The sequence below is a fragment of the Streptomyces sp. NPDC002911 genome, from assembly GCF_053591835.1.
In genome coordinates, this window is the sequence record NZ_JBSFUO010000005.1 from 114,787 (window position 1) to 228,171 (window position 113,385).

The window sequence follows — 113,385 nt, forward strand, 5'->3', positions numbered from 1 at the left end:
GCGGAGACGGCCGCGGTGCCGAAGAGCAGTCCTCTGCGGCTGGTTTCTGGCATGGCTGTCAAACCCTTCATCCGGTCTCGTGCCTACGGAACTACGGGGGGCTGATAGGTGACGCGTGGAGGTCAGGTCTCGCCGTTGCGAAGCGTGCGGCGCTGGACCAGGACGGCGGCGACGATGATGGCGCCCTTGGCGATCTGCTGGACATCGCTCTGGAGGTTGTTCAGCGCGAAGATGTTGGTGATCGTGGTGAAGACCAGGACCCCGAGCACGGAGCCGACGATGGTGCCCCGGCCGCCGCTCAGGAGGGTGCCCCCGATGATCGCGGCGGCGATGGCGTCGAGCTCGTACAGATTGCCGTTGGTGTTCTGTCCGGAGCCGGACAGGATGATCAGCATGAAGGCGGCGATGCCGCAGCACAGGCCGGAGAGCAGGTAGAGGTAGAGCCGCTGGCGGCGTACGTCGATGCCGGCGAGCCTGGCCGCTTCCGCGTTGCCGCCGATGGCGACCGTACGGCGTCCGAACGTCGTCCGGTTGAGGATCAGCCAGCCGACGACCGTCACCGCGGCGAAGACCAGGACCAGGGGCGGGATGCCCAGCACGTAGGCGTCGGGCAGGCCCAGGTCGAGGACGGACTGGACGGTGACGATCTGCGTCTTGCCGTCGGTGATCTGCAGCGCGAGCCCGCGGGCCGAGGCGAGCATGGCGAGCGTCGCGATGAAGGGGACCATCCGCCCGTAGGCGATGAGTACCCCGTTGACGAGCCCGGCGCCGAGCCCGACGATCACGGCGGTGAAGAGGATGCCCGCGAAGCCGAAGTCCTGGGTGGCGAGCGTCGTCGCCCAGACGGAGGCGAGGGCCACCATCGCGCCGACCGACAGGTCGATCCCGCCGCCGATGATGACCAGGGTCATACCGACGGTGACGACCCCGATGACGGACGACTGCGTCAGGATCAGCTGGAGGTTCCCGGTGTCCAGGAACGCGTCGGGTTCGGTGAGGCCGCCGACTGCTATCAGGACGGCGAGTACACCGAGCAGCGACAGGTTACGGACATCCAGGCGCAGGCCGAGTGCGCGCAGGCCGCCGGGGGGCGAGGGCGGCGCGGCAGGGGGGCCGGTCACGGTCCCCTTCTCCGTCCCGTGGTGCTGCGCCGACGGCGCGGGCTGTGTCATGACGTCGGACTCCCTTCCATGACGAGGTCGAGGACACGGTGCTCGTCGAGCTCCCTGGCATCGGCCGTGTGCACGACACGGCCTTCCCGGAGCACCAGCACCCGATCGGCGAGGCCCAGCACTTCGGGCACTTCGCTGGAGACGAGCAGAACGGCGAGGCCTTCGTCGGCCAGCCGGCGGATCACGGCGTAGAGCTCGGCGCGGGCGCCGACGTCGACGCCGCGTGTCGGTTCGTCGAGCAGCAGGACCCGGCAGCCACGCAGCAGCCAGCGGGCCAGGACCGCCTTCTGCTGGTTACCGCCGGAGAGGGTGCGGACGGCGGCGTCCGGGTTGTCGGGCCGCAGGGACAGTTCGCGGGTCGCGGTCCTGGCGGCCTCGCGCTCGGCGCCCCGGTCGAGCCAGCCGGCGCGGGCGAAGCGCGACAGGGAGGAGACCGAGACGTTCCGGGTGACGGATTCCGACAACAGCAGGGCCTGCGCCTTGCGTTCCTCGGGGGCCAGGCCGATTCCGGCGGCCACGGCGGCCCGGACGCTGCCGGCGCGCAGCGGTGTGCCGTCGACGAGGACGCGGCCGGCGGTCGGTTTGCGGGCGCCGTAGACGGTCTCCAGGATCTCGGAGCGTCCGGAGCCGACGAGTCCGGCCAGGCCGACGATCTCGCCGGGCCTCAGCTCCAGGTCGACGGGCTCGAACTCGCCCTTGCGGCACAGCCCTTCGATCTTCAGCACCGGATCGGCGATGGGCCGGGCGCCGGGGCCGGGCCGCTCGGGGAAGACGTGTTCGACGTTGCGGCCGGTCATCATGGCAACGATGTCGCGCGTGGGGGTGGACTTGGCGGGGAGCCCGACGGCGACGGCCCTGCCGTCCTTGAGCACGGTCACCCGGTCACCGATGCGGCGGATCTCCTCCAGCCGGTGCGAGATGTAGACGACGGCCACCCCGTCGGCGGTGAGCCCGTCGACGATGCGGAAGAGGTTGTCGACCTCGTCGGGGTCCAGCGCCGCCGACGGCTCGTCCATCACGATGAGCCGTACGTCGTGGGAGAGTGCCCGCGCCATGGAGACGATCTGCTGGTGGGCGGCGGAGAGGTCGCCGACCCTGCGGGCCGGGTCGATCTCCGGATGTCCGAGGCGCTTCAGGAGCGCGGCGGCCTCGGTACGGGCCTCACGGGTCCGGACGACGAATCCGGCGCTGGTCGGTTCGTGTCCGAGGAAGACGTTTTCCGCGACCGACAGGCCTTCCACCAGGTCGAGTTCCTGGTAGATGGTGGCGACGCCCAGGCGCATCGCGGTGATCGGCGAGGAGAGCTGGACGGGTTCGCCACGCCAGGTGATGGCGCCGCCGTCGGGCTGGTGGGCCCCGGCCAGCACCTTGATGAGGGTGGACTTGCCGGCGCCGTTCTGGCCGAGGAGGCAGTGGACTTCGCCGGCCAGCACCTCCAGGTCCACGCCGTCGAGGGCGCGCACACCGGGGAACGATTTGGTGATGCCGGACATCGTGAGCAGGGGTGGTTCTGGTGCCATGACGAATCCCCTCGGCGGGTGGGTCCCCCCTGCTCGAAGCCGAGAGCTCGGGGAAGGCCGGTGAGCGGGCAGGGCGCAGTGCCGGCGGTGCCGTACTGCTGACGGAACTGCTGGGTGCTACTGCTGTGTTCGTGCGGTGCGGTCCTGGGTGCTCGTGCTGTGCGGTCCTGCGGGCGGAGCTGGGAACAGCTGCTTACGGAGGTGACTGCGGTACGCGTGCCGAACGGCGCGCCGTGCCTGACATCAGGCCGGCGAGAACAGGTGGTCGCTGATGAGCCTGGCCCCGCCGGTCACTCCGGCGACAGGCCCCAGCTCACCGAGGACGATGGGGAGGTTGCCCGTGGCCAGCGGCAGGGACTGCCGGTAGACCTGAGTGCGGATACTGGCCAGCAGATTGTGGCCGAGCCCGGTCACTCCGCCGCCGATCACGACGAGGCCCGGGTTGAAGAAGCTGACGAGTCCGGCGATGACCTGGCCGACCCGGTTACCGCCCTCGCGGATCAGGTCCAGCGCCGTGGGATCTCCGGCCGCCGCGGCGGCGGCCACATCGACGGCCGTGAGCTTCCCGGCCTTGTCCAGCCGGGCCGCCAGCTCCGCCGACCGGCCGCCACGGGCCGCGTCCTCGGCGTCGCGGGCGAGTGCCGCGCCGCTGAAGTGCGCCTCCAGGCAGCCCCGGTTGCCGCAGGCGCAGGCGCGCCCGTCCGGTTCCACCTGGATATGGCCGATGTCTCCGGCACTGCCCGTCGTACCGCGGTAGACGTCGCCGCCCACCACGATGCCGCAGCCGATACCCGTACCGATCTTGACGCAGAGGAAGTCGCCCACGGAACGGGCTACGCCCGCGTGCTGCTCCCCCAGCGCCATCAGGTTCACATCGTTGTCGACCATGACGGGGCAGCCGAGTTCCTGACTGAGTGCCTCCCGGACGGGGAAGCCGTCCCAGCCGGGCATGATCGGCGGTGCGACCGGGACACCCTCGGGAAAGCGGACCGGTCCCGGTACGCCGATCCCGGCGCCGTCGAACCCTTCGGCGAGCCCGGAGGCCCTGAGCTTGGCCGCCATGGCCAGCACTTGTTCGAAGATGGCGACGGGCCCTTCCCGTACGTCCATCGGATGGTTGAGATGTCCGAGAACCTCCAACTCGGCGTTGGTGACGGCCACATCGACGGAGGTGGCGCCGATGTCGACACCGAGGAAGCGCAGTCCGGGAGCGAGCCGGATGTTGTGGGAGCGTCGGCCGCCGCGGGAGGCGGCGAGTCCGTCGGCCACGACGAGCCCGGTCTCCAGAAGCCGGTCCACCTCGACAGCGAGCTTGGAGCGTGAGAGGTCGACCTGATCGCCCAGCTGTGCGCGGGAGTTGGGCCCTCCGTCGCGCAACAGCCGGAGCAGTCGCGCCTGGTGCGTGTTCGCGGGTCGTGCCGTCATGCGCCTCACGCGTCCCTCCCCGCCACATCGGCCAGTCCGTCGGGCTTTCGAGGGGAACGTAGCAGCGGTTTACCGGAGTGGGAAGAAGTTGCGCAGGAATCCGCTCCAACTTTTCCCACACTCAGGACAAAGGTGCGCCTCGCGGACGGCCTGGAGCCGCCGGCCGTACGCGGCCGCGAAAAAGCCGGGGCGCACCGGCCCCGGCCTTCGGTCTGGCGATGATCAGCCCTGATCGCGCTGGTGATACGTCTGACGGGTGTGCTCGGTGTGCGCCCGCATGATCTCGGTCGCCCGCTGCTCGTCCCTCGAGGCGACCGCCGCGATCAGCTCCCGGTGCTCGATCCAGGACTGGGTGCCGCGCTGGCGGGCCACCGGCGTGTAGTACCAGCGGACCCGGCGGTCCACCTGGGCGGCGAGCTCGGACAGGACGATGTTTCCGGCCAACTCCATGACCTTGGCGTGGAACGCGGCGTTCGTCGCGACGGCGAGGTCCACGTCGTCGGCGGCGACGGCCCGCTCCCCCTGGGAGCACAGCTCCTCCAGAGCCTCGATGCCCGGCCGCCCGGAGTTGGCGGCGGCCAGCCGGGCGGCCTCGGCCTCCAGCAGGGTGCGGACCGAGAGCAGCTGGTCCGCCTCCTCCTCGGTGGGCTCATGGACGAACGCCCCCTGCGCGGGGCGCAGATCGACCCAGCCCTCGGTGTTCAGCCGCTGGAGCGCCTCACGCACCGGCTGCCGCGACACCCCCAGATGCCCCGCCAGTTCACTTTCGACCAGATGCTGGCCGGGACTGAGGGCGCGCGTGGTGATCAGCTCGAGGAGCGTCTCGTAGACGCGCTCGCGCAACGGCCCCGGCCTCTCCAGCTTCGGCACCGTTCCTTGCGGCAGTCCTGCGGACAACATCGCGGTCCCCCTCCGGGCGCCGGGCAATTGCTTATCGTCTACAGTCTACTGAGCACAATGCCATGGCGGGGGCATCAGGGGCAGCGGATCACCTGACCCGCGTACGAAAGATTCCCGCCGAAGCCGAAGAGCAGGGCCGGCGCGCCGCTCTCGACCTCACCCCGCTCCACCAGTTTGGACAGGGCCATCGGGATCGACGCGGCCGAGGTGTTTCCGGAATTCACCACATCCCGGGCGATGACCGCGTTGACCGCGCCGATCTTCCGCGCGACGGGTTCGATGATCCGCAGGTTGGCCTGGTGGAGCACCACCGCGGCGAGGTCCTCGGGTGTGACGCCGGCCCGTTCGCAGACCTTGCGGGCGATCGGCGGCAACTGCGTGGTGGCCCAGCGGTAGACGGACTGCCCCTCCTGCGCGAACCGCGGGGGCGTGCCCTCGATCCGCACGGCATTGCCCATCTCCGGCACCGAGCCCCACAGGACGGGTCCGATCCCGGGCCTGCCACCCGCGTCCGGGTCGGCGACGACGACGGCTGCCCCCGCCCCGTCACCCATCAGGACGCAGGTGGAGCGGTCCGTCCAGTCGACGATGTCGCCCATCTTGTCGGCGCCGATCACGAGGGTCCGGGTGGCGGCTCCGGCCTGGATGGCGTGGTCGGCGGTGGCCAGCGCGTGAGTGAATCCGGAGCAGACCACGTTGATGTCCATGACGGCCGGCGAGCCCATGCCCAGGCGGGCGGCGACCCGGGCGGACATGCTCGGCGAGCGGTCGATGGCCGTGGAGGTGGCGACGAGGACCATGTCGATGTCCCCCGGCTGCAGCCCGGCCGAGGCGAGCGCCTTGGCCGCGGCGTGCGCGGCCAGTTCGTCCACGGATTCGTCGGGGCCGCCCACGTGCCGGGTCTTGATGCCGACCCGACTGGTGATCCACTCGTCGCTGGTGTCGACCATGGCCGCCAGATCATCGTTGGTGAGGACCTTGGCAGGCTGATAGTGGCCGAGCGCCACGACACGTGAGCCGGTCATGTGGGGGTTCCCCTCGCTACGTTTGGCAGGAACTATCCAGTCTTGGTTGCTACCGATCGGTACAAGGGCACGTAACCCCACAGGAATACGGGCCCGAGCTTGGAGCGTCTCGAACAGCTTCCCGGGAACTCTCGCGGACACCTGGCGGCCACGCCGGGATCGCGGACGGACAAGGCACTCACTGTCACGAGTATTGACCCCTTCCAAAAGAATACTGTAGACAATATTCTGTCGACTTGACACCCTCGCTCGGTCCTCTCACCGAACGGAGAGCCCCGTGAAAGTCGCAGTTGTCGGCGCCGGAGCCATCGGCGCCTATGTCGGGGCCGCGCTCCACCGCGCAGGCGCCGAGGTCCATCTCATCGCCCGGGGTCCGCATCTGGCGGCCATGCGCCGCGACGGCGTCCGCGTGCTCAGCCCGCGCGGTGACTTCACCGCTCGGCCCGCCGCCACCGACGATCCGTCGGAGGTCGGGCCCGTCGACTTCGTGTTCCTCGGCCTCAAGGCCAACTCCTACGCCCTGTCGGGACCGCTGGTCCATCCACTGATGCACGAGGACACCGCGGTGATAGCCGCCCAGAACGGCATCCCCTGGTGGTACTTCCACGGCCTGGCCGGCCCGTACACCGGCCGCCGGCTCGACAGCGTCGACCCGGCGGGCTCGGTGACCGCCGCCTTGCCGCCCGAGCGTGCCATCGGCTGCGTGGTCTACGCCGCCACCGAGATCGAGGCGCCGGGCGTCGTACGCCATCTCGAAGGCACCCGGTTCTCCATCGGCGAGCCGGACCGGTCGGTGTCCCGACGCTGCCTTGACTTCAGCGCGGCCATGGTCGCGGGCGGACTCAAGTGCCCCGTGGAGTCCGATCTGCGCAACGACATCTGGATCAAACTGCTCGGCAACATCTCCTTCAACCCGATCAGCGCGCTGGCCCGCGCCACCATGGGCCAGATCTGCCGCCATCCGGACACCCGCGCGCTCGTGGAGTCGATGATGCGGGAGACCCTCGCAGTGGCGGCAGCGGTCGGCTGCCGCCCCGAGATCTCCGTGGAGCAACGCATCGCGGGCGCGGAGCGCGTCGGCGATCACAAGACATCCACTCTCCAGGACCTGGAGAAGGGCAAACCCCTCGAACTCGACGTGCTGCTCGCGGCCGTCATCGAGCTGGCCGAGCTGGCCGGAACGCCCGTACCGACGCTGCGTGCCGTGCACGCGCTCGCCGATCTCCTCGCCACCACGTCCTCGGCACCGGCAGGGAGCGCACGATGAACACCGAACGCAACAGCGGCAGGAACCGCAGGGGCCGGCAGCCGAAGACGTACGAACGCCTCACCCACCCCCTCGTCCGCGGGAACGACGGCGTGCTGCGCCGGGCGAGCTGGGACGAGGCACTGACGCGGGCCGCTGCCGGATTCCGGCGGACCCGCGAGGCGTACGGCACCGATGCCTTCGCGATGCTGTCCTGCGCCCGGGCCACCAACGAGATGAACTACGTGGCCCAGAAGTTCACCCGCGTCGTGATGGGCACCAACAACGTCGACTCCTGCAACCGCACCTGCCACGCACCGAGCGTCGCGGGACTCTCGGCCGCCTTCGGCTCGGGCGGCGGCACCTCCTCCTACGAGGAGGTGGAGCACACCGACCTGATCGTGATGTGGGGCTCCAACGCCCGTTTCGCGCACCCGATCTTCTTCCAGCACGTGCTGAAGGGCATCCACAACGGGGCTCGGATGCACGCCGTCGACCCGCGCCGCACCTCGACCGCCGAATGGGCGGAGAGCTGGCTCGGCCTCGATGTCGGCACCGACATCCCGCTCGCCCACGCCATCGGCCGCGAGATCATCCACGCGGGACTCGTCAACCGGGCCTTCGTCGACCGCGCGACCAGCGGGTACGAGGAGTACGCGGCGCTCGTCGAACCCTGGACCCTGACCGCCGCGGAGAAGGTGACCGGCGTCCCGGCCGAAGCCATCCGGGACCTCGCCCACGCCTACGCCACGGCTGAACGCGCCCAGCTCTGCTGGACCCTGGGCATCACCGAACACCACAACGGCACCGACAACGTCCGCGCGCTGATCAACCTCTCCCTGCTCACCGGCCACGTCGGCCGGTACGGCTCCGGGGTCCAGCCCCTGCGCGGGCAGAACAACGTGCAGGGCGGCGGCGACATGGGCGCCATCCCCAACAAGCTGCCCGGCTTCCAGGACATCCTCGACCCGCCCGTCCGGCAGAAGTTCGAGCGGTCCTGGGACACTGTCATCCAGCCGCACTACGGCAAGACCCTGACCGAGATGTTCGAGGCCATGGAGACCGGCGAACTGCGCGCGGTGTACTGCATCGGGGAGAACCCCGCGCAGTCGGAGGCGGACAGCGACCAGGCCGTGCGCCGGCTGGAGGCCCTGGACCATCTGGTGGTGCAGGACATCTTCCTGACGAAGACCGCCCAGCTGGCCGACGTCGTCCTGCCCGCCACCGCATCCTGGGCGGAGACCGACGGCACGACGACCAGCAGCGAGCGGCGCGTCCAACGCGTCCGGGCAGCGCTCGTGCCGCCGGGCGAGGCCCGCGAGGACATCGACATCATCTGCGCCATGGCCGGACATCTGGGCCACGACTGGAAGTTCGAGGACGCCGAGGCCGTCTGGAACGAGCTGCGGTCCCTGTCGCCCGACCACTTCGGGATGACGTACGAACGGCTCGCGGAGCACCAGGGGCTGCAGTGGCCCTGCCCCGACACGGAGAAGCTGCCGGCCGGCTTCCTGCACGCCAGGCTCTGGGAGACCGATCCCGGGCGGCGCGGCCCGGCGGCCCCCTTCGGCCTGGTGCAGCACGACCCGCCCGTCGACCTCACCGACGAGTCGTACCCGCTGAGGCTCACGACAGGGCGGCGCCTCGACTCGTACAACACCGGCGTCCAGAGCAGCGGTTACGCGTCGCCGCTGCGCCGGGGCGAGTACATCGAGCTCTGCCCGGAGGACGCGGAGTCCTACGGCGTCGCTGTGGGCGAGGAGGTGCGGGTCGCGTCCCGGCGGGGCAGCGTCACCGCGCCCGTCTGGATCGACCCCGGGCTGCGGCCGGGTCTGGCCTTCATGACGATGCACTTCCCGGACGAGGTCGACACCAACCAGCTGACCATCGAGGCGAACTGCCCGATCGCCGGCACCGCCGAATTCAAGGCCTCCGCCGTACGGATAGAGAAGCTGGTGCCCGCATGGACCTGAGGTACACCGACGCCGTCCCCTCCGACGCCGAACGGGAAGCGGTGGACACCCTGCTGGGGCCGCCGCCGTCCGGCTGGGAGGGGGCCGCCGAGCGCTCGGACGAGGACCTGCGCTGGGCGAGGGGCGGTGCCGCGGCGGCCAAGGACCGCCGCGACCAGCTGCTGCCCGCGCTGCACACGGTGAACGACCGGGTGGGCTGGATCAGCGAGGGCGCGCTGGACTACATCTGCCGGCGGCTGACGGTGCCCCCCGCCGAGGCCTACGGCGTCGCGACCTTCTACGCCATGTTCTCGGTGCGGCCCCGCCCGGCGAAGGTGCTGCACGTCTGTACGGACCTGGCCTGTGCGGCCCGAGGCTCGGCGGCCGTGTGCGCGGACCTCACCGAGCGCCTGGGCGCGCCGGGTACCCCGGCAGAGGGCGCGGTCTGGCAGGAGAGCCCCTGCCTGGGCCTGTGCGAACGGGCCCCGGCCGCGCTCCTGCTCCAGGCGGGGGCCGATCCAGCCCCTCCGACTCCCCCAGCCGATCCAGCCCCTCCGGCCCCTCCGGCCCTTTCAGCTTCTCCGGTCCCTCCAGCCCCTCCGGCGTTTGAGGAGCGGGGGTCCGGGGGCGGAGCCCCCGGAAACGGGAAGAGGCGGGCGGGGGAAGAGCCCGTCGCAGGCGCCACCCGCTGCACCGCCGCGCTCGCCCCCGCCACCGCCACGGCACTGGTCAGCGCGGTCCGCGCACCCCTGGAAGCCCCGGAGGAGCCCCCGGCCGCCGCGGCCGTCCCCCAGGCCGGCGACCCCGCCCTCGTGCTCCTGAAGCGGATCGGCACCGTGGATCCCGCCTCGCTCGACGACTACCGCTCCACCGGCGGCTACACCGCACTGCGCCGCGCCTTCACGCTCGGCCCGGCCGGGGTGATCCGCGAGGTGCTGGACGCCGGGCTGGTCGGCCGGGGCGGCGCCGCCTTCCCCACCGGACGCAAGTGGCAGGCCACCGCCCAGCAAGCCGACGGTCCGCACTACCTGGTGTGCAACGCCGACGAGAGCGAGCCCGGCACCTTCAAGGACCGGGTGCTGATGGAGGGTGATCCGTACGCCCTGGTCGAGGCGATGACGATCGTCGGCTACGCGACCGGCGCCCACCAGGGCTACATCTACCTGCGCGGCGAGTACCCCCGGGCGTACGAACGGCTCGCCCACGCGCTGGCGAGCGCCCGCACGCGGGGGCTGCTCGGCCCCGACGTCCTGGGCCAGGGGTACGCCTTCGACGTCGAGATCCGGCGCGGCGCGGGTGCCTACATCTGCGGCGAGGAGACCGCCATCTTCAACTCGATCGAGGGGCAGCGCGGCGAGCCGCGCTCCAAACCGCCCTTCCCGGTGGAGAAGGGCCTCTTCGGCAAGCCCACCGCCGTCAACAACGTCGAGACGCTGGTGAACGTGCTGCCGATCCTGGAGCACGGCGCCGCCGCCTACGCCGCGACCGGCACGGAGACCTCCACCGGCACCAAACTGTTCTGCGTCTCCGGCCAGGTGGCCCGCCCCGGCATCTACGAGCTCCCCTTCGGCGCGAACCTCCGGGAGCTGCTCGACCTCTCGGGCCCGCCCGACCGGCTGCGGGCCGTGCTCCTCGGCGGGGCCGCAGGCGGCTTCGTACGCCCCGACGAGCTGGACATCCCTCTCACCTTCGAGGGCACCCGGGCCGCCGGCGCGACGCTTGGTTCGGGAGTGGTCCTGGTCCTCGACGACTCGGTGGAACTCCCCCGCGTACTGCTGCGCATCGCGGAGTTCTTCCGCGACGAGTCCTGCGGCCAGTGCGTGCCCTGCCGGGTGGGCACCGTCCGCCAGGAGGAGGCCCTGCACCGGATCGCGGACCGTACGGGCGCGGCGGCCGCCGAGGACATCGCGTTGATGAGAGAGGTGGGGCAGACCATGCGGGACGCCTCGATCTGCGGTCTGGGACAGACCGCGTGGAATGCCGTCGAGTCCGCCATCGACCGTCTGGGGGTCTACAAGTGACCGCTGTGCCGCTTCAGCCGCCGCGCCGACTCGTCACGTTCACGCTGGACGGTGAGGAGACCCGGGTCCCGGAGGGCTCGACGATCCTGGACGCCTGCCGGACGGCGGGCAAGGACATCCCGACCCTGTGCCAGGGAGACACGCTCACCCCGAAGAACGCCTGCCGGGTGTGCGTGGTCGAGGTGGAGGGCGCCCGCACACTGGCCCCGGCCTGCTCGCGCCGCGCGGAGCCGGGCATGACGGTCCGCACGGACACCGAGCGGGCCCGGCACAGCCGGAAGGTGGTCCTGGAGCTGCTGGCCTCGTCGACGGACCTGTCGACGACCCCACGGGCCGAGGAGTGGATCAAGGAGTACGAGGCGAAGCCGGACCGCTTCGGTGCGGACGCCGCCCGGATGAACGAACAGCCGAAGATCGACAACGATCTGTACGTCCGCGACTACGACAAATGCATCCTCTGCTACAAGTGCGTGGACGCCTGTGGCGAACAGTGGCAGAACACGTTCGCCATCGCCGTCTCGGGGCGCGGTTTCGACGCCCGTATCTCCACCGAGCACGACGCCGCGCTTCCCGACTCGGCCTGTGTCTTCTGCGGGAACTGCATCGAGGTGTGCCCCACGGGCGCGCTCTCGTTCAGCACGGAATTCGAGATGCGGGCCGCGGGGACGTGGGACGAGCTCGCGCAGACGCAGACCACGACCATCTGTGCCTACTGCGGTGTGGGGTGCAACGTGACCCTCCACGTGCAGGACAACGAGATCGTCAAGGTCACCTCGCCGCACGACAACCCGGTGACCCATGGCAACCTCTGTATCAAGGGCCGTTTCGGCTACCAACACGTACAGAATCGGGATTGACGGCTATGGGACGGGTCACCGAGCGTCGTCGCACACTCCGCATCCGGGACGGGGCGGTCACGACCCGCCCCGACACCCTCGTCGCCGAGGAGCCCCTGGAAATCCGGCTGAACGGCAAGCCGCTGGCCATCACGATGCGGACCCCGGGCGACGACTTCGCGCTCGCGGCGGGCTTCCTGGTGAGCGAGGGCGTGATCGGTGAGGGTTCCGAGGTGCAGTCGATCGTGTACTGCGCAGGGGCGACGGCCGACGGGGTGAACACGTACAACGTGGTGGACGTGAAGCTCGCCCCAGGCGTCGTGGTCCCCGACATCACGCTGGAACGCAACGTCTACACCACGTCGTCCTGCGGCCTGTGCGGCAAGGCGAGCCTCGACGCCGTCCGCACGACGACCCGCCATCCCGTCGCCGACACTCCCCCGGTCCGGGTGACGCCCGCACTGCTCTCCGCCCTCCCCGACCGGCTGCGCGAGGCACAGCGGGTGTTCGACCGGACCGGGGGCCTGCACGCCGCCGCGCTGTTCTCGCCGGAGGGCGAGCTGCTCGACATACGGGAGGACGTCGGCCGCCACAACGCGGTCGACAAGCTGGTGGGTCGCGCCCTGACGGACGACCGGCTGCCGCTCTCGCAGTCGATCCTGCTGGTGTCGGGGCGCGCCTCCTTCGAACTGGCGCAGAAGGCGGTGATGGCCGGGATCCCGATGCTCGCGGCGGTCTCGGCGCCGTCGTCGCTGGCCGTGGACCTCGCGGCCGAGAGCGGACTGACCCTCGTCGGTTTCCTGCGGGGGCAATCCATGAACGTGTACGCGGGTGACCACCGCATCGCCCTCGGGGCGACGGTGGGCCGGGGCTGATCCGGCCCCGCCCGCTGCACGGGGCAGGGGGTCCGGCCGACGGGGAGCGCCCCCTGCGCCGGCCGGGCCCTCTCCTGGGCGACTCAGACGCCCACGACAACAGCTGCGAAGTCATCAGCGATCTCGATGCACGCGCCACCATCCTGGTTGCTGTAGCTGCTCTTGCGCCAGGTTGCGGCGCTCAGGTCAATGGATGCACGACGATTCCTCCCACATGTGCAGGACGAATTTTTGCGACTCGGCTGGGGAAAACGCCAGGTCACGCGTCGCATCGTACGCACGTTGCATGCGCTCCACCGCAACGCTTTCCTCGTGGAGTTCCCCTCCGTACCCGTGTTCCGTATACGCCACAGTACGACTGTCCGGTAGTCGAAGAAACCAGACGTCAGCACTCGACAACCCGTGTAACCCGGCGCTTTGCGGTAGCACTTGAAGGGTCAGGTTCGGCCGTTCCGACATCTCGGACAGATACTCCAGCTGCTCCCGCCACTCCTCCGCACTCCGCAATGCCGTCCGAAGAGCGGCCTCCGACAGGATCGTCCGGAACGGCGGCGCGTCTTCTCCCTCCAGCAGGCTCCGCCGCCCCGTCCGCGCCTCTACCTGCTGCGTCAGCCGTACCCCGCTGAGCCCGCCGGACGCCAGCAATTCCCGCGCATACCCCGGTGTCTGCAACAGCCCCGGCAGCACGCTCACCGCGAAGTGCCACAGGCTCGTCGCCTCCGCCTCCAGCGCCATGTACCGCTGGTACCGCTCCTTGAACTGCGACTGGTCGCTGATCGCCAGCTCCCACATGGCCAGCAGCAGACCCGGCGTCCCGTAGTACTGGTCCAGCGCCTCCACGACCTCCGGTCCGCCGAGCGTCTCGCCCCCTCCATCTTCCCGAACAGCGACCAGTCCCAGCCCAGCCGTTCGCCGAGCTGCCGCAGACTGTCGCCGTGCTCGGTGCGCAGTCGCCGTAGCTCCTCCGCGAACCGTGCGCGTGGTTCCCTGCTGCGGCCAGTGACCGCCCGCCTCGTCGGCGTCGAGCCCTCCGTGGAACGTGTGGAACGTGACGCACCGGCCGGGGAAACTCACCCCGTCCTCGGTGTGTCACAGACCTGAGCGGGTCATTCTCGTATCGATCCCCTCACGCACCGTGGTCCGGGGCGTGCGGCCAGGCGGAGGATTCCGCGAAAGTACGACCGAAGGAAGACACCCATGACGCAGCCGTTGCAGAAGCCGCCTCACCCCCGCCGGACGGCCAAGATCCAGGAGGCCGTCGACGCTCGCGACGCCCTCGCCACCGCGTCGAGCGGGGCCGGCATTCAGCTGCCCGCGATGGACGTGCGCACCCCATGGCCGAACACGGACAGCGGCGACGGCGCACAGCCGGCCAGATACGCCCTCGTCCACCTCGGTGTCTGCTTCGCCCCCGTCGCGCAGGCCCTCGCCACGGTGATCAGAAACGGGGCAACGAGGTGAGAGACGACGACGCACCTCCCCTCGGGACAGCCGTACACGACGGCGACAGCGACAGGGTGGGCCTGGTGATGGGTCACGAGGGTCCCTACCTCCAGCTCCGCCCGCTCGGCGGTGGCCGCGAGTGGGACGCGGAACCGGCCCGCCTACGGCCGCTCGACCCCGCGGAGCTGCTGAGCGCCCGCGTAGCCGAGGCCAACGCCCGTAGCCGCACCGGCCTCGGGCTCGGCGACATACGGGGCTCCCCACACCCCGGCCCGGCAAAGGACGGCGCACGGTGACGACGACGCGCGAGCCGGCCTGCTCGCCGTCTTCAGTCGGCTGGATTTCCATCGACGGCTGCGTTCAGCGCCCCGTCGACTCCGCGAACTGACGCGGAACAGCACCCGGAGATTTGCCGCGTCGTCGGGTTCGGTCTCGTGATCGGTGCCCCTCGGACGCGCCACGTCCAGCGCACGGCGGAGCCGTTGCCACACGGTGAACGCCTCCCTCACAATTACTGCCGCTGAAGAAGTAGTGCCCTCACTGACCGGAGGAAACGTGAGAACGCGATCCGCCAGGGGTCGACCACCTCAGTCGGCACAGAGCGTGGCCCGAGGACGCACTTTGACAGGTCTGGGCTGGACAGCTGGCGCTCTCGGCCTGGTCATGATGTTCAGTGGCGCCGCTCTGTTCAGGGTGCTGGTGCAGGAACCGGCTGGAGATGTGGCACGACTCCCCATGTGGTCACGCCTGTTGATCTTGCTACCGGTCCTAGCGGTCGGAGGTGCGCTCTTCGCGAGCAGCTATCCCCTCATCGTCAGAGGCAGGCGCCACCGATCCGGGACCATCGCATCCTTCGGGGTCTTCCCTGAAGAGCGATACGTCCTTTACTTGCGGCCGTTCGGCCTCGACCCGGAGATGGCCTTACCCATGCCCGACGCCCCAGGTGGCCTCATGCGCTCCCCCTTCGAGATTCCCGGGTTGACGCAAGAGGACTTCCTTGTCAGGCAGTTCAAGGCTCTCGGGCGGGTTGTCGCGGTCGGCCGACCGGGCGAGCGGCTTCCCCTGCTCGGAGCGGAACGCGGCTATCTCCCTGTAGACAACTGGCAGGACACCGTGAGCGAAATGATCCAGGGCGCCCACGTAGTGATGATGACCGCGGCTCCGGGACCCGGAACGGTCTGGGAGTTCACTGAAGCCCTGCGCACGCTCCCTCCCATCAGGCTGGTCCTGCTGGTCTACGGCGAGTCGGCCGATTACGCCGCCTTCTGCGATGCCGTCGCGCAGGGCTACGCCGTACGGTCGAGGGAGGAAGAAGCAGGCGTGTGGCCGCGACTGCCTGCGCTTCCGCCATTTCCGCCTCCACTCCCGCGAGCCAAGGGCCAGCGCTGGGACCTGAGATTGAAGGGCATCATCTCTTTCGATGAGGAGTGGAATGCGACCTTCAACCGGATCGATCCGATAGTGCCGAGGATGCGACTGGTCTGGACCTTGCGTCGACTGGTGAGGCGTGAGTTGGAACCGGTACTGGGCCCGCTGGCTCAACTCCCCGTGGCCACAGCAGCACACCTTCCGAGGCAGGACGGCACCTGAAGCAGGCCGCGCAGTCCCTCACACGTGCGGTGGGCGTAGCCACACGGGTGAGCAGCGGAGCCGTTCAGGGTGCTCCTGTCCCGCCCGGGCAGCGCAGGGGCGGGGTTCTCCATTTCGAGGACCGCCGCCGGAGTCGGCCCTTACGATGCGCGCAGGTACGCACACCTGGAGTAAGGAACGCCTATGCGGAAGCGCGTGTTCGTGAGTTTCGACTACGACAAGACCCTCAAGGACTTCCTGTCCGGACAGGCCAGGAACCCTGACTCACCCTTCGAGGTGCATGACGGGCCGATCAAGGAAGCACCGAACGGGCACAAGGCGCAGACCGGCAAGAAGCAGGCCACTGCAAAGGCCGACGGCACGGCCTACAGGTGGACGCGGCCCCAACTCAAGACCCTCGCCGGAGGAGGCCGGTGACAACACCGTCCGAGCCGGTCCAGCGTGCGGAGGTCCTCGAGCTTTACAAGCTCGCCGTGGAGATGGCCGACCGTGTCTCCGCGCGCCGCGGGACCGCGAACGCCTTCTTCCTGTCCGTCCAGACCGCGCTCATCAGCCTCGTCGGTCTCGGATTCAAAGAGCTTGCCAGGTCTCCCTGGTGGGCGGCGCTCGCCATGGCTCTGGCCGGCGTCACCCTCTCGGCCACCTGGTGGCTCCAGCTTCGCAGCTACCGGGACCTCAACGCGGCTAAGTTCAAGGGCATCAACAAGATCGAGGAACTTCTACCGGTCAAGATCTTCGCGGATGAGTGGGAGGCCCTGCGCCGCGATCCGATCGTCGGCTGGCGCAAGCGCTACGCCGAGCTGGGCACGTCCGAACGAGTCGTACCCCTGGTGTTCGTCGCGGTGCATCTGCTTCTGCTTGTGGGCACACTGACCGTGTGACCTACCTTGACCCCCTTGCCGCCCTGATCCGGACCTGCCTCCCCCGGAGGCCGAGCCCCCGGAAGGCTCGGCCGCGCTGTTCCGCATGTACGCCGTGCTGCTGAAAGCCAAGGGGGAGCAAGTCACCGACGAGGACGTCCATGATGCCTGGTCCGCGTGGATGCAGACGGTGAACAGCGCTCACGAAGCACTGGTCCCCTTCGGTGATCTCGCTCCGGAGACCCGCGCCTTCGATGCCCCGCATGCAGAGGCCATTCGCGCTGCAGCTCGACAAGCCGGCCGCTGAGACCAGTGGCGCCGTCGGCCGGAGCACACACCTCGGGGCGTGCCGCCGGCATAACGTCCACGACGCGTGGTCCGCTCGGATGCGGCCGATCGACAACTGCCCTGTCCCCTTCGAGGACCTCCCCCGGAGACATGTGCTGCGGATGCGCCGCACGCCGAGGCCATGCGCGCGGCGACTCGCCGGGTGGAGCGCGCACGGGACTGACGTCCGTGGGTGCCTTTGCCCTGAACAACAGCCCACGGCAGCCACGTTGAGCGAGCATCCTCTCACTCTATGTACGAAGACGGGGAAACGGCTCACCCCGATTTTCGGTGGCCGGACTACCCGCCTCAAAAAAAGCGAACACCCGTACCGGCGTGGTCGGAACCCAGGTCACCTTCGGTCCGGGCTGGGAACCGGAGTTCGTTCGGCTTGACCCCACTGCGGTGTGGGCTCCGAGCGACCTCGGACGCCTCCGCAAGATCATGCGACACCAAGTGAACCCGACCCTGCGCCGCGTCAAGCTCAGGCTCTCCCAGGCATCAGATGTTCCGGGCGAGGTGATCGGCCCACGTGATCCGACGCACAGCGAGTCACGCGGCACGGACGCCACGACCGGAGGGGCGGAGTAACCCTTCCGGTCACCCTCGCTCAGTACGACACAGCGCGAGGGCGGTGCCTCACGGGGTCCTCCGTACGGCCACGTACTCCTGCTCCAGAGGAGGCCGGCCTCCTGCGTCGGCCGGGCCCTCTTCCGCCCGCGTCAGCTCACCGGCACAGGCTGCTGCGGCACCGTTCCGCTCTCCGGCATCGGGTCCCGCGAGCGGCGCTTGGCGATCACCGCACAGACCATCAGCTGCATCTGGTGGAAGAGCATCAGGGGCAGCACCGCGAGACTGGCGTGCGCGCCGAAGAGGACGCTCGCCATCGGCAGGCCGGCCGCCAGGCTCTTCTTCGACCCGGCGAACTGGATGGCGATCCGGTCCTCCCGTGCGAAGCCCAGCCGTTTCGCCCCGTACCAGCTCACGGTGAGCATGACGGCCAGCAGTACCGCCTCGGCGCCGAGCAGCGCGCCGAGCCGGAGCGGGGTGACCTGGTTCCAGATCCCGGCCACCATGCCCTCGCTGAAGGCCGTGTACACGACGAGCAGGATCGAGCCCCGGTCGACATAGCCCAGCACCTTGCGGTGGCGGCCGGTGAAGCCTCCGACCCAGCGGCGCAGCAGCTGCCCTGCGAGGAAGGGCACCAGCAGCTGCAGGATGATCTTCATGAGGGAGCCCGCGGAGAACCCTCCCCCGCTGCCGCCCAGCAGCACGGCGGCCAGCAGCGGCGTCAGCAGGATCCCGGCGATGCTGGAGAAGGAGCCGGCGCAGATGGCGGCCGGCACGTTGCCCCGGGCCATCGAGGTGAAGGCGATCGACGACTGGATGGTCGAGGGCACCAGGCACAGGAACAAAAAGCCGTCCTGGAGCTGCGGGGTCAGCACATAGGGCACCAGCCCGTGACTGGCGAGCCCGAGCAGTGGGAACAGCATGAAGGTGCAGGCCAGGACCGTGAGGTGGAGCCGCCAGTGCTTCAGGCCGTCGAGCGCCTCGGCGGTCGAGAGCCGTGCTCCGTAGAGGAAGAAGAGCAGAGCCACCGCTCCGGTCGAGGCGCCGCCCGCCACGTCCGCACCGGCCCCGGACACGGGCAGCAGTGCCGCGAGTGCCACCGTGCCGATCAGCGCCAGGATGTAGGGATCGACCGGCAGCCATGACGGCAGTGCGGGGATACGGCGGCTGGTGCGGCGGTTCATGTGCTCCGTGCTTTCTCGGTGGAATCGTGCCCTCCCCATCGTGCTCCCGAACACCGCGATCGGGAATCCCGTACACCGCACTGACTGTCATCACGATTCGCGATAGCCTCCTACCGTGTACGACCCCGTCCAGCTCCGCACCTTCCTGGCCGTCGCGCAGACCCTGAGCTTCACCCAGGCGGCGCGCCGGCTCGGCGTCCGGCAGTCCACCGTCAGCCAGCATGTCCGCCGGCTGGAGTCCGAGGCGGGCCGGCAGCTGTTCAGCCGGGACACGCACCGGGTCGATCTCACCGAGGACGGCGAGGCCATGCTGGGCTTCGCCCGGACGATCCTCCAGGCCAACGAGCGGGCGGCGGCGTTCTTCACGGGCACCCGGCTGCGCGGACGGCTGCGCTTCGGGGCGTCGGAGGACTTCGTGCTGACCCGGCTGCCGGAGATCCTTGAGTCCTTCCGGCGCGAGCACCCGGAGATCGAGCTGGAGCTGACGGTGGAGCTGTCCGGCGCGTTGCACCGGCAGCTCGCGGCGGGCCGGCTCGATCTGGTGCTGGCCAAGCGCCGCACCGGCGACATCCACGGCCAGCTGGTCTGGCAGGACACCCTGGCCTGGATCGGCGCCCCGCAGCTGCGGATCGATCCCGAGCGCCCGCTGCCGCTGATCGCCTTCCCGCCTCCGGGCATCACCCGTGCGCGCGCCCTGGAGGTACTGGAGGAGCACGGCAGGTCCTGGCGCTTCGCGTGCACGAGTGCGAGCCTGAGCGCACTCGTCGCGGCGGCCCGTGCGGGCCTGGGGGTGATGGCGCACACCCGTGGGCTCATCCCGCCGGGGCTCGTGCCGGTGCCGTCCCGGGCGGGCCTGCCGGAGCTCGGGGATGTGGATTTCGTCCTGCTGCACGGGCGCCGCAGGGCCACCGCTCAGAAGGCGGCGGACGCCCTCGCGGCTGCGATCCTGGCGGGCGGCGACCGGCTCCACCGCGGCCCCCTCGTGCCGCCGCACCCGGAGCCGGCGTAACGGGCTGTAAGCGCTGCGTACAGATTCGGTGTAGATTCCCGCTCGAGCTACTTACTCGTAGGTCAGAAGCGTGCCCGAGCCTTGCCCATCTGGCCCGATTTACCCGGTTGGCCATGCCCGGTTGCCACGATTCCCTGACCGTTCGGAGCCCCCCGTGGGCTCGCGCGGTGAGGTAGCGTCGCGGCCCGTGCGGAGCGCCACAAGGAGCAGTCATTGCGCGAGTTCACTGTCCCAGCCATGGCCGCTGCCCCTCAAGTCGGCGGTCTCGCCGATACCGTCTTCGACTTCGCTGAGGAAGATCCCCACCGGATCACCCTCAGCCGCAAGGACGCGGAAGGGCGATGGCACGACGTGTCCGCCGCCGCGTTCCGCGACGAGGTGCTCGCTCTCGCCAAGGGACTGATCGCGCAGGGCGTACGTTTCGGCGACCGGGTGGCCCTGATGTCCCGTACGCGCTACGAGTGGACCCTCTTCGACTACGCCCTCTGGTCCGTCGGCGCCCAGTCCGTGCCGATCTATCCGACGTCGTCGGCCGAGCAGGTCCTGTGGATGCTGCACGACGCCGAGGTCGCGGCCGTCATGGTCGAGCACGAGGACCACGCGATGACGATCGGCTCGGTGATCGACAGGCTGCCGAATCTGCACCGGCTCTGGCAGCTGGACGCCGACGCGGTGACCGAGCTCGTCGACGCCGGGGTACTGATCGACGACGAGGTCGTCCACCGGCACCGCCGCGCGGTGACTCCGGAGTCGATAGCGACCCTGATCTACACCTCGGGCACGACGGGGCGCCCCAAAGGCTGTGTGATCACCCATGCCGCCTTCATGTTCGAGGCCGACACGATGGTCGGCCGCTGGCACCCGGTGTTCCTCTCCAAGCCCGGCGAGGTGACGGCGACGCTGCTCTTCCTGCCGCTCGCCCACGTCTTCGGCCGCATGGTGGAGATCGCGGCGCTCCGCGGCCGGGTGAAGCTGGGGCACCAGCCGGAGCTGTCCGCGAAGGCGCTGATGCCGGACCTGGTGTCCTTCCGGCCCACCTTCATCCTGGCGGTGCCGTACATCTTCGAGAAGGTCTTCAACGGTGCGCGGCGCAAGGCGGAGTCGGAAGGCCGCGTCGGGGCGTTCGACAAGGCCGTCGGGATAGCGGTGAAGTACGCGGAGGCGATGGAGGAGCGGGCCTTCGGGACCGGCCCCGGGCCGTCCGCCGGGCTGCGGATGCAGCACCAGTTCTTCGACAAGGTCGTCTACCGCAAGCTCCGGGAGGCGATGGGCGGCCGGGTGCGGCACGCCATGACGGGCGGTTCCGGCATGAATCGGCAGCTCGGGCTGTTCTTCGCGGGTGCGGGCGTCACGGTCTACGAGGGCTACGGGCTCACCGAGACGACCGCCGCCGCCACGGCCAATCCGCCCGAGCGCACCCGCTACGGCACCGTAGGCCAGCCGATCCCCGGAACCTCGGTGCACATCGCCCGGGACGGCGAGATCTGGGTGCACGGCGCCCACTTGTTCTCCGGATATCTGGGCGACCCCAAGGCCACGGACGCCGTGCTGCACGACGGATGGCTGGCCACCGGCGACCTGGGTGCGCTCGACGAGGACGGTTATCTGACCATCACCGGGCGCAAGAAAGAGATCCTGGTGACCTCCGGGGGCAAGAGCGTCGCCCCGACCGGCCTGGAGGAACGGGTACGCGCGCACCCGCTGGTCGCGCAGTGCATCGCCGTGGGGAACGACCGGCCCTATATCGCGGCGCTGGTCACGGTGGACCACGAGGCGGTGGAGCACTGGCTCGCCATACAGGGACGTACACCGATGCGTGCTGCGGACCTCGTGCGTGACCCCGATCTGGAGATGGAGGTGCGCCGGGCGGTGGTGGCCGCGAACACGGCGGTCTCCCAGGCGGAGTCCATCCGGACCTTCCGCATCCTGGCACATCAGTTCACCGAGGAGCAGGGCCTGCTGACCCCGTCGCTCAAGCTGAAGCGGAAGGCGATCGAGACGGCTTACGCGGCCGAGGTCGACGCCCTCTACCGGTGAGTCCCCCGGATGCTCCTGACGGTCACGCCATGGGAACGTTCTTCCGATTCGCCGGATCCCAGCAGGTGGGAATGGTTAGGCGCCCCTGTTCGTTCTTCCTCGGAGTACCAGACCGACAACGTAAGGATCGACTGCTCGTGAGCCAGGTCCCCACCATCACCCTCAACAACGGCCTCGAGATGCCGCAGCTCGGCTTCGGCGTCTGGCAGGTGCCGGACGACGAGGCCACGACGGCCGTCGCCACGGCCCTGGAGGCCGGGTACCGGAGCATCGACACAGCCGCGATCTACGGGAACGAGGCGGGCACCGGCAAGGCCCTCGCCGCCTCCGGAGTGGCCCGTGAGGAGCTGTTCGTCACCACCAAGCTGTGGAACGCCGAACAGGGATACGACTCGACGCTGCGCGCGTTCGACGCGTCGCTGGACAAACTGGGTCTGGACCACGTCGACCTGTACCTGATCCACTGGCCGGTGCCGGCCAAGGACGCCTACGTCGACACGTACAAGGCCTTCGAGCGGATCCTCGCCGACGGCCGCGCGAAGGCCATCGGTGTGTCCAACTTCCACCCGGAGCACCTGGAGCGCCTGCTGGGTGAGACCTCGGTCGTCCCCGCGGTCAACCAGATCGAGCTGCACCCGCAGCTCCAGCAGGCCCGGTCCCGCGCCTTCCACGCCGAGCACGGCATCGTGACCGAGGCCTGGTCACCGCTGGGCTCGGGCAAGGGCCTCCTGGAGGTCCCGACCGTGGTCGCCGTGGCGCACAAGCACGGCCGGACCCCGGCCCAGGCGGTGCTCCGCTGGCACCTGCAGACGGGCCACGTGGTGATCCCCAAGTCCGTGACGCCGTCACGGATCGCGGAGAACATCGACGTCTTCGACTTCGAACTGGACGCCGACGACCTGGCCGCCTTCGCCGCACTCGACGAGGGCAAGCGCCTCGGCTCCGACCCAGCCGAATTCAACGTCGGCGCCTGAGCCACACCCGCATCCGGCGGCGCCCCCCTCGCAATCGCGCGGTGGGGGTGCCGCCGCCTGTCGCGCCCCGGCCGGTCCGTACAGGTCCTGTAGGTGGTGAACCCGCAGCAGAACGCCGGGACGACAGCGGAAGCCGACCTGGCGTACTTCGGTGACCACCACCCGGTCAGCACAGTCCTCGGCGTCACCGAGCCGGCCTTCCCCGGCCAGCTCATCGCGGTGACCTCCGCCGCGGGTGGTGTCGTACGAGCGGCTTACGCGTCGTCATCCGGCGCGACGCCACTCCGGAGCGCGTTCCACGCATCGACGGTGGGTACCGGCCGCCCGCGCCCGGCGCCCTGCCGGCCGTACTCCGTGGGACCCGCCTACGTCGCCCCGTGCCCGGCGGCAACGGCCTCGACGCGCGCGGCGAGACCGAGGTCCTTCCGCGTGACGGCGCCCCCCGCGTCGTGCGTGTGCACTGCGAGCACCACGGTGTTGTATCCCAGCGTCAGGTCCGAGTGGTGGTTGAGCTCCTCCTGGATCTGGGCGACGTGGACGGTCAGCCCGGTCGCGGCGAAGTGGGAGGGCAGCCGGTAGGTGCGGGTGATCCGGTCCCCCTCGAGCTGCCAGCCGGGCAGCTCGCGCAGACCGGCCTCGATGTCGTGAGCGGACAGCGGTTCAGCGGGCATGGAGCGGCTCCTGATGCATGTCGGTACGGTCCACGGTGCCCGTCACGTTACGTCCGGGTACGTCAGCTGTCGTGCCTGACACAGGGCAGCACGGTCAGGACGAGCACCATCGGCGGCAGCGGGCCGTGCGGACGGTCCATGTCGGGTACGAGCGTGTCCCGGGCCGCACGCAGCACGAAGGGCATGTGCACGGCACACTCCGATCACCTGACGTGCTCAGGATCGTGCCGCGGCCCGGCGGTCGAGCCGGGCGAACGCCCCGGACAGGGCAGGGCCGCATCCGCCCTGCCCGGCGCGTCGTGTGTCCGTGTTACACGCGTGCCCCGGTGTCGGCGGGATCCCGGCGTGTCCGCCCGGCCGGCTTCCCACGCTTCGGTGCCCGCTTCCTGGCCGGCGGCGGGGCCTTTCTGCTCCTCTCCAGAAGGAGCGCCCCCGGTACCGCGGTCATCACGGAGGAGTAGGTCCCGACACAGATGCCGATGAGGAGGGCGAGAGCGAAGTCCGCGAGCGAGTCGCCGCCCAGCACCGCGAGTGCGACCAGGATGAACAGGGCTCCCATCCCCGTGTTGACGGTGCGCGGCACGGTCTGCAGCACCGCACGGTTGGCCACGTCGGCGACCGCTGTACGTCGGCTCCTGGCCCACAGCTCCCGTACCCGGTCGAAGACCACGACGGAGTCGTTGACGGAGTAGCCGATCACGGTGAGCAGGGCGGCCAGGAAGATTCCGTCGACGGGGCGTCCGAGCCAGGCGAAGACGCCGACCAGAATGATGACGTCGTGCACCAGCGCCCCGACCGCGGCGACGGCGAAAGTCCACCGGAACCGGGCCGCGAGGTAGGCGAGTTGCACGAACACGGCGACGCCCAGGGCGATGAGCGCGTTGCGCCGCAGTTCGTCACCGAGGCTGGGCCCGATCAGCTCGTCACGCACCTTGGTGGTCTCGCCGCCCGCCTCGGCCAGGGCGGCACGCAGGGCGTGTTCGCCGTCGTTGTCGAGCTTCCCGGTGCGTACGGAGAGGTCCTGCCCGCCCGCGGTGGTGATCTCGGCGTCGTCGAAGCCCGCGGCGGCGATCGTGTCGCGGGCGGTCTCGACGTCGACGGGGCGGCTGGTGGAGTATTCCACCAGCCGCCCGCCGGTGAACTCGACGCCCAGGTCGATGCCTCGCACGAGGACGCCGCTCACGGCGACGAGGACGAGCGCGGCGGACATCATCAGCCAGCGGTGTGGCGACCGGAAAAGCTGGACGTCGCGCGTGTTCAGCCAGGTGCGGACACGGCCGGGCCGCGCGATGCCGTTGACGCCCCGGTAGTCGTTGACGAATCGGGAGCCGGCCGCGATCTCGGTGAACGCGCGGGCGATGACGAGCGCCGAGAACATCGAGGCCAGGACACCGATGCCGAGCGTGACCCCGAACCCCTTGACCGGCCCGGAGCCGAGGAAGAAGAGAAGGGCGGCCGCGATGAGGGTGGTGACGTTGGAGTCGGCGACCGCGCTCCACGCGTTACGGAATCCGGCCGTCAGCGCGGAGCGCAGCGAGCGGCTCGTCCTGCCCGTGTACTCCTCGCGGGCCCGTTCGAAGACAAGAATGTTGGCATCGACCGCCATGCCGATGGCGAGGACGAATCCGGCGAGTCCCGGCAAGGTCAGGGTGACGCCGAGGACGACGAGGGTCGCGTAGGAGATCACGCCGTACGCGCCAAGAGCCAGCGCGGCGAGAGCGCCGAAGAGCCGGTACGCGAAGGTGATGAACAGCGCGGTGGCGGCGGCTCCGATGAGTGCGGCCCGGGCGCTCGCGTCGATGGCGGCGGCTCCGAGCGTCGGACCGACGGTCCGCTGTTCGACGATCTCGACGGGTACGGGGAGTGCGCCGCCCTTGATGAGCAGAGCGAGGTCGCGGGCCTCGTCGGCGCTGAAGGACCCGGTGATCTGGGTGGAACCCGAAGGCAGCCCTGCCTCGCAGCCGATCGACGGATCCACCTGGGGTGAGGAGATGACCTTCTCGTCGAGGACGATCGCGACGCGGCGCCGTTCGTCCCCGGCCGGGTTGCATGCGGCGTCCCCGGTGAGCCGCGTCCATTCCTTGCCCGCGCCCTTGTGGAAGTCGAGCGAGACGGTCCAGCCCGCGCCCTGCTGGGCGTCGAACTGTGCGGCGGCGTCCTTGACCCCGGCACCGGAGAGCCGCTCCGGGCCGAGTGCGAGCGGAGTGCCCTGTTCGTCCGGAAGCGTCTTCCCCCCGTCCTTCTGCCCGGCTTCGGGACCCTGGACCGCGTGGAAGCCGAGCTGCGCGGTCCTGCCGATGACGTCGGCGGCCTGGCGCGGGTCCTGTACATCGGGCAGTTCGACGATGATCCGGTCCTCGCCCGATCGCGTCAGGGTCGGTTCGGAGACACCGAGTGAGTCGATGCGCTGCCGCAGTACCTCCAGGGTGCGATCGGTGCTCTCCCGGTCCGCCTTCGCGGTACCGGAGTCCTGGGCCTGCAGCACCATCCGGGTACCGCCCCGGAGGTCCAGTCCGAGTCTGGGTGACATGGTCAACGTGATGAACACGGAGACGAGCAGAACGGCGACAGCCAGAACCGCTCGCACCGTGGTGGCGCGAGTCATGGGAATCCCCTTGAGTGGGCGTCGTCCGCCCGGGACTCAGAGAGGAGGGCGGAGCGACAGCTCTGTGGAACAGGGCCGGTGAAAGGCCGGCTGACCGGCCGTCCGCTCGGGAGGGCCCCGCACACCGGGCAGTGCCGCCTGGGCCCTTATGGCTACGAACGCAGTGCCCGCTGCCACGGGCGCGACTCCCTGGGGCAGGGGAAGGCACTGCGTGCGCGGTGGCAGGGTGCCGTAGCCGGGCGGGGGGACGTGGGGCGGGGCGTGCGGACGGTCGGCGCCCGCACGCGGCCCCGGCGCGGGGACGTCCTCCGTCCACCAGACATACGCGGCGCGCCCGGCAGCATGGCCGGCGGATTCGGCGGCGGAATCGGCGGTGTGCGCGGTGACGGTGCCCCGCACGGGAAGCGCTGCTCCGGCTGCCGCCGCGGGTGCGCCGCCGACAAGAGCCAGGACAGTGAGGAGCAGCGCGGCAAGGATGTTCCGCGCCTGGTGCGATGGTGTGCCGTGCGGGCCCCGCGGGGGCGCGTTCCCCCCGGGCGCCCCCGGGAGGGGGCTCACCTCAGCCGGACCGGGCGGACGGACAGCGCGCCTGCACCGGCGGAACCCAGGACGGAACCCGGGATCAGCGCGACGCCCCGTCCGACGGCGGTCGAGGGATCGGGACCGACGCGCACCGGCACACCCTGGCAGCCTGCGATCCGGGCGGGCAGTCCGGCACCGGACTCGGGGTCGACGATGCGTCCCCGCCGGACCGGCCGGCCGACGCCGTCCTCCCGGCCGGACGGTCCGCCGGCGACGAGTCCCTGCTCCGGGGCCCAGGCGCGGGCCCCGGAGCTGCCCAGGTCGATAGCCGGCCTCCTGAGGGGGCCGGGCCGGTGCGCCGCGACGGCAGGTGCCTCCCGCCGCCGGAGGACCGGTCGGCCGCGCCGCCGCCCGTCACGCGAAGAACGCATCGGCCCTCACCCTCAGGTCTTGCCGCTACAGCCGTCGGCTCGCACCGAGCCGCCGATAAGGAGGCGTGATCGATCTTTCACTATGCAAGACGAGGCACGGAAACACCACTCCCCTGGTGATCTCGAGCGCCGCTACCGCTCACACCCCCAAGGCCAGATAGGGCTCGACCAACTCCGCGAACTCCTCGGGCGTGGCAATGTCGATCTCCAGCTCCTCCGCCTTGGTGCGCTTGGATCCGGCCTTCTCCCCCGCGACGAGGAGACTCGTGCGCTTGGAGACGCTGGAGGAGGACTTGCCGCCGGCCCGCTCGATCAGCTCGTTCATCTGATTGCGCGAGAGCTTCTCCAGAGCGCCGGTCATGGCACCGGTGACCACGACGGTCATTCCGCCGAGCGGCAGGCCGTCCGCGTCCTGCCCATCGGCGCCGTCCTCCGCCTCGCTGCCGGGCTCCGGCGGCGGGGTCGCGTTGGGCTCCGTCATGGTGACTCCGGCGGCCACCAGCTTGCCGATCAGCGGCGCCAGCTCCACCAGCTCCGTGACGACGGCCGCGGCCTTTTCCGTACCTATGCCGTCGACCCGTTGCAGGACCTCCGCGTCGGCGGCGACGATCCGGTCCATCGAGGCGAAGTAGCGGGCGATCCGGCGGGACATGGAACGGCCCGTGCCGCGTACTCCGAGTGCGCAGAAGACGCGGGACAGCGGGCGGGTCCTGGCCGTCTCGATCGCCGCGAGCAGATTGTCGGTGGAGGTCTCTCCCATTCGCTCCAGGGAGAGCAGCTGGTCCCGCTCCAGCGTGAAGAGGTCGGCGAAGTCCTGGACGAGGCCCGCGTCCACGAGCTGGACGACCCGGGTGGCGCCGAGGCCTTCGATGTCGAGCTGGTCACGCCCGGCGGCGTACGAGATGGAGGCGACCACGCGGCAGTTACGACCCCGGGTACAGCGCCAGCGCTGCTCGCTCATGTCGATCTCCGAGCCGCACTGGGGACAGACCTCGGGGAACGCGACCGGCTGCTCCTCGCCCGTCCGCAGATGTGCGACGGGCGCCTCGATGCGGGGAATGATGTCGCCCGCCTTGTAGACCATCACATGGTCGCCCAGACGCAGATCCCGGCGGGTGATGTCGGCCGGGTTGTGCAGCGTGGCGAAGCTGACGGTGGATCCGTCGATCTCGACGGGCTCCAGCACGGCCCGCGGTGCGATGATGCCCGTCCTGCCGACATTCCATTCGACGTCCAGCAGCCGCGTGACCTTCTCCACGGCGGGGAGCTTGTAGGCGACGGCCCAGCGCGGCGCCCGTGTCCCGGAGCCCGCGTCGCGCTGGTCGGCCGCCAGATCCGCCTTGATCACGATGCCGTCGATCCCGAACGGCAACGAGGCGCGCAGGGCGGCGATGTCCTCCACCCCTGCCTGCACCTCCTCGGCCGTGGTGACGGTGCGCGGGGCGACCGCGGTGTCCGCGGCTGTGTGCACGCCGAGGCCGGCGGCATACTCCAGGACCTCGCTGTGCGGGAGGTCGGCCAGCGTGGCCGTCAGCTCACCGGAATCGGGCAGCGCGAGCGCGCCGTACGCGAAGAACGTCAACTCCACGCGGTAAGGACGGTCCTTGGCGCGAAGGGTGCCCGCCGCCCCGTTCCGAGGATTGGCGAAGGGGGCGGCGCCGTGCTCCGTGCGCACCGTGTTGGCCTGTTCGAACTGCTCGTTGGTCATGAGGATCTCGCCGCGCACCTCAAGGGTTTCCGGGGCGGCGAGCCGCTCGGGCAGGCCGAGCACCGTCCCTATGGCGTGCGAGACGTCCTCCCCCGCCGTCCCGTCGCCACGGGTGATCAGCTTGTCGAGCCGGCCCTGCCGATAGCGCGCGGCGACGGCGAGCCCGTCGAGCTTGGGCTCCACGCTCCAGGCGGCGACGGGTCGGCCGATCCGCCGCTCCACGGAAGCGGTCCAGGTGACGAACTGCTCAGCGGAGAAGACATTGTCCAGCGAGAGCATCGGGACGGTGTGCGGCACGTCCCCCGACGCCGCCCCTCCCGCCACCTTTCCGGTCGGCGAGGCGTCCAGCACCTCCTGCGGGTGCTCCTCCTCGTAGGCCGCGATCCCGCGCACGAGCCGGTCGTACGCGTCGTCATCGAGCGTGCTCTCACCTGCGGTGTAATACGCGGCGGCGGCACGCTTCGCCTCTGCCACGGCGGCCGCGTAGGCGGCGGTATCGGCGAGCACACCAACTGAGTTCGTCGTCATGACCACCATCCTGCCGTCCGCCACTGACAACGCCCCCTGACCGCCGTTCGGGCCCCGGCCTGCTCGTGACCGCGCTCGGGAACCGGCTCGCCGACCTGACCGAACTGTGCGGGCAGGGCCGCTGACGTCGTGATCGACCCAGCCCACCTGGAAGACGACTCGGCCGTCAGGCCCCGCTTACGGGCCGCCCATGACTCGGTGGAGTGCTCCATGCCATCAGCGCAACGCGCTCTGAGGTCCCTCGAGGCGAGCGAGCCCAGGTGCGCACTCACCAGGCGCAGTACCTTCTCGTCCTCGGGCGTGAGGTCCTTGAGCGGGACAGGTCCGGCTGGCCGGCTTCCTGGACGCCCTGGAGCAGCACGGCATCGGGGACGTGGTGGCCGCAGAGGGGGCTTCACCCACACCGGCGGGCTTCGGCGATGCGGCAGCTGCTGCACGAACGGCCGGACCTGGACGCGGTGTTCATCGCCTGGGACCTGATGGTGCTGGGTGCGCTGCCCGTGCTGCTGCGGGCAGGCAGGGACGTGCCCGGGGACGTGGCGTTGGTGGGCTTCGACGAAGCAACGCGGCGGTGGCGTGCGACCCGCCGTTGACGACCGTGCGTCAGCCGGTGGAGGAGATGGCGGCCGAGATGGCCCGGCTTCTCATGGAGCAGATCAACAGACCGGGCGGCGGCCCCGCACCCTCCGTGGTCTTTCATCCGACGCTGGTGCGGCGCGAGTCCGCCTGACGCCCAGGCTCTTCAGCCGCGTGGGCCCGGGACCGCGTCGTCAGGGTCGGGCGCATCCGCACCGGCCCGTGCGTCCGGGAACGGTTCGTCCGCCCGCACCACCCCGGAGAAGCCCTCCTGCCGCAGGGGCACCTGGGGCCCGGAGAGTTCCCTCAGCCAGCGTGCCAGCACCCGGTGCACCGCCTCAGCGCCGACCGGGCCGACCGGGCCGACCGGGCCGGCCGGGCCGGCCGGAGACAACGCCCGGGGGGTGTCCGCCGCCACGGCGTCGAGCGGGTCCGTCAGCGTTCGCGGCCACAACAGGAAGGGCCGCGACTGTTCTCCGCCGAGCCCGCCGTGCGAGCCGATCTGCTCCTCGAAGGCGTGGACGCGACCGGTCTCGGGGTCGTACATCGAGTTGACCATGACGTCCGCCACATGCGGGAAGGTGTCGGTTCGCCGCACCGCGTCCGCCGTACCCGGCCCGAAGACGGCGATCGGCCCCTCCCCGTCCTTGAGCTCCGCCACCGGGACCTCCGCCCCGTTCCGGCCCAGCACCACCGACCCGTGTTTTCCGCTCCGTACGAGCAGGAAGCCGATCCCCGGATGGGCGGCGAGGGTGCCGAGCAGTGCGGGGTAGCGGCGGTCGAGCTGCTCGCGCGAGGCCCGCCCCTCGATGTCCGGGAACGACAGCAGCCCGAGGTTCCCGGAGGCGAGCACCACCGGGTCGGAGGGCTTGGCGGGGTGCTCCGCCTCCAGCTCCCCGTCGACCGGCCGGTGCAGTGCGATGCGCACCGCGTCGCGGGCTTCCGACGCGCTGCGGGTGCGCTGCACCCGGCGAGGTACGGGCAGCCCGCAGCCGGCCCGTACGAGGTCCTTGAGCGTGAGGCCGTACCGTCCCGCGAACGTTTCCCCGAGGCTCTGGCCGTGGTCGGACAGCAGCACGATGCGGTAGTCGCGCGGGGTGTGGTCCGCGATCTTCAGGATGAGGCCCAGGGAGCGGTCGAGCCGTGTCAGGACCTTCTCCGCGTCCCTGCTGGACGGCCCGGAATGGTGGGCGACCTCGTCGTAGGCGACCAGGTCGGCGTAGACCGCGGTACGTCCCGCGAACATGTCGCCGATCACCGCGGCGACCACCACATCGCGTTCGACGACGGTCGCGAACGCCCTGATGAAGGGGTACAGCCCGCCGCGCTTGACCCGGGGCGACTCCTTCCGCACCCGTGCCCGGACGGACTGACCGATCTCCCGGCCGACCTCGGCGACGAAGGACAGGGCAGTACGGACCGCGTTGGCCGGGTCGGAGAAGTAGGCGAAGTAGCCGGCGCGCGAGCGGCGCCCCTTGCCCCGTCTGGCGGCCATCGACAGGACCAGGGCGAGCTGGTCCGCACCACCGCTGAAGAGGTTTCCCCGGCTCGCGCCGTCGACGGTGAGCAGGCCGCCGTCATGGGTGCGGGCGATGGCCCTGCGCTGCAGCTCGAGTGCGCTCGCCGGTCTGCTGGAGACCATGACGGTGCCAGTCTCCTTCTCGAACCAGCGGAAGGCCGGCACGTCGAAGTTGCTGCCGTGCAGGATGCCGAGCTGGCTGGCGCCGGTCTGGCTGGACCAGTCGGTGGTCCACGGGGTGAGCCGGTGGCCCGCGTCGTCGGCTAGCAGACCGGCCACGGTCGGCATGAGGCCGTCGGCCGCGGCCTGTTCGAGTACGTCGTGGCCGACGCCGTCGAGCTGGACGAACACGATGCCGGGCGGGCCGCCGCGCCCGCCGTCCGCACTCCGAGGTACACCACTGCGTCTGCGGCGCCGGTCGGCGAGGCGGGAGAGTCTGCGCCGGTAGGCGTCGTCGTCACGGACCGCGAGGGCGGTGGACGTCGCCGAGGCGACGGCGGACATGACGGCCGCCACGACGACGGCGGTCTCCGGGGCGGCGTCGCCGCGCCCGTCCGGGATGAGTCGCAGGGCGACGAGCAGCAGCGAGCCGTTGAGGAAGAAGACCAGGGCGCCCAGCACCAGGGCGGGCACGATGAGCAGCGCTCTGACGAGCACGGGCCACACCAGAGCGGAGAGCAGGCCGAAGGCACCCGCGCCCCAGGCCGCGGTGAAGGCGGTCCTCGTGACGGTGTCGCCGTCGTCCGCCTGGAGCTGGAAGTCGGGCAGGATCCCCGCGAGTGCCAGCAGGGTGAGTGTCGAGACGGCCCACACCGAGATCACGCGTATGAGGGTCCCCCCCGCTCTGCGCCATCGCCCGTCACTCACGCCGTTCCACCTCACGGTCCGGGCCCGGTGCACGTCATGGGCCCGCGTCAAGCCTGTCATAGCCCTTCTTCCGGACTTCTTCTAGGCCCCGGGCCCTCTCCGGGTATCAGCAGCCGTCGTATCCTGCGGTCGGCATGGAGAGCCTGCGGTGCACGCCGGCCTTGGTGCGCGCGGTGTAGAGGGGTTCTTCCAGGCCGGCGATCTCCAGCCGTACGCCGCGTCGCTCGCACTCCGCCTCGAAGTCCGGCACCGAGAGGAGTGCCCGGGCCAGCACCCGGTCGTTGGGCGCCACGAACAGCTCGACCTGCCCGTCCCCGCCCCCCGCCCACAGGGCGCGGTGATCGGGGCGCAGCCGGTAGACCCGGAGCTGGCGGGTGACGACGTATCCCCGGTCGGCGGCCCAGCGTGCGCACATGGCGTGCTGGCTGCGGGTATCGACGAGGAACGGATCGCCGTCGAGCTCTTCCAGCGGTGTGAGACTGGCGATGGCCGCCACCCGTACCTCTGCGCTGACGTCCTCCATCGACGGATCCCCCCGGACTCGGATGCTGGCCACGACCCTACCCCTGCCGTAGCCCTCCGTAGCCGCCCGTGACCGTTCCGGAACCGGTGCGAGGAGGCACTCCGGCGTGAGGAGGGCGCGGAGCGCCTACCCTCGTACGCGTAGGGGAATGACGGACGCGGGCGAGGAGGCGGGGCGGTGGAGGTCACCTGGTGGGGTCATGCCACCTGCACGATCGAGGACACCGGGGTCCGGGTGCTGACCGACCCGCTGTTCGCGCGTCGCTTCGCGCATCTGCGCCGCCGCCGGGGTGACGTCCCGCCGCCGGAGGCCGCGATCGCCGACGCGGTTCTGATCTCCCACCTGCACTCCGACCATCTGCATCTGCCCTCCCTGGCCCGTCTCGCCCCCGGCAGCCTGCTGATCGTGCCCCGGGGCGCCGTCCGGGCGGTCCCCGGCCTCCGTCTGCTGCGCCGGACACGGGGGCTGCGGATCTCCGAGGTCGCCCAGGGGGACGTGGTGCGGGTCGGCGAAGTCCTGGTCCGCGCGGTTCCGGCCCTGCACGACGGACGCCGGCTGCCGGTCGGCCCGCACCGGGCGCCCGCTCTCGGGTACGTCGTCGAGGGCGAGGTCCGCACCTACTTCGCCGGGGACACCGGGCTGTTCGACGACATGGCCGACGCGGTGGGTCCGGTGGATGTGGCGCTGCTTCCGGTCGGCGGCTGGGGGCCCAATCTGGGCCACCACCATCTGGACGCGGCCCGCGCCGCGCAGGTGCTGACCATGCTCGAGCCGCAGTCCGCGGTGCCGGTGCACTACGGCACGTACTGGCCGATCGGGATGGACCGGATCCGGCCGCACGAGTTTCATGCGCCGGGGGACGAATTTGCACGGCATGCGGCGCTGGTGGCGCCCGGGGTGGCGGTGCACCGTCTGGGGCACGGCGAGCATGTGAGGCCGGAGGCCCGTAGATGATCGAAGTCCTGCGGCAGCTGCAGACCGAGGCGACGCAGCAGGCCGTCGGCTACCCGTCGTTGTTCCTGCTCGTGGCGCTGGGGTCGCTGGTGCCGGTGGTACCAACGGGGGTACTGGTGAGTTCGGCGGCCGTGGTGGCGTTCCACCAGACGTCACCGTTCGCCCTGCTCGTGGTGTTCGCCGTGGCCTCCAGCGCGGCGTTCCTCGGGGACATATGCCTGTACTGGCTGGGCAAGCGCGGGGTCCGGTCCAAGAACGGCTCGAAGTGGCTGGAGGCGATCACCGGCCGGGCCGCACCGGAGCGGCTCGCGCAGGCGCAGCGGAAGCTGGACGAGCAGAGCGGCACGGTGCTGGTGCTGTCGCGGCTGATACCGGCCGGGCGGATACCCGTGATGCTGGCCTGTCTGCTCGGCCGAATGCCGCTGCGGCAGTTCGCGCGGGGCGATGTGCCCGCCTGCCTGGCCTGGGCGGCGACGTATCAGCTGATCGGGCTTCTGGGCGGTTCGCTGTTCGCCGAACCGTGGGAGGGCGTGCTCGCGGCGGTCACGCTGACGCTGCTGATCAGCGGGGCCCCGGCCCTCTGGCGGCGGCTGCGGGCCCGCGTGGCCGACTGAGGGGACGCGGTCGCACGACGGCCGGATTCCGGTCAGGCTTCCAGGACGCGTGAGCCGCCGACCGGCAGGTCCCAGAGGTCGGCGCGCGGGTATCCGGCCTGCTGCCAGGCGGCGCGGAGCCGGGTCAGCGGTTCGAGCACCGGTTCGGCGGAGAGCAGGAACGTCGCCCAGTGCATCGGGGCCATCGCGCGCGCCCCGAGGTCCTCGTACGCCTGGACGGCCTCTTCGGGGTCGGTGTGCACGTCCGAGAGCCACCAGCGCGGTTCGTACGCCCCGATCGGCAGCATGGCCAGGTCCAGTCCGGGGTAGCGGCGGCCGATCTCCTTGAACCAGTGGCCGTACCCGGTGTCTCCCGCGAAGTAGAGCTTCCGTCCTGCCGCGTCGCCGAGCACCCAGCCGCCCCACAGGGACCGGCACGTGTCCAGGAGGGTGCGCTTGGACCAGTGGTGGGAGGGCACGAAGTCGAACCGGACACCGCCCAGTTCCACCGATTCCCACCAGTCGAGCTCGGTGACGCAGGTGAAGCGGCGGCGACGGCACCAGCGGCCGAGACCGGCGGGTACGAGGAGCGGGGTCTCCCTCGGCAGCCTGCGGAGGGTCGGGGCGTCGAGGTGGTCGTAGTGGTTGTGGCTGATCAGGACCGCGTCGACGGCCGGCAGTTCCTCCCAGCGGACGCCGACCGGGGTGATCCTCGCCGGGGTGCCCAGGATGCGCCGCGACCAGACCGGGTCGGTGAGGACGGTGAGTCCGCCCACGCGGACGACCCAGCTGGCGTGTCCGGCCCAGGTGACCGCCGTGGTGTCCGTGTCCGTGACGGGCAGCGGCTGGGGCGCGTACGGCAGCCGGTGAATACCACGGAGTCCCTCCGCGTTGGGCCGCATGGCGCGCTCCCTGGCCAGGCGCGTCATGCCCCTGACACCCGGGAGCGGTGCGGTGAGCCGGTCGGCGAAGCTGCGGGGCCAGGTCCGGCGCTCACCGAGGCGGCGCGGAGCGGCGACGGGACGGCCTGTGGGCGCCCGGCCGGCTCCGGCGAACGGACGCTCGGTCTGTTCCGTCATCGAGAGGCTCCTGTCATCGGAGTTCATCGAGGGCTGCTGCGAAAATGCTCAGTGCTCGGGCGACATGGGGCAATTGCAAGGGCTCCACCGCAGTGAGGGACTCCATCTGCTGTTCCGGGGTCGAGCCGAGCAGGGGGCCGGTGCTCAGTCGCACCCGCAGCGCTCCCAGTTCGTCCCCGAACCGGTGCCCGCCGGGAGCGGGTGCGCCGAGACGCTGCGTCAGGTAGTCCTCCAGCTCCATGGAGTCCGTGACGCCCCGGGCGGCCAGCCGGGGGCGCAGCGGGCCGAGATCGGCGTAGAGGTGACGGCCGGCCTGCGGCGGCCTTGCCAGGGCACCGACGGTGAGCACCGCGCGGTGTGCGGCGGAGGCGACGTGGGCCTGGAGGTGTGCCGCCTGTCGGATCCTCACCCTGACGGCCTCGGGTTCACCCAGCGCGTGGGCGGCGGCCCTGGCGACCGGCTCCGCGACGAGGGCGCCGAGCGCGGTGAGGATGTCGAGGACCCGGGCGCGGCGCGCGGCGGCGCGTGCGGTGGCAGGGAAGCGTGCCACGGCGACCGGCCAGGCGGACGGAGTGAGGGATCCTGCCAGGTCGGACAGGACGGTGACGTCGTCGGGGCACATCTCGGCGGGACTGAGCAGGACGGTGTCGTGGGGCCGGTGCAGGGTGTCGCGCCAGGTCTCGTCGCTGACGATGTGCAGCCCTTCGGAGACCGCGGCCTCGCACGCCTCGCGGACCAGTTCCGGCGGGGCGAGGGTCGCGGTCGGGTCATCGACCACGGAGATCAGGAGCAGCCGGGGCCTGCCGCCCTCGGCGCGCACCCTGCGTACGGTCTCCAGCAGGGCGTACGGGTCGGGAACGCCGCCGCACTCGGCAGGGGTCGGCACGTGGTAGGCGGGCCGGCCCAGCAGCCGCGCCTGCGGCATCCAGGTGGCCGGGCAGGGCCGGGGCATGAGCACGTCGCCGCCGTAGGCGGCGATCAAGGAGAGCAGGAGCGGCTGAGCGCCCGGAGCCGCCACGATGCCCTCCGGTCCGCCGTGCAGGCTCCGCCGGTCCCAGTAGGCAGAGGCCGCCTCCCGCAGGATCGTCCCGCCTCCCGGCGGCTCGGGACGGGTCCTCGCGGCCGACGCGGCCAGCACGCCGGCGAGCTCGGGCAGCACGGGGAGACCGGGGTCGGGGGCGGGCGGCCCGTACCGGACCGGGCCGTGGTCCTCCGCGAGGGGGCGGGGCGGCTTCCGCTCGCTCGAGTGCATCCCGGGGCCTCCCTCCGCCTGCGTCGCCCTCAGGGCCCTTTATACGGAGGTTTCCCGGGGTCCGCCCCCGCACCGGCCGAGGAAGGCGGCGGCAACGCGTACTCCGGCCCTCCGCCCGCTCATCCGGCGAACGGGGTCCCCGGCAGCCCCTGCCCCACGTCCGGCAGCACGAGCAGGGAGCCCGACAGCGGGTGAGGTGCCTCCAGGCCTGTCCGGGCGGTGGACACGTACAGGTCACGGAGGCCGGGCCCGCCGAACGCGCACGCCGTGGGCCGCCGGACCGGCAGCTCCACAATCCGGTCCAGCCGGCCGTCGGGGGTGTAGCGGTGGAGCGCCGCGCCGTCCCAGAGGGCGGTCCACACGCAGCCCTCGGCGTCCACCGTCAGGCCGTCGGGCCAGCCGGAACCCTGCTCCAGCGTGGCGAAGGGACGTCGGTTCAGGACGCGCTCCCCTTCCACGTCGAAGACGTCGATGCGCCGTGTGGGGGTGTCGGTGTAGTACATGAGCCGGCCGTCCGGGCTCCATCCGGTGCCGTTGCTGACCGTGACCGTGTCCAGGACGCGGCTCACCGTGCCGTCCGGGGCGATCCGGGAGAGGGAGCCGCCCGCCTCCGCCTCGTCGTAGCGCATGGTGCCCGCCCAGAGCGCGCCGTCCGGTGCCACGGCCGCGTCGTTGCCCCGCCGCCCGGGGACGGGCTCGCGGACCAGCCACGAGAAGGCGCCTTCTGCGTCGTACAGTCCGGTGCCGTCCCGCAGGACGACCACGAGGCCGCCGCCCGCACGCGGCTTCGCGGCCCCGACGTGCTGACCGGTCGCCATGACCGTACGACGTCCGGTCGACGGGTCGTAGGTGTGGACCCGGGCCGAGAGGATGTCGACCCAGACCAGCCGCCCGGTGGCCGCGTCCCAGGTGGGACCTTCGCCCAGCTCGGCCCGCTCCCGCACGGCCACCTCGAGGGACGGCCTCATATCTGGCCCCTGTGGTGTCCGAGCCGGCCGGACAGCGCGTCGGCGCCGCCCGCCGCGAGCTGCGCGAGTTCCGCCTCGCGCTCCTCGCTCCAGCGGATCATCGGCACGGAGATGGACAGCGCGGCGACGACTCGTCCGGACCGGTCCCGGACGGGCGCGGCCACACAGCTCACGTCCGGGTTCGACTCCCGGTGCTCCACCGCTATGCCCCGCTTGCGCACGTCGGCGAGCGCGGCCCGCAGCTCCACGGCGTCGGTGAGGCTGTTGTCGGTCATGGCGATGAGCTCGCGCCCGTCGAGGCGGGCGTCCAGCTCCGCCTCCGGGAGCGCGGCGAGCAGCAGCTTGCCGACGGAGGTGCAGTGGGCGGGCAGTTTGCGGCCCGCGGCGGAGACCATGCGGACGGCGTGCGTGGAATCCACCTTGGCGATGTAGATGACCTCGGTGCCCTCCAGGATCGCCACGTGGACGGTCTCGCCGCAGGTCTCGGCGACCTCACGGGCCACCTGCTGCCCCTCGGCCGCGAGGTCGAGCTGCTCGGCGTAACGGCTGCCGAGCTGGTACGTGCGCACGCCCAGCCGGTAGCGGCCCGGCTGCCCCGGGACCGTGACCAGGTAGGAACGTGCGGCGAGCGTGGTGAGCAGTTCGTGGACGGTGGTCCGCGGCAGTTGGAGCTTGCGGGTGACCTCGGGGGCGGAAAGGGTTCCCTCGCCCTGGAGGAAGAGCTCGAGAACATCCAGCGCCCTGGTCACCGCGGGGACGAGTCGTCCCATGATCGCCCGCCAATCTCGTTCGACACTCCGGTCAATGACCGGAATCACGAACGCAGGCTAATGGCAGGGAACTTGTCCGGGCAACGCCCGCGGCGCGACGGAGCGGGCGGGACGGGGGCAATTCACCGCATTCCATCCGATTCGATCGGGAGTCGGCGGAGTGTGCTCCGCGCGCCTCCTGGTTCACCGCCCGGTCGCAGGGTATTCGCTGTCCCATGTCGACGAGCAGCCTTCCCTCTTCCGGCCGCTGGCGGGCCTGGCTCCACCAGCGCGATCTCGCCGCGTTCCGGCGCGTGGCCGAGAGACACTGGCCCGGCGCCGAGCCCGTCCTGCCACGGCTCAGCCGCAGCGCCAACCACGGCCTGCTGTGGTTCGGGGCCGCAGCGGGCATGGCGGCGCTGGGCTCCAGCGCGCGGTCCCGCAGGGCGGCGCTGCGCGGGGTCGCCTCACTGGCCGTCGCCTCGGCCGCCATCAACACCGTGGGCAAGGGAGCGGTACGCAGAGAGCGCCCCCTGGTGGACCTGGTTCCGGTCATGAGGCAGCTGAAGCGGCAGCCGTTCACCACGTCCTTCCCTTCCGGGCACGCGGCGTCGGCGGCGGCCTTCGCGACGGGCGTCGCCCTGGAGTCCAAGGGCTGGGGCGCGGTCGTCGCCCCGGTGGCGGTGGCCGTTGCCGCCTCCCGCGTCTACACCGGGGTCCACTATCCGAGCGATGTACTGGCCGGCGCGGCGCTCGGCATAGGGGCCGCGTTCGCACTGCGAGGTGTCGTACCGACCCGTGGACAGCTCCCGGCACCGGGGCGGCCGCCGGCCGAGGCCCCCGCACTGCCCGCCGGTCAGGATCTGGTGGTGGTCGTCAACCGGGAGTCCGGTTCCGCGACCGCCGCGGCGACCGTGATCCGTGACGCGCTGCCGCTCGCGGAGACGGTGGAGTGCGCGCCCGCCGATCTGCCGGGGTGCCTGGAGAAGGCGGCCCGGCAGGGCAAGGCCCTGGGTGTCTGCGGGGGCGACGGGACGGTCAACATGGCGGCGGCCGTGGCCGCGACCCACAGCATGCCGCTCGCCGTGTTCCCCGGCGGGACCCTCAATCACTTCGCCTACGACCTCGGCATCGAGACCGTGCACGACACGGTGACGGCACTCGCCTCGGGCGACGCGGTCCGGGTCGACATGGGCCGCTTCCGGCCGGGACCTCAGGGACCGGGCGGGGCGCACGGCTACTTCCTCAACGCCTTCAGTCTGGGCGTGTATCCGGAGCTCGTGCGGACCCGGGAGCACTGGGCGCCCAGGATCGGCGGCTGGCCCGCAGGAGTGCTCGCGGCCTTCGAGGCGCTGCGCGGCTCACGCCCGCTGACCGCCGAACTGCAGGGCAGGCGGCGGCCGTTGTGGCTGCTCTTCGTGGGCAACGGGCTGTTCCAGCGGGTGGGGCCCGCGCCGGGCCGCCGTCACAACCTGGCGGACGGCCTGCTGGACGTACGCGTGGTGCACGGTGGCCGCACTCCCGGCCTCCGGCTGCTCGCCGCAGCGGTCGCCGGACCGCTGTCCCGGTCGCCCGTCCATGCGGCTGTACGGCGCCGCAAGGTGCGGCTCGCCGGGCTCACGCCGGGAACTCCGTACGCCTATGACGGCGAAGTGGCGCACTCCGGAACGGAGTTGCTGATCGACAAACTGCCCGAAGCCCTGACGGTGTACTGCCCGATGCCGGTGTAGCACAGGTCGCATGATGAGACGTCTATCTCAGAATCCGATATCGAGGCGTACCGTCGGCTCCATCGCCTGCGACTGAGGTCCGAGAGAGGACGTACGGCCATGCCGAAGGAAACAGCCGTCTACACACACGGCCACCACGAGTCGGTACTGCGCTCGCACCGATGGCGGACCGCCGCCAATTCGGCGGCCTATCTGATCGGCGAACTCCGCCCGGGGCAGGCGGTTCTCGACGTCGGCTGCGGACCGGGCACCATCACGGCGGACATCGCCGCGCTGGTGGCGCCCGGCCGGGTGACCGCGGTCGACACGAGCCGCGACATCCTTGACCGTGCGGCGGCGGCTGCCACCGAACGCGGCCTGGACAATGTGGAGTTCACCACCGCGGACGTCCACTGCCTGAACTTCCCCGACGACTCCTTCGACGTGGTCCACGCCCATCAGGTGCTCCAGCATGTCGGTGATCCGGTGCAGGCGCTCCGCGAGATGCGGCGCGTCTGCCGCCCCGGCGGCGTCGTCGCCGCACGCGACAGCGACTACGCGGCCATGACCTGGTATCCGGAGGTGCCCGGAATGCGGGAGTGGCAGGAGCTGTACGGCCGGGTGGCCCGCGCCAACGGCGGCGAGCCCGACGCCGGACGCCGGCTGCTGTCCTGGGCACAGCAGGCCGGCTTCACCGACATCACCCCGACGGCGGCGGCCTGGTGCTTCGCCACCCCGGAGAACCGCGCCTGGTGGAGCGGGCTGTGGGCGGACCGCACGACCGCGTCGGTGTACGCGGAGCAGGCGGTGGACGGCGCACATGCGAGCACCGGACAGCTGACGGCGATCGCGGACGCCTGGCGCGCGTGGGGCGAAGAACCCGACGCATGGTTCATGGTGCCTCACGGTGAGGTGCTCTGCCGGATGTGATGCGGTGACGGCCACGGAATCGATCACATGCGGCCGGGTCGGCAACTACCCTCGTGGGCATGGAGATCCTGGGAACCACGCTGCGTATCTGCGTCGACGACCTGGAGGCCTCGGTGGCCTTCTACGAGGGCCTGACCAGCACTCCGGCACTGCGCCTCGAGCGCGGCGGGGTCTCGGTGGCCGCGATCGGCTGCTTTCTGCTGATGAGCGGCCCGGAGTCACAACTGGAGGTGCTGCGCAAGGTGTCGGCGACCATCGCGGTCAAGGACGTCGACGAGGCACACGCGGCGCTGACACGGGCGGGCGCGAAGGTCGTCGCGGGCCCGGTGCCCACCCCGGCAGGCCGCAATCTGATCGCGCTGCACCCGGACGGCTCGGTCTTCGAGTACGTCGACCGGAACGTGCCGGCCTGATCAGTGCTCCGCGTCGTCCGGTCCCGACTCGACGAAGGCGTCGACGATCAGGTCCGTGAGCTGCCCCCGGCCGTGCCGTCCGGGTCCAGGCCGGGGTCGTAGCTCGTCACGTTCAGCCCCACGCAGCGGGGTGCACGGACGAGAGGACGCAGCAGCCCGGTGAGTTCGACCGGGAACAGTCCGCCGTCGTCCGGGCTGTCGACGGCGGGCATCACACTCGGATCGAGGACGTCCGCGTCGAGATGCACCCAGGAGCCTTCGAGCACGGGAACATCCAGGCTCTGCACCACGGCGCCGGCGATCTCGGCCGGGCCCCGTTCCCGGATCTCGCCGACCGTCGCGTCGGTGATCGTCAACGTGGTCATCTCGGCGCGGTCCTCGCCTCCGACCCCGTTCCGGTCCACCGCGGCCGAACTCATCCCCACCGCCTGCCGGCCAGCGGGGCGGTGTCCTCCCCCTCTCCGTGGGAGACGCCGTGCAGGAAGGCGCGTAGCGCCTCCACAGCCGAGTACGAGGGCCGCCAGCCCAGTTCTTCGCGTGCCCGCTCGCTGTTCATCACCGGGAGCCGCAGCACGGCGTCGAACAGGTGCGGGGACGCGGGCACCGCATGCGTCCGCCAGGCGGCGGCCAGCGCACCCCGCACCAGCGTCGTCGGAGCGCGTACGACACGGGCGTCGAGCAGTTCGCCGAGCTGCCGGGCGTCGGTCACGGAGTCCGCGGCCAGGTTGAAGGCGCCCCGGACATCCCTGGCGACGGCGAGCCGGTACGCCTCGGCCGCGTCGTCCGTGTGCAGCACCTGGAAACGCAGCCCTTCGAGGTCGGGGACGAACGGCAGCAGGCCGGGGCGGAGCAGAACGCCGGGCAGGTAGCGGCCGCCGAAGATCCGGCGCTGTTCACTCGCCGCCGTCCTCTTGAACAGGAATCCGGGGCGCATGCGGACCACCCTGATCTGCGGATTCCGCAGTTCGAAGGTGTCGAGAACACGTTCCAGATAGGCCTTCTCCCGGCAGTACGCCGCGTCCGGCCACCCATGGGTGGGCCATTGCTCGTCCACCCCCGGCTCCTGCTTCGGCCCCGGCGAGTAGGCCCCCACCGACGAGGCGTGGACCAGCACCGGTACGCCCGCGTCACGAACGGCGTCGAAGACGCGCATCGAGCCCTGGACGTTGCTCCGCCAGGTGACGACGGGGTCGTGCGTGGGCTGAAAACGCCAGGCCAGGTGGATGACGGCGTCGGCGCCGGACAGATGCTCCCCGAGCCGCCGTCGGCTGTCCCTGTGCTCGAGATCCACCGTGCCCCACGCCACGCCCGGCAGGGTGAGTCCTGGGCGCCGTCGCGCCAGACCGAGGACCGAGTCCACCGAGGGGTCCGCCGCCAGTGCCCGGACGACACCGGTACCGACATTTCCGGTGGCGCCGGTGACCACGACGCGTCGGCCCGCGGATGCGTTCGTCATCGTTCCTCCTGCTCCCTACGGGGTACGGAGGCGGTCATGGCGTGAGCAGCGTCTTCACCATGCCGTCCGCCTTCTCCTGGAAGGTCTTGTACGCCTTCGGCCCGTCGGCCAGCGGCAGACGGTGGGTGGCGAAGTCGTCCACACCGAGCGGATCCTCGTCGACGAGCAGCGGCAGGATGGACGGCACCCAGTTCCTGACGTTGGCCTGACCCATCCGGACCTGCAGCTGCTTGTCGAACATCTTGAGCAGGGGCAGTGGGTTCACGGCACCTCCGTAGACGCCGGAGATCGACACGGTGCCGCCCCTGCGCACCGCGTCGATGGCGGTGAGCAGAGCACTGAGACGGTCGATGCCCGCCCGCTCCATGAGGACGCGCGCCGCGGGATCCGGCAGCATGCCCACCGCCCATTGCCCTGCCTTGGCCACGGGTGCGCCGTGCGCCTCCATGCCGACCGCGTCGATGACCGCGTCGGTGCCACGGCCGCCGGTGAGCTCACGCACGGCGTCTCCGAGGTTCTTGCCGTACTCCCTCAGGTCCAGGGTCCGGACACCGCGCGCGGCGGACCGTTGCAGGCGGTCGGACACCAGGTCCACACCGATGACCAGACCCGCACCGCGATGCAGGGCGATCCGTGCCGCCATGTCCCCGATCGGCCCGAGTCCCAGGACCGTCAGGCTGCCGCCGGGCGGCACAGCCGCGTACTCCACGGCCTGCCAGGCGGTCGGCAGGACGTCCGACAGGTAGACGAACCGGTCGTCGGGCGGCCCTTCGGGGACCTTGACCGGCAGGGTGTTGCCGAAGGGGACGCGCAACAGCTCGGCCTGCCCGCCGGGCACCTGCCCGTAGAGCTTGGTGTAACCGAACAGCGCGGCGCCGCTCCCGTACTCCCGTACCTGAGTGGTCTCGCACTGCGACTGGAGTCCTTGATCGCACATGAAGCAGTCGCCGCACGAGACGTTGAACGGCACCACGACGCGGTCTCCGCGCTTGAGGGAGGTCACCTCTCGGCCGACCTCCTCCACGATGCCCATCGGCTCGTGGCCCAGGATGTCGCCCGGTGTGAGGTAGGGGCCGAGCACCTCGTACAGGTGCAGGTCAGATCCGCAGATACCGCTCGATGTGATCCGCACGATGATGTCCGTCGGGTCCTGGACGACCGGGTCGGGGACCGTCTCCACACGGACATCCCGCCGTCCATGCCAGGTCAGTGCACGCATGCGCCTTCTCCTCGCTCGTCCGAGTGGTCCACGCTTCGTCGCCCCGTCCTTCCGTTCTACCTCGCGGCCACGCGTGCGGTGAACAGGACCCGGAGCAGATCACCGACCACGGGGGCCCTCAGGGCGCCCAGGCCCGCCTACGGGACGAACTGGCCCCGCATTAGGCCGATCGAGTGACGCCCGGGCTGCGGCCCCAGGGCCTGGCGGCCGACATGTCGGCTGCGGGCAGGCCGCGTAGCATGGCTCGTGATCTCGCCGTTCCCACCCGTCCGATTTCCGTGTGTGGAGGCGCTCATGGCCATTCGCCATCAGTTGATCCATCATCCGCCTCCGGCCCTCTGGTCGGTACTGGAGCAACCGGACCAGTACGGGAAGTGGGTCGTGGGCACACATGAGTCCCACCTTCGACAAGGGCGATGGCCGGAGGTCGGCTCCTCCATCGAGTACACCGTGCGCCTCGGCCCGAAGGAGTTCCAGGGCCATACCACCGTGCGCCGCCTGGAACGGCCGGAAGTGCTCGAACTGGAGGCGTACAGCGGGCCGCTCGGCTCGGCGCGCATCGCGTTCGACATCCGCCCCTGGGGCGACAAGACGCTGGTGCTGCTCACCGAACACCCGCTGCAAGGACTCGGCGGAACCCTGCACAACGTCGCCCTGGACGCGGTCCTCCAGCTCAGGCACCGCGCGATGCTCGGGCGGCTGGCCAAGGTGGTCGACGCTCAGGAGGACGGCCGCTGACGTCTCGTCGGCCGACGACCGCAGGACGCGTCAGCCGCGTGTCCTGGCCACGCACTCCGTGACGACGGTCCGGAGGCTGTCCGAACCCTCGAGGAGTTCCCGCTGGACCCGGGCCCCGGTCCCCCGCGTCAGCACGGCCCGCAGTGCCTTGTCCGCCGATCCGAGGTCCCCGCTGTCCTCGAGCGCCTCACCCACATGGGTGAGGAGAGCCTGCGCGACGTCAGCGGCCGGCTCGGGACGCATGGTCAGCGGATGGAGCAGCTGACCTTCCGTACCCGAGCGGGCCGCCTGCCAGGCGGCCATGCGCAGCACGGTCACCGGGACCGGGTCCGGCGGGTCACCGGCCCGCCAGGCGCGTGCCGCAGTCTCGACCAGGCCGCGGACGAGCGTGGCGAGCAGCACGGTGTCCGCCGGGTCCAGACAGACGTCCGCCACCCTGATCTCCACCGTGGGATAGCGGTACGAGAGCCGTGCGTCGAAGTAGATCATTCCCTCGTCGCGCAGGACTCCCGTGTCGACCAGCGTCCGGACCTGCTCGTGGTAGCGGTCCGCGGAGCCGAACAGCTCCACCGGGCCCGCCGAGGGCCAGCGGCCCCACACCCTGCTCCGGTAGCTGTCGTACGAGGTGTCCCTCCCCTGCCAGAAGGGCGAGTTCGCGCTCAGCGCCAGCAGGACCGGAAGCCAGGGCCGCACCCGGTCCAGTACGGCGACACCCTCCTCGTCCGACTCCACCGATACGTGTACGTGGCAGCCGCAGGTCAGCTGCTCCTGTGCGGTCAGTCCGAACCGCTGCGCCAGCCACCGGTAGCGTTCGTCCTCTCCGATGGAGGGGCCGACCGGCATCGGGGACGTCGCCAGGGCCGCCACGGCGGCGCCGGCCTGAGCCGCGCTCTGTGCCGCCTCCGCCCGCCAGCGAAGGATCTCCTCCGCCAGGTCCTCCATCGCTCCGCGCGGCTCGGTGGCGAACTCGAGCTGCTGGTCGTGCAGTTCGGACTCGAAGACGGAATCACCCTCGGAACGGCGTTCGGAGCGGCGTTCCGCCAGGGCCAGCACCGCCGTCGACAGCGCCTGGGGGTCGCCGTTCTCCGCATCGACGAGCAGGAGCTCTTCCTCGACACCGACAGTCCGCACGTTCGTATCCTCTCTGCCGCCCGCCGCCGTCCGGTATGCCTGCAGCGGTCCTGACCCGCGCATACCCCAGGTGGCGCCTTTCAGCCCGCCGCGTCATGGTCCGGCTGGGCTGAAGTGGATGGCCACGGAAGTCGGCCACCGCGAGCGGTTCGCTACCGCGTGGCCCTCCTGCGGAACAGATAGGCCCCGCAGAGCGCACCCGCCACGAAGACCCCCAGCAGCGCGGCCCAGAGCGGCATCGTGACCTTGGGAATGATCACGCGGATGGTGACCTCGGCGGTGTTCACACAGATGAAGACGATCGTCAGCACCGCCAGCAGGATGACGGCGATCCGGGCGGGGCTGAACGCGTTCGTGCTTCCGCTGGATACGTTTTTGGGGCTCATGGGCGGCCCTTTCGCTGGGTCCTGGGGTCCGGGGCCGGGAAACGGCAGACCCCGGACCCCAGGATGCCTTCGTCCGGGGTCCGGGACCGGTGGGCAGCGCCGTACGGGTGACGGTCAGCCGACCACGGGGAGCTCCAGGACTCCGGTGTCCTGCGGAGCGCTGACCACGGTGACCGGCTTGATGCCCCGGTTCCCGAAGTACGCCGTGTCGCTCCCCGCGACCACGAACCGCAGCCGGTGCCCTGCCTCGTACCGGTGTACGACGCCGGGCAGCTCGACGGTGAAGGGGTGGGTGACGTCGGGGACGCGCACCGGGGCGACCAGGCGGTTCACCAGCTTCTGGGTCCCGTCGGGCGCCACGTCGTACACCTTCGCGAACAGGACCAGCTTGTCGGCGGCGTCCCCGCTCTTCTGGACCCTTTCCGTCTTCGGCGAGACGACCTTCAAGGTGGCCTTCGGAGCGCCGACGACATCCACCGGTGCGGTCAGCGGAGCGCTGGTCCAGCCGAGGTAGGTGCCTTTGGTGTCGTACGGCGCCGGGTCGGGCAACCCGGTCAGCCCGGCGAGGGAGCTTTCGGAGTGGCTGGTCGGCAGGAGCGAGTTGGTGTACTGGCGGCTGCCGCGGGTGACCTTCGAGCGGCTGTTCACCAGTGCGCCGTCGCCAGAGAGGTACATCGTGCGGGTCAGGCCGGGTACGCCGGCCGCGGTGCCGTAGCCGCTCGCCCAGTCGCGGTAGTAGGCGAACTCGGGGCCGGTGGCAGTGTTCTCGTCGTGGTGGAGGTAACGGTCGAACCAGGCGAGGATGCGCTGCCCGACGTAGCTGGTCTCCAGATTGCCCGTACGGAGGTCGAGTTCGCCGGGTACCGCGCCGCCGCTGTGGCCCCAGGCCTGCCAGATCATCTTCGTCGTGGTGCCCTGGGCCTCGAGCGCCCGATAGGTGGCGGTGGCCTCGTCGAGGTTGAACAGGCTGTCGGCCTGGCCCTGGACGAGCAGCGTGGGTGCGGTGACACCGGACAGGTAGGAGACCGGTGAGACGCTCCGCGCATATGTCAGCATCGCCTCGGTCGCGGCGGCAGGATAGCGGCCGGAGTTCAGGAGGCGGATGGTGTCGCAGGCCCGCGCGGCGAAGTGCAGGCAGCCGAGGCTGCCGATGCGCGACGGGTCGAGGCTCGGGACCAGCAGGGGCTGGCTTTCGCCCAGCAGGTAGAAGCCGTTGGTCCACTGCCACTTGAAGACGCCGGGCGTGTCGGAGGAAACGCCCCGGGCCGCTCCGGTGGCGTTGGGGGCGAGCGAGTAGGCCAGGTCGTTCCAGGTGATCAGCGGGACGAGCGCGTCGACGCGGTGGTCGGCGGAGGCGGTCGCCAGCTGGATGGCCCCGCCGTACGAGCCGCCGATCATGCCGACCACCGGGTCGCCCGGAGCGTCCGCGGTGACGTAGTCGGCCTCGGTGCCGTCGTCGGCGGCGCGTGTACCGGCGAGGAAGTCGACGAGCCCGGAGGCCGCTTCGCCGTCGATCGCGGGGTCGTCGAGCGTGATGAGGCAGCCGGACTTGCCGAAGCCCAGACCCGAGTAGACGAGGCCGACGTAACCGCGTTCGGCGAAGGTCTTGCCGAAGACGTCGGTGGTGCCGTCGGACTTGCTGCCGCCGAAGCCGTTGGTCGCGAGCACGGCCGGGGCCGGGTGCTGTGCGTCGACACCGGCGGGCTTGTAGAGGTCGGCGTCGACCGTGCAGGATCGGTCACCGGCCCGCACGGTGAACTCCAGGGCGGTGACGGTGTACTGCTCAGCCGCGGACGCCGGAGGGGCGCCGGTGAGAGCGAGCGGGGCGCAAAGCGCCGCCCCGGCAAGCAGGGTGAGTGGACGACGGAATCCGGGCACAGCACGCGACACTGGACCTCCACATCGAGGACACATTACTGACCGGTAAGTACCGGGCTTGGTCATGGTGTGACACATCTCATACCACTGTCAACGTGCGGGAACCGCGTTTCACGGATGATCGGCGTTCGCGCCCACCACCCGGCGTGTCCGGTCGACGCGTCAGAGCAGCGCCGGCACCTGGACCGTGAGGGTGCACCGGCCGCCGTCAGCCGGGGCCTCCAGTACCGCCGGCACACCGAGCGGGACGGTCAGCGCCGTGGGGCCGTGGCCGAAGCCGAGCTCCTCGACCACCGGAATCCCGAGACCGCCGAGCCGGTCGGCGAGCACGGCCCGCACCGCCTCATACGGGCCGCAGGCCTCCCACGAGCCGCACACGACCCCGGATATCCCGTCGAGGGCGCCGATGCGCAGCAGCCGGGTGAGGATGCCGTCGAGCCGGTAGGGCTCCTCCGTGGTGTCCTCGAGCATCAGCAGCCCACCCCGGGCGGAGATCCGGGCGCACGGGGTGCCCGCGTCGGCGGCGAGCAGGCTCGCGCAGCCGCCGTAGGTGATCCCCCGGGCCGTGCCGGGGACCAGTGCTGCCGCCGCGTCCAGGCCCAGGATCTGCACGGACTCCGGCTCGAACAAGGTCGAGCGGAGGGCCTGCTGGGTGGCCGCGTCCTTCAGGAAGACCTCGGTGGCGACCATCGGGCCGTGCAGGGTCGAGAACCCGGTCCGCAGAGCGAACGCCTCGTGCAGCACCGTGATGTCGCTGTAGCCGACGAACACCTTGGGCCCGGCCGCCCGCATCGCGGGCCAGTCCAGGAGATCGACCACGCGGTGGGCGCCGTACCCTCCCCGGGCGCACAGCACGGCGTCCACGTCCGGGTCGCACCAGGCCTCCTGGAGGTCCCGGGCGCGGTTCCCGTCCGTACCCGCGAGGTATTCCAGCTCCGGGTGCGTGTCGCGTACGTGGGGGGCCACGACGGGGTCGAGGCCCCAGCCGCGCAGCAGGTCAAGACCGTGCTCCAGCCGCTCGGCCGGCACGGGGCCGCTGGGGGCGACGACCGCGACCCTGCCTCCGGGCCGCAGCCGGCCCGGGCGGGCCGATGGTTCCAGGTTCACGCCTTCAGCTCCAGCCGGGGTACATCGGAGCGTTCGAGGCCGAACGTCTGGGCGTACAGGGAGAGTTCCGCCTCCAGTGCGCGCTTCATGGTGTCGGTGCGCCGGAAACCATGGCCCTCCCCCTCGAAGGTGAGGTAGGCGTGCGGGATTCCGCGCCCCTCCGTCGCGGCGAGGAAGCGCTCGCACTGAGCCGGTGGGCAGATCGGGTCATCGAGGCCCTGGAGCAGAAGGAACGGCGTGGTGAGCCCGTCCGTGTGAGTGACGGGCGAGCGCTCCCGGTAGCGCTCGGGTACCTCGGCGTACGGGCCTACGAGTGATTCCAGGTACTGCGACTCGAAGTCGTGCGTCTCACCGGTCGCCCAGCCCTCCAGGTCGAGGATCGGATAGCTGATCGCTCCGCAGGCGTACACGTCGGTCTGCGCAAGCGAGGCGGCGGTGGTCCAGCCCCCGGCGCTTCCGCCCCGGATCGCCAGCCGGTCACGGTCGGCCGTGCCCTCCTCCGCCAGCCCCAGGGCGACGGCCGCACAGTCCTCCACGTCGACGACACCCCACTGTCCGCGGAGCCGTTCACGGTAGGCGCGGCCGTAACCGGTCGAACCGCCGTAGTCGACCTCGACGACGCCGATGCCCCGGGAGGTGAAGTAGGCGATCTCCAGGTCGAGTACGAGAGCAGCGCGGCCGGTGGGGCCGCCGTGTACCCAGATGACGTAGGGCGGCAGCTCACCCACAGGTCCTGTGCGGTCGGGGTGGCGCGGTGGGTACACCTGGGCGTGGATCTCGCGGTCGCCCGGCCCGGTGAAGGTGCGGACCAGCGGCTCGGGACAGTAGGCGGGGTCGACCGCGTCCTGGTGGGGCGCTCCGATCGTCCGGGTGTGCCCCGTGGCCGTGTCCAGCTCGACCACCTCGTACGACGTGCGAGGGCTCGCGGCGATGCCGATGACCCTGGTGTCCTGCACGGCGAGCGTCTCCGCCCACGCGGTCCAGGGGCCCACGGCGTCGACGAGTTCGCCGGTCTCCGGATCGAGCACACCGAGCGCGGTGGTACCCCGGCCGTGGATGACCGCGATCAGCCCGTTGTCCAGGAGGTGGAACCAGCGGAGGCCGATCTTCCACAGCGGTCCGCCGAACTCCTCGCTCCGGCCGGTGCAGAGCCGGTTGGTGGGCACGACCGCACCGACGACGGCGTCGGGCCTGATCCGCTGCAGCTCCCACCAGCCCCCGACGTCCGACACGAAGAGCAGCGAGCCGTCCCGGTCCCACTCCACCTGCGCGACCGACTCGTCGGTGCCGCCGACCAGGAGACGGACCCCGGTGAAGTGACCCTCCGCGGTGACGTCGGCCATCTTCACCACCGTGCCGTCCCACGGCATCTGTGGATGGTCCCACGCGATCCAGGCGGCGCGGCGGCCGTCGTGCGACAGCTTGGGCCCGGTGACGAACCGGTTCCGGTCGTCGGTGAGCTCACGCACGGCGCCGCGGTCCCCTGCGGCCGAGCCGTCCAACGGCACCGCGGCGATCACGCGTCGCACATCGGTAGGCGATCCTCCGGTGAACTCCTCCAGCACGCACCACACTTCGTTGCGGCCGAGGTGCAACTGCGGATCGACCCAGCGCAGTCCGCCGCCGAGGTCCGACACGGGGGTGAGCGGCCACGGTCCGGCGGGCCCGTCCGGCGCGTAGGCGTACAGCCGCTGGTCCGGGAAGTGGACGAAGACGACCAGGGGCCCGCCTTCCTCCCGCGCCGCACCGGCCCACGGCATTCCGCCGTACTCGATGACACGGCTGCGGAGGTTCCACGGCTCGGGGAGAACGGACCGGGTGCTGCCGTCGGCCCGGCGGCGCACGAGGGCGCGGCGGCCGCCTTCGGCCGGGCGCGGTTCGGTCCACCACACCTCGTCGCCGACGGTGCCGACGAATTCCGGCCGGCCGTCGTGCGAGGCGGTGAGCGCCGCGTCGATCGGTGACGGCCATGTGCCGTACGCCGCTGTGGACACCATGGTCGGTTCCCTCTCTTCGGTCGGGCGGTGCGGTGCGGTTCGTCGGGCGGTGCGGTTCGTCAGGCGGTGCGCAGGAAGTGGTCCAGGACGCGGACGCCGAAGTGCAGGGCGTCGACGGGGACCCGCTCGTCGACGCCGTGGAACAGCGCCTGGTAGTCGAAGCCGACGGGAAGCTTCAGCGGGGAGTAGCCGTAGCCCGTGATGCCGAGGCGGGAGAACTGCTTCGCGTCCGTGCCGCCGGACATGCAGTAGGGAACGACGTGCGCGTCCGGGTCGAACAGCTCGATGGCCGCGCGCATCTTCGCGTACGTCGGTGAGCCGACCGGGGCTTCGAGGGCGATCTCACGGTGCTGGAACGTCCAGTCGACGCCGGGGCCGGTCAGCCGGTCCAGAGTCTCGCGGAACTCGTCCTCCCCGCCGGGAACCATGCGTCCGTCGATCTGGGCGGTGGCATGGCCCGGGATCACATTGACCTTGTAACCGGCCTCCAGCATCGTCGGGTTGGTGCTGTTGCGCACCGTCGGCTCGACCAGGGCGGCGGCCGGGCCGAGCTTGCCGAGGAGCTCGTCCACGTCGAATCCGGGAGCGTCGAGGTCGACACGGATGTGGTGGAGTGCGGCGATCTCGGTGAGGGCGGCCCGTACCGTCGGGGTCAGCCGTACCGGCCACTCGTACGCGCCGATCCGGGCGACGGCGGCGGCGAGCCTGCTGACGGCGTTGGCCTTGTTGACCTTGGAGCCGTGGCCGGCCCTGCCCTCGGCGGTCAGCTTCAGCCAGCCCGTTCCGCGTTCCCCCGCCGCGACGGGGTAGAGCGACATGCCGGGCCCGGCATGGAAGGTGAAGGCACCGGACTCGCTGATGCCCTCCGTACACCCCTCGAAGAGCTCGGGGTGCCGGTCGGCGAGGAAGCCGGCGCCGTCGTCCGCGCTGGCCTCCTCGTCGGCCGTGTAGGCGATGACGATGTCGCGGCGCGGGCGTATGCCCGCACGCGCCCAGGCCCGGACGACCGCGAGGACCATCGCGTCCATGTTCTTCATGTCGATGGCGCCACGGCCCCACACGACGCCGTCGCGCACCTCCCCGGAGAAGGGATGCACGGTCCAGTCGGCCGCCACGGCAGGCACCACGTCGAGGTGCCCGTGCACGAGGAGCGCGTCGGCGGACGGGTCGGTGCCCTCGATCCGGGCCACGACGTTCGTCCGCCCCTGCGTGCGCTCCAGCAGCACGGGCTCCAGCCCGGCGCCGGCCAAGCGCTCGGCGACGTACTCCGCGGCCGGGCGCTCCCGGCAGCTGCCGTCGCCGCGGTTGGTCGTGTCGATGCGGATCAGCTCGGAGGTGAACGTCACCGATTCCCCGAGCGCCTGCTCGTCGACCGCTCCGGTGGGATTGCTCGCCTCATCCATACTGTTCCTCCACGGCGGCCGACACGATCGTCGTCACCGCCTTGAACGTGCGAATACCTTCGTACATCGTCCCGCTGGTATAGGCGACGCGCCGCTCGCCGCTCGGCGCCACGCCGGGGACCACGGTCGCGGCGCCCGCCAGCTGCTCCGCGTCGAACTCCAGCTCCACCGTGTACGAGCCGCTCGTCACAGGCGCGTGGCGTACGGCGAGCGCCGTCGCCTCGGCGGCGGCCGCCCTGATGTCGGCGGCGGTGCGGGTCGGGGTGCGGCACACGGCGGCGTACCGCGAGACGTGGTCCTTCACCGCGACGGTGCGCGCCCCGGGGGCGTAGCCGCCGGCGTCCTCGCAGGTCAGGTCATCGCCGGTGACCAGGATGACGGGGACGCCGTACTCCGCCGCCACATGGGCGTTGAGCAGGCCCTCACTGGCGCGGACCCCGTTCAGCCAGACCCCGGTGATGGAGTTGGCGAGGTAGGTGTGGGCGAGCACGCCCTCCGTGCCGGCGCCCGTGTGGTAGCCGACGAACGCCACGCCGTCGACGTCGCCGTGCTGGATGCCCTCGACCATGGAGAGGGACTTGTGCTTGCCGGTGAGCATCTGGACGCGCTCGTCGAGCCGCTCCAGAAGCAGATTGCGCATGCTCCAGTGGGCCTCGTTGACGAGGACCTCGTCCGCGCCCCCGTCGTAGAAGCCGAGTGCGGCGGCATTCACATCGGAGGTGAAGAGCGCACGGCACCGCTCCCACTGCGGGGTGCCGGGCAGCACATCGGCGGGCCAGGTCACTCCGGTGGCGCCCTCCATGTCGGCGCTGACGAGGATCTTCACGTGCGCGGTCCTGTCGCTGGTCGGTCGCTCCCCCGCCCGTCCCCGGGAAGAGGATCTTCGTGCCGCATCACGGTACGCGCCGGGACAGCACCTAACCAGAGCCTTCGTGATCTGTCACTGGTCCAGTCCGGTGAAGCCGTCCGCCGCGGGGCGGCGGACGGCTTCAGGGATCATGCGCGGGCGGTGCCCTTGACGAACTCCGCGATCCGGGCGAGTTCGTCCTCGCCGAACTCCAGGCCGCGGACGGCCTCGACGCTGTTCTCCAGCTGGGCGACACTGCTCGCGCCGACGACGGCGGAGGTGACCCGGCCGCCGCGCAGCACCCAGGCGAGCGCCATCTGGGCGAGGGACTGTCCGCGCTCCCGGGCCAGTTCGTTCAGCGCGCCCAGCCGGCTCACCAGGTCCGGGGTGACGGCCTCGGCCGACAGGAACGGGCTGGTCCCCGCCGCGCGCGACCCCTCCGGGATGCCGTGCAGATAGCGGTCGGAGAGGATGCCCTGCTCCAGCGGGGAGTAAGCGACGGAGCCGGTGCCGAGCTCATCCAGGACGTCCAGCAGTCCGTCTTCGACCCAGCGGTCCAGCATGGAGTAGCGGGGCTGGTGGATGAGCAGGGGGGTGCCCAGCTCGTTCAGAATGCGGGCGGCCTCGCGGGTCTGCTCGGCGGAGTAGTTGGAGACGCCGGCGTAGAGCGCCTTGCCCTGGCGCACCGCCGTGTCGAGCGCGCCCATCGTCTCCTCGAGCGGGGTGTCGGGGTCGAAGCGGTGCGAGTAGAAGATGTCGACGTAATCGAGGCCGAGCCGGGTCAGGCTCTGGTCCAGCGACGAGCGCAGGCTCTTGCGGGACCCCCACTCCCCGTACGGTCCCTCCCACATGTGGTAGCCGGCCTTGGTGGAGATGACGATCTCGTCCCGCAGCCCGGCGAAGTCCGTCTTCAGGGCACGGCCCATGGCGACCTCGGCGGAGCCGGGGGGCGGGCCGTAGTTGTTGGCGAGGTCGAAGTGGGTGATGCCGAGGTCGAAGGCCCGGCGCAGGATCTCGCCCTGACTCTCGGGGGTCCGGTCGCCTCCGAAGTTGTGCCAGAGCCCGAGCGACAGCGCGGGGAGCAGCAGGCCGCTGCTGCCGGTGCGCCGGTAGGGCATGGCGGAGTAGCGGTCGGCGGACGGAAGGTACATGCGAGCACTCCACAGGACACGGCGTAGCGCGCCAGATCTGGTGCGCGTCCTCAAGACTGGCGGAGAAAGATCCAGCGGTCCAACAGGAGATTCCGCTGGGATTCATCGCCTAGATTGCTCAATCATGGAACTGCGTCAGCTGGAGCACTTCATCGCGGTCGCCGAGGAGCGGCACTTCACCCGCGCGGCCGAACGTCTGGCCGTGTCCCAGTCCGGGCTGTCCGCGTCCGTCCGGGCGCTGGAACACGAGCTGAAGACGCCGCTGTTCAGCCGTACGACACGAACGGTCCGGCTCACCGAGGCGGGGGCTGCCCTGCTGGTGGAGGCGGAGCGCACGCTGGCGGGTGCCAGGGCGGCGCGGGACGCCGTCGACGCCGTGAGGGGGCTGCTGCGCGGCACGCTGACGCTGGGGGTGGAGCAGTGCGTGGCCGGGGTCCGCACGGCGCGGCTGCTCGCCGCCTTCCACCGGGAGCATCCGCACATGGAGATCAGGCTCCGGCAGGAGGGCACGTCGAGCCTGCTCGAAGGGGTGGCCGGCGGCCGGCTGGACCTCGCCTTCGCCGCGACCGTCAGCCCGCGGGAGTGGCGGGGCGAGCTCGTGCCGCTGGCGCGGGAGCCCATGGTCGTCCTGTGCGCCCCCGGCCACCGGCTCGCCGAGAAGGGCTTGCGGGTGGCGTGGGACGAGCTGCGCGGCGAGTCGTTCATCGACTTCCACCCGGACTGGGGGCCCCGGCGCGCCGCGGACGAGGCGTTCGGCACGGCGGGGGTCCGGCGCACGGTGGCGCTGGAGGTCAACGACGTGCACAGTCTGCTGGAGCTGGTGCACGAGGGCCTCGGGATCGCGGTGGTCCCGCACCACTTCTCCCGTAAGCCGGAGGCACAGGGCCTGGTCGCGGTGGAGCTCGACGGATCGCACCGGCCGGCCTACGAGAGTGTCGTGGTGCTCCCGTCGGCCCGGGCCATGAGCCCGGGGGCGCGGGCGCTGATGACGCTGGTCCGGGAGGCTCCGCTGCGCTGAACCGGGCAGGCTGCGGGCAGCCTCCCCGCCGACTTGCTTCTGCTGCGCTTCCGGCCCCGCTTCGACGGCCTCGCACGTCGTCCGGTGGCCGACCGGATCGTCACGGTGTTCAACGCCCGCGCTCTGACGGTCAGTCTCTGGCACGAGGTGGCACTGATGGCCGCGGTGCCGCTGATCGATCTGATGTGGGTAGTGGCTGCCCTGGAACAGCACCTCCCGCTGGAGAGCCTGTGGGCGCGGTCCGGCATCGCGTGGGTGTTGGTCGCGGCCGCGGTGGTGTGCTTCGGCTGGGTCGAGGACGTCGCGGCGAGACGGACATCCCGCCTGCTGCCGTGAGAGCGCGGAGGGCGTGCGAGAAGCTGTCATGATCATGGCAGCTGCGCCCGTTTCCCGGCATCAGGCAGCAAGACGAGGCACACGCGCACAGACGCGCGCACGGCGCACACAGGGGCTCATGCGCCGACGGGAGGCGCGACGACGCACGCCCGGCCACCCGGAACACCTCTCGTTCCGGTGGGACCGGCCGCGACGTCGACAACAGGGGAGCAGGGTTACTTCTCGACCTCGGTGGCGAGATTCTGCAGCAGCTCGTCGTAGATGCGACCGAGCCCCTTGGGTGCGAAGGTCCTCTCGAAGAATCCGCCGATGCCGCCGGCACCGTCCCACACGGTCGTGACGACGGCCTTGGACTTCCCCTCACCGGCCGGGGTGACGGTCCAGGTGGTGACCATCGTGGAGTTGCGGTCCTTCTCGATCAGCTGCCCGTCGGTGGGTTCGGTGACCTCGAGCAGGCAGTCGCGGACCCGCTTGCTCGTGGCCTGGAGCTTCCAGTGGACGAGCGTGCCTTCGCCGTCGCCGCCCTCGCGCACCTCGTACTCACTGAAGTGCCCGGTCATCACCTTGCCCCGGACCTCCTTGTAGTCGGCCAGCGCATCGAACACCGTCTCTGCGTCCGCCGCGATGATCCGCTCTGTCGTGGCCTCGACCTGCGCCATGCCTGCTCCTCCAGCACTCGGTTGTTCGGGGTCGTGCTGAGCCAACCACCTCGGGTGCGGCCCCTCAAAATCGCCCCCGGCGCCACACCGCGCACGATCAAGGGAACACATGTTCTATTCTCTGCGGAGTGCTACCAAGGAGGCGCACATGCGCTGGGACAATCTGGCCGAAAACACCGCACAGAGCGCGGAACGCGAGCGCGGCGCGCTCTTCTCCGCGGACGCGGTGACGACCCGCACCTTCGACAGCCCGGAATTCAGGGGAATCACTTTCCATGAGATCCGGGCCCGCTCGATCGTGAACCGGGTGCCCGGGGCCTCCCGCATGCCGTTCGAATGGACGGTGAACCCGTATCGGGGCTGCACGCATGCCTGCGTGTACTGCTTCGCCCGCAAGACCCACAGCTATCTGGACCTGGACACCGGTCTCGGTTTCGACTCCCAGATCGTCGTCAAGGTCAACGCCGCCGAACTGCTGAGCCGTCACCTGGCCTCCCGCCGGTGGCACGGCCAGCACATCGCGATGGGCACGAACGTCGACTGCTACCAACGGGCCGAAGGCCGCTACCGGCTGATGCCCGGCATCATCGCGGCCCTGCGCGATCACGCGAACCCCTTCTCCATCCTCACCAAGGGCACGCTGATCCTGCGCGACCTCGACCTGCTGCGGCAGGCCGCCGCGGTCACCGAGGTCGGCGTCTCCGTCTCCGTCGGATTCACCGACCCCGAGCTGTGGCGCACGGTCGAGCCGGGCACCCCCTCCCCCGAGCGCCGCCTCGACGTCGTCCGCACCATGGCGGACAACGGGATCGCCTGCGGAGTCCTGATGGCTCCGGTCATCCCGTTTCTCGGCGACCATCCCGACCAGCTGCGCGCCACGGTTCGCGCCGTCGCCGCCGCCGGAGCGACCTCGGTCACGCCGCTCGTGCTGCACCTGCGGCCCGGCGCCCGTGAGTGGTTCATGCAGTGGCTCGCACACCACCATCCGCACCTGGTGCGACGCTACGAACAGATGTACGCGGACGGGGCGTACGCGCCCACCTGGTACCAGCGGGGCATCACCCGCCGCGTGCACGAACTGGCGGCCGAGTTCGGCATCGGCCCGGCCGACCGGGGCGGCTCCCGCCGCATCGGCCACGAGGCCCCGGCGGACCTGGCGGAAGATCACGCACCCGGCCCCACCCAGCTGACCCTGCTCTGACCGCACCGGTCTCCCGGCCCGTACGGGTCAACTCTCGACGCCATGTGTCCTTCCGCGCCCGGATCCGGGAAGCATGCGGCGGGGGCTGTGCCACCCACAGCCGCATCGCCCGACCACGGGAGGCCATATGACGAAGCGTGCAGGAATCCTCGTCGCCGTCGGCGCCACGGTCGCGGGTCTGGTGACCGCCGCACCGTCCACCGCGTCCACGCCGTCCACCACGTCCGCCGGAACGGGGCCGGCCGCCGCGCCGCTCAAGTGGACCGGCTGCGGGACGAAGTCGTATCCGGCTCTGCAGTGCTCTACCGTCCGCTCCCCGCTCGCCCATGACAACCCGTCGGGCAGACAGATCACCCTCGCCCTCTCCCGGATCCCGCACACGGCGAAGACTTCGCAGGGGCCGCTGCTGGTCAACCCCGGCGGCCCCGGTGGCAGCGGGCTGTCCATGGCCGGCTTCGTGGCGTCCTCGCTGCCCGCCGAGCTCGCCGCGCAGTACGACGTGATCGGGTTCGACCCGCGCGGGGTCGGCAGGAGCACCCCTGCCCTGGACTGCGTACCTAAGCACTTCGAGCCCGTACGCCCCGACAGCGTGCCGGACTCCTACGAGGCGGAGAGAACCGGGCGCAACCGGGCGGCGGCCTTCGCCGCCGCGTGCGGCGAGAAGCATGGCGACCTGCTGCCGTACATGGACACCGTCAGTGCCGCGAAGGACCTTGACGTCATCCGCAGGGCCCTCTCGGCTCCTCGGATCAACTACTTCGGATACTCCTACGGCACCTACCTGGGCGCGGTCTACGCCAAGCTGTTCCCCGAGCGCGTACGCCGCCTGGTACTGGACTCCGTCGTCGACCCGGACGGCGTCTGGTACGAGAACAACCTCGGCCAGGACCACGCGTTCGACGCCCGCCACAAGGCGTTCGCCGCATGGGTCGCGAAGAACGACGCCACGTACGAACTCGGCGGCGACCCAGCTGTGGTCGAGGCGGCGTGGTATCGGATGCGGGACGCGGTGAAGAAGCACCCCGCGGCCGGCAAGGTCGGGCCGGGCGAGCTCGAGGACACCTTCATGCCCGGCGGCTACTACAACGGCTACTGGCCGCGCCTCGCCGAGGCGTTCGCCGCGTACGTGAACGACAAGGACCAGGAGGCCCTCGCCGCCGCGTACGAGAACTTCGCCGCCGTGGACAGGAGCGGCGACAACGGGTACTCCGTCTACACGGCGGTGCAGTGCCGCGATGCCGGCTGGCCCCGGAACTGGAACACCTGGCGCAACGACACCTGGCAGACGCACCGCAAGGCGCCCTTCATGGCGTGGAACAACACCTGGTACAACGCCCCGTGCGCCACCTGGCCGGTGGAACCGCTGGAGCCCGTGCGGGTCATGAACGACAGGATCCCGCCCGCTCTGCTCTTCCAGGCCACCGACGACGCGGCCACGCCCTACGAGGGCGGCGTCTCCATGAGCCTCAGGCTGAAGGGCTCCGGGCTCGTCGTCGAGCAGGGCGGTGGCAACCACGGCATCACACTGAGCGGCAACGACTGCCTCGACGCCCATCTGGTGGACTACCTCACCGACGGCACCCTCCCGACCGGCGGCGGCAGCGGCCCGGACGCGGTCTGCGACGCCCAGCCGGAGCCGAAGCCCGCCCCGGCCACGAAGGCGGGCGCGAACACGATGGGTAAGACGCTGCACGGCCTGCTCGGCTTCCACGGCTGATTCCGTGCACGTCACCTGTGAGGACGCCCTGTCCGCAGCGATACCGCGCCGTGGCGCGTTGGCCGGCTTCGCTCTTCTCCTTTTCCGCGACTGCGGCCTTGCGCCGGGCTTCTTCTTCCTGCCGCTGCTTGGTGACCGCGATGGAGAACGCTTCGGTCGCTGCCTTGATTGCGGCTGCCGCGTCCTTTCCGGCGGCGGTCGCCGACTGGCGTGCCTGGTCAGCGAAGTACCAGGCGTTGGAGGCGTGGACCTGTGCCAGTTCCGAGGAGAGGGTGGCATTGGCTGCGGAGCCGGCGGCATCGGTCGCTGCGATGTTTGCGCTGCTGGCCGCGTCGCGTGCGGTCTTCGCGGAGGCGGCGGCACTTGCCGCGGAGGCCGAGGCGTCCTTGCCGTGCCGGTCCGCATCGCATCGCCTTCCCGTAGTCCGGCCGACGGAATTCTCGCGCCGGGGACCTACGCCAGGATTGGCCCGCGTCGGGGGCGTCGGACACATACGCGACATGACGCTCAGCCCGCCGGGAGCCGGCTGAGCGCCTCCGCCGCCGCCACGCCGAGGCGTGGGTGCGGCAGAGCGGCCTCCAGGACCGGGCGGGCCCTGCCGTCCCCCAGGCTTCCCAGACCCTCGACGCAGGCGAGCGCGACCCGCCAGTGCGGCTCCTCGGGAGTGAGCAGCCGCTGCAGGGTGCCGATCAGGACGGACACCGACTCGGGGGCCCGCAGTGCGGTCAGCAGCCGCACCGGGTGCAGGGCGTAAGCCGTCCGCAGGCTGTTGGTGGCGAGCGCGGCCGCTGCCCCGGGTGTCCGGGGGTCACCGAGGAGCTCGAGGGCGTACGCAGCCGATACGCAGCGCTCGGGATCGCGGTGGTTGAGGAGGAGGACCAGCGTCTCGAAGGCCCGGCGGTCACCTCGGCAGCCGAGCCGGAACGCCGCGATCTCGCGGGCCCACAAAGGGCGTTCGCGTTCGACGAGGGCCGCAGCCAGCTCTTCGTCGTCCTCCGTGGCGAGCAGCCTGCGGAAGATCTCCGACTTTCCGGCCTCGTCTGCGATCCGGTCCGTCAGCGAGCGGAACTCCTCATCCATGACACTGAGTTTACGGGCGCACACGCACGGTGGCCGAAATGTGTGCCGGTGCACAGACGGCCGGGGCTGGCGCGCTCGTTACCCGTCGGTTAAGCTCAGGTGAGCGGGACACACACCCGCCGGCTCCGGTGGCCTGGTGACGCAGCCATCCGGAGTGCTTGTCGGTTCGGCAATGCGAGAGACGCGGCTCGGGACAGAGCCCGTCACCCCTCCCCGGGTGCCGTACGCACCCGGGACCGTGCACCACGACACGCGATGTGCGCACACCGGGCGCCGGTTGATACCGACGCCGCGCTCCGCCGTGCTTCTCTCAGTCGTCACTCACCCTGGAGTCCCGTGATGGACACCCCGCTCACCACCATTGCCGTCGTCGGCCTCGGCACCATGGGCACCGGCATCGCCGAGGTCCTGGCCCGTGCGGGCCGCGAGGTCATCGGCATCGACATCAGCGAAGCCGCCGCCCGGCAGGCCGTCGCCTCCCTGGAGGCCTCCACCGCACGTGCCGTGCGCCGTGATCGGATCACGGAACAGGAGCGGCGCGACATCCTCGCCCGGTTCCGTACGTTCTCCGATCTGCAGGCCGCCGCGGAGGCGGAGCTGGTCATCGAGGTCGTGCCGGAGACGTACGAGATCAAGCAGCAGGTCTTCCGGGAGCTCGACGCGACGGTCTCCCCCACCGCGATCCTCGCGACCGGCACGAACGCCCTGTCCGTGACCCGGCTCGCCGCCGAGTCGCAGCACCCCGAGCGTGTCCTCGGCCTGCACTTCTTCAATCCCGCACCCGCGATGAAGCTCGTCGAGGTGGTGTCCTCCGTGCTGACCGCCCCGCCCGCCGTGGAGAGCGTCACCCGGCTCGCCCGTGAGCTGGGCAAGGAGCCGGTCGCCCTCGGCGACCGGCCGGGTTTCGTCGCGGACGGTCTGCTGTTCGGCTATCTCAACCAGGCCGCGGCGATGTACGAGTCGAACTACGCCTCCCGCGAGGACATCGACGCCGCCATGAGGCTGGGCTGCGGGCTGCCGATGGGCCCCTTGGCGCTGCTCGACCTGATCGGCATCGACACGGCCCGCACGGTCCTGGAGGCCATGTACTCCGCGTCCCACGACCGGCTGCACGCCCCGGCCCCGGTCCTCGGGCAGCTCAGCGAAGCCGGCCTGACCGGCCGCAAGACAGGCCGTGGCTTCTACACGTACGACGCCCCCGGCGGCCAGGCCGTGGTGCCGGACGCGCTGACGCCCGCGGAGAGCGCGGGCGCCGTCACCGGGCGCGAGGTGTCCTCGGTTGGCGTGGCCGGGTCGGGGACGATGGCCTCGGGCATCGCGGAGGTCTTCGCGAAGGCCGGGTACGCCGTGGTCCTCGCCGCGCGCAGCCAGGAGAAGGCGGACACCGCCAAGGCGCGGATCGCCAAGTCGCTGGGGCGTTCCGTCGCCAAGGGACGGATGACGGAGGAGGCGCGGGACGAGGCGCTCGCCCGGATCACGGCGGCGGACTCACCGGACTCCTTCGCCCACGTCGATCTCGCGGTCGAGGCAGTCGCCGAGGACCTGGACATCAAGCGGCAGCTCTTCCAGACCCTGGACAAGGTCTGCAAGCCGGGCGCGGTGCTCGCGACCACCACCTCGTCGCTGCCGGTCGTGGCGGTCGCCCGGGTGACCTCGCGCCCCGAGGACGTCATCGGGATGCACTTCTTCAACCCGGCGCCCGCGATGAAGCTCGTCGAGGTGGTCCGCACGGTGCTGACCGCCGACGACGTCCACGCCACGGTCCGCGAGGTCTGCGTGAAGGTGCAAAAGCACCCCGTCGACTGCGGTGACCGGGCCGGCTTCATCGTGAACGCGCTGCTGTTCCCCTACCTCAACAACGCGATCAAGATGGTCGAGGAGCACTACGCGACGCTCGACGACATCGACGCCGCGATGAAGCTGGGCGGCGGCTACCCCATGGGGCCCTTCGAGCTCCTGGACGTCGTCGGCCTGGACGTCTCGCTCGCCATCGAGAAGGTTCTCCACGGCGAGTTCCGCGACCCGGGTCTCGCCCCGGCACCGCTGCTCGAGCATCTGGTGGCCGCGGGCTGCCTGGGCCGTAAGACGGGGCGCGGCTTCCGCGAATATGCCCGACGGGCCCACTGACCCCGGGGCCGGGTGGGGCGGGTTGCTGGGACCCCCGGGCGACCCGCCCCCACAGGCACACTCCCCTGCACCGATGGGTTACGTTCACCTCATGCCCCAACCCGCCAGGTCCCCTCGTTCCTCCGCCGCGACAGACGCCCCGGAAAGTGCCGCCGGCACCCGGGCCGCCGCCCAACGGCTCAAGATGCGCCGCGAACTGGCAGCCGCGGCGATGGAGCTCTTCGCCACGAAGGGGTACGAGGCGACGACGGTCGACGAGATCGCGGGGGCCGCCGGAGTCGCCCGGCGCACGTTCTTCCGCCACTTCCGTTCCAAGGAGGAGGCCATCTTCCCGGACCACGACGACACCCTCGTCAGGGCCGAGGCCGTACTCCACGCCGCCCCCGCGCACGAGCACCCGCTCGACACCGTGTGCCGCGGCATCAAGGAGGTCATGAAGATGTACGCGGCGAAGCCTGCGGTCTCCGTGGCGCGGTACAAGCTGACCCGCGAGGTACCCACACTCCGCGAGGCCGAGATCGCCTCGGTGGCCCGCTACGAGCGGCTCTTCACGCGCTATCTGCTGGGCCATTTCGATGAGCGTGACCACCATGTGGGCAATGACGACCCGCTGCTCGCCGAGGTCGCCGCGTCCGCTGTGGTGACCGCGCACAACCATGTGCTGCGGCGCTGGCTCCGCGCGGACGGCCAGGGCGACGTGGAGTCGCAGCTCGACCACGCGTTCGCGATCGTACGGGAGACCTTCGGCACGGGAATCGGAGCGGGGCGGACCGTGGGGGGCGATTCCGGTAAGGCCCCTGCGGCGACGGTGTCCAGGGAGGGCGAGGTGCTGGTCGCCGTGGCACGGACCGACGCACCGCTCGAAGAGGTCATGCGCACGATTCAACAGGCGCTGAAGGAGCACTGACCGGGCCCCCGCGAGGATTTCAGCCCTCTGCGGGCCGCAGAGCCGCTTCCTCGTGCCAGGGCGGCCGCGCGGCGCCCTCGCTCCACGCGGTGAGCTCGTCGAGACCGACACAGACGATGCCGCACTGTCCGGCGTATTCGAGAGCCGGTCCGGTGAAGTCTCCGGTGGTGACGACGACGGCCACCTCGGCCCCGTGCACCGCGTAGCAGGTGCCGCCGAAGCGCTGAAGCTCCTGCGAACCGACCTTGTTGTCGCTCGTGTACCTCTTGCACTGCACGACCAGACGGCGGCCGTCCGGCGTGCCGGCGATCACGTCCGCGCCCAGGTCGCCGGCGCCTCCGACCACTTCGACGTCCAGGCAGCCGTCCCGTCGGCAGAGAGCGGCCACGGCCTCCTCGAAGTCGTACGGGTCCATGGCCGCGTAGTCGACGGACCGCACCGGCTCGTGGCCGGGGACGGCCTCGTCCACGGCCGGATCCTCCAGGGCGGCGTCCACGACCTCGTACGCGGTCTCGACGGCCGCCGCCGCCGCCCCGGCCGCCATCCTGCGGCTGCGACGGACGCGCAGGAGCGCCACGACCCCGGCCACCAGGACGACGCCCGTGGCCACAGCGGCCACCGGATGCCGTTCGGCGCTCTCCAGCGCCGTGCGCACCGCCAGTCCGGCACCGCAGACCAGGAGGGCGAGGAACAGGAAGCCGAACGCCGTCCGCCGGACGTCGAATTCGGTGCTGCGGCCCTTCCGGACGCTTCTGCGTATCCGTGTGCCCATCGCTTGCCCACCCCTGTCCGTCGCGGCCTCACCAAGATCACTTCCATGTGCCCCGCGGCCGCCGGTTGACGCACCTGACCGGGAAAGCCTGATGGTCGGGCAGGAGGCGGCGTGCTCTGATGCGCCCATGGAACCCGACGGGATGCTGGCCCTTTTCGAGCGTGAGATGCGCGAACACGCCCGGCCGGACGGCCCCGGCACAAGAGTCGAACGGGTCGGTGACGTCGTACGGCAGACCGGCGGCCCCGACGACTGGAACGGCGTCGTGTGGACGGCGATGCATCCCGGTACCGGCTTCGCCGGGCTGTGGGGAGGAGGGACTTCGGCGCCCTGGCGGGGCAAGGGGATCCACCGGGCCCTGATCGCCCGCCGGGCCCGCCTCGCCGCCGGGCTCGGCTACCGCTTTCTCCAGGTCGACGCGACAGATCAGTCCGCCCCGATCCTGCGGCGGCTCGGCTTCACCGCCCTGAGCACGACGACGCCGTACGTGTACCGCACCGCGCCGCGACATGGATAAAAAAAGGAGCACCACGACATATCGCCCATGATGTTGCTCATGCGCGCCTACAGGATGACAATTGAGAGAAATTGTTGGCACCGCGTGCCTTGTCACCTGTCACGCAGTGCCATACGTTGAGGGTGTCCGGGCGGCCGGCGTGCAGAGATCTCTCGTACGCCGACTGTCCCCGCAGACCACGTGTCCGCGCGCCCGGACGCCTGCGTCACAGGCAAACCCTTCTGCTCCACCGAGCACGCACAGAGCACCACCGCCGAACCGACGGCACACCTCCACACCGCACCGCTCCCCCTGACCCCAGGGGTCCTCCGAGCGTTTCCCTCGACGCCGGAGACCCGATCTGCCGGAGGCATCACCGTGAAGGAAATCCTGGACGCGATCCAATCGCAGGACAGCACGACCGCTGACTTCGTGGCCCTGTCCATCCCCGAGTCGTACCGCGCGGTGACCGTGCACAAGGACGAGACCGAGATGTTCGCCGGTCTCACCACCCGCGACAAGGACCCGCGTAAGGCGTTGCACCTGGACGAAGTGCCCGTGCCCGAACTCGGACCCGGCGAGGCGCTCGTGGCCGTTATGGCCAGCTCGGTGAACTACAACTCCGTCTGGACCTCCATCTTCGAGCCGCTGTCGACCTTCGGCTTCCTGGAGCGCTACGGAAAGCTCAGCGAGCTCACCAAACGCCACGACCTGCCCTACCACGTCATCGGTTCCGACCTGGCGGGTGTCGTCCTGCGCACCGGCCCCGGCGTCAACGCCTGGACCCCCGGTGACGAGGTCGTCGCGCACTGCCTCTCGGTCGAGCTGGAGTCCTCCGACGGCCACAACGACACGATGCTCGACCCGGAGCAGCGCATCTGGGGCTTCGAGACCAACTTCGGCGGCCTGGCGGAGATCGCACTGGTCAAGTCCAACCAGCTGATGCCGAAGCCTAAGCACCTCAGCTGGGAGGAGGCCGCGGCTCCCGGCCTGGTCAACTCCACCGCGTACCGTCAGCTCGTCTCACGCAACGGCGCGGGCATGAAGCAGGGTGACAACGTGCTGATCTGGGGCGCCAGCGGCGGACTCGGCTCCTACGCGACACAGTTCGCGCTGGCCGGCGGCGCCAACCCGATCTGTGTAGTCTCCAGCGACCAGAAGGCGGAGATCTGCCGGAAGATGGGCGCGACCGCGATCATCGACCGCAACGCCGAGGACTACAGGTTCTGGAAGGACGAGCACCACCAGGACCCGCGCGAGTGGAAGCGCTTCGGCAAGCGCATCCGTGAACTGACCGGCGGCGAGGACGTGGACATCGTCTTCGAGCACCCGGGCCGCGAGACCTTCGGTGCGAGTGTGTACGTCACCCGCAAGGGCGGCACCATCGTCACCTGCGCCTCTACCTCGGGCTACAACCACGAGTACGACAACCGCTACCTGTGGATGTCCTTGAAGAGGATCGTGGGCTCGCACTTCGCCAACTACCGCGAGGCGTGGGAGGCCAACCGGCTGGTGGCCAAGGGCAAGATCCATCCGACGCTCTCCAAGGTCTACTCCCTGGAGGACACCGGCCAGGCCGCGTACGACGTGCACCGCAACCTCCACCAGGGCAAGGTCGGCGTGCTCGCGCTGGCGCCCCGCGAGGGCCTGGGCGTGCGCGACACGGAGCTGCGCGAGCAGCACATCGACGCCATCAACCTGTTCCGCGACGCGTCAGCGGAACGGGCCATCCCATCCAGCCCCAACCTCTGAGGCCGACGATGACCGAACGTCAGAAGGACCGGCCGTGGCTCATGCGGACGTACGCCGGTCACTCGACCGCGGAGATGTCCAACGAGCTCTACCGGCGCAATCTCGCCAAGGGCCAGACAGGTCTCTCGGTCGCCTTCGATCTGCCTACGCAGACCGGCTACGACCCCGACCACGTCCTCGCCCGCGGCGAGGTGGGCCGGGTCGGGGTCCCCGTCTCGCACCTCGGTGACATGCGGCGGCTGTTCCGGGACATCCCCCTGGAGCAGATGAACACCTCGATGACGATCAACGCCACCGCGATGTGGCTGCTGGCGCTCTACCAGGTCGTCGCCGAGGAACAGGGCGCCGATGCCGACAAACTGCAGGGCACGACGCAGAACGACATCGTGAAGGAGTACCTGTCGCGCGGGACGCACGTCTTCCCGCCGGGTCCTTCGCTGCGGCTGACGACCGACATGATCACGTACACGGTCAACCGCATCCCGAAGTGGAACCCGATCAACATCTGCAGCTACCACCTGCAGGAGGCCGGGGCCACGCCGGTCCAGGAGATCGCGTACGCCATGTCGACGGCCGTCGCGGTCCTCGACGCGGTGCGCGACTCCGGTCAGGTGCCCGTGGAGAGGTTCGGCGATGTCGTCGCCCGTATCTCCTTCTTCGTGAACGCGGGAGTCCGCTTCATCGAGGAGATGTGCAAGATGCGCACATTCGGCCACATCTGGGACCGGATCACGCGCGAGCGGTACGGCATCGCCGACCCCAAGCAGCGCCGGTTCCGCTACGGCGTGCAGGTCAACTCCCTGGGGCTGACCGAGGCGCAGCCGGAGAACAACGTCCAGCGCATCGTGCTGGAGATGCTGGCCGTCACCCTCTCCAAGGACGCCCGGGCCCGCGCCGTACAGCTGCCTGCCTGGAACGAGGCACTGGGGCTACCGCGTCCGTGGGACCAGCAGTGGTCGCTCCGCATCCAGCAGGTGCTTGCGCACGAGAGCGATCTGCTGGAGTACGAGGACATCTTCGCCGGTTCGCACGTCATCGAGGCCAAGGTCGACGAGCTGGTCACCGAGTCGCTGGCGGAGTTCGACAGGATCCAGCAGATGGGCGGAGCGATGGCCGCCGTGGAGTCGGGCTATCTCAAGTCGGAGCTCGTCTCCTCACACGCCACGCGGCGGGCCCGGATCGAGAGCGGCGAGGAGAAAGTCGTCGGCGTCAACATCCACGAGACGACCGAGCCCAACCCGCTGACCGCCGACCTGGACACGGCCATCATGACGGTGGACCCCGAGAACGAGGCCCGGGTCGTCGCCGCGCTGCACGAGTGGCGCGACAACCGCGACGAGGCCCGGGCCACGGAGGCGCTGTCGGCCCTCAAGAAGGCCGCGGCGGGCACCGCGAACATGATGGCGGCGACCGTCGAGTGCGCACGGGCCGGCGTCACCACCGGTGAGTGGTCCTGGGCGCTGCGCGACGTGTTCGGCGAGTTCCGGGCACCGACGGGCGTCTCGTCCGCACCGGTGGCCGTCACCGCGGAGGCCGGTACCCCGCTGGCGGTGGTCCGCGAGAAGGTGGCCCGCACCGCCGGGGACCTGGGCGTCGGACGGCTGCGCCTGCTGGTCGGCAAGCCCGGCCTCGACGGGCACTCCAACGGCGCGGAACAGATCTCCGTACGCGCACGGGACGCCGGCTTCGAAGTCGTCTACCAGGGCATCAGGCTGACGCCCGAGCAGATCACCGACGCCGCGCTGGCCGAGGACGTGCACTGCGTCGGTCTTTCCATCCTGTCCGGCTCGCACGCCGAGCTGGTGCCGGACGTGCTGAACCGGCTGCGAGAGGCCGGTGCGCCGGACATCCCCGTGATCGTCGGCGGCATCATTCCCCCGGCCGACGCCCAGGCCCTCGTCTCCGCAGGCGTCGCCGCCGTCTTCACCCCGAAGGACTTCGGCATCACCGAGATCATCGGCCGTATCGTCGACGAGATCCGGAAATCAAACAAGCTCGACCCACTGGAGGTCCCCGCATGACCACGCCCACGACGCCCGTGAACCGGCTGCGTCCGCGCCGCTCCTGCCTCGCCGTACCCGGCTCGAACCCGCGGTTCCTGGAGAAGGCCCAGGGCCTGCCGGCCGACCAGGTGTTCCTGGACCTCGAGGACGCCTGCGCGCCGCTCGCCAAGGAGGGCGCCCGGCACCACATCGTCGACGCCCTGAACAACGGCGACTGGACCGGCAAGACCCGGGTCGTGCGGGTGAACGACTGGACGACGCACTGGACGTACCGCGACGTCATCACGGTCGTGGAGGGCGCGGGCCCGAACCTCGACTGCATCATGCTGCCGAAGGTCCAGGACGCCCAGCAGGTCGTCGCACTGGACCTGCTGCTGACCCAGATCGAGAAGACGATGGGCTTCGAGGCCGGCCGGATCGGCATCGAGGCGCAGATCGAGAACGCCAAGGGCCTGGTGAACATCGACGACATCGCCGCCGCCTCGCCCCGGCTGGAGACCCTGATCTTCGGCCCGGCCGACTTCATGGCCTCGATCAACATGAAGACCCTGGTCGTCGGCCAGCAGCCGCCCGGCTACCCGGCGGACGCGTATCACTACATCCTGATGCGCATCCTGATGGCGGCCCGCACGCACGACCTCCAGGCCATCGACGGCCCGTTCCTCCAGATCCGCGACGTCGACGCGTACCGCGAGGTGGCGGGCCGTGCCGCGGCGCTGGGCTTCGACGGCAAGTGGGTGCTGCACCCCGGTCAGGTCGACGCCGCGAACGAGGTGTTCTCCCCCTCACAGGAGGACTACGACCACGCTGAGCTCATCCTCGACGCGTACGACTGGTGCACCTCGGAGGAAGGCGGCAGGAAGGGCTCGGCGATGCTCGGGGACGAGATGATCGACGAGGCCAGCCGCAAGATGGCCCTGGTCATCGCGGGCAAGGGCCGCGCGGCCGGCATGCAGCGCACCTCCAAGTTCGAAGCGCCGGAGGCCTGACCATGCAGTTCGGACGCACATACGAGGAGTTCGAGGTCGGTGCCGTCTACAAGCACTGGCCCGGAAAGACGGTCACCGAATACGACGACCACCTCTTCTGCCTGCTGACCATGAATCATCACCCGCTGCACATGGACAGCAACTACGCCGAGAAGACGACGGATTTCGGAAAGAACGTCGTCGTAGGCAACTACATCTACTCGTTGCTGCTCGGCATGTCGGTGCCGGACGTCTCCGGAAAGGCGATCGCGAATCTGGAGGTGGAATCCCTGAAGCACGTGGCGCCGACTTTCCACGGCGACACGATCTACGGCGAGACGACCGTGCTCGACAAGACGCCGTCGAGGTCCAGGAGCGACCGCGGCATCGTCTACGTGGAGACAAAGGGCTACAAGCAGGACGGCACGCTGGTCTGCGTGTTCCGTCGCAAGGTGATGGTCCCCACCGAGACGTACATCAAGGAGCGCGGCGGAGAGCAGCCCGGACGCCCCGAGCCCATCCAGCCGTCGAGCAAGAACGTGGAGAAGCAGTCATGAGCCGACTCGCGCAGACCGCCGGCCTGACGGATATCCAGCAGGAAATTCTCTCCACGGTCCGGGATTTCGTCGACAAGGAGATCATTCCCGTCGCGACCCAGCTGGAGCACCGCGACGAATATCCGACGGACATCGTCGAAGGGCTCAAGGGACTCGGCCTGTTCGGGCTGATGATCCCGGAGGAGTACGGCGGTCTGGGCGAGTCGCTCCTCACGTACGCGCTGTGCGTCGAGGAGATCGCCCGGGGCTGGATGAGCGTGTCCGGCATCATCAACACGCACTTCATCGTGGCGTACATGCTCAAGCAGCACGGCACGCAGGAGCAGAAAGACACGTTCCTGCCGCGGATGGCGCTGGGCGAGGTCCGTGGCGCGTTCTCGATGTCGGAGCCGGCCCTGGGGTCCGACGTCTCCGCGATCTCGTCCAAGGGCCTCAAGGACGGCGACGAGTACGTCCTCGACGGGCAGAAGATGTGGCTGACGAACGGCGGCACGTCCACGCTGGTCGCCGTCCTCTGCAGGAGTGACGAAGGACACCCTGCGGGCACGGCTCCGCACAAGTCGATGACGACGTTCCTGGTGGAGAAGGAGGCGGGCTTCGGAGAGGTCCGGCCCGGTCTCACGATCCCGGGGAAGATCGACAAGATGGGCTACAAGGGCGTCGACACGACAGAGCTCATCATGGACGGACTGCGCATTCCGGCCAATCGCGTACTCGGCGGCACCACCGGCCGGGGTTTTTACCAAATGATGGACGGCGTCGAGGTCGGTCGGGTCAATGTCGCCGCGCGTGGCTGTGGCGTCGCGCAACGTGCGTTCGAACTGGGTGTGTCATACGCCCAGCAGCGTCAGACCTTCGGAAAGCCGATCGCCCAGCACCAGGCGATCCAGTTCAAACTGGCTGAAATGGCCACGAAGGTCGAAGCCGCGCATGCAATGATGGTGAATGCGGCACGCAAGAAGGACTCCGGGGAGCGGAACGACCTGGAGGCAGGGATGGCGAAGTACCTCGCCTCCGAGTACTGCAAGGAAGTCGTCGAGGACGCCTTCCGCATCCACGGCGGCTACGGCTTCTCCAAGGAGTACGAGATCGAGCGCCTCTACCGCGAGGCCCCGATGCTGCTGATCGGTGAAGGTACCGCCGAGATCCAGAAAATGATCATCGGTCGCCGACTACTCGAGGAGTACCGATTTCAGGGCTGAAATGTCCCTTTCAAGGTGATCTGGTGGCGAAGAACATCACACCCGGTCAACCTCGTCCGGAGCCTTTCAGCTGTCCGACTCGGCTGCTGGCTTGCCCAGTTGCCGCTCGCACCCGATAGCATCGCGGGAAAGCCGCCGTCCCCCCGTTGCCGGCGCGGCATCCTCCGCTACGAAGGTCATCCATGCCCGACAGTCAGAACTCTGCACCACGCGGCGGGGTCCGCCTTGCGCGCGGAGCTTCGCCGTGGCTCCTCCCGACCGTCGCCACCGCGGCACTCAGCATCGCCCGGGCCCGCCGGTCCGGACGCTGGGCCGCCGTGGCCGTGCCCACCACCGCGCTCGCGGCGGGCATGCTGTGGTTCTTCCGTGACCCCGAGCGCGAGATCACCCAGGGCCGCGTCATCTCGCCGGCCGACGGCGTGGTGCAGAGCATCATGCCGTGGAAGGACGGGCGCACCCGCGTCGCGATCTTCATGAGCCCGCTGAATGTTCATGTCAACCGGGCTCCGCTGTCCGGCACCGTGACCTCGGTCGAGCACATCCCGGGTGGTTTCGTCCCGGCGTTCAACAAGGAGAGCGAGAACAACGAGCGCGTCGTCTGGCACTTCGACACCGAGCTCGGCGACATCGAGATGGTGCAGATCGCGGGAGCGGTCGCCCGTCGGATCGTTCCCTACATCCCGCAGGGCACGAAGGTGGAGCAGGGCGAACGCATCGGTCTGATCCGCTTCGGCTCGCGCGTGGACATCTATCTTCCGGAAGGTGTCGAGGTCGCGGTCGAGGTCGGCCAGGCCACCACCGCGGGGGTGACTCGAATTGACCGTGGTTGATCCCGACACCCAGGCGAGCTGGGTGCCCGAGGCCGAGGAGCAGGACGACACCGAGGACATGCCGCTCTCGATGCGGCTGTCGATAGCGGACACGCTCACCCTCGGTAACGCCACCTGCGGTTTCATGGCGGTGTACTTCACCACCACGGGGATCCTCATCCCGCACCTCACGGGCAGCGACGAGTCGGGCATGGCCAGGCACTCCGCGGCCACCGCGGTGATCCTCATGCTCCTGGCCGCCGTGTTCGACCTGTTCGACGGGCTCGTGGCGCGCAAGCTGCGTTCCTCCCCGATGGGCGCGGAGCTGGACAACCTCTCCGACCTGATCAGCTTCGGCCTCGCACCGGCCTACTTCGTACTGGTGTACGGAATGGTCGCGGACGACGCACACCAGCGGGTGTCGGCGCTCGCGGCTGTCGTGGTGTTGCTGGCGGTGGTGCTCAGGCTTGCGCGGTTCTCGTGCGTGACCTTGAAGGACGGCATGTTCCAGGGCATGCCGAGCCCCTTCGGAGCGCTCACGGTCGTCTCGATCGTGCTGCTCGAGCTGCCCTTCGTGCCGACGCTGCTCGCGATCATCGGAGTGGCATGGCTGATGGTCAGCCGGGTCGAGTACCCGAAGCCGCGAGGCGTTCTCGCGGTAGCGATGCTCAGCTGGATCGTGGCCGCGATGGGGCTCCTCGCCGCCTGGGCGTTCGACGCCCCCGGTGGCCAGCTGCTCCTCCAGACCGGCTGCGCGCTGCAGGTCGTCCTGGGGGCGGTGATCCCGCTCTTCGCCACGGCACGGCGGGTGAACACCTTCCGTGACAACCGGCGCGAGGCTCGGGCGGCGCAGCTCCCGTAACCCCGCGCGACACCCTGTGACGAGGGCCCGGATGCTCCCCGGCATCCGGGCCCTCGCGCGTGCCCGGGTCCTTGATGGTGATCACTCGCCGGCTTCTTCTCATGCGTGCCGTCTTCGGCAGCGGGTGCGGTGCCTCTTGCCACGGGGGAGGCTGGAGAGTGTGCAGGACCCAGCCGCCTCTGTCGCCGCAGGTTCGGGCACGGAGCTGCTGGACGGCGCCGTGGCCCACCTCGTGCACGAGACCGGCGCGTCGGTCGCGCTGCTGTATCTGCTGCCAGGGAAGGGCCGGCCGCTGCACCTGGCCGTGCTCGCCGGGGTGCCGGGCCAGCTGGCCACCCCGTGGACCCGGGTCCCGCTGTCCGCGCCGATGCCGGTGGCGGACGCCGTGCGTCTGGGCTGTCTGATCTGGCTCGGCAGCCAGGAGGAGCTGGCACACCGCTATCCGCGCGCCGCTCTCGTCCTGCCGTACCAGTTCGCGCTGGCCGCCGCCCCCATCCGTACCGGCACGGTTCAGCGAGGCGGACTGGTACTGCTGTGGCCGGGGTCCCACTCCCCGGAGCTGACATCCGCCGAGCGCGAGGCCGTCGCGAGAGGCTGCCACAACATCGGCACGCTTCTGCAACAGGCCGAGGCCGGCGGCTACCCGGTCGTTCCGGGATTCCTGCCACGGGTGCTGCCTCCGCCGGAGCCGCGCGAGCCGGACCCGGGCGAGGCCGCGGCGGCCGCTGCGTTCCTCGAGAGGCTGCCCGGCGGTAGCTGCACGCTTTCGCTCGACGGGAGAGTCACCTACCTCAACGACGCCGCCGCGGAGCTGCTGGGGGCCCGGGCGGACGACGTGTACGGCATGCTGCCCTGGGTGTCGCTCCCCTGGTTGCGTGACCCCGCCGTCGAAGATCACTACCGGGCCGCCGTCATCAGCCGGCAGCAGACGAGCTTCGCCGTGCTGCGGCCGCCGGACCAGTGGCTGGTTTTCCACCTGTTCCCGAACGCCACCGGGATCAGCGTCCGGATCCTGCCCACCTCGGAGCCCGGCCCCACGGAGGTCCCGGCCCCGACGCTGCCGCCGACGACGACCGTTCCCAGCCGGGCCACCGCGCTGTACCACCTGATGCATCTGGCGGCGACACTCACGGAAGCTGTGGGCACGCAGGATGTGATCGAGCTGGCCGCAGACCAGGTGATGCCCGCCTTCCGGATCCAGACCCTGATCATCATGACGTCGGCGGAGGGGCGGCTGCGGGTCGAGGGCCGACGGGGCAGCCGTCCCGCACTCATGGATCGCTTCGACGGTGCGCCCCTGACCTCGCCCACGCCCGCCGCGCACGTGCTGATGACGGGCATTCCCGCTTTCTACCCCACTCTCACCGAGCTGCAGCGGGCGTACCCGTCGGCGCGCCTCCGCAACGCCGTCGCCGCCTGCGCCTTCCTCCCGCTGATCGTTTCCGGGCGTCCGGTCGGCTCGCTGGTCCTCGCCTACGACTGGCCGCACCCCTTCGAGACCGGGGAACGCACTCTGCTCACCTCGATCGCGGGGCTGCTCGCCCAGGCGCTGGACCGCGCCCGCCTCTACGACACCAAGAACCGGCTCGCGCACAGCCTGCAGGCCCACCTCCTGCCTCACACCCTGCCCCGGATCCCCGGTCTGGACGTCGCGGCCCGCTATCTCCCGTCGACCCGGGGCATGGGCGTCGGCGGGGACTTCTACGACCTGATCCGGCTGGACGACACCACGGCCGCGGCGGCCATCGGCGACGTACAGGGCCACAACGAGAACGCCGCCGCGCTCATGGGACAGGTCCGCACCGCCGTGCACGCCTCCGCCGGCGCGCCCCCCGACGAGGTCCTCGCACGTACCAACCGTCTGCTGACCGATCTCGACCCCGGCCTGTTCACCAGCTGTCTCTACGTGCACCTCGACCTCGCGAGGCACCGCGCGCGCCTGGCCACCGCGGGCCATCCCGCACCGCTGATGCGGCAGCCTGACGGACAGACCGAGGTCCTCGACCTGCCGCCGGGCCTCCTGCTCGGCATCGACCCCACGTCCCGTTACCCGACGGCGGAGATCGCCCTGCCTCCCGGCGCGGGGCTCGCCCTGTACACCGACGGACTCGTGGAGGCGCCGGGCGTGGACTTCGAGGACGCCACCGCGGAGCTGGCCGCGCACTACGCCCTTGCCCTGGACCAGGACATGGAGTCCGTCGCCGACACGCTCGTGCGGTACGCGGAACAGTCCACGCCCGGCACCGACGACATCGCGCTGCTCCTCATCAACGCCTCGAGGCCGGAGGGCTGACGGCGGTCGGCACGGTGTTCTCCGCGGGTGGGGGTGTGGAGAGCCCTGGGGCGCCGAGGCGGTGGGGTTTCATCGGCACCCCAGGACGTTCAGGAGCGGCGAGCGCTGCACCCGGCGGCTTTCTCGTCGGTGACTTCATCCGTCGTCGCCTTTCATGGTGTAAGGCAGGCAGAGGATCATGGGAGCGCTCCCATCCGTTGTTCACATGAAGCCAGCGAGGCGGATGCGCTGTCAATGGGCATGACCATCTTCAGTTCTTGAAGCCGCATGGGGACATGCCGAGCCGGAGCAGGGGAACGGGTCCGGCCGGTCGGCCGGACCCGTTCCACGGAGCGTCAGGTGTCAGGGCTCGAGCGTGAAGGACTCGGCGGCCGGGGCAACCTCGGCCGGGCGGACCACCTTGAGGCCGCCAGGTGTCTCGGCGTCCGGTTTCATGACGACGGTCTGCCGGGTGGACGGTGCCGACGGGTCGGTGAAGTCGTGCGAGATCCCGAAGTCGGCGCCGAAGTCCTTGATGGTGAGCAGGGCCTTGTCGACGCCCTCACGGGTGAGGTCCTTCGACTCGCAGGCCGTCTTCAGCGCCTCGCCGAAGACGGACGCCGCGTTGTATCCGGCGATGACGCCGTTGTCGAGGCCGTCCTTCGGGTACTTGGCCCCGTAGGCTCTGGAAAGCTTCGCCGGGCCTGCTGCCGCGTCACCGATGGGCAGCGTGGAGGCGCCGACGTAGTAGTCCTTCTGCAGGGCCGCGCCCGCCTGGGTCGCCAGGAGCTGCGGGGCGTACGCGGAGTTGTTGCCGACGACCGGGACATCGAAGCCGGTGGCCGCGGCGACACCGACCAGGGAGGCCGCCTGGCGCGGACCCGCGCTGACGATGACCGCCTTCACGCCTGCCTGCTTGAGCGCGGAGACCTGGGCGGTCATGTCGTTGTCGGTCGGCTTGATCTTCTGCTCGACGACGGTGAGGCCCGCCTCCTGAGCCGCGTGCTTCGAGCCGGCCAGGGCGTTCTCGCCGTAGTCGCCCTCGAAGTACACATGGCCGATCTTGTCGCCCTCGGCGATGCGCTTCCCGTCGAGCAAAAAGTCGATCAGGTTGATCGTCTCGACGTCGTAGGTGGCGCCGATGACGCGGACGTACTTGGACCCGACGAGGTTCGCCGACCACGCCTGGGGCAGGACGATCCCCTTGTCCTGTCCGTCGATGCGCGACTCGACTGCGGAGACGAACGGGGAGCCGATGAACTGGGTGAAGCCCAGCACGTCCGGTTCGAGCTCGGTGTAGGCGCCGATCGCCTTCTGCGGGTCGTATCCGTGGTCACGGACGGTCAGTTCGATCTGCCGGTCGCAGATGCCGCCGGCCTTGTTCGTCTCCTCCACCCACAGCTGCTGGGCCTGGGTGACGCTCTTGCCCAGCGAGGCGTACACCCCGGTCATGTCGGTCAGGGCGCCTAGGGTGATCTTCGAGTCGGTGACACCCTCCCCGGTCTTCACGCCGTTCTTGTCAGCGGCGCCGCCGTCGGACGACTTCGCCTTCTCGCTGCATCCCGCGAGGGTGAGGGTGAGAGCCGCGGCAACGGCTCCTACAACGCGTAGCTTCATTTCTTCTTCTCCCCTGGAGTCTTCAGTCGCGCAATGCCGCCGGGCAGGAACAGGACGACCGCGACGACCGCGGCGCCGTACAGATAGCGGGACGCCTCGCCCGGTGCGATGCCGCCCGTACCAGGGGCGGACACCAACGGGAGGGAGTCGCTGTAGTGGGTGAGCACCTGCGGGAGCAGCGACACGAAGGCGGCGCCCATGACGGCTCCCGCGACGCTGCCCAGCCCGCCGATGACGATCATGGCGAGGTATTCGAGGGAAAGGATCATGCCGAAGTACTCGGGCACGGTCCGCTGGAAGACCAGCGCGAGCAGGACGCCCGCGAGGCCCGCGTACATCGAGGACAGGACGAAGACACCGGCCCGGTATCCGGCCACCGGCACCCCCATGACGCCTGCGGCGATCCGGTGGTCCCGGATGGCGTTGAGCGCCCTGCCGGGCCTGCCACGCAGCACGCCGCGTGCGAAGAGCCCGCCGGCCAGGAGCACGGCCAGTCCGAGGTACCAGAGCTTTTCGGAGGACTGGAAGGGCACTGCGGCGACGAGCACCTCGGTGTCGTCGAAGGTGAACCCGAAGAGTGAGAGGGGCGGCACCGGACGGCCGTTGAAACCGCCGGTGAGCGAGCCCGCGTTGAACAGCACGTGCTGGCCGATGAAGATCAGCGCGAGCGTGGCGATACCGAGGTAGGCGCCGCTCAGCCGCCCCGCGATCGGGCTGAAGAGTCCGCCCGCGGCGCCCGCCAGGAGCACGGCCAGGATGGCCGCGAGCCAGGTGGGCAGGCCGAGGCCGGTGAGGGTGTGCCCGTTCTCGGTGCTGCTCTCCCCCGCCAGGACGCAGTAGCCGTACGCGCCCACCGCGAGGAAGAAGGCGTGCCCCATGGAGAGCTGGCCGGTGGAGCCGGTGAGCAGGTTGAGCCCGATCGCCCCGATCGCGGCGGCCATGGCGAACAGTCCCGCCTGGAGCCAGAAGCGGTCCAGGTAGAACGGGAGCAGCAGGAGCAGGACGGAGCCTGCGAGCCAGAGACTGGGGGCGGGGCGGCGCAGCCGCCCCGCGAACGACGGTCCGGCGGCGGCAGCGGGTGCGGCCCCGGCGGCGTCCTTGGTGGCGTCCTTGGAGGCTTCAGACACGGGACAGCTCCTTCGTACCGAAGAGTCCCGCCGGCCGGACGAGCAGGACGACCACCATCACCAGGTACGGCGCGAGATCACCGATGCCTCGTCCGAGGAAGGAGAGGTCGCTCTGGTAGCCCGTGGCGAGCGACTCGGTGACTCCGACGACGAGCCCTCCGACGAGTGCCCCGGTCGTGGAGTCGAGGCCGCCGAGTATCGCGGCGGGGAACGCCTTGAGCGCGGCGAGTGAGGTGGCCCGTTCCAGGCCGGGGGTCGGGAACACCGTGAGGAAGAGCGCGGCGACGGCGGCGAGTGCGCCGGCGACCGCCCAGGCGGAGAGGGAGACCCGGCCGAGCCGGATGCCCATCAGCGCGGCGGTCTGCGGGTTCTCGGCCGCGGCCCGCATGGAGACGCCCCACGAGGTGAAGCGGAAGGCGAGCAGGAACACCGTGATGAGCAGCCCCGCGACCAGGAATGCCGCGATGCGGGTCTCGGCGAGGGTGACGCCCCCGATGGTGACGACGTCGTCGCCCCACGGGTCGCCCAGCGACATGACGTCCGTCCCCATCCGCCGGGTGAGTTCGGTGGTGAGGAGAATGTCGACGCCGATGGTGACGATGGCCAGAACGCTCTGGTCGCTCCCCCGGTAGCGGCGCATCACGAAGAACTCGACCGCCGAACCGACGACCGCCGCGCCCGCGATCCCGACGCCGAGCGCCGGCCAGAAGCCGATGTCGTCGTGGAGCACGGCGGTGACGTAGCCGCCCGCCAGGAGCAGCGAGGCGTGGGCGAAGTTGACGACTTCGGTCGCCTTGAAGATGACGACGAAGCCCAGCGCGATCAGTGCGTAGACCGAGCCGATGGACAGGCCGCCGAGGAGGAGCTCGATGAAGGTGGTCATTCCTGCGCCCCCAGGTAGGCCCGCACGACGGCCGGGTCGTTCTGGACCTCGGCGGGCGTGCCGCCCGCGATCCGGCGTCCGAAGTCGAGTACGGTCACGGCGTCCGCGAGCCGCATCACCACCCCCATGTCGTGTTCGACCATGACGATCGAGATGCCGAGGCTGTCGCGCACGCCGGCGACCACGGCCGCGGTGCGGCGGCGCTCCTCGGCGGTCATGCCCGCGATGGGCTCGTCCAGGAGCAGTACTCGGGGCTCCATACACAGGGCGCGGCCGAGCTCGACGAGCTTCTGCTTCCCGTACGGGAGGGCCCCGGCGGGGAAGCCGAGTTCCTTCTCCAGGCCGATGAACCCCGCGATCTCACGCACCCGTTCGAGATGCCGATGGGCCTCCCGGGTCGCGGAGGGCAGCCTCAGTCCAGAGGCCACGAAGCCGGCGCGGGTGAGCCGGTGCCGGCCGAGCATGAGGCTTTCGGTGACGGTGGCGTGCGGCGGCAGGGCCAGGTTCTGGAAGGTGCGGGCGACGCCGAGGTCGGCGATCTTGTGCGGGGCGAGGCCGGTGAGTTCGGTGTCACCCAGGTGCACGCTGCCCGAGGTGGCGCGGTACACGCCGGAGAGCACGTTGAAGGTGGTGGACTTGCCTGCGCCGTTGGGTCCGATGACGGCGTGCACGCTGCCCGGCTCGACGGTGAAGGACACCGCGTCGAGGGCGGTGAGCCCGGCGAAGCGTACGGTCACGTCGCGTACGGCGAGAGGGGCCGGGGCTGTCGTCACGCGGACCACCTGCTCAGGGCGCGGGGGACGCCTTCCGCCCGGGCCGCGTCCTCGGCGGCCGTCTCGTCGACGACGCCGAGGTAGCGGCGGCGTACCTCGTCGGAGGCTGCGAGCTCGTCGGCCGGGCCGTCGAGTGCGACCTCGCCGACGTCCAGGACGTACGCCGTGGAGCCGAGCCGCAGCGCGATGGCCGCGTTCTGCTCGACGAGCATGACGGAGGTGCCGCTCGCGTTGATCTCCTGGATCGTCTCGGCGATCTTCGCCGCCATCAGCGGGGCGAGGCCGAGGGACGGCTCGTCCAGCAGCAGCAGGCGGGGTCCGGCCATCAGGGCCCGGCCCATGGCCAGCATCTGCTGCTCTCCGCCGGACAGCAGACCGGCCCGCTGGTGCGCGCGTTCGGCGAGCACCGGGAACAGCTCGTGTACGCGGTGGAGGGCGGCGGCCGCTGCTTTGCGCCCGCCGCGTGCCCCGAGTGCGCCCGCCCGCAGATTGTCCGCCACCGTCATCCGCGCGAACACCTGTCGGCCTTCCGGTACCTGAATCACTCCCGCCGCCACCACCTGGGCGGGGCGGAGCCCGTCCAGAGGACGGCCGTCGAAGCGGATGGTGCCCGTGTGCGTGCCGCGGTGGAAGCCGAGGGTCCGCGATACGGCCCGCAGCAGCGTGGTCTTGCCGGCGCCGTTGCCACCGAGCACAGCGGTGATCGCGCCGGCGGGCACGTCGACGGAGACGTCGCGCAGTGCCCGTACCGGGCCGTAGCCCACGGACAGTTCGCGGATCTCGAGCGTTGCCATGCGTCCTCCTCCTTCCGACTGGTCGTCGTGGTGCCACAGACCAGCAGCGGGCGCGGCGCACGTCCACGGCCCCCGGCGCAATCGCTGCGGGTGACCAGTCTTCGAACGGCGCGGTTGTGCGGGTGCACAGAGGGAGGCGAAGCCCCGTGGTCCCCCGGCACGGCCGGTGGCATTCTCATCAGCCATGAGCGGCTCGGCTGCGGAACGGAGCGAAGAGATGCGGCGGCGCAGTGACGAGCGGGGCCGGGCGCTGCTCGACGCCCTGCTGGAGGGCCGGTCGGAGCCGGGCCTCGCGGCGCGCACGGCGAGCGGTCTGAATCTGCCGGAGCAGGGCCGCTACGCGGTGGCCGTGCTCCGGAACGGCGGAGGCGGGCCGGCGGGCGTGGCGATGGAGGCGGACGGGCTCCGGTTCTTCCGGCGGGAACGGGCGGACCGGGAGATCCTCGTCGTCGCCCTGGGTGACCGGGACCCGGCGGCGCTCGCCGCGCTGCTGGAGCGGTGGTGCCCGGGCGCCGGCGGAATCGGCCCGGTGGCCGACGGCCTGGGGGGACTGGGGGCCGCGCGCCGGCTGGCCGAGGTGGCGTTGCTGACCTGTCCGCCGGGCACGAGGGAGATCGTCCGGCTGGAGGATCGGCTGCCGGCGGCGCTGCTGGTGAGCCAGCCGGAGCTGTCGGCCCGGCTGGTCGCGGATGTCTTCGGCCCGCTGCTGGCGCTGGACCCGGCGGACCGGGCGCTGCTGGTCCGGACGCTCGAGGCGTGGCTGGAGTGCGGCGGGTCCGCGGGTCGGGCGGCGGGGCGGTTGTACTGCCACCGCAACACCGTGCTCAACCGTTTGCGGAGGATGGAGCGGCTGACCTCGCGGTCACTGTCACGGCCGCGCGAACTGATCGAGATGATGCTGGCGCTGGACGCGTTCAGACTGACGGCGCCGCAGCCGTGAGGGGATGCCGGGCGGGCACCCCCTCAAGGCCGTGCGTCAGGACAGCAGGTCGCGGGCGATCGCCTCGGCCGCGCGTTCCAGCAGCGGGCCGGCCTGGGCCATGCAGATGGCCGGGTCGGGTTCCAGGTCCGTCAGGGCGTAGGCACGCCGGATGCCCGCCCGGCCCAGTGCTTCCGGCGACAGGGCGAGGCGTCCGCATACGGCGACGGCCTCCACACCCGCGGCACGCGCCGCGGCCGCGACACCCGCAGGGGCCTTGCCGTGCAGGGTCTGCTCGTCGAGCGAGCCCTCGCCGGTGACGACGAGCGTGGCCTTGGCGAGCGCCGGGGCAAAGCCCAGGACGTCGAGCATGACCTCGATGCCGGGCCGGAAGCGTGCTCCCAGCGCGACCAGTGCGCCGTACCCGATGCCTCCGGCGGCGCCCGCTCCGGGCAGCGCGGCGGTCTCGGGTCCCAGCACCGACGCGTAGTGGACGAGCGCCGCGTCGAGGACCGCGACGTCGTCCTCGGTGGCGCCCTTCTGCCGTCCGTAGATCTCCGGGGCGCCCTTCGGGCCGGTCAGCGGGTTGTCCACATCGCTGGCCAGGATCAGGTCGATGTCCGCGAGGCGGGGGTCGAGCCCGGACAGGTCGGCCTCGGCCAACTCGGCGAGTGCTCCGCCGCCGGGACCGACGGGCTTGCCGTCGCCGTCCAGGAAACGCGCCCCGAGCGCGGCGAGCATGCCCGCCCCGCCGTCCGTCGTGGCACTCCCGCCTACGCCGAACACGATCGTCCGAGCGCCCGCGTCGAGCGCTGCCGCCAGCAGTTCCCCGGAGCCGTACGTGGTCGCCGTGAGCGGGGCGAACTCCCCTGCGGGCAGGTGCTGGAGGCCCGAGGCCTCGGCCATCTCCACGACGGCGGTGTCGTCACGCACCGCGTACCCGGCGGTGACCGGGGTGCCCAGCGGCCCGGTCACCCGTGCCTCGCGTCGTACGAATCCGGCGGCCACCGCCGCCGCGACCGTACCGTCACCGCCGTCCGCGACGGGCAGGATCTCCACCCGCAGCCCGGGGACGACACGCCGCAGCCCGGCCGTCACACGCTCCGCGACCTGTACGGCCGTCAGGGAGCCCTTGAACTTGTCCGCCGCCACGAGCACGTGGGGGGTCTCCATCACTGCTCCGTCCGTCACCTTGTATCCCTTTGCTTTCGAACAGGCAGTCGCGCCGCCCCGACCTTATCCGGACCGCCCCCGGTCTGCCCATGGCTGTCCGCCCTCCGGCCGGTTTCGGCCGGAGGGCCCTGTTCCACGGACGGCGACATCCTCTCGGTGAGCAGCGCCCCGGACGCCGCGAGGGTCAGCAGACCGCCCACGAGGAACGTGGCCCGCACGTCCGACCCGGACAGGATCATGCCGCCGAGCAGCGCCCCTGCCGCGATCCCGGCGTTGTAGGCACCGGAGTTGGCCGCCAGCGCGATCTCGGTGCGGCCGGGAGCGACACGGAGCATCTGGTTCTGCGTAGCCATGAACACCGGGCCGAGCGAGCCTCCCAGCAGCGCCAGGCACGCGACCGCGGCGGCCTGGACGGTCCCGGCCGCGTACAGGCCCAGCATGCCGACCGCCTGGGTGGCCACCGGGACGACCAGCGTTCCGCGCGGGAAGCGGTCCAGGAGCGGTCCGGCGATCGTCACACCGAGCACGCCCGCGACGCCGGAGACCATCAGCAAGGCGCCGGCCGAGGTGTCGGAGAAACCACTCACGTCACCCAGAAACTTCACGATGTACGTATAACCCGCGAACGCGCCCGTGACGGACAGCACGGTGGTCACCAGCACGATCCCGAACCGGCGCTTGTCGGGTGCCGAGCCGTGGGCGGCGTGTCCCTCCCCCGGAGGCGATGTCGGGAGCAGGGCAGCGATCGTCACGAGGGAGACCAGCCCCAGCCCGGCCAGCACGACGAGAGGGACCTGCCACGCGCTCTGCTGGCCCAGCCACGTACCGGCGGGGACGCCGAGTACCAGGGCCAGCGAACCGGCCACTGACAGCACCCCGATCACCCGTCCCCGGACGTCCGGCGAGAACAGCCCGACCGCCAACGGCCCCATCACCGCCCAGAACAGCGCCTGGGCGAGCGCGGTCACCAGCCGGGCGGCCATGAGCAGCCAGTAGCCGGCGCCCAGCGCCGAAACCAGACTGGACAGGACGAGCGCGGCCAGGAGCACGGTGAGCACATGACGGCGCGGCACGGACCGCGTGACGTGTGCGATCGGCAGGGAGGCCACGGCGACGGTCAGTCCATAGGCGGTGACCAGATAGCCCACCGCCGAGAGGGACACCTGGAGGTCGACCGAGATGACCTCGAGCAGCCCGATCGGGAGGTTCTCCGTGGTGTTGAACGTGAACGCGGCCAGCATCAGGGCCGCGAGCAGGGCCAGTCTGCGCCGGCGAGCGGGCTGTGCCGTTTCCATGCAGCCTCGATCCTGCTTGTCCACGCCGGTCGGACCCCTTCTCAACGTACAAACAAGTCTGCGGCACCAGGGGGCACTTGAGGCCGCATGAGGCGGGAACGTGCGTGCCGGACGCCGGCTCCGAGCCTGGGCGCAATCAGTTCCTCGGCGACCCGTCGCGCGACGTCCGATCGCGTCCCGAGTCGCGGCGGAATCGGCGTAGGAGGCGGGCAGCACTGGCCGAGGAGACCGCCCGCGAACCCATCGGGACGGCGCTGCCCGCGCTGCTGGAGCGGCTGGCCGCGGACACGTTCTGAGGAGTCTCGCGGATCCTCAGGCGCGGCCCGTCCCGTAGAAGCGCACGTAGTCGACCGTCATGCTCGCGGGGGACGGCGTCGAGGCATCGGGCGGGCCTGGCCAGTCGCCTCCGACGGCGACGTTGAGCAACAGGTGCATGTCCTGTTCGAAGACCCAGTCGCGTGGCGCGGGCAGCTTCGACGGAGTCAACGTGAAGTAGGGCTTTCCGTCGACGGACCAGGTGATGCGGTGCGGTTGCTTGTCGACGGCGTAGGTGTGGAACGCCTGCGACGCGTCGGCCGCAAGGGTGGTGGAACCGTCGATACCGTTCTCGTTGAAGTAGGTCGGCCCGTGCACGGTGCCGTACACCGTTCGCGGTTCTCCGCCGACCACCTCGCTGATGTCGATCTCACCCTGTCCAGGCCATTCGACTCCGTTGTCGCCCAGCATCCAGATCGCCGGCAGCAGTCCCGTGCCCGTGGGCATCTTCGCGCGGACCTCCACCCGTCCGTGGGTGAGCGCGACCTTCCCCTCGGTGGTCAGGCGGGCCGACGTCCAGGTGCAGAAATCCTGCGTGTAGCAGGGCAGCTCGGACTCCGCCGGGGCCGGCCGCGCCGAGATCACGAGGTGACCCGCACCGTCGAGAGCGGAGTTGGCCGCGTCGTCCGTGTAGTACTGCAGCTCGTTGTTGCCCCACCCCTCGGCGTCCCGGTTCCCGGTTTCGGTGGTCCAGAATTCTTCCGACGGGCGGGCGGCCGCCGATCCGTCGAACTCGGCCTGCCAGAACGCTTCTTCTGCGGCCGGGGGAGAGTGCGTGGGCGCCGGAGCAGACCCGCATCCGCTCAGCAGTCCGCCCAGTGCCAGCACGAGTGCCAGGCGGGTACGTCGGTTCATAGCTCTGCTCCTGTCGCGTGTCCGGGCCTTCACGACCCCTCGCCGTCCAGTCCTGCGCGAATCCGGCGGGAGGGGCTGAACGCGTACAGGTCCAGGATCTCCGGCGCGTCCGCCAGGCCTGGTCCGCCCTCCGCCGCCCAGGCGGCGATGTCGGCGACGGCGTGCGGGTCGTTGACCAGCCCGAGCCAGACGGGGCGGCCGCCCGCGCGACGGCCCTCGGCCGAGGGCTGTACGACGATGACGTTGCCGTGCTCGCAGGCGTCCAGGCACTCCACCGCCCGGACGGTGGCGGCCCCGTCGAGGGACTGCCGCAGCTGCGCGAGCTGCCCGGCGTGGTCCACGCCCGGGATCTTCGGGGTGCCGCAGCAGCAGCCCCGGCAGACGCTCACCGTGGGCCGGGACGGGCCGGCACCAGCGGCCTTGCGCGGTCGGCGGCTCATGCGGGTCCAATTCCGGGCGCGGCGTAGCTGATCACCGTAGGACTGTACCGAGCCGCTCCCTCGCAGGTCCGGTGGGGTATCGTTGGCGGCTGCGAAGGGGAGTAGCCCCGCAAACCGGTCGTCGACACACTGGAGCCTTCGGGTTCCCGGTGGCCGGGCTCGTAGATCCTTACGGGCGGGCGAGACCTTCGGTCAGGTATGACACGCCCGCGCCCTGCGGGCGCTGCGCTCATGCCGGGCCGAGTGGTCCTCCGAAAAAGCCCGAGTGGCACTTCGCGGAAGGCCCGGGGCCCGGCTCTCACAGAAAGCCACCCGGAATGCATCTCGACCCCCTGGCGATCCTCACCGCCTTCGGGCTGATCTTCCTCGCGGAGCTCCCCGACAAGACGATGTTCGCCTCGCTGGCCATGGGCACACGCATGCGCCCGCTCTATGTCTGGTTCGGTACGTCGTCCGCGTTCATCGTGCACGTCGCCATCGCGGTCGGGGCGGGCGGGCTGATCGGCCTGCTTCCCGACTGGACCGTCAAGCTGGTCTCGGCAGCCCTCTTCGCCTTCGGCGCGTTCATGCTGCTGCGCAGCGGTGGCGGTGACGACGACGAGGACGCGGAGATCAAGACGGTCACCGGCTTCTGGCCGGTATATTCCACCGCCTTCATGGCGGTGTTCATCAGCGAGTGGGGCGATCTGACCCAGATCACCACCGCCAACCTCGCCGCGAGCAGCGGCGCCTGGTCCACTGCCATCGGGGCGGCCGCCGCCCTCATGTCGGTGTCCGCGCTGGCGTTGCTGGCGGGGCGGTTCATCGCCAAGCGGGTGCCGCTGAAGACGGTGCAGCGCATCGGCGGTCTGTGCATGCTCGCCCTGGCGATCTGGTCGGTCGTCGAGATCTTCACGGGCTGAGAGCACGGCCGGGGCCAGGGTGTGGGGGCCGGGTGATCCCCACACCCCCGCCCGCGCTCAGACGCGGAACAGGGCAGGTACCTCGCTCTCCGTTCCCCGTTCGAAGGCCAGCAGTCGCTGCTTGCGGTCCAGCCCGCCGCCGTACCCCGTCAGGCTCCCCGAGGCTCCGATGACACGGTGGCAGGGCACGATGATCCCGACCGGGTTCCTGCCGTTGGCGAGGCCCACCGCGCGGGAGGCACCGGGCTTGCCGAGGCGGTCTGCCAGTTCTCCGTAGGAGCGGGTCTCGCCGTACGGGATGCGTACGAGCTCGGCCCAGACCCCGCGCTGGAAGACGGTGCCGTGCAGACGCAGCGGGAGGTCGAATTCCGTCAGCTCGCCCGCGAAGTACGCGTCCAGCTGGCGGGCGGTCTCACCGAAGGGACGAGGGTCCGGCACGCCGAAGGTGTCCTCGGGCGGTCGGTGCCGCTGCCCGGTCATGTAGAGACCGGACAGCACTCCGTCGGTCGCTACCAGGGTGAGCGCCCCGTACGGGCTGTCGATGACCGTGTGCTGCCTGGTCACCGTGGGTGTGGTGGTCACAGTTCGTCCTCGTGCCTTCAGACGGGAAGATGGTTGATCGGGTGGTCGTCGACGGTCCACAGATACTGCACGGCATAGGCACGCCAGGGGCGCCACCGCGAGGCGCGTGCGGTGAGGGCGGCGGGGGTGGCCGGCAGGCCGAGGTGTCCGGCCGCTCTGCGGATGCCGAGGTCGCTGGGGAGGAAGGCGTCGGGGTCCCCGAGGGCCCGCATGGCGATGACCTCGACCGTCCAGGGGCCGAAGCCCGGCAGCGCGCCCAGTTCCGCGCGGGCTTTTTCCCAGTCGGTGCCCTCTCCCAGGCTCAGGGACCCGTCGGCGAGGGCGGCCACGAGGGTGGTCAGCGTGGCACGGCGGCTGCGCGGCAGGGCCAGCGCCTCGGGGTCGAGGCCGGCCAGTGCGTCGGAGGTCGGAAAGAGATGGGTCAGGCCGCCTTCCGGGTCCTCCACGGGAATGCCGTGGGCGCCGACCAGACGCGCCGCGTGGGTGCGGGCGGCGGCCGTGGAGACCTGCTGGCCGAGCACGGCGCGTACGGCGAACTCCGCCGCGTCGACCGTACGCGGTACCCGGCGCCCCGGACCCGCTTCGACCAGCGGGGCGAGCAGCGGATCCGAGCGCAGCTGTTCGTCCACGGCGACGGGGTCGGCGTCCAGGTCGAGGAGTCTGCGGCAGCGGTTGATGGCCTGGGTGAGGTCGCGGGGGTCGGTGAGGAAGAGCCGGCAGTCGATGTGACCGGACCGCGGGGACAGTGCCACGATGCCGTGCCCGTGCGGGAGGGTGAGCGTGCGGCGGTAGGCGCCGTCGCGCCATTCCTCGACGCCGGGGACGGCGGTGGCGGCGAGGTGCCCGAAGAGGTTGCTTGGGTTCAGGGGGGCGCGGTACGGCAGCCGCAGGGTGATGACCCCGGACGTCCCCGGCGTGCGGCGCCCTCGTGCCGCGCGGGTTCGCAGCTCACCCGGGGCGAGCGCGAAGACCTCCCGCACGGTGTCGTTGAACGTACGGATCGACGAGAACCCGGCCGCGAACGCGACCTCGGCCATGGGGATACCGGTCGTCTCGATCAGCACCCTGGCGGTCTGGGCGCGCTGCGATCTGGCCAGCGCGAGCGGCCCCGCCCCGAGCTCGGCGAGGAGCTGGCGCTCGACCTGCCGGGCAGAGTATCCGAGCCGGGCGGCGAGTCCCGGTACGCCTTCCCGGTCGACGACCCCGTCCTGGATGAGGCGCATGGCCCGGGCGACGGAGTCGGCGCGGGCGTTCCACTCCGGGGAGCCGGGGCTGGTGTCGGGCCGGCACCGCTTGCAGGCACGGAATCCGGCCTGCCGGCATGCGGCCGCGCTGGGGTAGAAGGTCATGTTCCGGGCTTTCGGCGCCACGACCGGACAGCTGGGACGGCAGTAGATCCGGGTGGTGAGGACCGCGGTGAAGAACCAGCCGTCGAAGCGGGCGTCCTTCGACCCTACGGCCCGCACGCAGCGCTCGGTGTCGGTGTGCATGGTCCAAGCATCGGGGACGAAGGGGCCGGACGGCTGGCGGAAATCCGACATCGACCTCGCGCGGAAATGCGGCAGGGATGATGCTACGCCTGCGGCCCGTTCCGTCCGGTTCCGGAAGGTTACGGGCCCCGCCCGTCTCGTTCAGGTCGGTGAACTCCCTCCACGCACGGTCGGGGTGCTCCGCCCCCTCCGGTGCGATGAACTGATCCTTCGCCGCGGACGGCTCCCTCGTCGTGGCCTTCGGCGGCGACGAGGTCACGACGTGGTCGTCGACACGGACGTATCGACCGGCGGAGGGCGTCGGTCCGTTCACCGTGAGGTCTTGGTCACCTTCACGCAACGAAACACACCCGAAACGCGTCGGCGTCCTCCGCGAAACGCACGCCCGCGATTCTCTCCGGGCCGGACCGCACGCCGCCCCGAGGAGGGACCCCCTCATGACCCCCGTGACCCTGGCCTCGGCAGGCCTCGACACAGGCGACACCGCCTGGCTCCTCGCCGCCACGGCTCTCGTCCTGCTGATGACGCCGGGCCTGGCCCTGTTCTACGGTGGCATGGTCCGCACGAAGAGCGTCCTCAACATGCTGATGATGAGCTTCGTGTCGATCGCGTTGGTCACGGTCGTCTGGCTGGTCGCGGGCTATTCGCTGGCATTCGGCGACGACACGTTCGCCGGGCTCATCGGCGGCCTCGACCACGTGGGCATGGTCGGCATCGGCCCCGACGACCTCACCGGCAGCGTCCCCACCCTGCTCTTCACCACGTTCCAGCTGACCTTCGCGATCCTCACCGCGGCACTGATCAGCGGAGCGATCGCGGACCGTATGAAATTCGCGGCATGGCTGGTCTTCGTACCGGTGTGGACCCTGCTCGTATACGTTCCCGTCGCCCACTGGGTGTGGGGCCCCGGCGGGTGGATCGCGGACTCGCTCGGCGCCCTGGACTTCGCCGGTGGTCTCGTCGTGGAGATCACGTGCGGCGCGTCGGGCCTGGCCCTCGCCCTGGTGATCGGACCGCGCCTCGGCTTCAAGAAGGACGCGATGCGGCCGCACAACCTGCCGATGGTGATGCTCGGCGCGGGCCTGCTCTGGTTCGGCTGGCTCGGGTTCAACGGCGGCTCGGCGCTCGGCGCCAACGGTCTGGCCGCCGCCTCGGTCCTCAACACCCTTGTCGCCGGATGCACCGGCCTGCTCGGCTGGCTCTTCGTCGAACAGAGGCGCGACGGCCACCCGACCACCTTCGGCGCCGCGTCCGGCGTGGTCGCCGGCCTGGTGGCGATCACACCCGCGTGCGGGACGGTCGGCGTCCTCGGTGCCACCGTCGTCGGACTCGTGGCCGGCGTCGTCTGCTCGTACGCCGTCGCGTGGAAGTTCCGGTTCGACTACGACGACTCCCTGGACGTGGTCGGCGTGCACTTCGTGGGAGGCGTCGTCGGCACGCTGCTCATAGGGCTGTTCGCGACGGCCACGATGACCGGGGGCGCGGAGGGTCTCCTCTACGGCGGCGGAGCGGGCCAGCTCCTCCGGCAGGCTGTCGCCGTGCTCGCCGTGGCCGCGTACACCTTCCTGGTGACGTACGGGATCGGCAAGGCGATCGACCGGCTGATGGGTGTGCGGGCCTCCGAGGAGGAAGAACTCACGGGCCTGGACCAGACAGTGCACGCGGAGAGCGCCTACGATCACGGCGGCCTGGGTCATGCAGCCGCGCAGCCCCCGGGTCACTCCGTACTTCTTTCCCAGGACAGGAGCACCGCCCCATGAAGCTCATCACCGCCGTCGTGAAGCCGCACCGCCTCGACGAGGTGAAGACCGCTCTGCAGGACCTCGGTGTGAACGGGATGACGGTCACGGAGGCCAGCGGATACGGGCGACAGCACGGCCACACCGAGATCTACCGGGGCGCCGAGTACCGGGTGGACCTGGTGCCCAAAGTCCGAATAGAGGTGCTCGTCGAGGACGCGGACGCGGAGCCGGTCCTCGACGCGGTGGTCCGCGCGGCCCGCACCGGCAAGATCGGCGACGGCAAGGTGTGGGCGCTGCCCGTGGAGACCGCCGTACGGGTCCGCACGGGCGAGCGGGGGCCGGATGCCCTTTAGTCCTCCGCGGACAGCCCAGTGGTGGCGGAACGCGTCTTCAGGATCGAAGTACGCCACGGAGACGGACGTGAGGGGATCACCACGGAAGAGATCGCGGGTTCGGCGGTCGTGCGCGTCATGAAGGGTGTGGGCTGGATCACGGTCAACGGATCGGCACGGTGGGCGACATGCTCGCCACCCACACCCCGTGGAACAAGCGGGCCGGCGACTCCTCCGAGAGGCAGAGATAGCCGGACCCTCCTCATGCGCAGGGTGCTCACCTGGATCTTTTCGTCTGCTCCTTCGGCCCGCTGACGTACCTGCGGGACGGGCTCGGTCCTCTGCCCGGGTCGGTGGGCCCCCACTACGACAGCGAACCGGGCCGTCGGCCCTCCTGCCAGGACGCCCTGGCCACCGGCATGCTGCCTGCCGGGTGCGCGCTGGACGACGGCATGGGGGTCCTCTTCTCGGACGGTCGCCCGCAGGAGACGGTGGCCCAAGCCCCGGACGCGCACCTCCACCGGGTGGAGCCCGGCGAGGACGGCAGGGCGAGCGAGCCGACGCTGCCGTGCCGCCTGCTCAGCCACGCATGAGCAGGGACAGGGTCAGTCGGTCGCGTCGGACTCCAGGGCGTACAGACGCGGCAGATTGACCACGATCGCCTCCTGAGTGCTGCGGGCGATGACGACCACGGCCTCCTCGGTGGGGTCCGGGTTCTCCTCGCGGTGCGGCACGAACGGCGGTACGAAGATGTAGTCGCCCGGCGAGGTGCGCAGACGCACTTCCTCGGGCTCCTCCCCCGAGTCGTCCAGGAATACGAACTCCGGGTGGCCGCTGACCACATGGATGGCGGTCTCCGACTCGCCGTGGTGGTGGTCGGACGACGCGGTCGCGGGGGCCACATGGGTCTGACCCATCCACAGCTTCTCGGAGCCCACGGTCTTACCGCTGACGGCACTGAATCTGCGCATGCCGCCGGTCTGCGCCGTGTCGCCGTCCAGCGCGTCCGCGCGGATGTGGTGCAGACGGGTGCGCAGGGGCGCCGCCGGGCGGCCCGGGGCTTCATGGAGATGAGGGTGGAACCCTTCTCCGGGGGTCGTCAACGGCTCGCTCATGGCTGGGACGTTAGGGCGGCGGCGAAAAGGATGTCAAGAGGTGTCCTTTGCCGTTCACCTGCGGCAATGTTCCCGCAATGCTGGACGTGGGGCAGGAGCGGGCGACCGGGGAGCCTCGCCTGCAGCTCTTAGCCGGGGCATGATGTGGGCATGCATATCTCCGCGAAGGCGGACTACGCCACGCGCGCCCTTCTGGAGCTCGCGAGTGATCCTGGCCGTCCGCTCTCCTGTGAAGCCATCGCCTCCTCGCAGGAGATTCCGTTCAGGTTCCTGAAGTCCGTGGTGGGCGAACTGCGCAAGGCCGACCTGGTGCGCAGTCAGCGTGGCTGCGAGGGCGGTTACTGGCTCGGCAGACCTGCCGGTGAGATCACCCTGCTCGATGTCGTACGCGCCGTCGACGGCGAACTGATCACTCTGCGCGGTGACTCGCTGGCCGGCCTCGACTATCCCGGCCCCGCGGTTGGCCTGCCCGGGGTGTGGAAGCGGGTCGAGTCGGAGGCCGCGGCGGTGCTCGGCGGGCTGACCCTGGCCGCGCTGCTTCCCGCCGAGGCGCGCGAGGAGCCGTCCGCGATCGGTGCCGCGTGACCGGCGGGCCGGATGCGCCCCCGGTGGAGGTGGTGGAGTACACCGACCCGATGTGCCCCTGGGCCTGGGGGTCGGAGCCCGTGTTCCGCAGGCTGCGGACCGCGCTGGCGGGCCGGGTCCGCTGGCGGCGTGCGTACGCGGTCCTCTTCGACGACGAGGACGAACCGGCGCCCGATCCGGCAGCCGAGACCGCGCATTACGCCGGATACGTCGAGAGGATCAGCGCGCACACCCACGCACCCCGGGCGGCCCGGCTGAGCCGCGTCGCGGCGAGCTCCTGGCCCTCGTCCCTCATGGCGGTGGCCGCCGAACTCCAGGGCGACGACGTGGCCGAACGGGTCCTGCGCCGGCTGAGGGAGAGCGTCTTCGTGCTGGGTGAGCCGGCGGACACCCCGGAGGCCGCGGTAGCCGCCACACACGGCGTCCCCGGCCTGGACCTGGACCGGCTGAGGTCCGACGCGGCCTCGCCCGGGGTGCTGGAGCGGGTGTGCGCCGACCGCGCGGAAGCGCGGCGGCCGGTCCCCGAAGTCCTGGACGTACAGAGTGGATCACCGCATCCCGGCACGGCCAAGGAGGCCTCCGAGGGCGGGTACCGCTACGCGCTGCCGACGCTCCTGCTGCGCGCCCCTTCGGGGTACCGCGCGGTCCCCGGCTGGCGGTCGTACGCGACGTACGCCGCAGCCGTCGAGGAGCTCTGTCCGGGGCTCCTCGGCCCGGCCGCGCCGCTCTCCCCCGCCGAGGCGCTGGAGCGTCACGGGAGCCTGACGGAACCGGAGCGCCACCTGCTGGCGGAGGGAGCGTGGCCCCCGCCGCGGGCGGTCCCGCTGGAAACCGGTAACGGCCCGCTGTGGCTGCATCCTGACGAGGCATCAGCACGTCCGGACGTACCTCGACCCCCTGGCACAGGGCTCTGAGCTGCGGTTGTGCTCCGTCCCGCTGAATGAGACACCAAAGGGTGTCCATTGACAGGCCCGGAGGACTGCCGCCAGGATGTGCCCATGCTCACGACGCACCCCGGTGTGGTGTGCCGCTACGTGGACCTGCGGCGCACCTCCAGCGCACTCTGTCGCTGACCGCCCACCACCCCCGCTCCACAGGCGCCGCCTGACCTCTGTCGGCACCGGCTGTCCGCCGGTCAGCTGATCCGCGCCTGTCCCCCGCACCGGTTCCCCGCCTTCCGTCGCGACCTTTCGTCGTATCCCCGTACGGGACCGTGAGTTCCTCGACGTCCCGCCGGACCGCTCCTGCTCAGCTGTGCGCCGACACCTCGACGGCGCGTGCCGCACAGGCGACGACGGTTCCGGGCGAGTGCCGCGCTGCCCCCTCCCACGCTCCCCCGCCTCCTCATGCCCTGCTCCGGGCCGGGACCCAACAGAGAGAACGACATGTCCGCACGACTCACGATCCGACGCCGACCGGACGCCCGGTCGACCCGACAGGCGGGCGGCCTGAGGGTCGCTGCCCTCGGAACCGCTTTCATCGCCCTGCTCGTGCCGGCTCTGAGCGCTTGCGGCGGCAGTGGCTCGTCGTCGGCCGGCAGCGCCACCCTGAAGTGGGCCTCCTCCTACTTCCCGAGCCACTGGGATCCGGTGGTGGGCGGAAGCGGCGCACAGTTTCGTCAACTCGCACTCGTATACGCGTCGTTGACTCGTACCGACGAGGAGGGAAAGGCCGTCCCCGACATCGCCGAGAGCTGGGAGTACAACGAGAAGGGTGACCGGATCACCTTCCACGTACGCCCCGGGCTGAAGTTCAGCGACGGCGAGCCGGTCGACGGCGCGGCCGTGAAGGCCGCCATCGAGCGGGCACAGAAGCAGAAGAACTCCGCGCTGTTCGGCGACCTGACGTCGATCGGGTCGGTCGAGGCCGACGGGCTGGACGCCACGCTCCAACTCACCCAGGTCGACTACCAGATACCGCAGTTGCTCGGGCAGCGCGTCCTGCAGATAGCCAGCCCGAAGGCGGCCGCGAACCCCACCGAGCTGGACCAGAACCCCGTCGGCGCCGGACCGTTCGTCATCGACCAGCTGATCCCGGGCACCAAGGCGGTCCTGCGGAAGAACCCGGACTACTGGGATGCGAAGAACATCCACATCGACGACGTCGAGCTGGTCTCCGCCCCCGATGCCTCCACCGTCGTCTCGGGACTCCAGACCGGCGTCTACAACTTCGCCGACATCGAACCGAGCCAGGCCACTGCCGCCGACAAGGCGGGCCTGGACGTGTTCTCCCAGCCCGGCTTCAACGCCTCCAACATCAGCCTGAACGTCAACAAAGCGCCGTTCGACGACGACAGGGTGGTCGACGCGCTCCGTCACGCGGTCAACCGCAAGGAGTTCGTCGACAAGCTGACGTTCGGTCATGGCGAGGTCACCGACCAGCCCTTCCCCAAGGGCTACGAGGCGTATGACGCCGAGTCGGAGAACGCCTACCCCTACGACCCGGCGAGGTCGAAGAAGCTCCTGGCCGAGGCGGGCCACCGGCCCGGCGACATCAAGCTGAACCTGGTCATCCCGGCCGAGGACCCCCAGGCCGAGATCGTCCAGTCACAGCTCGCGGCAGTGGGCGTCAAGGTCACCATCAAGATCGACAAGAACTGGGCCACCCCGTTCTTCGCCAAGGACCTGGCCTTCTCCCTGTACTCGACGACAGGACGCGACTCCGCGGTGCAGACGCTCACCGCCCACTTCGGCCCCGACGGCCCGCTGAACCTGAGCACTCCGTACGAGCCGGACGGCTTCGAGAAGGCCGTCGCCGCGGTCCGTCAGACGCCCCTGGACGCACCCGACTACACACGGGTCCTCCAGGCGGCGACGCGTGCGGGCCTCGAGAGCAGGGCCCTGATCTTCACCTTCTCCTCGCCCAACCTCTTCGCCAAGAGCAAGGTGCTCTCCGGCCTGCCGAAGAACCCCGCCCACATCGACTGGACCGGCGTGAAGATCGCCTCCGGCTCCTGACCGTCCATCCACTCCATCCACTGCAGAGAGGGGGCAGCCCCATGACGACGACCACGCCGGAACTCATTCCTGAGCGGCGCCACCGGGTGGCCACGAGCAGGACGCGGCACGCGGCAGGACGGGTGGCGGCCGCGCTCGGCCGGTCGGTAGCGATCTTCGTGCCGGTGTTCCTGGTGGCGACCTTCGTGACGTTCGCGCTGCGGTCCATGAGCGGACTCAGCCCGGCGCGCATCCAGCTGGGCGAGGAGGCCACTCCCGAGGCGATCCGGCGCATCGAGGCCGAGTGGGGACTCGACAAGCCGTTCCTGGCCCAGTACGGGGACTGGTTCTCCGGTGTCCTGCGCGGTGAGCTCGGCACCAGCTGGGTCAACGGGGCCGATATCTCCACGCTGATCGGCCTCGGGCTGGGGGTGAGCCTGTCGGTAGCGACCTTCGCGCTGGTCATCGGTGTGGTCGTCGGCTTCGCCCTCGGCACGGTGGCGGCGCTCCGGCGCACCACCGTCGTCGACCGGGCGATCACGGGATTCGTCACCGTGATCTCGGTGATGCCGGCCTTCGTCGTCGGCATCGTGCTGGTGTCGGTCCTCGCGGTGGGCCTCGATCTGTTCCCCTCGGCCGGTTACGTCCCTGCCGAGCAAGGGGTCGGGCCCTGGCTCGCCCACATCACGTTGCCCGCGCTCGCGCTGAGCTTCGACGTCATCGCCGACGTCGCCCGCCAGCTGCGGTCCAGTCTGGTCGCGGCCTACGGCGAGAACTACGTGACGGGTGCGGTGGTCCGTGGCCTGAGCCCACGGCGGATCTTCTTCGCACACGTCCTGCGCAACGGGCTGGGGCCCGCCCTCGCCACGGTCGGGCAGAAGTTCCCGGCCCTGGTCGGCGCCTCCGTGATCACGGAGTGGATCTTCGGCCTCCAGGGCTTCGGCCGGTTCGCCAACGACTCGGCCCAGGCCGGTGACGTACCGGCGGTGCAGGGCGTGCTCGTGGTGTCGATCGTGCTGGTCGTCTCCTTCAACCTGATCATCAATCTGGTGCTGGCGCGCGTCATGCCGGCATCCCAGCGGGGGGTATGACGATGGTGCGCCGCGTCCTCTCACTCACATCCGGCCGGATCGCCGTGGGCATCCTGGTGCTGATCGCCCTGCTCGCCGTCTGCGGTCCCTGGCTCGCTCCGCAGGACCCCCTGACGACCAGCGACAACACGCTCGCATCGGCCTCGGGCGCCCACTTGCTGGGGACGGACTACCTGGGCCGTGACGTGTTCAGCCGCCTGCTCGACGGCTCGCGGGTCAGCGTGCTCGGATCCCTGGAGGTCGCGCTGATGGCCCTCGTCGTCGGCGCGATCCCCGGCATCCTGTCGGTCTACTCGGGCCGGTTCTTCGAATGGCTGACCCTCCGTCTGGCCGACACCCTGGTCGCCCTGCCGTTCCTGCTGTTCGCCATCGCCGTGATCGCGCTGCTCGGCAACGGCATCACGCAGGCCATGCTCGTCACGGGCGCGCTGGTCTCACCGCTCTTCTACCGGGTGTCGCGCGCCGCCACACTGGCCGTGGCCCGCTCGCCGTACGTGGAGGCGGCGATCGTCTCGGGCGCCTCGATCGGCTGGGTCGTACGCCGCCATGTCTGGGTCAAGGTGCTGCCGCCGATCGCGGTGGCGCTCGCGCAGACCATCGGCGTGGGTTTCGTCATCGTGTCGAGCCTGACCTTCCTCGGTATCGGCGTACAGCCGCCTGCGCCCACCTGGGGCGGGCTGCTCGCCTCCGACCTGGGCTACCTCAGCCACCAGCCCTGGGCACCCGTGGCACCCGTCCTGCTGATCATGATCACCGTGTGGGCGTGCAATCTGCTCGCCGACGCCATCCGCGACGTCTCGGGTGAAGCGGGCCGCGCGCTGGTCAACCAGCGCAAGGCCCGGACCCGCACCGGCCCATCCGCCCCCGTCCCCGTGGGAGGCTCCCGATGAGGACCCTGTCCCAGAACGCCGCCCCCGACCGCGCCCGCGCGCACGCGTCGGCGGCGCCGGTCGCTCCGCCGGTCATCTCCGTCCGCGACGTACACATCAGCGACCGCGTCACCGACCGGGAGATCGTCCACGGGGTCGGCTTCGATCTCACCCCTGGCAGAGCGGTCGGTATCGTCGGCGAGTCCGGCAGCGGCAAGACCCTCACCTGCCGTGCCGTACTCGGCATCCTGCCCCCGCACTTCGAGGTCTCCGGCGGATCCGTCGAGATCGACGGCACCGACATCGCGACCCTGACGCCCCGTCGGTGGACGGCCTTGCGGGGCACCACGATCGGCGCCGTATTCCAGGACCCGGCGTCCTATCTCAACCCGTCGATCCGGGTGGGCGCCCAGATAGCCGAGGTCATCCGGGTCAAAAGGGGCGTGAAGCGGCGCGAGGCGCGCCGACGGGCCCTCGAACTCCTCGCGGCGGTACGGCTGCGGGACCCGGAGCTGGTCTACGGCCAGTACACGTACGAGCTGTCGGGGGGCATGCTCCAGCGCGTCCTGATCGCGGCGGCGATCGCCGTCGAACCGCGTGCCCTCATCGCGGACGAGGCCACGACTGCCCTCGACGTCACGGTCCAGGCGGAGATTCTCGACCTGCTGGCCGAACTGCGCGAGCGCACCGGTCTGGCGCTCGTCGTCGTCTCCCACGACCTGGCCGTCGTCAGTCAGTTGTGCGACGAGGTCCTGGTCATGCGGCAGGGCGAGGTGGTGGAGCAGGGCCCGACGCGGTCGGTGCTGCACGACCCGCAGCACGCGTACACCCGGCTGCTCATGGCCGAGCACGAGCAGTACGGCCTGGACAAGTTCCTCACACCGAAGGAGGCGTCATGACCACCGCGTCGCCGGAAGCGAAGACTTCGGGCCGGGACGACGAGGCTCCGGCCCCCGTCCTGTCCGTCGAGGCCCTGGAGGTCCGTTACGGCCGGGGACGCCGGGGCCGGAGCGCCCTGCGAGGAATCTCGCTGAGCATCGGGCCCGCGGAGACGGTCGGCGTCATCGGCGAGACGGGCTCCGGGAAGTCCACGCTGGCCCGCGCCGTGCTCGGCCTGGTGCGGGCCTCGGCCGGCTCGATCCGGGTCGGCGGTGAGGACGTGACCCGGTACGGCAACCGCCAGTGGCGCGCCCTGCGCCGCCGGGGCATCGTCCAGTACGTCTTCCAGGACCCGCTGCGCAGCCTCGACCCCGACCTCACCATCGAGGACTCCCTGACCGAACCGCTGCTCATCCAGGGGGTACCGCGCAAGGAGGCGGCCGAACGGGGCCGTGCGTTCCTCGACCGGGTCCACCTCTCCGCCGACCTGCTCGAGCGGCTGCCAGGAGAGCTCTCCGGCGGTCAGCGCCAGCGGGTCGCCGTGGCCCGTGCCCTGGTCACGGAGCCCGCCCTGGTCATTCTCGACGAGCCGGTCAGCGCCCTGGACTCCGCCAATCGCGTCCAGGTCCTGGAGATCCTCAAGGAGCTACGCGCCGCCGGCACGTCCCTCGTCTTCATCTCCCACGACCTCGGCTCCATCGCCGGGACCGCCGACCGCATCGCCGTGCTCTACCGGGGTGAGCTCGTCGAGGTGGGCGCGGCCCGTGACGTCATCAACCAGCCACGGCACGCGTACACGCGCCTGCTCGTGGGCTCCGCGCCGACGCTGCACTCGCGGACCGCCGCCAGGACCGAGCGTGAAGCCCTGCGCGCACAGCTGAGTGGCTGACCACAGAGCGTCCGGAGGCCTTCCGGCCCCACTGGCTTTCCCGCACCACTGAGAGGAACACCCCATGTCCCGCAGGATCCATCTCGCACTGCACCCGTACGGCGTCGGCGGCCCCGGCCAGCACGGCCTCTGGAAGGACCCGGGCGTCGCGAAGAACGCCAGCATCGACATCAACTACTACATACAGCAGGCCCAGGCGGCCGAACACGCGCTCTTCGACGCCCTGTTCGTCGTCGACAGCCAGTTCATCAACGCCACGTACCCGTCGCACTATCTGAACCGGCTGGAACCGCTCACCCTGCTCTCCGCCGTCGCCACCCACACCAGGAACATCGGCCTGGTCGGTACGGCCAGCTCGACGTACAACTCGCCGTTCAACCTCGCCCGCCGGTTCGCCTCCCTCGACCACATCAGCGGCGGACGGGCCGGCTGGAACGTGGTGACCAGCTTCGACACCGGTACGTCGAAGAACTACGGGCTCGACGAGCACCTGGACTACGCCACCCGGTACGGCCGGGCCCTGGAGTTCGTGCAGGTCGCCCGCGGTCTGTGGGACTCCTACGAGGACGACGCCTTCCCCGCCGACGTGGAGCGCGACGTCTTCCTCGCCCCGTCCAGGCTGCACGCGCTGAACCACGACGGGGAACACTTCAAGGTCGCCGGTCCGCTCAACATCTCCCGCTCGCCGCAGGGACAGCCGGTCATCTTCCAGGCCGGGGTATCCGCCGAGGGCCGCGACCTCGCCGCGCGCGTCGCCGAGGGCATCTACGCACCGGGCGGCACGCTGGAGTCGGCGCAGGAGTACTACGCGGACATCAAGAAGCGCACCGCGGCCTACGGGCGTGACCCCGACCACATCAAGGTCTTCATCCACGGCGGCCCGATCGTCGGAGCGACCGACGAGGAGGCCCGGCGCCGGGAGCGGGAGATCTTCGAGGAGGACAACGACTTCGCGAGCAACCTCGCGCTCCTGGGCCGCTCCTTCGGCGCGTACGACTTCAGCACGCACGATCTGGACGCCCCGTTCCCGGACGTCGCCCACCTCGCGGAGAAGGGAGGCAGGACGGGCGCCGGGAAGATCATCGAGCGCGCGCGGGCAGAGCGCCTGACGCTGCGTCAAGTCGCGGAGTCCGTCAACGCGTTCCGCCGCTCGCCGTTCGTCGGCTCCCCGGAGACCGTGGCCGACACCATCGAGCGGTGGTCCGGCGCGGGCACCCTGGACGGCATCAACCTGGCCTTCCGGAACAACACCGACCTCGACCGCTTCGTGGACGGTGTGGTGCCGCTCCTGCAGAAGCGCGGCCTGTTCCGGACCGAGTACGAGGCCGACACCTTGCGCGGCAACCTCGGGCTGCCCGTCCCCGCGAACCGCCACACCGCCGAGCGCGAGGCCGCGAAGGGCTGACCCAGGCCCGGACCCCCTGACACAGGCACGCCCACACACGCATACGCAGGAGCCCGAGTTGACCGAGTACACCGACTACTACGCCCCCGAAGGCCTTCGCACGCGCGGCACCCTCCTCGTGGTGCCCGGCCGGGGCGAGACCCGGGCAACCTACACCCGGCTCGGCAGGCGGCTGGCCGCCGACGCCTACCGCGTCCGCGTCGTCGACGCCCCCGGCCTCGACGAGGACGACCTGGCCGGCTCGCTGACCCGCTTCGGTGGACAACTCGCCGCAGCCGCCGAGGACTCGGCCACCGGCGAGGACGGTGGTGTCGCACGCCCCCTCGTGCTCGTGGGAGCGGACAGAGGAGCCGTCGCCCTCGCGGCGCTCCTCGGCCGGGACGACGTTCCGTCCGCCGCGCTGCCCGACGCCGTCGTCCTCGCGGGCATCCCCGGCGGCGGGGCCATCGCCGCCGGCGGCTGGGAGGACGAGCTCGACGTGCGTACCGCCTGCCCCGCCCATCGGGGCACACTCACCGAGGACACCGGGATCAGGCGCGGCGCGCTCGTGGAGGCGGTGCCGCAGGCCCTGCTCTCGGCGGCGTACGGCGGTGACGTGGGCGTTCCCGCGCTGCTCCTGGCCGGCGACGCCGATCCGCTCGCGGACCGCGAGGCACTCCTGCGTACGGCGAAGTCGCTTCCGCGCGCCCGGCTTTCGGTGGTGCGGGGCGCACACCATGACGTCCTGAACGACATGCAGCACCGTTCGGTGGCCGCAGAGATCGTCACCTTCCTCGAAACCTTGCGCGACGAGCTGGTGCCGGTCGTCACGGTCGAATCGAGCGCGTGGTAGCCGCTGCCGCGCACGGCACCGCCGGCACTTCCGACCTGTAGAGAAAGGCTCTCCCATGGCAACCGTCCTGTCCGTCTCCGGCAGTCCCTCCGCCACCTCCCGTACCGCACGCCTCCTGCGCCACCTGGACGACCGGCTCCGGGACCAGGGCCACGACGTGACGCCACTGGACGTGCGCACCCTGCCCGCCGAGGCACTGCTCGGCGCCGACTTCCGGCACCCTGCCGTCGTCGAGGCCACGGCGCTGTTCGAGGAGGCGGACGGGGTGGTCATAGGCACCCCTGTCTACAAGGCCGCCTATTCGGGTCTGCTGAAGACGCTGCTGGACCTGCTCCCGCAGTTCGCGCTGACCGGCAAGACGGTGCTGCCGCTGGCCACCGGCGGCAGCACCGCCCATGTGCTGGCGATCGACTACGCGCTGCGCCCGGTGCTCAGCTCCATGGGTGCGACGCACATCGTCCCGGGCTGGTTCACGCTCGACAAGGACATCACCACCGGCGAGGACGGCATGCTGACCGTCGCCCCCGGCACGGCCGAGGCCCTCACCCAGGTCACGGACACCTTCTCCCGGGCACTGGGCGGGCGTGCGACGGTGCTGACACCCGCGGGCTGAGCCCGGCCGTCCCTCACTCCGCCCTGAGGCGCCGCCACACCGCCTTCGCCGCGTGGTAACCCGACATGCCGTGCACACCGGGGCCCGGCGGGGTGGCCGACGAGCAGAGGAAGACCGCGGGGTGCGCGGTGGCGTACGGCACGCGGGCGAGCTTGGGCCGGAGCACCGTCTGCAGCCCGGCGAACGCCCCGGTGGCGATGTCGCCGCCCACGTAGTTGGCGTTGCGTACGGCGAGCCGGGGCGGCCCGGCGACCGCGCGGGCCAGGACCAGGTCGCGGAACCCCGGGGCGAACCGCTCCAGCTGCCGCTCGATGACCTCGGTGGCGTCGCCTTCCCAGCCGGACGGGACATGCCCGTACACCCAGAAGACATGGCTGCCTCCGGGTGCTCGGGACGGGTCGACGATGCTGGGCTGCGCGGTGATCAGGAAGGGGACGCTCGGGTCGCGGCCCTCCCCGGCGGCGCGCAGGGCCGTGTCGATCTCGGCGGCGGAGGAGCCGAGATGGACCGTGCCGGCGCGGCGGGCCTCCTCGGCGGTCCAGGGCACGGGGCCCGACAGCGCGTAATCGATCTTGAAACAGGAGGGGCCGTAGCGGTAGTGGTCGTAGGCGCCGCCGAGCCCGGCGATCCGGGCGAGCGCGGTCGGTGAGGTGTCGAAGATGTACGCGCGGGCGGGCGGGAGCTCGTCGAGGCGTCTGACCTCGATGCCCGTGCGGATGGTGCCGCCCTCTTCGAGCAGGAAGGCGGCCAGCGCGTCGGAGATGGCCTGCGAGCCGCCGCGCGGCACCGGCCAGCCGTTCTCGTGCGCCGCGAGGGCGAAGAGCAGCGCGATCCCGCCGGTCGCGACGCCGCTGGCGGGTGCGATGGCGTGACCGGCGAGGCCCGCGATCAGACCGCGCGCCTTCTCTCCCCGGAAACGCCGGGAGAGCAGCGTGGCGGGCTGGATCGCTGCCATCCCGAAGCGCGCATAGCGGTACGGGTCCTTGGGCAGGCCGTCCCACGGGGTGCGCAGGAAATCCTCGGCGAGGGTGTCCCAGTGGCCGGTGAAGGGTGCGACCAGCCTCCGGTACGCGCCCGCGTCCTCCGGGCCCAACGACATGGCGGTCTCCCCTACGGACCCGGTGAGCACCGCGGCGGAGCCGTCCGGGAAGGGGTGGGCGAGCGACAGGGGCGCGTGGAGCCATTCGAGGCCGTGCCGGGCGAGTGGCATCGCCTTGAAGGCCGGGGAGCCGATGCCCAGCGGGTGCACGGCGGAACACGGGTCGTGGAGGAAGCCGGGGAGGGTCAGCTCCTCCGTACGGGCACCGCCCCCGACGGTCTCCCCCGCTTCGAAGACCTCCACGGCGAAGCCGCGGCGGGCCAGCTCGACCGCGGCTGTCAGCCCGTTCGGGCCCGCCCCCACGACGACTGCATCCAGCATCGATGGCACCTTCGGACTCCTTTGTCAGCCGATGGCCAGGGAACCCAGGATATTCGGGCGCGCCCACAACGGGCCCCCGGGTAGCCTCCCGCGCTATGAACCGCGCATGCGTACCCTCTCCCGCCGTCGCCGCGATGGCCTCCCGGCTCGCCCGGCTTCCCGGTGTCGAGGCCGTCGCCCTGGGCGGAAGCAGGGCCCGCGGCACCCACCGTCCCGATTCCGACTGGGATCTGGGTGTCTACTACCGGGGCGCCCCGGACCTGGCCGCCCTCACCGCGTCGGCGTCCGAGGTCCAGGGGGCGCCTGCCGACGTGACGGGGCCCGGCGGATGGGGCACCTGGGTGAACGGCGGGGCGTGGCTGACGGTGGACGGCGTCGCCGTCGACTGGATCCTGCGCGATCTGGACCGGGTGGAGGCGGTGTGGTCGGACTGCCGGGCGGGTCGCTTCCAGGTGGGGATCCAGCCCGGCCACCCACTGGGTTTCTGGTCCCCGTGTTACGTGGGCGAGGTCGCCCTCGGGCAGGTGCTCGAGGACCCGCGCGGTGAGCTCGCGGCCCTCCGGGAGGCGACGCGCGCCTATCCCGAGCCGCTGCGCGGTGCGCTGGCCGACGCGGCGTGGGAGGCGGACTTCTCCGTGACCGCCGCCCGCAAGTCGGCCCCGTCCGGGGACACGCTCCACGTCGCCCTCTGTCTGTCGAAGGCCTTCGGGGTCCTCGCACAGGCCCTGCACGCCCACCACCGGGTCTGGTGTCTCAACGAGAAGGGGGCGCTCGCTTCCGCCGCCGCCCTGCCGGACACCCCGGCGGACTTCGTGGCCCGGGTGTCCGGTGCGCTGCGCGGTCTGGACACGGCCGCGGTGGAGACGGCGGCCGGTGTCGTCCGCGAGGTACGGGCTGTGCTGGACGGCTCCTCAGCCGGCGGCGGGGTCCGCTCTCCGGCCGGTCCGTAGCGCCTGAAGGACCCTCTCCGCCGTCGCCTCGTCCCTGGCCGCGGTGAAGGGCAGGTCGTTTCCGCCGGTGATGCGGTACGGGACGCCCGAGAGCGTCGACTGGGAGCCGCCCGCCTCGGTGACCAGGAGCAGGCCCGCCGCGTGGTCCCAGGCGAACTCCCAGTTGAAGGCGACCGCGTCCTGCGCGCCGCAGGCGACGGCGAGGTACTCGAGGCCCGCCGATCCGCACGCGCGGGCGTCGATGCCGTCGGTGCGCAGGCCGAGGAGGGCGCGCTTCTGGGCGTCTGAGGTGTAGTCGGGGTGGGACATAGCCACCTTCAGCACCGCGCCGGGCGCGGGCGAACCGCTGTGCAGCGCGGTGCCGTTGAGCGTGGCGCCCCGGCCCTTCACCGCGACCGCGATCTCGTCGAGGACGGGGGCGTACGTCCACGAGGCGTACACCTCTCCGTGCAGGGCGAGGGCCACCAGGGTGCAGAAGCCGGGTTCGCCGCGTACGAACTGGCGGGTGCCGTCGACCGGGTCGACGATCCACACGGGTGCGTCGCCGCCGAGCGCGTCGTTGACCGAGGGGTCGGCGTGGACGGCTTCCTCACCGACGACGACCGAGCCGGGCAGCAGCCGGGTGAGGGACGCGGTGAGATACTCCTCGGCCAGCCGGTCGGCGGCGGTGACCAGGTCGTGCGGGCCGCTCTTCTCGACGATCTCGTGCGCGGCGAGCTGCCGGTAGCGCGGCAGGATCTCGGCGGCGGCCGCCTCCCTTACCGCCGCCTCCACCTCGGCCGTCCGTCCGGCGGTCCCGTACAGGAAGTCATCGATCATGACTCCAGCTAAGCACGGTCCGCCGGGGGCACTCCGGGCAGGTGGTCAGCGGCCGACCGCGTAGCCCTGCATCCCCCGGGGATTGGCGGCGGCGGACAGGACGCCGGTCTCCGGGTCCCTGGCGACGGCGCACATCCGGCCCTCGGACCACGGGTCGCCGACCGTGACGTCGTGGCCGCGGCGGCGCAGCTCCCCGACGACCTCCGGGTCCATGCCCTCCTCCACGGTGACGCTGCCCGGGCGCATCCCGCGCGGGAAGAAGGAGCCGGGGAAGCTGTCGTTGTGCCAGTTCGGGGCGTCGATGGCGCCCTGGAGGTCGAGGCCGCCGCGTACCGTGCCGCGCAGCGCCACGGCGAGGAAGAAGTGCAGCTGCCACTGGTCCTGCTGGTCGCCGCCGGGCGTCCCGAAGGCCATGACGGGGACTCCGTCGCGCAGGGCCAGGGACGGGGTGAGCGTGGTGCGCGGGCGTCGGCCGGGAGTCAGTGTGTTCGGCAGGCCCTCGTCGAGCCAGGCCATCTGGAGCCGGGTACCGAGCGGGAAGCCCAGCTCGGGCACGACCGGGTTGGACTGGAGCCAGCCGCCGCTGGGCGTGGCGGCGACCATGTTGCCCCAGCGGTCGACGATGTCGAGGTGGCAGGTGTCCCCACGGGTCGCGCCGTCCTTGGCCACCGTCGGCTCGCCCGCTCCGGCCACCGGGACGCCCATGGCGTCGAAGCCGGAGGCGACGGCGTGGGCGTGCGCGCTGAGGACCGGGGTGCGGCCGTCGGGGCTGCCGGGGCGCAGCTCCAGGGAGGCGGTGTCCTTGATCAGGGCGCGGCGCTCGTCGTTGTACGGCCCGGAGAGCAGGGTGTCGAGCGGTACGCCGGTGGCGTCGCCGTACCAGGCCTCGCGGTCGGCCATCGCGAGCTTGCAGCCCTCGACGAGCAGGTGGACGTAGTCGGCGGAGCCGTACGCCGGGAGCTCGGCCGGGAGGAGGGCGAGCTGCTGGAGGAAGGCGGGGCCCTGGCTCCAGCCGGCCGCCTTGGCCAGCGTCCAGCCGTTCCAGTCGTAGGTCGCGGGCGCCTCGTACGTCGCGGACCAGTCCGCCAGGTCGGCGGCGGTGAGGGTGCCGGTGTGGCGGGTTCCGCTGGTGTCCATGGTGGGGACGGCGGCCTGGCGGACCAGCGCCTCCGCGATGAAGCCCGTGCGCCAGACGGCTCGGGCGGCGTCGATCTGGGCGGCGCGGTCCTGGCCGCCCTCCTCCTCGGCCTCGGCTATCAGGCGGCGCCAGGTGGCGGCGAGGGCCGGATTACGGAAGAGCGTGCCGGGCTCGGGCGCTTTTCCGCCGGGCAGGTAGACCTCGGCGGAGGTCGGCCACTCGGTCTCGAAGAGCGCGCGTACGGTCTCCACGGTCTGACCGACGCGCTCGACGGGGGCGTGGCCGTCCTCGGCGTATCCCATCGCGTAGCGCAGGACCTCGGCGAGCGTTTTGGTCCCGTGGTCGCGCAGCAGCAGCATCCAGGCGTCGAAGGCGCCCGGTACGGCGGCGGCGAGCGGGCCGGTGCCGGGGACCAGGTCCAGGCCGAGCGAGCGGTAGTGCGCGGCGGAGGCGCCCGCGGGGGCGGGGCCCTGGCCGCACAGCACCTGTACGTCGCCGTCCTTCGGCGCGAGGATCATCGGGACCTCGCCGGCCGGGCCGTTGAGGTGCGGCTCGACGACGTGCAGGACGAATCCGGCGGCGACGGCCGCGTCGTAGGCGTTGCCGCCGTCCTCCAGGACGGCCATCGCGGACTGCGAGGCGAGCCAGTGGGTGGAGGACACCATGCCGAAGGTGCCCTGGAGGGTGGGGCGGGTCGTGAACATCGCGCGTCACCTTGCTGTTCGTACGTGCCAAGCGGACCGATCACGGCTCACGATCGGGCCTGGGGAGAATCCGGGAAGATCCACCCTGCAAGGTCGTTCACCTGATCGTCGAGCAGGCTATCGATCGCCTGTCGTCCCTTGCCGACCCGCCTCCGCGTCGAAGTGCGCGTGGTGGTCGAGGGTGATGGTGGGTAACGCGTGCCCCAGCCATCTGGCCGATGTCACCACTGACGTACATCGTGGTGGCAACGAAATCGTGCTTCTCCCTCTCCCGCTCCGATTCCGGGCCGCCCCGGGGAAGCTCAACCGCCACCGATGGCTCATGTGCTCAAAAGGTGCACTCGCAACGGATTCCAGCACATCCACTACGCGCGTTTTGCCGCCCTTCGGGAGTGCGAAGTCCTTATCCACCTCTGCTTGTGGAGTGTGCACGTAGGGAGCAGTCTTGGAATAGAGCCGTGAGCAAGACAGCGTGGACCGCCATACGCCGGCCGAAGAGAGGCCTGAGCTGTGCCATGAACGACGACGCCGCAGCAGCGGCCGGCGAAAGCCGCTCGGGGCCCTCGCCGATCGGGAGACCCGTGGTCTCGGTCGACGACCACGGTCGGCTCACCGCTTGGAGCGCCGGCGCGCAATGGCTGCTGGGTTACGAACCGGTCGAAGTGGTCGGGAGGCCGGCCGCCGCACTGCTCGTGGGGACGCTTCCCGCCACAGCTACGGCGGCCTGCGAAATCGGTCATCGCTGGAGCGGATCGATCACTCTGCAACACCGGGACGGACACCGGGTGGACGTAGCAGTCGAGGCGCGTCCTCTGTTGCAGGAAGTGCGGACTACCCACTGGGTCCTCAGCGGCCGTCCGAGCGTGCAGGGCGAAGCCGAGGCGACTGCGCTGTTCAAAGAGTGGGCGCTGGACCAGATCTCCCTTCCCATGGCGCTCTTCGACCGCGCCGGGCTCGCCATCTCCGTCAACGCGGCTATGGAACGCGCCATGGGAAAGTCCGAACGGGAGCTGCTCGGAGTACGCATCGGAACGTCCGGGCCCGGGCAGCCCATCGCCGGTATGGAGGAAGTGGAAGGCGTTGTCGCTCGGGTGCTCCGCGACGGAGAAACGGTGCCATGGGAGGTATACCTGAGGGCCCCAGGAGAGGCTCGCCCACACGCGTGGCTGTTGTCCCTGTCTCCGGTCCGGGACGACAGGGGCACCATTCATGCCATGTCCATGGCAGCAATGGACACCACGGAACCGTTTCGGGCCCGACGGCGGCTGAGCATGCTCAACGATGCGGGGCTGCACCTCGGCACGACACTCGATCTCAGGCGTACTGCGGAGGAACTGGCGGCATTTGCCTGTGACCACTTCGCCGACTTCGCCGTGGTAGATCTGCTGGAGCCGGTATTGCAGGGGGAAGACATGGACGCGGTGCCCCAGGGCGACGTCCTGCTCTTCCGTCGTACCGCCCAGCACTCCGTGCTGGCGGGGTGCCCGGAGGCGGTCGTCGCCGTCGGCGCAACCCATACCTACGCTGCGAGCTCGCCGCCGGGCCGCGCCTTGGCCACCGGCCGCGCTTCACTCCACCAGGTCGATGCTCGCGACCTGACGAGTTGGGCCGCCGGCTCCTCCGAGCGCGCCCGCAGTATCACTGCGTACAGGATGCACTCCCTGATGGTCACCCCGCTGCAGGCCCGCGGCATCCCCCTGGGACTGGCCATGTTCGCCCGCCACCGGGCGCCGGAACCGTTCGACGAAGAGGATCTGCACCTGGCCGAGGAGCTCACAGCCCGGGCGGCCCTATGTGTGGACAACGCACGTCGCTATGCCCGCGAACGCAGCGTCGCTCTGGCCCTGCAGCGGAGCCTGCTCCCCCAGCGGGCGCCGCGGCAGTCCGCCGTGGAGGTCGCCTCCCGCTATCTGCCCGCTCACTCCCGAGCCGGCATCGGGGGCGACTGGTTCGACGTCATACCGTTGTCCGGGGCAAGAGTCGCCCTTGTGGTGGGTGACGTGGTCGGCCACGGCATTCAGGCCTCCGCCACCATGGGGCGGCTGCGCACGGCAGTGCGCACCCTGGCCGACGTGGACCTGGCACCCGACGAGCTGCTGACGCAGCTGGACGACATCGTGCTGCGGCTGGACAGCAGTGACACGGTGGACGACGGCTCCGACCCAGCTGATCAGCCTGTCGGTGAAATGGGTGCGACGTGTCTGTACGCCGTCTACGACCCCATCTCCGGCCGCTGTGCCATGGCCCGGGCCGGCCATCCTCCACCGACCCTGGTCACTCCGGGGGGAACTGTCCGCGAGCTTGACATCCCCGCCGGCCCTCCCCTGGGCGTCGGTGGGCTGCCCTTCGAGGTTACGGAGTTCGAGCTGAGCAGAGGCAGTGTCCTCGCCCTCTACACCGATGGCCTCTTCGACACCGCCTCCGCGGATAGCCATGCCCAGCTGCATGCCGTACTCGCCGCTCGGGACCGCGCCCTGGAGGACACATGCGACGCGGTGATGCGTAACCTGTCATCAGAGCGACGCGCCGACGACGCCGCACTACTCCTGGCGCGCCCCCTCTCGCTCGACTCCGACCGGGTCGCCACGTGGGAGCTACCGAGCGATCCCGCGGTCGTTGCTCGTGCCCGCGAGCTGGCCCGCGCCCAGTTGTCCGCCTGGCACCTGGAGGAAGTCGTCTTCACGACGGAACTCGTCGTCAGCGAGTTGGTCACCAATGCCGTCCGATACGGCGGCCCTCCCGTGCAGCTGCGCCTCATCCTTGACAACACGCTCATATGCGAGGTCTCCGACGGCAGCAACGCCGCCCCGCACCTTCGTCGAGCTCGCTACTACGATGAGGGCGGCCGCGGTTTGATGATCGTCGCCCAGATCGTGGAGCGCTGGGGCAGTCGCTCCACAGGCGTCGGCAAAACGATTTGGACCGAGCAGCTCCTTCCAGCCTAGAGGGGTGTTCAGACCCCCTCGGCATTTCGTCACTACTCCGACAGAACCGCCTCCGCGTCATGCTCGTCCACGTCGCCGACGGTGAGTGGACGGCCCCTTCACGGCAAGATCGTGACGCGGACCCACACGGCGTACGCACTCGGTGGGGCCGGGGTTGTACAGAGGGCTGAAATCGTCCGGGCCGGAATAGTGACCGGCCGGGCGGTCGTAGGCGTTCCTGGCAAGGGCCGCTCGGGGATGACCTGGCACGCGTCTCGCGCCGGGGCCCTGGCGCACGTGCATGTCGGTGTACTTCGCCAGGTCTGCCGAGAGCCCGGAGATCTCCCGACGCTCCTCGGCGAGCCGGTTGAGCGCGTGACCGAACGGAGCGCGGGCGGTGCGCTGCCCCGGGTCGGCGAACAAGGCGCTCTTCGCCGAGGTGGTGAGGCGCTTGCGGGGGGCCTGTTGGGTGGGGCTCACTCCTGGTCTCCTTCGAGGTGGTCAAGGGCGGCCTGCCACTCGTGCTCCTCCGGCCACCGGAGATCCTCCGGCCCGCACAGCACTCACCATGCGGGCGCCCGGTCCGCCCACTTCTCGATTAGGCAGACTGACCTACCCAGCACCTCGGAGGGACTACATGAGCGACGCCCCAGCCCCGGAGACGCGACCCAGGAAGAAGCCGGAGCCCGCGCGCCTGCGGCTACTCGCCGCCACAGAGCGCCGTTTCCACGCGGACGGCATATCAGCAACCGGGATCGACACGATCACCGCCGAGGCGGCCCTCCTGCTGGAAGGCGCGATGACACGCGCCGGCCTGGAGGGTGCAGGAACGCGTCTGCAGCAGGCTCGGATGATGGCAGCCAACCTCCTGTACCGGCTGTGACGCGGCCAACCGGACATGCGGCCGGCTCGACGGGCTTGGGCTCTCTGTGTGTGCTCATGGCATCGGTCCTGTGGGGGACCACGGGCACCGCTGCGACCTTCGCCCCCGCCGTAGGGCCTCTCGCGATCGGTGCCGCGGCCATGGGCGTGGGCGGACTGCTCCAGGCCCTGGTAGCCGCCCCCCGAATTGCCCGCCAGACGTCTCGGCTGCGCACGCAGCCCGGAGCGATCGCGCTGGGCGCACTGGCGGTGGGGGTCTATCCGCTCGCGTTCTACAGCTCCATGCACCTGGCCGGAGTCGCCGCGGGCACCGTGGTGTCGATCGGCTCCGCCCCGCTCGCCTCCGCTGTGATCGAGGGCACCGTGGACGGGCGCCGCCTCACCCGCCGCTGGATGACCGGCGCCGCCCTGGGCCTGTCCGGAACCGTGCTGCTGTGCGTGGCGGAGGCGACCACAGCACACTCCGCCCCCGGGACTCGGTCCGTGGGCGAGACCGTACTCGGCGTGGGGCTCGGCTTGGTAGCCGGACTCACCTACGCCCTGTACTCCTGGTCGGCCCACCGCCTCATCAGCGACGGCGTCACCTCCGGCGCGGCCATGGGAACCATCTTCGGGCTGGGCGCTCTGCTGCTCCTGCCCGTGCTGCTGGCCACCGGCGCCCCGCTACTCCACTCCTGGTCCAACTCGGCCGTCGGGACCTACATGGCTCTGGTGCCGATGTTTATCGGCTACGTCCTGTTCGGCTGGGGACTGGCCCACGTCCCGGCGAGCACCGCGACCACACTCTCACTGCTCGAACCGGTGGTCGCAGCCGTCCTCGCCGTGCTGGTCGTCGGAGAGCGCCTGCCCCTCCTCGGATGGGGCGGCATCGTCCTGGTCGTCGGCTGCCTCGCCGTGCTCACCACACCGACCCGAAAGCCTTCCATGTCCCGGGCGACCACCGGAAGACTCACCAGCGGCACCCGGGACGACAGCGGACCGACGACTCGCAGCGTCCGAAGTTGACCGAGCGAGGGGCGCCCGCGCGCGGCAGCGCCGACGCGGTCGCACAGCAAAGCGGAGCCGGTCGCTCCGCGCCCGTGCCTCGGGGCCCGCGACGGCCCGCGGGGAGCCCTTTCGGACCGCGCGCGGTACGAGCCCTGCTCGGCGACCCCTCCGGGGCCCGTCACCTCGGCCGGACCGTCGTGACCGCGGTCGGCGCGGCCCTGTCCGACGCCGGCTGCGGCGCGCGGACCGGTTACGTCGCGGCCCGTCCCCCCTGCGGAGTGGGCAGGAAGCCTGTTCCGTGGAAGTAGGTCAGGTAGCGGGTCAGGATGTCGTCGGTCAGGGGTGGCAGGTGGATGCCCAGGGCACCCGCTGCCTTGGCCGTCCGGCTCGAGTCGAAGCCGCGGCGCTCCATCGCCTCGTGCCGGGTCCGCCCCTCCTCACCGAGGAACAGTTGCGCCGCGTTGTCGTGTTGTGTCGCGACGCGGGCCTGCCACTGCGGTGCGGGGAGGGTTCGCAGCGCGTGGCCGAGGCGGGCGGCCGCTTCGAAGACGCGGTCCAGACCCGGTGCGTCCGGGTTGGTGAGGTGATGGGTCTCGGCACCCGTCCGGCTGGACGCGGAAAGCGCCACTACCGCCGCGCTGACGTAGTTCACGGGTACCCAGTCGGTCGTGCCGTAGGGCAGGTCCGGCACCGCGCCCGCCTGGAGGCACCCCTTGATGAGCTGCCACAGCAGGTCTCGTTCCTGGCAGGCGCCGGTGGTGGTGTCACCGCTGATGCGGCCGGGCCGGTAGACGGTGACCGGCAGGCCGCGTCCGCGGGCCAGGCCGACGAGTTGTTCGGCGACCCACTTGCTCTGGGCGTATCCGTCGGGCAGGCCGGAGGCCGGGCCCGTCGGGGTCGACTCCGTGATGGTGACGGGATCGGGGCCGGGCGCCGGGGCGTAGACGCTCGTGGTCGAGAGGTAATGCATCCCTGGTGAGGCGGAGTCGGCGAGCAGGCGCAGCAGTTCCTCGGTGCCGGCCACGTTGGGGGCTCGCAGTTCACCGTATCCGGCGGCGAAGTTGACGCGCGCGCCGTTGTGGAAGACAGGACCGAGGCGACGGACCAGGGCCGTCCGGTCCGCAGGTGACAGACCCAGGCCGGGTGCGCCGAGGTCCCCGGGAACGGGGCGGATCAGGTCCGCGTACCGGGGGCTCCACAAGCCGTAGCGCTCCAGGTTGGCGCGGAGCCTGTGCGCAGCACGCTGCTCGTCCTCGGCCCGTACGAGGCAGTCGACCGGGCCGTCGGTGGTCTCGATGAGGTCGCGCAGGAGGAAGGCGCCGAGAAACCCGGAAGCGCCGGTCAGAAGAGGCCGGGCGGAAGGGCGGGCCGGCCTGCGGGCGGGGGCGGGCACCGGGGCCGCGTCGGTCCGGACCGTGATGTCCGCTGCCAGGCGGACATCGGCGGCGAGGTCCGGTGCCACGGCGTTCTCCTGGTTCTCCTCCCCCGCCCCGC

Annotated in this window: 101 protein-coding genes and 6 pseudogenes (2 of these 107 cut by a window edge); 55 read left to right on the plus strand and 52 right to left on the minus strand. The window is 70.8% G+C overall.

Going from position 1 to position 113,385, the window contains the following annotated elements:
• The 6 genes from ACWD04_RS10430 to ACWD04_RS10455 form a co-directional block, all read right to left on the minus strand.
• Positions 1–53 carry the 5' portion of a substrate-binding domain-containing protein gene (locus ACWD04_RS10430; RefSeq protein WP_451130179.1) on the minus strand. Its footprint begins 985 nt before the window's first position, so only the first 53 of its 1,038 coding nucleotides appear in the window; it begins with the start codon at positions 51–53; its stop codon lies beyond the left edge, outside the window.
• Positions 54–122: 69 nt separating this feature from the next.
• Positions 123–1,172, minus strand: a complete 1,050-nt coding sequence (locus ACWD04_RS10435) for an ABC transporter permease (RefSeq protein WP_451130181.1) — start codon at positions 1,170–1,172, stop codon at positions 123–125.
• Positions 1,169–2,692 (minus strand): sugar ABC transporter ATP-binding protein, encoded by a 1,524-nt coding sequence (locus ACWD04_RS10440; protein ID WP_451130183.1) that lies wholly within the window; start codon positions 2,690–2,692, stop codon positions 1,169–1,171. Before ACWD04_RS10440 ends, ACWD04_RS10435 begins: the two co-directional genes overlap by 4 nt.
• Positions 2,693–2,935: 243 nt before the next feature.
• On the minus strand, positions 2,936–4,117 hold the full coding sequence (locus tag ACWD04_RS10445) for an ROK family protein (protein WP_451130185.1): 1,182 nt from the start codon (positions 4,115–4,117) through the stop codon (positions 2,936–2,938).
• A 222-nt stretch (positions 4,118–4,339) separates the two neighbouring features.
• On the minus strand, positions 4,340–5,017 hold the full coding sequence (locus ACWD04_RS10450) for a GntR family transcriptional regulator (RefSeq protein WP_451130187.1): 678 nt from the start codon (positions 5,015–5,017) through the stop codon (positions 4,340–4,342).
• A 74-nt stretch (positions 5,018–5,091) separates the two neighbouring features.
• Positions 5,092–6,042 (minus strand): beta-ketoacyl-ACP synthase III, encoded by a 951-nt coding sequence (locus ACWD04_RS10455; RefSeq protein ID WP_451130189.1) that lies wholly within the window; start codon positions 6,040–6,042, stop codon positions 5,092–5,094.
• Positions 6,043–6,319: 277 nt separating this feature from the next.
• Here ACWD04_RS10455 and ACWD04_RS10460 point away from each other — a divergent pair, with 277 nt between their 5' ends.
• Genes ACWD04_RS10460 through fdhD form a run of 5 tightly spaced genes read left to right on the plus strand, consistent with a single transcriptional unit; the run spans position 6,320 to position 12,972 of the window.
• Positions 6,320–7,309: a 2-dehydropantoate 2-reductase gene (locus ACWD04_RS10460; RefSeq protein ID WP_451130191.1), complete on the plus strand. Its 990-nt coding sequence runs from the start codon at positions 6,320–6,322 to the stop codon at positions 7,307–7,309.
• The gene (locus tag ACWD04_RS10465) at positions 7,306–9,261 is read left to right on the plus strand and encodes a molybdopterin oxidoreductase family protein (RefSeq protein ID WP_451130193.1); all 1,956 of its coding nucleotides are present in this window, start codon (positions 7,306–7,308) and stop codon (positions 9,259–9,261) included. Before ACWD04_RS10460 ends, ACWD04_RS10465 begins: the two co-directional genes overlap by 4 nt.
• The gene (locus ACWD04_RS10470) at positions 9,252–11,261 is read left to right on the plus strand and encodes an NAD(P)H-dependent oxidoreductase subunit E (protein ID WP_451130195.1); all 2,010 of its coding nucleotides are present in this window, start codon (positions 9,252–9,254) and stop codon (positions 11,259–11,261) included. The genes ACWD04_RS10465 and ACWD04_RS10470 overlap by 10 nt, the downstream gene beginning before the upstream one ends.
• Positions 11,258–12,118, plus strand: a complete 861-nt coding sequence (locus tag ACWD04_RS10475) for a 2Fe-2S iron-sulfur cluster-binding protein (protein WP_451130197.1) — start codon at positions 11,258–11,260, stop codon at positions 12,116–12,118. The genes ACWD04_RS10470 and ACWD04_RS10475 overlap by 4 nt, the downstream gene beginning before the upstream one ends.
• Positions 12,119–12,123: 5 nt before the next feature.
• Complete coding sequence (fdhD, locus tag ACWD04_RS10480; RefSeq protein WP_451130199.1) at positions 12,124–12,972, plus strand: formate dehydrogenase accessory sulfurtransferase FdhD; 849 nt, start codon at positions 12,124–12,126, stop codon at positions 12,970–12,972.
• Positions 12,973–13,067: 95 nt separating this feature from the next.
• Here fdhD and ACWD04_RS10485 read toward each other — a convergent pair.
• Positions 13,068–13,163, minus strand: a pseudogene (locus ACWD04_RS10485) (DUF397 domain-containing protein); the annotation flags it as partial.
• A pseudogene (locus tag ACWD04_RS10490) lies at positions 13,159–13,991 on the minus strand (helix-turn-helix domain-containing protein); the annotation flags it as partial. The pseudogenes ACWD04_RS10490 and ACWD04_RS10485, both read right to left, overlap by 5 nt.
• A gap of 178 nt (positions 13,992–14,169) precedes the next feature.
• Between ACWD04_RS10490 and ACWD04_RS10495 the strand changes: the two are divergent.
• The 6 genes from ACWD04_RS10495 (at position 14,170) to ACWD04_RS10520 (ending at position 17,172) form a co-directional block, all read left to right on the plus strand.
• Complete coding sequence (locus ACWD04_RS10495; protein ID WP_451130201.1) at positions 14,170–14,433, plus strand: hypothetical protein; 264 nt, start codon at positions 14,170–14,172, stop codon at positions 14,431–14,433.
• The gene (locus tag ACWD04_RS10500) at positions 14,430–14,711 is read left to right on the plus strand and encodes a hypothetical protein (protein ID WP_451130203.1); all 282 of its coding nucleotides are present in this window, start codon (positions 14,430–14,432) and stop codon (positions 14,709–14,711) included. The genes ACWD04_RS10495 and ACWD04_RS10500 overlap by 4 nt, the downstream gene beginning before the upstream one ends.
• Positions 14,712–15,036: 325 nt before the next feature.
• Positions 15,037–16,005 (plus strand): hypothetical protein, encoded by a 969-nt coding sequence (locus ACWD04_RS10505; protein WP_451130205.1) that lies wholly within the window; start codon positions 15,037–15,039, stop codon positions 16,003–16,005.
• Between the two features lie 183 nt (positions 16,006–16,188).
• Entirely contained in the window at positions 16,189–16,422 is a 234-nt protein-coding gene (locus tag ACWD04_RS10510) for a hypothetical protein (RefSeq protein WP_451130207.1), read from the plus strand.
• On the plus strand, positions 16,419–16,886 hold the full coding sequence (locus ACWD04_RS10515) for a RipA family octameric membrane protein (RefSeq protein ID WP_451130209.1): 468 nt from the start codon (positions 16,419–16,421) through the stop codon (positions 16,884–16,886). Before ACWD04_RS10510 ends, ACWD04_RS10515 begins: the two co-directional genes overlap by 4 nt.
• 85 nt (positions 16,887–16,971) lie before the next feature.
• The gene (locus ACWD04_RS10520; protein WP_451130211.1) at positions 16,972–17,172 is read left to right on the plus strand and encodes a DUF7701 domain-containing protein; all 201 of its coding nucleotides are present in this window, start codon (positions 16,972–16,974) and stop codon (positions 17,170–17,172) included.
• A gap of 742 nt (positions 17,173–17,914) precedes the next feature.
• Here the strand turns inward: ACWD04_RS10520 and ACWD04_RS10525 are convergent.
• A complete protein-coding gene (locus ACWD04_RS10525) occupies positions 17,915–18,946 on the minus strand; it encodes a bile acid:sodium symporter family protein (protein WP_451130213.1) in 1,032 nt (343 codons plus the stop codon).
• Between the two features lie 115 nt (positions 18,947–19,061).
• On the opposite strand from ACWD04_RS10525, the gene ACWD04_RS10530 reads away from it, so the two are divergent.
• The 3 genes from ACWD04_RS10530 to ACWD04_RS10540 all read left to right on the plus strand — a co-directional run bounded on the left by ACWD04_RS10530 (position 19,062) and on the right by ACWD04_RS10540 (position 22,966).
• On the plus strand, positions 19,062–19,955 hold the full coding sequence (locus tag ACWD04_RS10530; protein ID WP_451130215.1) for a LysR substrate-binding domain-containing protein: 894 nt from the start codon (positions 19,062–19,064) through the stop codon (positions 19,953–19,955).
• A 237-nt stretch (positions 19,956–20,192) separates the two neighbouring features.
• On the plus strand, positions 20,193–21,992 hold the full coding sequence (locus tag ACWD04_RS10535) for an AMP-dependent synthetase/ligase (protein WP_451130217.1): 1,800 nt from the start codon (positions 20,193–20,195) through the stop codon (positions 21,990–21,992).
• 137 nt (positions 21,993–22,129) lie between these two features.
• Positions 22,130–22,966, plus strand: coding sequence for an aldo/keto reductase (locus ACWD04_RS10540; protein WP_451130219.1), 837 nt, complete (start codon positions 22,130–22,132; stop codon positions 22,964–22,966).
• 365 nt (positions 22,967–23,331) lie between these two features.
• Here the strand turns inward: ACWD04_RS10540 and ACWD04_RS10545 are convergent, their stop codons facing one another.
• From ACWD04_RS10545 to ACWD04_RS10570, 6 genes and pseudogenes are all read right to left on the minus strand, one after another.
• Positions 23,332–23,637, minus strand: a complete 306-nt coding sequence (locus ACWD04_RS10545; RefSeq protein ID WP_451130221.1) for a 4a-hydroxytetrahydrobiopterin dehydratase — start codon at positions 23,635–23,637, stop codon at positions 23,332–23,334.
• Positions 23,638–23,699: 62 nt separating this feature from the next.
• A complete protein-coding gene (locus tag ACWD04_RS10550; protein ID WP_451130223.1) occupies positions 23,700–23,828 on the minus strand; it encodes a hypothetical protein in 129 nt (42 codons plus the stop codon).
• Between the two features lie 119 nt (positions 23,829–23,947).
• Positions 23,948–26,242, minus strand: coding sequence for a protein translocase subunit SecD (gene secD, locus ACWD04_RS10555; protein WP_451130225.1), 2,295 nt, complete (start codon positions 26,240–26,242; stop codon positions 23,948–23,950).
• 554 nt (positions 26,243–26,796) lie between these two features.
• A complete protein-coding gene (locus ACWD04_RS10560; RefSeq protein WP_451130227.1) occupies positions 26,797–27,195 on the minus strand; it encodes a hypothetical protein in 399 nt (132 codons plus the stop codon).
• A 139-nt stretch (positions 27,196–27,334) separates the two neighbouring features.
• On the minus strand, positions 27,335–29,431 hold the full coding sequence (gene ligA, locus ACWD04_RS10565) for an NAD-dependent DNA ligase LigA (RefSeq protein WP_451130229.1): 2,097 nt from the start codon (positions 29,429–29,431) through the stop codon (positions 27,335–27,337).
• Positions 29,432–29,559: 128 nt separating this feature from the next.
• Positions 29,560–29,745: pseudogene (locus ACWD04_RS10570) on the minus strand (IS200/IS605 family accessory protein TnpB-related protein); the annotation flags it as partial.
• On the opposite strand from ACWD04_RS10570, the pseudogene ACWD04_RS10575 reads away from it, so the two are divergent.
• Positions 29,745–30,161, plus strand: a pseudogene (locus ACWD04_RS10575) (LacI family DNA-binding transcriptional regulator); the annotation flags it as partial. The pseudogenes ACWD04_RS10570 and ACWD04_RS10575 overlap by 1 nt on opposite strands.
• Before the next feature lie 12 nt (positions 30,162–30,173).
• Here the strand turns inward: ACWD04_RS10575 and ACWD04_RS10580 are convergent.
• Positions 30,174–32,393, minus strand: coding sequence for a phage holin family protein (locus tag ACWD04_RS10580; RefSeq protein WP_451130231.1), 2,220 nt, complete (start codon positions 32,391–32,393; stop codon positions 30,174–30,176).
• Between the two features lie 106 nt (positions 32,394–32,499).
• A complete protein-coding gene (locus ACWD04_RS10585; RefSeq protein ID WP_451130551.1) occupies positions 32,500–32,916 on the minus strand; it encodes a hypothetical protein in 417 nt (138 codons plus the stop codon).
• A gap of 177 nt (positions 32,917–33,093) precedes the next feature.
• Between ACWD04_RS10585 and ACWD04_RS10590 the strand changes: the two genes are divergently transcribed.
• Both ACWD04_RS10590 and ACWD04_RS10595 read left to right on the plus strand, forming a co-directional pair.
• Positions 33,094–33,870 (plus strand): MBL fold metallo-hydrolase, encoded by a 777-nt coding sequence (locus ACWD04_RS10590; protein WP_451130233.1) that lies wholly within the window; start codon positions 33,094–33,096, stop codon positions 33,868–33,870.
• On the plus strand, positions 33,867–34,484 hold the full coding sequence (locus ACWD04_RS10595) for a DedA family protein (RefSeq protein WP_451130234.1): 618 nt from the start codon (positions 33,867–33,869) through the stop codon (positions 34,482–34,484). The genes ACWD04_RS10590 and ACWD04_RS10595 overlap by 4 nt, the downstream gene beginning before the upstream one ends.
• 32 nt (positions 34,485–34,516) lie before the next feature.
• On the opposite strand, the gene ACWD04_RS10600 is transcribed toward ACWD04_RS10595, so the two are convergent.
• From ACWD04_RS10600 to ACWD04_RS10615, 4 genes are all read right to left on the minus strand, one after another.
• Positions 34,517–35,542 (minus strand): MBL fold metallo-hydrolase, encoded by a 1,026-nt coding sequence (locus ACWD04_RS10600; protein ID WP_451130236.1) that lies wholly within the window; start codon positions 35,540–35,542, stop codon positions 34,517–34,519.
• Positions 35,543–35,555: 13 nt separating this feature from the next.
• Positions 35,556–36,794: an aminotransferase class I/II-fold pyridoxal phosphate-dependent enzyme gene (locus ACWD04_RS10605; protein ID WP_451130238.1), complete on the minus strand. Its 1,239-nt coding sequence runs from the start codon at positions 36,792–36,794 to the stop codon at positions 35,556–35,558.
• A gap of 119 nt (positions 36,795–36,913) precedes the next feature.
• On the minus strand, positions 36,914–37,762 hold the full coding sequence (locus ACWD04_RS10610) for an SMP-30/gluconolactonase/LRE family protein (RefSeq protein ID WP_451130240.1): 849 nt from the start codon (positions 37,760–37,762) through the stop codon (positions 36,914–36,916).
• Positions 37,759–38,532, minus strand: a complete 774-nt coding sequence (locus ACWD04_RS10615; protein WP_451130242.1) for an IclR family transcriptional regulator — start codon at positions 38,530–38,532, stop codon at positions 37,759–37,761. Before ACWD04_RS10615 ends, ACWD04_RS10610 begins: the two co-directional genes overlap by 4 nt.
• Positions 38,533–38,747: 215 nt before the next feature.
• Here ACWD04_RS10615 and ACWD04_RS10620 point away from each other — a divergent pair, with 215 nt between their 5' ends.
• The 3 genes from ACWD04_RS10620 (at position 38,748) to ACWD04_RS10630 (ending at position 41,563) form a co-directional block, all read left to right on the plus strand.
• Positions 38,748–40,241 (plus strand): phosphatase PAP2 family protein, encoded by a 1,494-nt coding sequence (locus ACWD04_RS10620; protein WP_451130244.1) that lies wholly within the window; start codon positions 38,748–38,750, stop codon positions 40,239–40,241.
• A gap of 99 nt (positions 40,242–40,340) precedes the next feature.
• Complete coding sequence (locus ACWD04_RS10625) at positions 40,341–41,150, plus strand: methyltransferase domain-containing protein (protein WP_451130246.1); 810 nt, start codon at positions 40,341–40,343, stop codon at positions 41,148–41,150.
• A gap of 59 nt (positions 41,151–41,209) precedes the next feature.
• On the plus strand, positions 41,210–41,563 hold the full coding sequence (locus ACWD04_RS10630) for a VOC family protein (protein ID WP_451130248.1): 354 nt from the start codon (positions 41,210–41,212) through the stop codon (positions 41,561–41,563).
• On the opposite strand, the pseudogene ACWD04_RS10635 reads toward ACWD04_RS10630, so the two are convergent.
• The 3 genes and pseudogenes from ACWD04_RS10635 to ACWD04_RS10645 form a co-directional block, all read right to left on the minus strand.
• Positions 41,564–41,943: pseudogene (locus ACWD04_RS10635) on the minus strand (arginase family protein); the annotation flags it as partial.
• 35 nt (positions 41,944–41,978) lie between these two features.
• The gene (locus tag ACWD04_RS10640; RefSeq protein WP_451130250.1) at positions 41,979–43,019 is read right to left on the minus strand and encodes an NAD-dependent epimerase/dehydratase family protein; all 1,041 of its coding nucleotides are present in this window, start codon (positions 43,017–43,019) and stop codon (positions 41,979–41,981) included.
• A gap of 34 nt (positions 43,020–43,053) precedes the next feature.
• On the minus strand, positions 43,054–44,238 hold the full coding sequence (locus tag ACWD04_RS10645; RefSeq protein ID WP_451130252.1) for a zinc-dependent alcohol dehydrogenase: 1,185 nt from the start codon (positions 44,236–44,238) through the stop codon (positions 43,054–43,056).
• 294 nt (positions 44,239–44,532) lie between these two features.
• On the opposite strand from ACWD04_RS10645, the gene ACWD04_RS10650 reads away from it, so the two are divergent.
• A complete protein-coding gene (locus tag ACWD04_RS10650; protein ID WP_451130254.1) occupies positions 44,533–44,976 on the plus strand; it encodes an SRPBCC family protein in 444 nt (147 codons plus the stop codon).
• A 30-nt stretch (positions 44,977–45,006) separates the two neighbouring features.
• On the opposite strand, the gene ACWD04_RS10655 is transcribed toward ACWD04_RS10650, so the two are convergent.
• The 8 genes from ACWD04_RS10655 to ACWD04_RS10690 form a co-directional block, all read right to left on the minus strand.
• On the minus strand, positions 45,007–46,107 hold the full coding sequence (locus ACWD04_RS10655; RefSeq protein WP_451130256.1) for a glutamate--cysteine ligase 2: 1,101 nt from the start codon (positions 46,105–46,107) through the stop codon (positions 45,007–45,009).
• A 152-nt stretch (positions 46,108–46,259) separates the two neighbouring features.
• Positions 46,260–46,493: a DUF1049 domain-containing protein gene (locus ACWD04_RS10660; RefSeq protein ID WP_451130258.1), complete on the minus strand. Its 234-nt coding sequence runs from the start codon at positions 46,491–46,493 to the stop codon at positions 46,260–46,262.
• Positions 46,494–46,607: 114 nt separating this feature from the next.
• Entirely contained in the window at positions 46,608–48,383 is a 1,776-nt protein-coding gene (locus ACWD04_RS10665; protein WP_451130260.1) for a CocE/NonD family hydrolase, read from the minus strand.
• Positions 48,384–48,533: 150 nt separating this feature from the next.
• Positions 48,534–49,478: a S66 peptidase family protein gene (locus tag ACWD04_RS10670; protein ID WP_451130262.1), complete on the minus strand. Its 945-nt coding sequence runs from the start codon at positions 49,476–49,478 to the stop codon at positions 48,534–48,536.
• Positions 49,475–51,475, minus strand: coding sequence for a S9 family peptidase (locus tag ACWD04_RS10675; RefSeq protein ID WP_451130264.1), 2,001 nt, complete (start codon positions 51,473–51,475; stop codon positions 49,475–49,477). The genes ACWD04_RS10670 and ACWD04_RS10675 overlap by 4 nt, the downstream gene beginning before the upstream one ends.
• A 59-nt stretch (positions 51,476–51,534) precedes the next feature.
• The gene (locus ACWD04_RS10680; protein WP_451130266.1) at positions 51,535–52,878 is read right to left on the minus strand and encodes a M20/M25/M40 family metallo-hydrolase; all 1,344 of its coding nucleotides are present in this window, start codon (positions 52,876–52,878) and stop codon (positions 51,535–51,537) included.
• Complete coding sequence (locus tag ACWD04_RS10685; protein ID WP_451130268.1) at positions 52,871–53,704, minus strand: M55 family metallopeptidase; 834 nt, start codon at positions 53,702–53,704, stop codon at positions 52,871–52,873. Before ACWD04_RS10685 ends, ACWD04_RS10680 begins: the two co-directional genes overlap by 8 nt.
• A 170-nt stretch (positions 53,705–53,874) precedes the next feature.
• Complete coding sequence (locus tag ACWD04_RS10690) at positions 53,875–54,876, minus strand: aldo/keto reductase (protein WP_451130270.1); 1,002 nt, start codon at positions 54,874–54,876, stop codon at positions 53,875–53,877.
• Positions 54,877–55,000: 124 nt separating this feature from the next.
• Here ACWD04_RS10690 and ACWD04_RS10695 point away from each other — a divergent pair, with 124 nt between their 5' ends.
• Entirely contained in the window at positions 55,001–55,894 is an 894-nt protein-coding gene (locus tag ACWD04_RS10695; protein WP_451130272.1) for a LysR family transcriptional regulator, read from the plus strand.
• Positions 55,895–55,921: 27 nt separating this feature from the next.
• Positions 55,922–56,230 (plus strand): annotated as a pseudogene (locus ACWD04_RS10700) (acyltransferase family protein); the annotation flags it as partial.
• A gap of 215 nt (positions 56,231–56,445) precedes the next feature.
• Here the strand turns inward: ACWD04_RS10700 and ACWD04_RS10705 are convergent.
• Positions 56,446–56,889, minus strand: a complete 444-nt coding sequence (locus ACWD04_RS10705; protein WP_451130274.1) for an SRPBCC family protein — start codon at positions 56,887–56,889, stop codon at positions 56,446–56,448.
• A gap of 148 nt (positions 56,890–57,037) precedes the next feature.
• Between ACWD04_RS10705 and ACWD04_RS10710 the strand changes: the two genes are divergently transcribed.
• Together ACWD04_RS10710 and ACWD04_RS10715 are read left to right on the plus strand one after the other, a co-directional pair.
• A complete protein-coding gene (locus ACWD04_RS10710; protein ID WP_451130276.1) occupies positions 57,038–58,090 on the plus strand; it encodes an Rv2578c family radical SAM protein in 1,053 nt (350 codons plus the stop codon).
• 127 nt (positions 58,091–58,217) lie between these two features.
• Positions 58,218–59,807, plus strand: coding sequence for an alpha/beta hydrolase (locus tag ACWD04_RS10715; RefSeq protein WP_451130278.1), 1,590 nt, complete (start codon positions 58,218–58,220; stop codon positions 59,805–59,807).
• A 507-nt stretch (positions 59,808–60,314) separates the two neighbouring features.
• Here ACWD04_RS10715 and ACWD04_RS10720 read toward each other — a convergent pair.
• Positions 60,315–60,887, minus strand: a complete 573-nt coding sequence (locus ACWD04_RS10720; protein ID WP_451130280.1) for an adenylosuccinate lyase — start codon at positions 60,885–60,887, stop codon at positions 60,315–60,317.
• 339 nt (positions 60,888–61,226) lie between these two features.
• Between ACWD04_RS10720 and ACWD04_RS10725 the strand changes: the two genes are divergently transcribed.
• Together ACWD04_RS10725 and ACWD04_RS10730 are read left to right on the plus strand one after the other, a co-directional pair.
• A complete protein-coding gene (locus tag ACWD04_RS10725; protein ID WP_451130282.1) occupies positions 61,227–63,014 on the plus strand; it encodes a 3-hydroxyacyl-CoA dehydrogenase family protein in 1,788 nt (595 codons plus the stop codon).
• A 91-nt stretch (positions 63,015–63,105) separates the two neighbouring features.
• A complete protein-coding gene (locus ACWD04_RS10730) occupies positions 63,106–63,921 on the plus strand; it encodes a TetR family transcriptional regulator (protein WP_451130284.1) in 816 nt (271 codons plus the stop codon).
• Positions 63,922–63,940: 19 nt separating this feature from the next.
• Here the strand turns inward: ACWD04_RS10730 and ACWD04_RS10735 are convergent, their stop codons facing one another.
• Complete coding sequence (locus ACWD04_RS10735; protein ID WP_451130286.1) at positions 63,941–64,693, minus strand: restriction endonuclease; 753 nt, start codon at positions 64,691–64,693, stop codon at positions 63,941–63,943.
• A 127-nt stretch (positions 64,694–64,820) separates the two neighbouring features.
• On the opposite strand from ACWD04_RS10735, the gene ACWD04_RS10740 reads away from it, so the two are divergent.
• The 9 genes from ACWD04_RS10740 (at position 64,821) to ACWD04_RS10780 (ending at position 75,635) form a co-directional block, all read left to right on the plus strand.
• Complete coding sequence (locus tag ACWD04_RS10740) at positions 64,821–65,210, plus strand: hypothetical protein (protein ID WP_451130288.1); 390 nt, start codon at positions 64,821–64,823, stop codon at positions 65,208–65,210.
• Positions 65,211–65,567: 357 nt separating this feature from the next.
• Entirely contained in the window at positions 65,568–66,941 is a 1,374-nt protein-coding gene (gene ccrA, locus ACWD04_RS10745) for a crotonyl-CoA carboxylase/reductase (RefSeq protein ID WP_451130290.1), read from the plus strand.
• Between the two features lie 8 nt (positions 66,942–66,949).
• On the plus strand, positions 66,950–68,962 hold the full coding sequence (locus ACWD04_RS10750) for a protein meaA (protein ID WP_451130292.1): 2,013 nt from the start codon (positions 66,950–66,952) through the stop codon (positions 68,960–68,962).
• Positions 68,959–69,933 carry an HpcH/HpaI aldolase/citrate lyase family protein gene (locus ACWD04_RS10755; RefSeq protein ID WP_451130294.1) on the plus strand — a complete coding sequence of 325 codons (975 nt, stop codon included), beginning with the start codon at positions 68,959–68,961 and terminating at the stop codon, positions 69,931–69,933. Before ACWD04_RS10750 ends, ACWD04_RS10755 begins: the two co-directional genes overlap by 4 nt.
• A 2-nt stretch (positions 69,934–69,935) precedes the next feature.
• A complete protein-coding gene (locus ACWD04_RS10760; RefSeq protein ID WP_451130296.1) occupies positions 69,936–70,469 on the plus strand; it encodes a MaoC family dehydratase in 534 nt (177 codons plus the stop codon).
• Positions 70,466–71,671 carry an acyl-CoA dehydrogenase family protein gene (locus ACWD04_RS10765; RefSeq protein ID WP_451130298.1) on the plus strand — a complete coding sequence of 402 codons (1,206 nt, stop codon included), beginning with the start codon at positions 70,466–70,468 and terminating at the stop codon, positions 71,669–71,671. Before ACWD04_RS10760 ends, ACWD04_RS10765 begins: the two co-directional genes overlap by 4 nt.
• Positions 71,672–71,853: 182 nt before the next feature.
• A complete protein-coding gene (locus tag ACWD04_RS10770; protein WP_451130300.1) occupies positions 71,854–72,501 on the plus strand; it encodes a phosphatidylserine decarboxylase in 648 nt (215 codons plus the stop codon).
• 22 nt (positions 72,502–72,523) lie between these two features.
• Positions 72,524–73,342: a CDP-diacylglycerol--serine O-phosphatidyltransferase gene (gene pssA / locus ACWD04_RS10775; protein WP_451130553.1), complete on the plus strand. Its 819-nt coding sequence runs from the start codon at positions 72,524–72,526 to the stop codon at positions 73,340–73,342.
• A gap of 160 nt (positions 73,343–73,502) precedes the next feature.
• Positions 73,503–75,635: a SpoIIE family protein phosphatase gene (locus ACWD04_RS10780; protein WP_451130302.1), complete on the plus strand. Its 2,133-nt coding sequence runs from the start codon at positions 73,503–73,505 to the stop codon at positions 75,633–75,635.
• Positions 75,636–75,977: 342 nt separating this feature from the next.
• Here the strand turns inward: ACWD04_RS10780 and ACWD04_RS10785 are convergent, their stop codons facing one another.
• The 5 genes from ACWD04_RS10785 to ACWD04_RS10805 are packed head-to-tail and all read right to left on the minus strand — an operon-like array spanning position 75,978 to position 80,808.
• On the minus strand, positions 75,978–77,231 hold the full coding sequence (locus ACWD04_RS10785; RefSeq protein WP_451130304.1) for an ABC transporter substrate-binding protein: 1,254 nt from the start codon (positions 77,229–77,231) through the stop codon (positions 75,978–75,980).
• Positions 77,228–78,358, minus strand: a complete 1,131-nt coding sequence (locus ACWD04_RS10790) for a branched-chain amino acid ABC transporter permease (RefSeq protein ID WP_451130306.1) — start codon at positions 78,356–78,358, stop codon at positions 77,228–77,230. Before ACWD04_RS10790 ends, ACWD04_RS10785 begins: the two co-directional genes overlap by 4 nt.
• Positions 78,351–79,241: a branched-chain amino acid ABC transporter permease gene (locus ACWD04_RS10795; RefSeq protein ID WP_387383679.1), complete on the minus strand. Its 891-nt coding sequence runs from the start codon at positions 79,239–79,241 to the stop codon at positions 78,351–78,353. The genes ACWD04_RS10790 and ACWD04_RS10795 overlap by 8 nt, the downstream gene beginning before the upstream one ends.
• On the minus strand, positions 79,238–80,014 hold the full coding sequence (locus ACWD04_RS10800; protein WP_451130309.1) for an ABC transporter ATP-binding protein: 777 nt from the start codon (positions 80,012–80,014) through the stop codon (positions 79,238–79,240). Before ACWD04_RS10800 ends, ACWD04_RS10795 begins: the two co-directional genes overlap by 4 nt.
• Positions 80,011–80,808 (minus strand): ABC transporter ATP-binding protein, encoded by a 798-nt coding sequence (locus ACWD04_RS10805; protein WP_451130311.1) that lies wholly within the window; start codon positions 80,806–80,808, stop codon positions 80,011–80,013. The genes ACWD04_RS10800 and ACWD04_RS10805 overlap by 4 nt, the downstream gene beginning before the upstream one ends.
• A 184-nt stretch (positions 80,809–80,992) precedes the next feature.
• Between ACWD04_RS10805 and ACWD04_RS10810 the strand changes: the two genes are divergently transcribed.
• The gene (locus tag ACWD04_RS10810; RefSeq protein WP_451130313.1) at positions 80,993–81,748 is read left to right on the plus strand and encodes a PucR family transcriptional regulator; all 756 of its coding nucleotides are present in this window, start codon (positions 80,993–80,995) and stop codon (positions 81,746–81,748) included.
• Between the two features lie 36 nt (positions 81,749–81,784).
• Here ACWD04_RS10810 and ACWD04_RS10815 read toward each other — a convergent pair whose 3' ends face one another.
• From ACWD04_RS10815 to ACWD04_RS10830, 4 genes are all read right to left on the minus strand, one after another.
• Positions 81,785–82,900, minus strand: coding sequence for a glycerate kinase (locus ACWD04_RS10815; protein WP_451130315.1), 1,116 nt, complete (start codon positions 82,898–82,900; stop codon positions 81,785–81,787).
• A 14-nt stretch (positions 82,901–82,914) separates the two neighbouring features.
• A complete protein-coding gene (locus ACWD04_RS10820) occupies positions 82,915–84,195 on the minus strand; it encodes an MFS transporter (protein ID WP_451130317.1) in 1,281 nt (426 codons plus the stop codon).
• A 312-nt stretch (positions 84,196–84,507) separates the two neighbouring features.
• Positions 84,508–85,365 (minus strand): glycoside hydrolase family 16 protein, encoded by an 858-nt coding sequence (locus ACWD04_RS10825; protein ID WP_451130319.1) that lies wholly within the window; start codon positions 85,363–85,365, stop codon positions 84,508–84,510.
• A gap of 29 nt (positions 85,366–85,394) precedes the next feature.
• Positions 85,395–85,805, minus strand: a complete 411-nt coding sequence (locus ACWD04_RS10830) for a (2Fe-2S) ferredoxin domain-containing protein (protein ID WP_451130321.1) — start codon at positions 85,803–85,805, stop codon at positions 85,395–85,397.
• 317 nt (positions 85,806–86,122) lie between these two features.
• Here ACWD04_RS10830 and ACWD04_RS10835 point away from each other — a divergent pair, with 317 nt between their 5' ends.
• Positions 86,123–86,707, plus strand: coding sequence for a TMEM165/GDT1 family protein (locus ACWD04_RS10835; protein ID WP_451130323.1), 585 nt, complete (start codon positions 86,123–86,125; stop codon positions 86,705–86,707).
• A gap of 57 nt (positions 86,708–86,764) precedes the next feature.
• Here the strand turns inward: ACWD04_RS10835 and ACWD04_RS10840 are convergent, their stop codons facing one another.
• Both ACWD04_RS10840 and ACWD04_RS10845 read right to left on the minus strand, forming a co-directional pair.
• Positions 86,765–87,271, minus strand: a complete 507-nt coding sequence (locus tag ACWD04_RS10840) for a methylated-DNA--[protein]-cysteine S-methyltransferase (protein WP_451130555.1) — start codon at positions 87,269–87,271, stop codon at positions 86,765–86,767.
• Between the two features lie 35 nt (positions 87,272–87,306).
• Positions 87,307–88,779 (minus strand): AlkA N-terminal domain-containing protein, encoded by a 1,473-nt coding sequence (locus ACWD04_RS10845; RefSeq protein ID WP_451130325.1) that lies wholly within the window; start codon positions 88,777–88,779, stop codon positions 87,307–87,309.
• Between the two features lie 437 nt (positions 88,780–89,216).
• On the opposite strand from ACWD04_RS10845, the gene ACWD04_RS10850 reads away from it, so the two are divergent.
• The 3 genes from ACWD04_RS10850 to ACWD04_RS10860 all read left to right on the plus strand — a co-directional run bounded on the left by ACWD04_RS10850 (position 89,217) and on the right by ACWD04_RS10860 (position 91,446).
• A complete protein-coding gene (locus ACWD04_RS10850) occupies positions 89,217–90,539 on the plus strand; it encodes an ammonium transporter (RefSeq protein WP_451130327.1) in 1,323 nt (440 codons plus the stop codon).
• A complete protein-coding gene (locus ACWD04_RS10855; RefSeq protein WP_451130329.1) occupies positions 90,536–90,874 on the plus strand; it encodes a P-II family nitrogen regulator in 339 nt (112 codons plus the stop codon). The genes ACWD04_RS10850 and ACWD04_RS10855 overlap by 4 nt, the downstream gene beginning before the upstream one ends.
• Positions 90,875–91,206: 332 nt before the next feature.
• Positions 91,207–91,446: a peptidase gene (locus ACWD04_RS10860; protein ID WP_451130331.1), complete on the plus strand. Its 240-nt coding sequence runs from the start codon at positions 91,207–91,209 to the stop codon at positions 91,444–91,446.
• Positions 91,447–91,458: 12 nt separating this feature from the next.
• On the opposite strand, the gene ACWD04_RS10865 is transcribed toward ACWD04_RS10860, so the two are convergent.
• On the minus strand, positions 91,459–91,968 hold the full coding sequence (locus ACWD04_RS10865) for a cupin domain-containing protein (protein WP_451130333.1): 510 nt from the start codon (positions 91,966–91,968) through the stop codon (positions 91,459–91,461).
• A gap of 150 nt (positions 91,969–92,118) precedes the next feature.
• On the opposite strand from ACWD04_RS10865, the gene ACWD04_RS10870 reads away from it, so the two are divergent.
• From ACWD04_RS10870 to ssuE, 10 genes are all read left to right on the plus strand, one after another.
• Positions 92,119–92,553 carry an RrF2 family transcriptional regulator gene (locus ACWD04_RS10870; RefSeq protein WP_451130335.1) on the plus strand — a complete coding sequence of 145 codons (435 nt, stop codon included), beginning with the start codon at positions 92,119–92,121 and terminating at the stop codon, positions 92,551–92,553.
• Positions 92,550–93,467, plus strand: coding sequence for a DsbA family oxidoreductase (locus tag ACWD04_RS10875; RefSeq protein WP_451130337.1), 918 nt, complete (start codon positions 92,550–92,552; stop codon positions 93,465–93,467). Before ACWD04_RS10870 ends, ACWD04_RS10875 begins: the two co-directional genes overlap by 4 nt.
• 471 nt (positions 93,468–93,938) lie before the next feature.
• Positions 93,939–95,510, plus strand: coding sequence for an ABC transporter substrate-binding protein (locus ACWD04_RS10880; protein ID WP_451130339.1), 1,572 nt, complete (start codon positions 93,939–93,941; stop codon positions 95,508–95,510).
• Between the two features lie 41 nt (positions 95,511–95,551).
• Complete coding sequence (locus ACWD04_RS10885; protein WP_451130341.1) at positions 95,552–96,580, plus strand: ABC transporter permease; 1,029 nt, start codon at positions 95,552–95,554, stop codon at positions 96,578–96,580.
• Positions 96,581–96,582: 2 nt separating this feature from the next.
• Positions 96,583–97,470, plus strand: a complete 888-nt coding sequence (locus ACWD04_RS10890; RefSeq protein ID WP_451130343.1) for an ABC transporter permease — start codon at positions 96,583–96,585, stop codon at positions 97,468–97,470.
• Positions 97,467–98,348 (plus strand): ABC transporter ATP-binding protein, encoded by an 882-nt coding sequence (locus ACWD04_RS10895; protein ID WP_451130345.1) that lies wholly within the window; start codon positions 97,467–97,469, stop codon positions 98,346–98,348. The genes ACWD04_RS10890 and ACWD04_RS10895 overlap by 4 nt, the downstream gene beginning before the upstream one ends.
• A complete protein-coding gene (locus ACWD04_RS10900; RefSeq protein WP_451130347.1) occupies positions 98,345–99,217 on the plus strand; it encodes an ABC transporter ATP-binding protein in 873 nt (290 codons plus the stop codon). The genes ACWD04_RS10895 and ACWD04_RS10900 overlap by 4 nt, the downstream gene beginning before the upstream one ends.
• A gap of 64 nt (positions 99,218–99,281) precedes the next feature.
• Entirely contained in the window at positions 99,282–100,622 is a 1,341-nt protein-coding gene (locus ACWD04_RS10905) for an NtaA/DmoA family FMN-dependent monooxygenase (protein ID WP_451130349.1), read from the plus strand.
• Between the two features lie 58 nt (positions 100,623–100,680).
• Positions 100,681–101,454, plus strand: coding sequence for an alpha/beta hydrolase (locus ACWD04_RS10910; RefSeq protein ID WP_451130351.1), 774 nt, complete (start codon positions 100,681–100,683; stop codon positions 101,452–101,454).
• Positions 101,455–101,509: 55 nt separating this feature from the next.
• Positions 101,510–102,067, plus strand: a complete 558-nt coding sequence (ssuE, locus tag ACWD04_RS10915; RefSeq protein ID WP_451130353.1) for an NADPH-dependent FMN reductase — start codon at positions 101,510–101,512, stop codon at positions 102,065–102,067.
• 13 nt (positions 102,068–102,080) lie between these two features.
• On the opposite strand, the gene ACWD04_RS10920 is transcribed toward ssuE, so the two are convergent.
• Positions 102,081–103,496 carry a phytoene desaturase family protein gene (locus ACWD04_RS10920; protein ID WP_451130355.1) on the minus strand — a complete coding sequence of 472 codons (1,416 nt, stop codon included), beginning with the start codon at positions 103,494–103,496 and terminating at the stop codon, positions 102,081–102,083.
• 86 nt (positions 103,497–103,582) lie between these two features.
• Between ACWD04_RS10920 and ACWD04_RS10925 the strand changes: the two genes are divergently transcribed.
• Complete coding sequence (locus ACWD04_RS10925) at positions 103,583–104,437, plus strand: nucleotidyltransferase domain-containing protein (protein ID WP_451130357.1); 855 nt, start codon at positions 103,583–103,585, stop codon at positions 104,435–104,437.
• On the opposite strand, the gene ACWD04_RS10930 is transcribed toward ACWD04_RS10925, so the two are convergent.
• Together ACWD04_RS10930 and ACWD04_RS10935 are read right to left on the minus strand one after the other, a co-directional pair.
• A complete protein-coding gene (locus ACWD04_RS10930; protein ID WP_451130359.1) occupies positions 104,399–105,256 on the minus strand; it encodes an inositol monophosphatase family protein in 858 nt (285 codons plus the stop codon). The two genes, ACWD04_RS10925 and ACWD04_RS10930, sit on opposite strands and share 39 nt — an antisense overlap.
• A gap of 45 nt (positions 105,257–105,301) precedes the next feature.
• On the minus strand, positions 105,302–107,098 hold the full coding sequence (locus ACWD04_RS10935; RefSeq protein ID WP_451130361.1) for a gamma-glutamyltransferase family protein: 1,797 nt from the start codon (positions 107,096–107,098) through the stop codon (positions 105,302–105,304).
• A 515-nt stretch (positions 107,099–107,613) separates the two neighbouring features.
• Here ACWD04_RS10935 and ACWD04_RS10940 point away from each other — a divergent pair.
• Positions 107,614–110,043, plus strand: a complete 2,430-nt coding sequence (locus ACWD04_RS10940) for a SpoIIE family protein phosphatase (protein WP_451130557.1) — start codon at positions 107,614–107,616, stop codon at positions 110,041–110,043.
• A gap of 57 nt (positions 110,044–110,100) precedes the next feature.
• On the opposite strand, the gene ACWD04_RS10945 is transcribed toward ACWD04_RS10940, so the two are convergent.
• A complete protein-coding gene (locus tag ACWD04_RS10945; protein ID WP_451130363.1) occupies positions 110,101–110,502 on the minus strand; it encodes a hypothetical protein in 402 nt (133 codons plus the stop codon).
• A gap of 157 nt (positions 110,503–110,659) precedes the next feature.
• On the opposite strand from ACWD04_RS10945, the gene ACWD04_RS10950 reads away from it, so the two are divergent.
• Together ACWD04_RS10950 and ACWD04_RS10955 are read left to right on the plus strand one after the other, a co-directional pair.
• Entirely contained in the window at positions 110,660–110,905 is a 246-nt protein-coding gene (locus ACWD04_RS10950; protein ID WP_451130365.1) for a hypothetical protein, read from the plus strand.
• Positions 110,902–111,909, plus strand: a complete 1,008-nt coding sequence (locus ACWD04_RS10955; RefSeq protein WP_451130367.1) for a DMT family transporter — start codon at positions 110,902–110,904, stop codon at positions 111,907–111,909. The genes ACWD04_RS10950 and ACWD04_RS10955 overlap by 4 nt, the downstream gene beginning before the upstream one ends.
• A gap of 232 nt (positions 111,910–112,141) precedes the next feature.
• On the opposite strand, the gene ACWD04_RS10960 is transcribed toward ACWD04_RS10955, so the two are convergent.
• Positions 112,142–113,385, minus strand: the 3' end of a protein-coding gene (locus tag ACWD04_RS10960) for an amino acid adenylation domain-containing protein (protein WP_451130369.1). The gene runs 6,319 nt beyond the window's last position; 1,244 of the gene's 7,563 nt are visible here — the last part of the coding sequence; its start codon lies off the right edge, out of view — the gene reads right to left on this strand; the stop codon is at positions 112,142–112,144.

What these genes read in the sequence shown, in the direction of transcription:
- ssuE (WP_451130353.1), top strand. Translation starts at nt 101,510, where the DNA reads ATGGCAACCGTCCTGTCCGTCTCCGGCAGTCCCTCCGCCACCTCCCGT.
- ACWD04_RS10680 (WP_451130266.1), bottom strand. Translation starts at nt 52,878, where the DNA reads ATGGATGAGGCGAGCAATCCCACCGGAGCGGTCGACGAGCAGGCGCTC.
- ACWD04_RS10660 (WP_451130258.1), bottom strand. Translation starts at nt 46,493, where the DNA reads ATGAGCCCCAAAAACGTATCCAGCGGAAGCACGAACGCGTTCAGCCCC.
- ACWD04_RS10520 (WP_451130211.1), top strand. Translation starts at nt 16,972, where the DNA reads ATGTACGCCGTGCTGCTGAAAGCCAAGGGGGAGCAAGTCACCGACGAG.
- ACWD04_RS10695 (WP_451130272.1), top strand. Translation starts at nt 55,001, where the DNA reads ATGGAACTGCGTCAGCTGGAGCACTTCATCGCGGTCGCCGAGGAGCGG.
- ACWD04_RS10605 (WP_451130238.1), bottom strand. Translation starts at nt 36,794, where the DNA reads ATGCACTCGAGCGAGCGGAAGCCGCCCCGCCCCCTCGCGGAGGACCAC.
- ACWD04_RS10870 (WP_451130335.1), top strand. Translation starts at nt 92,119, where the DNA reads ATGCATATCTCCGCGAAGGCGGACTACGCCACGCGCGCCCTTCTGGAG.
- ACWD04_RS10690 (WP_451130270.1), bottom strand. Translation starts at nt 54,876, where the DNA reads ATGTACCTTCCGTCCGCCGACCGCTACTCCGCCATGCCCTACCGGCGC.
- ACWD04_RS10810 (WP_451130313.1), top strand. Translation starts at nt 80,993, where the DNA reads ATGAGCGGCTCGGCTGCGGAACGGAGCGAAGAGATGCGGCGGCGCAGT.
- ACWD04_RS10830 (WP_451130321.1), bottom strand. Translation starts at nt 85,805, where the DNA reads ATGAGCCGCCGACCGCGCAAGGCCGCTGGTGCCGGCCCGTCCCGGCCC.
- ACWD04_RS10625 (WP_451130246.1), top strand. Translation starts at nt 40,341, where the DNA reads ATGCCGAAGGAAACAGCCGTCTACACACACGGCCACCACGAGTCGGTA.
- ACWD04_RS10560 (WP_451130227.1), bottom strand. Translation starts at nt 27,195, where the DNA reads ATGCGTTCTTCGCGTGACGGGCGGCGGCGCGGCCGACCGGTCCTCCGG.
- ACWD04_RS10845 (WP_451130325.1), bottom strand. Translation starts at nt 88,779, where the DNA reads ATGCACACCGACACCGAGCGCTGCGTGCGGGCCGTAGGGTCGAAGGAC.
- ACWD04_RS10765 (WP_451130298.1), top strand. Translation starts at nt 70,466, where the DNA reads ATGAGCCGACTCGCGCAGACCGCCGGCCTGACGGATATCCAGCAGGAA.
- ACWD04_RS10630 (WP_451130248.1), top strand. Translation starts at nt 41,210, where the DNA reads ATGGAGATCCTGGGAACCACGCTGCGTATCTGCGTCGACGACCTGGAG.
- ACWD04_RS10440 (WP_451130183.1), bottom strand. Translation starts at nt 2,692, where the DNA reads ATGGCACCAGAACCACCCCTGCTCACGATGTCCGGCATCACCAAATCG.
- ACWD04_RS10720 (WP_451130280.1), bottom strand. Translation starts at nt 60,887, where the DNA reads ATGGATGAGGAGTTCCGCTCGCTGACGGACCGGATCGCAGACGAGGCC.
- ACWD04_RS10850 (WP_451130327.1), top strand. Translation starts at nt 89,217, where the DNA reads ATGACCCCCGTGACCCTGGCCTCGGCAGGCCTCGACACAGGCGACACC.
- ACWD04_RS10710 (WP_451130276.1), top strand. Translation starts at nt 57,038, where the DNA reads ATGCGCTGGGACAATCTGGCCGAAAACACCGCACAGAGCGCGGAACGC.
- ACWD04_RS10755 (WP_451130294.1), top strand. Translation starts at nt 68,959, where the DNA reads ATGACCACGCCCACGACGCCCGTGAACCGGCTGCGTCCGCGCCGCTCC.
- ACWD04_RS10930 (WP_451130359.1), bottom strand. Translation starts at nt 105,256, where the DNA reads ATGATCGATGACTTCCTGTACGGGACCGCCGGACGGACGGCCGAGGTG.
- ACWD04_RS10725 (WP_451130282.1), top strand. Translation starts at nt 61,227, where the DNA reads ATGGACACCCCGCTCACCACCATTGCCGTCGTCGGCCTCGGCACCATG.
- ACWD04_RS10885 (WP_451130341.1), top strand. Translation starts at nt 95,552, where the DNA reads ATGACGACGACCACGCCGGAACTCATTCCTGAGCGGCGCCACCGGGTG.
- ACWD04_RS10525 (WP_451130213.1), bottom strand. Translation starts at nt 18,946, where the DNA reads ATGAACCGCCGCACCAGCCGCCGTATCCCCGCACTGCCGTCATGGCTG.
- ACWD04_RS10545 (WP_451130221.1), bottom strand. Translation starts at nt 23,637, where the DNA reads ATGCCCGCTGAACCGCTGTCCGCTCACGACATCGAGGCCGGTCTGCGC.
- ACWD04_RS10675 (WP_451130264.1), bottom strand. Translation starts at nt 51,475, where the DNA reads ATGGTGTCCACAGCGGCGTACGGCACATGGCCGTCACCGATCGACGCG.
- ACWD04_RS10455 (WP_451130189.1), bottom strand. Translation starts at nt 6,042, where the DNA reads ATGACCGGCTCACGTGTCGTGGCGCTCGGCCACTATCAGCCTGCCAAG.
- ACWD04_RS10620 (WP_451130244.1), top strand. Translation starts at nt 38,748, where the DNA reads ATGTCGACGAGCAGCCTTCCCTCTTCCGGCCGCTGGCGGGCCTGGCTC.
- ACWD04_RS10795 (WP_387383679.1), bottom strand. Translation starts at nt 79,241, where the DNA reads ATGACCACCTTCATCGAGCTCCTCCTCGGCGGCCTGTCCATCGGCTCG.
- ACWD04_RS10600 (WP_451130236.1), bottom strand. Translation starts at nt 35,542, where the DNA reads ATGACGGAACAGACCGAGCGTCCGTTCGCCGGAGCCGGCCGGGCGCCC.
- ACWD04_RS10615 (WP_451130242.1), bottom strand. Translation starts at nt 38,532, where the DNA reads ATGGGACGACTCGTCCCCGCGGTGACCAGGGCGCTGGATGTTCTCGAG.
- ACWD04_RS10610 (WP_451130240.1), bottom strand. Translation starts at nt 37,762, where the DNA reads ATGAGGCCGTCCCTCGAGGTGGCCGTGCGGGAGCGGGCCGAGCTGGGC.
- fdhD (WP_451130199.1), top strand. Translation starts at nt 12,124, where the DNA reads ATGGGACGGGTCACCGAGCGTCGTCGCACACTCCGCATCCGGGACGGG.
- ACWD04_RS10750 (WP_451130292.1), top strand. Translation starts at nt 66,950, where the DNA reads ATGACCGAACGTCAGAAGGACCGGCCGTGGCTCATGCGGACGTACGCC.
- ACWD04_RS10705 (WP_451130274.1), bottom strand. Translation starts at nt 56,889, where the DNA reads ATGGCGCAGGTCGAGGCCACGACAGAGCGGATCATCGCGGCGGACGCA.
- ACWD04_RS10950 (WP_451130365.1), top strand. Translation starts at nt 110,660, where the DNA reads ATGAGCGACGCCCCAGCCCCGGAGACGCGACCCAGGAAGAAGCCGGAG.
- ACWD04_RS10445 (WP_451130185.1), bottom strand. Translation starts at nt 4,117, where the DNA reads ATGACGGCACGACCCGCGAACACGCACCAGGCGCGACTGCTCCGGCTG.
- ACWD04_RS10735 (WP_451130286.1), bottom strand. Translation starts at nt 64,693, where the DNA reads ATGGGCACACGGATACGCAGAAGCGTCCGGAAGGGCCGCAGCACCGAA.
- ACWD04_RS10825 (WP_451130319.1), bottom strand. Translation starts at nt 85,365, where the DNA reads ATGAACCGACGTACCCGCCTGGCACTCGTGCTGGCACTGGGCGGACTG.
- ACWD04_RS10740 (WP_451130288.1), top strand. Translation starts at nt 64,821, where the DNA reads ATGGAACCCGACGGGATGCTGGCCCTTTTCGAGCGTGAGATGCGCGAA.
- ACWD04_RS10465 (WP_451130193.1), top strand. Translation starts at nt 7,306, where the DNA reads ATGAACACCGAACGCAACAGCGGCAGGAACCGCAGGGGCCGGCAGCCG.
- ACWD04_RS10855 (WP_451130329.1), top strand. Translation starts at nt 90,536, where the DNA reads ATGAAGCTCATCACCGCCGTCGTGAAGCCGCACCGCCTCGACGAGGTG.
- ACWD04_RS10890 (WP_451130343.1), top strand. Translation starts at nt 96,583, where the DNA reads ATGGTGCGCCGCGTCCTCTCACTCACATCCGGCCGGATCGCCGTGGGC.
- ACWD04_RS10730 (WP_451130284.1), top strand. Translation starts at nt 63,106, where the DNA reads ATGCCCCAACCCGCCAGGTCCCCTCGTTCCTCCGCCGCGACAGACGCC.
- ACWD04_RS10645 (WP_451130252.1), bottom strand. Translation starts at nt 44,238, where the DNA reads ATGCGTGCACTGACCTGGCATGGACGGCGGGATGTCCGTGTGGAGACG.
- ACWD04_RS10585 (WP_451130551.1), bottom strand. Translation starts at nt 32,916, where the DNA reads ATGGAGGACGTCAGCGCAGAGGTACGGGTGGCGGCCATCGCCAGTCTC.
- ACWD04_RS10435 (WP_451130181.1), bottom strand. Translation starts at nt 1,172, where the DNA reads ATGACACAGCCCGCGCCGTCGGCGCAGCACCACGGGACGGAGAAGGGG.
- ACWD04_RS10880 (WP_451130339.1), top strand. Translation starts at nt 93,939, where the DNA reads ATGTCCGCACGACTCACGATCCGACGCCGACCGGACGCCCGGTCGACC.
- ACWD04_RS10770 (WP_451130300.1), top strand. Translation starts at nt 71,854, where the DNA reads ATGCCCGACAGTCAGAACTCTGCACCACGCGGCGGGGTCCGCCTTGCG.
- ACWD04_RS10640 (WP_451130250.1), bottom strand. Translation starts at nt 43,019, where the DNA reads ATGACGAACGCATCCGCGGGCCGACGCGTCGTGGTCACCGGCGCCACC.
- ACWD04_RS10760 (WP_451130296.1), top strand. Translation starts at nt 69,936, where the DNA reads ATGCAGTTCGGACGCACATACGAGGAGTTCGAGGTCGGTGCCGTCTAC.
- ACWD04_RS10805 (WP_451130311.1), bottom strand. Translation starts at nt 80,808, where the DNA reads ATGGCAACGCTCGAGATCCGCGAACTGTCCGTGGGCTACGGCCCGGTA.
- ACWD04_RS10785 (WP_451130304.1), bottom strand. Translation starts at nt 77,231, where the DNA reads ATGAAGCTACGCGTTGTAGGAGCCGTTGCCGCGGCTCTCACCCTCACC.
- ACWD04_RS10470 (WP_451130195.1), top strand. Translation starts at nt 9,252, where the DNA reads ATGGACCTGAGGTACACCGACGCCGTCCCCTCCGACGCCGAACGGGAA.
- secD (WP_451130225.1), bottom strand. Translation starts at nt 26,242, where the DNA reads ATGACTCGCGCCACCACGGTGCGAGCGGTTCTGGCTGTCGCCGTTCTG.
- ACWD04_RS10905 (WP_451130349.1), top strand. Translation starts at nt 99,282, where the DNA reads ATGTCCCGCAGGATCCATCTCGCACTGCACCCGTACGGCGTCGGCGGC.
- ligA (WP_451130229.1), bottom strand. Translation starts at nt 29,431, where the DNA reads ATGACGACGAACTCAGTTGGTGTGCTCGCCGATACCGCCGCCTACGCG.
- ACWD04_RS10820 (WP_451130317.1), bottom strand. Translation starts at nt 84,195, where the DNA reads ATGGAAACGGCACAGCCCGCTCGCCGGCGCAGACTGGCCCTGCTCGCG.
- ACWD04_RS10510 (WP_451130207.1), top strand. Translation starts at nt 16,189, where the DNA reads ATGCGGAAGCGCGTGTTCGTGAGTTTCGACTACGACAAGACCCTCAAG.
- ACWD04_RS10715 (WP_451130278.1), top strand. Translation starts at nt 58,218, where the DNA reads ATGACGAAGCGTGCAGGAATCCTCGTCGCCGTCGGCGCCACGGTCGCG.
- ACWD04_RS10925 (WP_451130357.1), top strand. Translation starts at nt 103,583, where the DNA reads ATGAACCGCGCATGCGTACCCTCTCCCGCCGTCGCCGCGATGGCCTCC.
- ACWD04_RS10935 (WP_451130361.1), bottom strand. Translation starts at nt 107,098, where the DNA reads ATGTTCACGACCCGCCCCACCCTCCAGGGCACCTTCGGCATGGTGTCC.
- ACWD04_RS10895 (WP_451130345.1), top strand. Translation starts at nt 97,467, where the DNA reads ATGAGGACCCTGTCCCAGAACGCCGCCCCCGACCGCGCCCGCGCGCAC.
- ACWD04_RS10835 (WP_451130323.1), top strand. Translation starts at nt 86,123, where the DNA reads ATGCATCTCGACCCCCTGGCGATCCTCACCGCCTTCGGGCTGATCTTC.
- ACWD04_RS10495 (WP_451130201.1), top strand. Translation starts at nt 14,170, where the DNA reads ATGACGCAGCCGTTGCAGAAGCCGCCTCACCCCCGCCGGACGGCCAAG.
- ACWD04_RS10535 (WP_451130217.1), top strand. Translation starts at nt 20,193, where the DNA reads ATGGCCGCTGCCCCTCAAGTCGGCGGTCTCGCCGATACCGTCTTCGAC.
- ACWD04_RS10595 (WP_451130234.1), top strand. Translation starts at nt 33,867, where the DNA reads ATGATCGAAGTCCTGCGGCAGCTGCAGACCGAGGCGACGCAGCAGGCC.
- ACWD04_RS10815 (WP_451130315.1), bottom strand. Translation starts at nt 82,900, where the DNA reads ATGGAGACCCCCCACGTGCTCGTGGCGGCGGACAAGTTCAAGGGCTCC.
- ACWD04_RS10900 (WP_451130347.1), top strand. Translation starts at nt 98,345, where the DNA reads ATGACCACCGCGTCGCCGGAAGCGAAGACTTCGGGCCGGGACGACGAG.
- ACWD04_RS10865 (WP_451130333.1), bottom strand. Translation starts at nt 91,968, where the DNA reads ATGAGCGAGCCGTTGACGACCCCCGGAGAAGGGTTCCACCCTCATCTC.
- ACWD04_RS10940 (WP_451130557.1), top strand. Translation starts at nt 107,614, where the DNA reads ATGAACGACGACGCCGCAGCAGCGGCCGGCGAAAGCCGCTCGGGGCCC.
- ACWD04_RS10650 (WP_451130254.1), top strand. Translation starts at nt 44,533, where the DNA reads ATGGCCATTCGCCATCAGTTGATCCATCATCCGCCTCCGGCCCTCTGG.
- ACWD04_RS10450 (WP_451130187.1), bottom strand. Translation starts at nt 5,017, where the DNA reads ATGTTGTCCGCAGGACTGCCGCAAGGAACGGTGCCGAAGCTGGAGAGG.